We start from the raw sequence: 113,764 nt of genomic DNA, 5'->3' as shown, positions 1-113,764 counted from the left end.
CAGTTCGGCGGCGCCGGAGGCGATCCGCTGGAGGGTGGTGTGCGGGTCGAGGTTGGCGCCGACCGAGACCACGGCCTCCAGCAGCCGCTGCATCCGGTCGGCCACCGCGGCGGCCGACTGGAGCCGCTCGGAGACCTCGGTGACCAGGGTGTCCAGCCCGAGCGAGGAGATCTCGGGAATGCGCGGCGGACCGTTCTCGGCGGCGGGCTGATCCATGCCACCAGTGTGCCTGTTCGACCTGGTTCGACCCGGTTCGTCCGGGATTCCGGGCGGGGCGGCACCCGCCCGGACGGCCGGTCAGGCGGCCAGCTGCCGGGAGTCGCCGGTCCGTTCCTGGGCCAGCATCGCGGCGAGCCGGCCGCCGGGGCGGGTCGCCAGCCGCGACCAGCGTCCGCGCTCCACCACCCGGCCGTCGTCCAGCACCAGCACCTCGTCCACGCTGTTGTCGTCCAGGCCGGCGAGCCGGTGGGTGATCAGCAGGGTGGTGCGGCCCTCGGTGGCGGCCAGCAGGTCGGCGGTGAGCGCGTCGGCGGTGGCCACGTCGAGGTGTTCGGCGGGCTCGTCCAGCACCAGCACGGGGAAGTCCGCGAGCAGCGCCCGGGCCAGGGCGAGGCGCTGGCGCTGGCCGCCGGAGAGCCGGGCGCCGTGCTCGCCGACCATGGTGTCCAGGCCCTCGGGCAGGCCGTCCACCCAGTCCAGCAGGCGGGCCCGGGAGAGTGCGGCGCGCAGCTGGGTCTCGTCGGCGTCGGGGCGGGCGAGACGCAGGTTCTCCCGGACCGAGCTGTCGAAGACGTGCGCGTCCTGCGCGCACAGGCCGACCACCCGGCGGACGTCCTCGCCCGCCAGCTCGCGGGTGTCGACGGCATCGGGGCTGCCGTCGGCCAGCCGCACCGAGCCGGCGGACGGCTCGACGAACCGCAGCAGGACGTGCGCGAGGGTGGTCTTGCCGGAGCCGGACGGGCCGACCACGACGACCCGCCGGCCGGGGCGCAGCTCCAGGTCGACGCCGCGCAGCGCGTCCCGCGACGCCCCGGGCCAGCGGGCCGTCAGGTCGCTGACCAGAATGGGCAGTTGATCGACGGGAAGCGCCTTCGGCTCGGCGGGCTCGGCCACCGGCAGGGGCGAGGCCAGCACCTCGTCGAGGCGTTCCCGGGAGGCCCGGGCGCGCTCCCGGAACCGCACCGCGGTGGGCATGCCGGCGACCGCCTCGAACGCGGCGAGCGGCGTCAGCACCACCACCGCCAGGCAGACGCCCGGCAGCGCGCCGGAGGCGACGCCGCGCACGCCGGCCGCGGCGGCGGCCACCACCGTCAGGCCGGAGATCAGGGCCACCAGGCCCGCCGAGAGCGCGCCGGAGGCGGCGGAGCGCCCGGCCAGCCGGGTCAGCGCGGCGTCGGCGCCGCGGGTGGCGCGCAGCCGGTCGGGGAGGGCGCCGGCGACGGTCAGTTCGGCGGTGCCGGTCAGGGTGTCCAGCACGGCGGTCGCCAGCTCGCCCTTGGCGGGGGCGTGCCGGCGCTCGGTGCGGCCGGAGATCCGGCGCTCCAGTGCGGGGACGGCGGCCCCGGCGAGCAGCAGGCCGACGGCGAGCACCAGTCCGGCGAGCGGCAGGAAGGCGGCGAGCGCGGCGGAGGCGGCCAGCGACACCACGGCGGCGACCGCGGCGGGCAGCCGCCAGCGCAGGTGGAAGTCCTGCACCGCGTCGACGTCGGCGACCAGCCGGGACAGCAGGTCGCCGCGCCGGAACTGCGGCAGCCCGGCGGGGGCGAGCTGCTCCAGTCGGCGGTAGACGGCGGTGCGGATGCCGCCGAGGGCCTTCAGCACGGCGTCGTGCGAGACCAGCCGCTCGGCGTAGCGGAACACGCTGCGGCCGATGCCGAACGCCCGGACCGAGGTGACGGCGACCATCAGGTACAGCACGGGCGGCATCTCGGAGGCGCGGGAGATCAGCCAGCCGGAGGTGCCCATCAGCGCGACGGCGCAGCCGAGGGCGAGCGAGCCCAGCAGAACGGCGGGCCACAGCCGGGGCTTCGCGGCGGGGGCCGGCTCGTCCGGGGCCTCGGCGCGGGGCACGGGCCGGGCCGCGCCTGGCTGCGGGGCCGGGGCCGTCGCGGGGGCGGGAACGGGGGCGGGGACGGCGGCCGCGGGCGGGCCGGGCAGGTGGACGTGGTGGTCGGCGAGGGCGATCAGCGCGGGCCGGTGGGTGATCAGCAGGACGGTGCGGTCGAGCCGGCCGAGGGTCTCCAGCAGGGCGGCCTCGGTGACGGGGTCGAGGTGCGCGGTGGGTTCGTCCAGCACCAGCAGCGGGCGGTCGGCGAGCAGCGCGCGGGCCAGTGCGAGGCGCTGGCGCTGGCCGGCGGACAGGCCGTGGCCCATCTCGGCGAGCCGGGTGCCGGGGTCGGCGAAGTCGACCCCGGCGGCGGCGAGGGCGGCGGCGAGTTCGGTGTCGGTGGCGTCGGGGCGGGCCAGGCGGACGTTCTCGGCGACGGTGCCGGCGAACAGGTGGGGGTGCTGCGGGACCCAGGCGAGTTGGGCGTGCCAGCTCGTCAGGTCGGTGTCGGCGAGCGGCTGGTCGCCGATCAGCACCCGGCCGGCGTCCGGGCGGACGAAGCCGAGCAGGACGTTCACCAGGGTGGTCTTGCCGGCGCCGCTGGGGCCGGTCAGCACGGTGGTGCGCCCGGCCGGCACGGTCAGCGAGACCTCGTGCAGGGCGTCCTGGGTGCGGCCGGGGTGACGGACCGTCAGTCCGTCGATCCGCAGGTCGGCGGCGGCCACCGGCGGGGCGGGGCGGCGGCCGGCCTCGGGCAGCGGGGTCTCCAGCACCTCGAAGATCTTCCCGGCGGCGGCCAGGCCCTCGGCGCTGGAGTGGTAGAGCGCGCCGACCTGGCGCAGCGGCAGGTACACCTCGGGGGCGAGGACCAGCACCAGCAGGCCGGTCTCCAGGTCGAGGGTGCCGTTCACCAGCCGGAAGCCGATGGAGACGGCGACCAGGGCGACGGAGAGGGTGGAGAGCAGTTCCAGTGCGAAGGAGGAGACGAAGGCGAGGCGCAGGGTGCGCATGGTGGCGCGGCGGTAGTCCTCGGTGATCCGGCCGATCGCGGCGGCCTGGGCCTTGGCCCGGCCGAAGACCTTGAGGGTGGGCAGGCCGGCCACCACGTCGAGGAAGTGGTGGGAGAGCCGGGACAGGCCGGCGAACTGGCGGTCGGTGCGGGCCTGGGTGGCGTAGCCGATCAGGATCATGAACAGCGGGATCAGCGGCAGCGTCACGCAGATGATCGCGGCGGACTCCCAGTCGGCGCCGAGGATCCGGGCCAGCACCACCAGCGGGACGACCACGGCGAGGGCCAGCTGCGGCAGGTAGCGGGCGAAGTAGTCGTCGAGGGCGTCGACGCCGCGGGTGGCGAGGGTGGCCAGGTCGCCGGTGCGGCGGCCGGTCAGGTAGCCGGGGCCGAGCGCGGTGGCGTGGTCGAGCAGCCGGCGGCGCAGGGTGGACTTGACGGTGGCGACCGAGCGGTGGGCGGTGAGTTCGGTCAGCCAGGCGACCAGCGCCCGGCCGAGGGTGACGGCGGCGAGGCCGAGCAGCGGCCCCCGCAGCGGGGACTCGCCGTGCTGGAAGGCCCGCACCACCAGTTCGGCGATCAGCGCGGCCTGGGCGACCAGCAGGGCCGCGCCCACCCCGCCGAGCAGCACGGAGCCGGCGAGGAAGGCGCGGGTGGTGCGGGCGTACGCCAGCAGCCGGGGGTCGATCGGACGCATCCGCTGCCGGCTGTCCATCAGGGGGTACTCCTGCCTCAGTGGTGGGCGGCGGGGATGTGCTGGACGCCGATCCGGCGGCGGAAGACCCAGTACGTCCAGCCCTGGTAGAGCAGCACGATCGGGGTGAAGATCACCGCGACGATCGTCATCACCTTGAGCGTGTAGGGCGACGACGAGGAGTTGCTGACGGTCAGCGACCAGGCCGGGTTCAGGCTGGAGGGCATCACGTCGGGGAACAGCGCCAGGAACAGCATGCCGACAGCGGCGACGATGGTCAGTCCGCTGAAGCCGAACGCCCAGCCCTCACGGCCCGCCGTGTTGGCGCCGAGCGCGCCGAGCAGGGCCAGCACCGCGACGATCAGCGCGGCCAGGCTCCACTTGTTGCCGGTGTCGACCTGGGTCCAGATCAGGAAGGCCGCCGCGAGCGCCGCGGTGACCAGTCCGAACACGTTGGCCTGGACCCGGGCGCGGAGCCGGATGTCGCCGGTGGTCTTCAGCGCGGTGAACACCGCGCCGTGGAAGGTGAACAGCAGCAGGGTGGTGAAGCCGCCGAGCAGGGCGTACGGGTTGAGCAGGTCCCAGAGGGTGCCGACGTAGTTCTTGTTCTGGTCGATGTCGACGCCGCGCACGATGTTGCCGAAGGCGACGCCCCACAGGAACGAGGGCAGCAGGGAGGTCCAGAAGATGGCGAGTTCCCAGTTGCGCTGCCAGCGAGCGCCCTCGCGCTGGTGCCGGTACTCGAAGGAGACGCCGCGGACGATCAGGCAGACCAGGATGACCAGCAGCGGGATGAAGAAGCCGCTGAACAGGGTGGCGTACCAGTCGGGGAAGGCCGCGAAGGTGGCACCGCCCGCGGTGAGCAGCCACACCTCGTTGCCGTCCCAGACCGGGCCGATGGTGTTGATCAGGACGCGGCGTTCGGCGGTGTTGCGGGCCAGCACCCGGGTGAGGATGCCGACGCCGAAGTCGAAGCCCTCCAGGAAGAAGTAGCCGATCCACAGGACGGCGATCAGGATGAACCAGAAGTCGTGCAGGTGCATGTGATCCGTCCTCAGTACGCGAAGGCGAGCGGCTGATCGGCGTCCTCGTCCGAGGGGCCGCGCAGGGTCGGGTCCTTGGCGGGCGGCTTCTCGTCCGTGTTCGGGCCGGCCGCCGCGTACTTGGCGAGCAGCTTGACCTCGATCACGGCGAGGATCGCGTACAGGGCGGTCAGCGTGCACAGGCCGACCACCTGGGTGCCGACGGTGACGTTGGGGGAGACCGCGTCACGGGTGCGCATCAGGCCGAACACCACCCAGGGCTGGCGGCCCATCTCGGTGAAGATCCAGCCGAAGCTGTTGGCGATCAGCGGGAAGCCCATGGTGAAGATGCCGATCCGCCAGCTCCACCGGGTGAAGAAGACGCTCATCTCGCGGTTCTTGGTGAGCATCAGCTTCGGCGGCTCGTCCTCGCCGGTGCGGTGCTCGGGGGCCAGCCAGAACTTCCGGCGGGTGGTCCACAGGCCGATCAGCGCGGCGACGAAGGACGTCATGCCGAAGCCGATCATCAGCCGGAATCCCCAGTAGGTGACGAAGATGTTGGGGATGTAGTCGGTGGGCTGCCCGCCGTGCTGGGCGGCCTCGGCGGCGGCGATGTCGTTGATGCCGGGCACTTCGGACGAGAAGTCGTTGTGCGCGAGGAAGGACAGTATTCCGGGGATCTCCAGGGCGACCGAGTTGTGGCCCTTGGAGACGTCGCCGACGGCGAAGACCGAGAACGGGGCGGGGGCCTGGGTGTCCCAGAGCGCTTCGGCGGCGGCCATCTTCATCGGCTGCTGCTCGAACATCACCTTGCCGAGGGTGTCGCCGCTGATCGCGGTGCCGAGGCCGGCGACCACGGCGAGGGCCAGGCCGAAGCGCAGCGAGGTGCGCATCGCGGCGGTCTTGCGCCGGTCGGTCTGCTTGCCCTGCTTGGCGCGCCACAGGTGGTAGCTGGAGATGCCGATCACGAAGGCCGCGCCGGTGAGGAAGGCGGCGGTGAGGGTGTGGAAGACCTGCACCAGGGCGGTGTTCTGGGTCAGCACCCGGACGATGTCGGTGAGCTGGGCCTTGCCGGTGGCGGGGTCGATCCGGTAGCCGACCGGGTGCTGCATCCAGGAGTTGGCGGCCAGGATGAAGTACGCGGACAGCGCGGTGCCGATGGCGACCATCCAGATGCAGGCCAGGTGGATCTTCTTCGGCAGCTTGTCCCAGCCGAAGATCCACAGCCCGATGAAGGTCGACTCGAAGAAGAACGCGATCAGCGCTTCCATCGCCAGCGGGGCGCCGAACACGTCACCGACGAACCGGGAGTAGTCGGACCAGTTCATGCCGAACTGGAACTCCTGGACGATGCCGGTGACCACGCCCATGGCGATGTTGATCAGGAAGAGCTTGCCCCAGAACTTGGTGGCGTGGAAGTACTTCTCCTTGCCCGTGCGCACCCACGCGGTCTGCAGGCAGGCCACGATCGAGGCGAGGCTGATCGTCAGTGGAACGAAGAGGAAGTGGTAGACGGTGGTGATGCCGAACTGCCATCGCGAGATGGTCTCGTGAGCGACTGCTAGGTCCACTGCGCCCTCTCTCACAGGATGTGCCTGCCGGACAAAAAGCATATTTAGCACGCAACCGTGCCGAACCTGCCCAAGCTTGTCCGCTTGTGAACGTGAACACGTTCACAAGAGCAGTATCCATGATGCTTATCAGTGCGTTCGCACGGGGGGGGTGTTTTCCGACAGTCGAATGATCCGCCGCCCGCTCGGGCCGCGACAAGCCTCCGCCGGGCTCCGCCGATGTACTGAACGGCGCTTGACAGCGACCGCACTGACGGGGCATCAGCCCAGGTCAGCGCTGGTGCGGCAGGGCCATCCTGAAGGCCGCGCCGTCGCCCGGCGCGGTGCGCAGGGTCAGCTCGCCGCCGTGCGCGACCACCAGCGCGGAGGCGATCGCCAGACCCAGGCCCGCTCCCCCGCTCTCGCCCGCCCGGCGGACCCGGGAGGCATCCACCCGGTAGAAGCGCTCGAACACCAGCGCGGCCTGATCCTCCGTCATGCCCGGCCCGCGGTCCACCACTTCCAGCAGGCACTCGCCGTCCAGCCGGCCCACCCCGATCCGCACCGCGGTGCCCGCCGGGGTGTGCTTGACCGCGTTGCCCACCAGATTGCTCACCACCTGGCGCAGCCGGGCCTCGTCGCCGAGCACCGGTGCGGCCTGCGGGGCGCCCTCGCCGAGCGGGCCGGTCAGCGCCACCGGGCGGCCCGGGTCCAGCGCCGTCAGGTCGTGCAGGGCGTCCGCGGCCAGCGTGCGCAGGTCCATCGGGGCGAGGTTCAGCGGGCGCTCCTCGTCCAGGCGGGCCAGCATCAGCAGGTCCTCCACCAGGGCGCCGAGGCGCACCGCCTCCGACTCGATCCGGTCCATCGCCCGGTCCACGTCGTCCAGCGCGCCCATCCGGTGCAGCTCGGCGAAGCCGCGGATGCCCGCCAGCGGGGTGCGCAGCTCGTGCGAGGCGTCGGCGACGAAACGGCGCATCCGGCGCTCGGAGGCGGCCCGGTCGGCGAACGCCGTCTCGATGTCGGTGAGCATCCGGTTCAGCGCCGCCGACAGCCGGCCCACCTCGGTGCGGGCCGGCAGCTCCGGCATCCGGTGCGACAGGTCGCCGTCCGCTATCCGCTGCGCGCCCGCCTCCAGCTGTCGCAGCGGCCGCAGCCCGGCCCGCACCGCGATCGCGCCGAGGCCGGCCAGGCCCATCAGGACGGCGCCGCCGATGGTGAAGAAGGTGGTGCGCAGGTGCTTGATGGTCGACTGCACGTCGTCCAGCGGCACCGCGACCTGCACGAACCGCGGCGAGCCGAAGTCGCCCGCGGTGGTGCGCTGCAGCGGCAGCACCATCGAGCGCCACTCGCCGCCGCGCGGCACCTTCTCGGTGAACGGCTCGCTCTCCCGGTGCGCCAGCGCGGCGGCGGTCAGCACCGGGAGCTGCGGGGCCGGCTCGGAGTCGGTCAGCGGCTGGCGCAGCACCGACAGCACGGCGCCGTCCGCGCCCAGGTAGCGCACCACGTACTCGCTGGGCAGCGTCTGGCCGGTGCGGCGGCTCAGCGTCTGCGGGCTGAACACCGACATCGGGGTCTGCTGGCGGGTCGGCGCGCGCCGCGCCAGCGGCTCCGCGTACCGCTCCAGCTGCTGGTCGGTGCGCTCCACCAGCTGGGTGCGGACGGTGCCCAGCACCCAGGTGTCGCTGACCACCAGGCCGGTGGTGACCAGCAGCAACGCCAGCACCAGCAGCCTGACCCGCAGCGAGAAGCGGGCCATCTCAGCCGTTCGGCGGGCGGCGCAGCGCGTAGCCGATGCCGCGCACCGTGTGGATCAGCTTGGGGCCGTGCGCCGGGCCGGAGTCGAGCTTGCGGCGCAGGTAGGAGATGTACGACTCGACGATGGACAGGTCGCCGCCGAAGTCGTACGCCCACACGTGGTCGAGGATCTGCGCCTTGGACACCACCCGGCCGACGTTGGCCAGCAGGTAGTGCAGCAGCTTGAACTCGGTGGGGGAGAGCGAGACCGGGACGCCGCCGCGGGTGACCTCGTGCGCGGTCGGGTCCAGGGTGAGGTCGGCCACCACCAGGCGGCCGTCGTCGGCGGGGCCGCCGGCCCGGCGCAGGATCGCCCGGATCCGGGCGATCAGCTCCTCCAGGCTGAACGGCTTGGTGACGTAGTCGTCCGCACCGACGGCCAGGCCCTGGACCTTGTCGCCGGTGCCGTCCTTGGCGGTCAGGAACAGCACCGGGACGTGCTCGGGGCTGCCCGGCCACTGGGTCTGGTCGCGCAGCCGCTGGACGACGGTGAAGCCGTCCAGGTCGGGCAGCATGACGTCGAGCACCACCAGGTCGGGGCGTTCGGCGGCGACCGCGTCCAGCGCCTCCTGGCCGGTGGCGGCGGAGGCCACCCGGAAGCCGGAGAAGCGCAGGCTGGCCGACAGCAGCTCGCGGATGTTCGGCTCGTCGTCCACCACCAACAGAAACGGTTCACCGCCTGCCGGGTTCGCCGCGGACGAGCTCGGCTGCACTGCGCCTGACACGATCTTGCTCCGCCTCCCGGGCCGGGACGAAAAGGGCCGGCCCGGGCGGTTTCCGGGACGGTCTGACGAGGTCCGCCGGGCACGCCCGACCGAACACTGTCAGACAGACCCTAGCCCGGGCAGGCTACGCCAAGTGAATGAAGAACCGCTCGGTCATCCGCTCGTGCCCGAACCGGTACCGGCCCCGGCCCCCTGACCGCCCGGAGCGCCCTGACCACCGCGGCCGCCGCCGGGGCCGCCGAAGCCGCCCGCACCGCCCTCGGTGAGCTGGGTGGCGCTGTAGGAGCCGTCGGCGCCCTTGCTGCCCATCACGGTGACGCTCTGGCCGGGCTGGAGGTCGCCGACCTTGCCCTCCTTGGTCGTGGTGACCTTGGTGGAGTCGCCGGTGGTGACCTTGACGGTGTTCCCGTTGGCGTCGGTCAGGTAGACGGTGCTGCCGTCGACCGACTTGACGGTGCCGCGGGTGAAGCCGCCCCCGCCGGGGAACTGACCGCCGCCCTGGCCGTTCTGGCCGCCGCCGTAGCCGCCCTGGCCACCGCCGCGGCGGCCGTTCTGCTGGCCGGCGCCGCCCGGGTTCTGACCGCCGGAGGCCCGGGTGCCGTTGCCGCCGCTGGTGCCGCTGTCCTTCTGGTACCAGACGCCGCCGGCGAAGGACAGCACGGCGATCAGGGCGCCGGAGAGCGCCAGGGTGGGCCAGGGGAGCTTGCGGCGCGGCGGCGCGGCCAGCTCGGCGGTGATGTCGCGGGCGTCCGGCGCGGTGGCCAGCAGCTCCTGCTCGTCCGACATGAAAGGGCTCCTTCTACTCGTGCCGGAGGGCGTCGATGGGGCGCAGCGAGGCGGCCCGGTTGGCGGGGTAGCTGCCGAAGAACAGGCCGATGGCGACGGCGATGGCGAACGCGCCGAGCACCGACTCGGGGATCACCACCGGCTTGATGCCGACCACCGAGAAGTGCGAGCCGACGATCCCGGCGAGCACGCCGAGGCCGGCGCCGATCACCGACAGCAGGGTGGACTCGGCGAGGAACTGGCCGAGGATGACCGCGCGGGGCGCGCCCAGCGCCTTGCGGATGCCGATCTCCCGGGTCCGTTCGGTGACGGTGACCAGCATGATGTTGGTGATGCCGATGCCGCCGACCAGCAGCGAGATCGCGGCGACCGCGCCGAGCAGCACCGTGAAGGTCTTGGTGGTGGACTCGCGGGCGCTCAGCAGCGAGGTCTGGTTGCTGATCCGGAAGTCGACCTTGGTGGGGTCCTTGATGGCGTGGGTGCCCATCAGGATCCGGGTGATGTCGGCCTGCGCCTCGGCGGTGGTGTCGGCGGAGGACGCCTGCACCAGGATCTGGTTGACCGAGCCGAAGCCGGTGAACGCGTTCTGCACGGTCGGCAGCGGGGCGATCACCACGTCGTCGGGGTCGTTGAAGCCGGTGGAGCCCTTGGTGGCGAGCACGCCGGTCACGGTGAACGGGGTGCCGCCGATGGTGATCTTCTTGCCGATCGGGTCCTCGTTGGCGAACAGCTCCTTCGCCGTGGTGGAGCCGAGCACCGCGACCTTGCGGGAGTTCAGCACGTCGTCGGCGGAGAAGTAGTCGCCCTCGGCGACCTTCTGGTTGGCGGTCTCGAAGTACGCCGGGTAGGTGCCGACGATCTGGCCGGGCTGGTACGAGATGTTCCCGTACAGCGCGGTGCCGGTGGTGGTGACCACCGGGGCGACCGACTTGACGGCCGGGCTGTCGGTGGCCGAGGCGAGCGCCTTGGCGTCCTCCACGGTGAGCTTCTTGGCGGCGGTGGCGGAGCCGCGGGAGGCCGAGGAGGAGACGGTCAGCGAGTTGGTGCCCAGCGAGGTGATGGACTCCTTCACCGCCACCGAGGAGCCGTTGCCGACCGCGAGCAGCAGGATCACCGAGGCCACGCCGATCAGCACGCCGAGCATGGTCAGCGCGGAGCGGATCTTGTTGGCGGCGAGGCCGCCGACCGCGAAGCGGATCATCTGCCAGACGATCACGCGACCACCTCCGCTGCCAGGGCCGGCGGCGGTCCGTCGACCGGGGCCTGCCGGACGTCGGAGACGATCGCGCCGTCGACCAGCCGGACCACCCGCTTGGCGTGCCGGGCCACCTCGTCCTCGTGGGTGATCATCACCACGGTGCGGCCGCGCGTGTTGAGGCCGTCGATGATGCCCAGCACCTCCTCGGTGGAGTGGCTGTCGAGGTTGCCGGTGGGCTCGTCGGCGAGCAGCATCGCGGGCGCGGTGACCAGTGCGCGGGCCACCGCGACGCGCTGCTGCTGGCCGCCGGAGAGCTGGTTGGGCTTGTGGCCGGCCCGGTCGGCCAGGCCGACCAGTGTCAGCGCGGCCAGCGCCCGGCGGCGCCGCTCGGCGGCCCGCACGCCCGCGTAGGCGAGCGGCAGTTCGACCTGGGCGAGGGCGGTGGTGCGCGGCACCAGGTTGAACGACTGGAACACGAAGCCGATCTTGCGGTTGCGCACCAGGGCGAGCTGGCCCTCGTCGAGGTGGCCGACGTCGGTGCCGTCCAGCAGGTAGCGGCCGGCGGTGGGCACGTCCAGGCAGCCGAGGATGTTCATCAGGGTGGACTTGCCGGAGCCGGAGGAGCCCATCACCGCCACGTAGTCGCCCTCGGCGACGTCCAGGTCGACGCCGAGCGGCGCGCCGTCCGGGTCGAGCGGGCCGCGCAGGGCGTGCACGACGGCATCGCCGTGGCCGTAGGACTTGGTGACCCGGCGGATCTGGATCACCGGGGGCTTGCCGGTGCTCATCCGCGCGAACCCCCGCCGCCGTTGCCGCCGCCGCTGCCGCCGCTGCGGCCGCCCGCGCCGCCGAAGCCGCCCGCGCCGCCGCCGCCGAACCCGCCGGCGCCGCCCATGCCGGGGAACTGTCCGGACGGGAAGCCGTTGCCGGTGCCCGCGGTGGTGGCGGTCAGTTCGACCTTCTCGCCCTCGGTGAGGCCCTCGGTGACCTGCACGGTGCTGTCGCCCTCGATGCCGACGGTGACCTGCACCCGCTCGGTGGAGCCGTCGTCGTGCAGCACGGTCGCGGTGCGGGTGGCGCCGGTGCCCTGGAGGGCCGCGGTGGGCACCGACAGGGCGCTGTCGGCGGAGCCGGTGACCACCGAGATGGTGGCGCTCAGGCCGGTGCGCAGCGTGGAGGTGTCGCCGGAGATCTGGAGCGTCGCGCCGTACTGCACGGCGCCGTTGGTGGAGCTGGACGGCAGCGAGCTGACCGACAGGACGGTGGCGTCGAGCTTGGTGTCGGACTGCGCGTTCAGGGTGACGGTCGCCGTCTGGCCCTTCTTCAGCTTCAGCGAGTCCAGCTCGGAGAAGTTCGCGGTGACCTCCATCCCGGAGGGGTTGGTCAGCACGATGAAGCCGGTCGGGGTGGTGCTCGAACTGCCGCTGCCGCTGGTGGACTTGGCGCTCGTCGAGGAGGCGCCGGAGCCGCCGGAGGAGGAACCGGCGCCGGAGACGGTGTCGCCGACCTTGCCGGAGACCGAGGCGACGGTGCCGTCGGTGGTGGCGGTCAGTGTGGTGCCGGCCAGCGCGGTGTTCGCGTTGGTCAGCGTGGTCTGCGCGTTGTCGACCTGCTGCTGGGCCTGGGCGACCTGCGCCTGGTCGACCTTCACGGTGGTCGTGGTGGTCGGCTGCATGGTGGTGGCGGCCCCGCCGGAGCCCGAGCCGGAGCCGGAGCCACTGCGGCCGGACGACCCGCCGGTGCCGGAGCCGCCCGAACCCGAGCCGGAGCCGGACGAGCCGGACGAGCCGGTGCCCGGGACAGTGGTGGTGACCGTCTCGCCGGCCTCCGCCTTGGTCAGGTTGGCCTGGGCCGCGGTCAGCGCGGACTGCGCCTGGTCGACCTGCTGCTGGGCGGTGGTGGTGTCGACGGTGGCGAGCACCTGACCCTTCTTCACCGTGTCGCCGACCGCGACCTTCACCGCGGTCAGCCGACCGCCGGTGACGAAGTCCTGGCCGGCGTCGGAGGGCGAGAACAGCGTGCCCGATCCGGACACGGTGGCCTGGACCGTGCCCTTGGCGACCGTGGCCGTCCGGACCTTGGCCCCGGTGGCGGCCTTGCTGGTCCCGCTGTCCAGGGTGGTGTACGCCAGCGCGGCCCCGCCCAGCAGGGCCACGCCGAGCGCGGAGTTGACGAGGACGGCACCACGCCGTCGCGGAAGCACCTTCATGGCGCAGAAGCATCGTCCCGCGCTCTTGCGCCACCCTGTGCGGACCCTGACCGCCCGCTGGGAGCGGCGATCCGGACGAATCGCCGCACTTCACCCGCCCGGGCTCCGCGAACCCACCGACGGACCACCAGCTCTTGACCCGACTGCCAGGAAGCTCCCAGTGAAGTCCCGTCACCGGTTCACCCGCCCGCGCCGGTCAGTCGGTCAACTTCCCCGCGAAGTGGTCGAGATACGCCTGCATGTCGAAGTGTCCGTGTCCGGAGAGCGCGAACACGATCGCCTTCGACTCGCCGGACTCCCGGCAGGCCAGCGCCTCGTCGACCGCCACCCGCACCGCGTGGGTGGACTCCGGGGCCGGGACGATGCCCTCCGCGCGGGCGAACGCCACCCCGGCCTCGAAGCAGGCGGTCTGCGGTACCGCCACCGCCTCCACCAGGCCCAGCTCCTTCAGGTGGCTGACGATCGGCGACATGCCGTGGTAGCGCAGCCCGCCGGCGTGGATGGCGGGCGGGGTGAAGGCATGCCCGAGGGTGTGCATCTTCAGCAGCGGGGTGCTGCCGGCGCTGTCGCCGAAGTCGTAGTCGTAGCGGCCCCGGGTCAGTGACGGGCAGGACGCCGGCTCCACCGCGACCGCCCGCACCGCGCGACGCCCGGCCAGCTGCTCGCCGAGGAACGGGAAGGCCAGCCCGCCGAAGTTGGAGCCGCCGCCGGCCGCGCCGATCACCACGTCCGGGTAGTCGTCGAGCCGGGCGAACTGGGCGAGCGCCTCCTGCCCGATCACGGTCTGGTGCAGCAGCACGTGGTTCAGCACCGAGCCGAGCGCGTACTTGGCGCTGCCGCCGGAGCGCCCCACCGACTCGACGGCCTCGGAGATCGCCAGCCCGAGGCTGCCGGTGGCCGCCGGGTCGTCGGCGAGCGCGGCCCGTCCGGCGTCGGTCAGTTCGGAGGGCGAGGCGTGCACGCGCGCGCCGTAGGTCTCCATCAGGGCCCGCCGGTAGGGCTTCTGGTCGTAGGAGACCCGGACCATGAAGACCTCGCAGTCCAGCTCCAGGAACGAGCAGGCGAGGCCGAGCGCACTGCCCCACTGCCCGGCGCCGGTCTCGGTGACCAGCCGGGTCACACCCGCCCGCTTGTTGTAGTACGCCTGCGCGAGCGCGGTGTTGAGCTTGTGCGAGCCGGTCGGGTTGCCGCCCTCGTACTTGTAGTAGATCCGGGCGGGGGTGCCGAGGGCCCGCTCCAGGCGTTCGGCGCGCACCAGCGGGGCGGGCCGCCAGCGGCGGTAGAGGTCGAGGACCGGGCCGGGGATGTCGACCTCGCGGGGGCCGCCGAGTTCCTGGGCGGCGAGTTCGGCGGGGAACAGCGGTGCGAGGTCCGCGGCGGTGACCGGCTCCTTGGTGCCGGGGTGCAGCATCGGAGGGACCGGCTCGGGCAGGTCCGGGAGGATGTTGTACCAGGTGGTGGGCGTGACGTCGGTGTGCTGCGGGCTCATCCGGGCTCTCCCTGCGGTGCGGTCGCTGCCGCCGGGAGTCCTTCCACGCCGACGGGGCGGGCAACCGCGTTGCCCACCCCGTCACCTGACTCGATGTCAGATCTCCTTGCGGAACGCCTCCGCGGCGCCCAGGAACAGGTCGTTGCCCCGGACCTCGCCGATCGAGACGCGGACGCCCTCGCCGGGGAACGGGCGGACCACCACGCCGGCCTCGGCGCAGGCGGCGGCGAAGTCGAGGGTGCGCTCGCCGAGGCGCAGCCAGACGAAGTTGGCCTCGGAGTCGACCACGGTCCAGCCCTGGGCGCGCAGCGCGGCGGTGACCCGGGCGCGCTCGGCGACCAGCGCCTCGACCCGCTCCAGCAGGGCGTCCTCGGCGCGCAGCGAGGCGACCGCGGCGTCCTGGGCGAGCTGGCTGACGCCGAACGGGACGGCGGTCTTGCGCAGCGCGCCGGCGACCTGCTCGTGGCCGACGGCGAAGCCGACCCGCAGGCCGGCCAGGCCGTAGGCCTTGGAGAAGGTGCGCAGGACGCAGACGTTGGGGCGGTCGCGGTACAGCTCGATGCCGTCCGGGACGTCCTCGTCGCGGATGAACTCGCGGTAGGCCTCGTCGAGGACGATCAGGATGTGCGCGGGCACGGCGTCCAGGAAGCGGACCAGTTCCTCGCGGTGCAGGGCGGCGCCGGTCGGGTTGTTGGGGTTGCAGACGAAGATCAGCCGGGTCCGGTCGGTGATCGCGGCCAGCATCGCGTCGAGGTCGTGGGCCTCGTCGGCGGTGAGCGGGACGGGCACCGGGGTGGCGCCGGCGATCTGCGTGATGATCGGGTAGGCCTCGAACGAGCGCCAGGCGAACATGACTTCGTCGCCCTCGCCGGCGGTGGCGAGCACCAGGGACTGGGCGACGCCGACCGAGCCGGTGCCGGTGGCGATGTGCTCGGCGGGGACGTCGAAGCGCTGCGCGAGTTCGGCGGTGAGCGCGCCGACTCCCATGTCGGGGTAGCGGTTGAACGCGCCGGCGGCGGCGACCGCGGCCTCCAGCACGCCGGGCAGCGGCGGGTAGGGGTTCTCGTTGGAGGACAGCTTGAAGGAGTCCGCGCCGGCGGGCTTTCCGGGCTTGTAGCTGGGAATGCCGTCCAGGCTCGGCCGCAGGCGGGGGCCGTGCTCACGCTGAACCACGGGGTTCTCCGTTTCTCTTCCTCGGCGGTGGTGCCGATCGCTCCCCGGTCGGGTGCCGTGAACGATACCGACCGCCCCTCACCCGTCAGGGTGAGATGCTCGTCCGGGTTACGGGTGCAGATCAGCCATTCTGCCGGGTTCCTTTGGCACATGTCAGAGGTATTAGGCCTGGAAAACCACAGGTATCGAAGGGTGCACCCCGGTGGCGGTCATGGAGAAACGTATCTGCGACGCAGGGTGGCGAAGCGGTCACAGAACGCCGCGATGCGCCATACGATCGGTCCGCCATGACAGCAGCAGCCAATCAGAACGGTCGCCGAGCCACCGCCTCACGGCGCCTGGAACGGGCAGGCATCCGGGACGTCGCGGCGGCCGCCGGAGTCTCCATCACCACGGTCTCGGACGCCCTCAACGGTAAGGGCCGCCTCCCCGACGAGACCCGCAGCCGGGTCCGCGAGGTCGCCGAGCGCCTCGGTTACCGACCCTCCGCCGCCGCCCGGACGTTGCGCACCGGCCGGTCCGGCCTGATCGGACTGACCGTCACCACGTACGGCGAAGAGCCGTTCACCTTCACCGAGTTCGCCTACTTCGCGGAGATGGCGCGGGCCGCCACCAGCGCCGCGCTGGGCCGCGGCTACGCCCTGGTGGTGCTGCCCGCGTCCTCCCGGCACGACGTGTGGAGCAACATCGCGCTGGACGGCACGGTGGTGATCGACCCGCCCGACCAGGACCCGCTGGTCACCGAGCTGTACCGGTCCGGCGTGCCGGTGGTCTCCGACGGCAAACCCGGCAACTGCCCGGTCACCGCCTGGGTCGACAACGACCACGAGGCGGCGGTGCTCGGCATCCTGGAGCACCTGAGCGAGGCCGGCGCCCGCCGGATCGGCCTGCTCACCGGCACCTCCACCGACACCTACACCCGGCTCTCCACCGAGGCGTACCTCGCCTGGTGCGACCGGGTCGGCCAGGAGCCGGTGTACGAGGCGTACCCGGCGCACGACCCGGCCGCCGGGGCGGTGGCGGCCGACCGGCTGCTGGCCCGCCCGGACCGGCCCGACGCGGTGTACGGGCTGTTCGACCCGAACGGCACCGACCTGCTGGCCGCCGCCCGCCGCTACGGCCTGCGGGTGCCGGACGACCTGCTGCTGGTGTGCTGCTCGGAGTCCGACGTGTACGCCAACACCGAACCGCCGATCACCACCCTGTCGCTGAAACCCCGTCGGATCGGCACCACCGTGGTCAACCTGCTGATCGACGCGATCGAAGGAGTCGACGCGGGGTCGGGATCGGCGCCCGGGCGGCTGTTCCCGCCGCGCTACCGGACCGCCGGGACGGGCCCGCCGCCCGGCACCCTGATGCCCACCGAACTGATCGTGCGGGCCTCCTCGCAGCGTCGCAGCCCGCGCACCACGGTCAGTCCGCCCCGCCCGCCGGGCGAGGTGTGAACGCGCGCCGCCCGCGCCCGCCCGCGGTCCGGACCATCCCGGACCGGGGCAGACCGGGCGGCCGACCCGCCGCCCGGCGGGTCAACAGGGAAGACGGATACCGACCAGGTGAGGACGGCGGGAGAGTGCGCTTCCTATGATGGGCGAATGACACCCGAGGACCTCTTCCGCGAACCCGAGCACCCGCACTCGGGCATCCGCTCCCGCCAGGACCTCGACGTGCTCCCGCAAGGCTCCTGGTTCGAGCCGGCCGCACCCGCCGGCTACCAGTACGAGGACACCCACAGCACCTACGGCGGCGCCCACTACCTGGAGCAGCACTGGGCCCCCGCCGGGCAGTTCGGCGACAGCGCGCCCGTGCCCGGGCACTGGGCCCCCACCGGGGCCGCCCCGCACGACGACCCGCCGACCATCGAGCTCGGCCCGCCGATCGAGGCGGCGCCCGCCGTCGAGGTGCACTTCCCCTACCCGCAGCCCGAGCCCGGCGAGGGCCCCGGCCCGCTGTTCGTCATCGGCGACGTGCACGGCTACCTCGACGAGCTGCTCGCCGCGCTGCACCAGCAGGGCCTGATCGACGCCGACGGCCACTGGTCGGCCGGCCGCTCCCGGATCTGGTTCCTCGGCGACTTCACCGACCGCGGCCCGGACGGCATCGGCGTCATCGACCTGGTGATGCAGCTGGCCGCCGAGGCAGCCGCGGCCGGCGGCTACTGCCGCGCCCTGATGGGCAATCACGAACTGCTGTTCCTGGGCGCCGCCCGGTACGGCGACGAGGCCGTCCAGTCCACCGCCGGCACCGCCTCGTTCCTGGCCGCCTGGCGGCTCAACGGCGGCCAGCAGCACGACCTGGAGCGCCTGCAGCCGCACCACATCAGCTGGCTGTCCCGGCTGCCCGCGATGGCGCTGGAGGACGGCCACCTGCTGCTGCACTCCGACACCACCGCGTACCTGGAGTACGGCGAGACCATCGCCGACGTCAACGACGCCGTGCACGCGCTGCTCGCCGACGAGGGCATCGACGAATGGTGGGACGCCTTCCGCAAGTTCACCAAGCGGTTCGCGTTCCGCGGCCAGGCCGGCACGATGGCCGCGCAGGAACTGCTCGCCATGTACGGCGGCTACCGGGTGGTGCACGGCCACAGCCCGATCCCGTACCTGACCGGCGACCACCCGGAGGACGGCACCCCGCCGCACGTGCCCGGCCCGTACATCTACGCCGACGAGCTGGCCATCGCGATGGACGGCGGCGTCACCATGGACGGCCGCCTGTTGGTCGCCCGGCTGCCGCTGAACTGACGCACTGTCGAACAACTGCTCGACGGCGCACGGGAGCTGAGCGCCCCGAAGTTCCGGAAAGTGCCTGTCGGCGCGCTCCCGCGCACCCCTACCATCGAGGCCTGCGACTTTCGTCCACCTCGCGGAACGGGGTATCCATGAGCCACCCGCCGCGCCTGCTCGCCGAGGACCGCGCCGACTTCGGCCGGCTGCTCGACGAAGCGCTGCGCGACCCCGCCGTCCGGCAGGCCCTGGCCGAGCCCGGCGTGCACCTCAACACCGAACAGCTGCACACCAGGGCCCTCGCGGAGGCCGAGACCGTCGCCGCGCCCGCCGCCGCCGAGTACGCCCGCTACCTGGAGCTGCGCACCGCGGCCGCCGAGCGGCGCCCGGAGAGCGCGCCACCGGTCGTCGGCGCCGGGCTGCTCCCCGCACTGACCGTGCTCACACCGCTGCTGGCCGGGTCCACCGGACTGATCCTGCTGGTGCTCGGCTGGCTGCTGCGGGTCACCTCGCCCGGCCTGGCGTTCGGGCGCGCCACCGTCACCGCCGGGCTGCTCGCGCTGGCCGTCGCCGCCGCCGCACTGCTGATCGGCGGCGCCGGACTGGTCCTCACCGCGCGCCGCGGCGCCGCCCGCATCCCCGGCGCGGACCCGTACCAGCAGGCCGAGCTGGCCGCGGCCCGGGCCGCCTGGCACTCCGCGCTGCGCGACCGCGCCCTGCTGCCCTGGCTGCTCGCCCACCACACCGCCGCCCCCGGCGCCGCCGCCCCCGGCACCGGCGTCCCGCGCCCCAGGGCCGCCGCGCCCGACCTGCTCAGCCCCGGGTACAGCCGGGCCGGATACGCCAGCCCGGGGTTCACCAGCCCCGGACCGGAAGGTCTGACGGACGATCAGCACCGGCCGCGCCCGGCCGGGTTCACCGGCCCCGGGCACAGCAGCCCGGACTTCACCAGCCCCGGACCGGAGGGCCTGACGGACGACCGGGGGCGCAAGCGCACCGACGGCCCCCGCTTCACCAGCCCCGGCCCCGAGCAGCTCACCGACGCCGACGGCCGGCCCCTGCCCGACGCGCCCCGCTTCACCGCCCCCGACTTCACCAGCCCGGGCCGCGAAGGTCTGACGGACGATCAGGGCCGCCCGCGCCCGGCCGGGTTCACCGGGCCCGGGCACAGCAGCCCGGACTTCACCAGCCCGGGGCCGCGGGGTCTCACCGACGAACGGGGCCGCAGGCGCTCCGACGGACCCGGCTTCACCAGCCCCGGCCCCGAGCAGCTCACCGACGCCGACGGCCGCCCCCTGCCCGACGCGCCCCGCTTCACCGCGCCGGACTTCACCAGCCCGGGACCGGAGGGCCTGACGGACGGTCAGGGACGCCCGCGCACCGACGGCTCCGGGGCCGACCCCGACCCGCACGACGACTGACAGGACCGCCCCGATGATCGACGAGCTGGACCTGGCCCTGGTCGACGCCCTGCGGGTCGACCCGCGGGCGCCGTGGTCCCGGCTGGCCGGGCCGCTCGGCGTCGACCCGGCCACCCTGTCGCGCCGGTGGGCCCGGCTGGCCGCCGCCGGGGACGCCTGGGTGACGTGCTACCCGTCCCAGGACCGGATCGGCCGGGGCCTGGCCGCCCTCGTCCAGGTCGACTGCCCGCCCGACCGGGTGAGCGCCGTCGCCGCCGAACTCGCCCGGCACCCGCAGGCCGCCAGCATCGAACTCGTCACCGGCGGCGCCGACCTGCTGCTCACCGTCGCCGCCTACGACCACGAGGGGCTGACGGCGTACCTGCTGGACCGGCTCGGCCCGGTGCCGGGCGTGCAGCGCGTCCGCACCAGCCTGGTGGAGCGCACCGTGGTCGAGGGCAGCCGGTTCAGCAGCGGCGCCCTGGACCCGGCGCAGCGCGCCGCCATCGCCGGGCCGTCCGGGCGGACCCGCCGGCCGGTCGCGGACCGGCGGATCGAACAGGACCTCGCGCTGATCCAGGCACTCGGCGCCGACGGCCGGATGCCGTACCCGGCGCTGGCGGCCCGCACCGGCCTGCCCGCCGCGACGGTGCGCCGCCGGCTCACCGAGGTGCGGGGGTCGGGGCGGGCGGTGCTGCGCTGCGACGCCTCGCCCCGGGTCACCGGGCACCCGCTGGGCGCGATGCTCTGGCTGGACGTCCCCCCGGGCGACCTGCCGGACGCCGCCCGCCGGCTGGCCGCGCTGCCGCAGACCCGGATGTGCGCGATCACCGTCGGGCCCGCCAACCTGGTGGTCCACCTGACCGTCTCCCAGGTGTCGGAGCTGGGCCGGATCGAACAGGAGCTGGCCCTGTGCTTCCCCGCCGTACGCGCCCTGGACCGCCATCTGATGCTGCGCACGCCCAAGCTGCTCGGCCACCTGCTCGGCCCGGACGGCCGGCGCACCGGGTACGTCCCGATCGCACCCTGACGGGTCGTCAGCCCGTGCGTCCGAGGGCCAGGGCCGCCAGCAGGGCCGCCGCGTCGCCGAGCACGTCGTCGTCGAAGCGGGCCTGCGCGGAGTGGTTGTAGGGCGCGGTGAACGGGTCGGCGTCGGGCGGGCAGGCGCCGAGCACCAGGTACGCGGCGGGGACGTGCCCGGCCAGGACGCCGAAGTCCTCCGAGCCGGCCAGCGGGCGGGGCATGTCGAAGTACCGGTCGGCGCCGAGCAGTCGGCGGGCCGTCCGCTCGGCGTACCCGGCCTCGACCGGGTCGTTGACCGTCACCGGGTAGCCGGGCTCGACCGTCGCCTCGACCTGGCAGCCGTGCGCCTCGCCGATGCCGCGGGCCACCCGGACCGCCCGGTCCAGCACCTGCGCGCGGGCGGCGGGGGAGAACGAGCGGACGGTGGCGGCGAATTCGGCCCGGTCGGGGACGACGTTCTCGGCGGTGCCCGCGTGGAAGGTGCCGACGGTGAGCACCACCGGGTCGAAGGCGTCGAACTGCCGGGTGACCATGGTCTGCAACGCCAGTACCGCCTCGCAGGCGACCGGGACGGGGTCGAGCGCCAGGTGCGGGCTGGAGCCGTGGCCGCCGCGGCCGCGGACCACCACCCGCAGGGTGTCGCTGGCGGCCATGATCGGGCCGGGCCGGCCGCCCACCGTCCCGGCGGGCAGCTGGGCGGAGGCGACGTGCAGCGCGTACGCGGCGGCGACCCGGCCGCCGGCCGCGTCCAGTACGCCGTCCTCGATCATCAGGGCCGCCCCGCCGTCCCCCTCCTCGCCCGGCTGGAACATGAACACCACGCTGCCGGCCAGCTGTTCGCGTCGCTCGGCGAGCAGCCGGGCCGCGCCAACAAGGGCGGCGGCGTGCAGGTCGTGGCCGCAGGCGTGCATCGCGCCGGGCAGCTCGGAGGCGTACGGCAGGCCGGTGTCCTCCTGGACGGGCAGCGCGTCCAGGTCGGCGCGCAGCAGCACGGCCGGGCCCGGGCGGGCGCCGCGCAGCACGGCGGTGACGGAGGACAGCCGCTCGCCGAGGGCGATCTCCAGCGGCAGGCCGTCGAGGGCGGTCAGCAGCCGCGCCCGGGTGCGCGGCAGGTCGAGGCCGATCTCGGGGTGGCGGTGCAGGTCGCGCCGGAGTTCGACCAGCGCGGGCCGGAGCGCGCCGGCGGCGCGGCGCAGGTCGGCGAGGTCGTCGGGAGCGGCGTGGTCGGGGTGAAGGTCGGTCGACACGGGTGCGCCTCCAGGTGGACGGGGAGCGGACGGTCCTCCCGCATCCTGGCCCCGGGGCGGCCCCGGGCGCTCGGTCGACGCACGGATCGGGCGCTTCCGCCCGGCTCGGCGCACGAATCGCCCGACAGTGCGGCGGTGATCGTCCGGGCCTCGGCAGCGGGCCCGGCGGTGCCTTCGCGCAGGGCGGTGACGATCGCGCCGTCCATCAGCAGGACGAGCCGGCGGGCGAGTTCGGCGCACTCCGGCTGCGGCCGGCCGTCGGCGGCCGGCGGGCCGGCGGGCCGGCGACATAGTCGACGACCTGGCGTTCGCGTCCCGCGGCGACCTGGTGGGCGGGGCTGTCGGGGTCGGCGGTCTCGACCTGGTGTTGCTGAACGCGCAGCCGCGGAAGTCGGCGCGGCCGAAGCGTTCGGCGCGGGCGTCGAACACCGCGAGCGGCCGGCCGCCGACGCCGTCGACGCGGCCGGCCGGCCACGCGCGCCACTGCTGGTCGCGGCGGGTGAGGACGGCTTCGCCCACCTCCGCCTCCCCGGCGCCGACACCGTCCAGGTGGTCTCCGCGCCGGCCGTCCAACGGTCACCCATCCGGGCCGATTGTCACTCAACCCCCTTTCGCATCAGGTGAGTTGAAAGACACACGGGCGGACTTCCGGACTGTCACAATCGCTTCCATGACGTCACCGCTCCGCGCCCTGGCCGCCACCGCCGCCCTGCTCGCCGTCGGGCTCGCCGTCACCGCCTGCACGTCCGACAGTGAGAAGCGCACGGCGGTCTCCTTCACCGCCGACGGCCGGCTCTCCGGCGACGCGCTCAAGCAGGCCGCCGAACAGCTCCGGCACCGGGCCGAACTGCTCGGCCTCAAGGACCCCCGGGTCAGCACCGACGACGGAACCCTGTCGCTCTCCGCCGCCGGCCCGCTCGACAGCCGCATCGAGGCCCTCACCCACCAGGTCGCACTGGAATTCCGCCCGGTCCTCGGCACCGCGGAGTCGTTCACCGTCCCGCCCCGACTGCGCCCGCAGCTCGACGCGCTGGACTGCACCGCCGCGGCGCACCCGGCCGACCCGACCGCCGAGACCGTCGCCTGCAGCACGGCCACCGCTCAGGAGCCCGCGACGAAACTCGCCCTCGGCCCGGTCGCCGTGAAGGGCGCCCACATCGCCGGCAGCACCGCCGACCTCGACGGCGCCGGCAACCAGTGGCAGGTCACCCTCACCTTCACCGACGCCGGCGCGACCGCCTTCACCGCCCTCACCACCGACCTGGTCACCAAGCCCGACCCCGCCGACCAGCTCGCCATCGTCATCGACGGCGCCGTCGTCTCCCACCCCCGCGTGACGAACCCCATCACCGGCAACCAGATCGTCATCACCGGCGGCTTCACCCACGACCAGGCCCAGACCCTCGCCGCCCAACTCTCCACCGCCGCCCTCCCGGAAGGCCTCCGTCCCACCGGCCGCTGACCGCCGGTCACCGGGAGACCGGGAACGCGCCGCGCCACGCCGAGGTGCGGACGAGGCGGGCGGCGTACAGGACGGGGAGCATGCAGGCGGTCTGGGCGGCGGCGTACCAGAGGGGGCAGATGCCCGGGATGAGGTCGACGGCGACGATGGCGATCGGCATGACGAGGGTGACGGCGCCGAGGCGGTCGTAGGCGCGGCGGGAGCCGGTCGCGGCCGAGGCGGCCAGGCGGTGGAGTGCGACGGCGATCAGCGGCAGCAGCGCGGCCCGCACCCACATGAAGGTGTTGACCTGGTGACCGGCGGCGGCAACGGCGGCGACGGCCACCAGGGTCGCGGTGGCGAGCGTGCCATAGATCCTCAGGGAGGTCCGGACGGCGGCGACGGCCCGCGGGGAAGTGACGTAACTGCCGTTCTGCGTCTGCGTCTTCATGCCGTCGACGCTACGGACCGGCCGTTCGGCCCGGTATCCGTCCAGGCCCACCGCGGGGTGGGGCCAGCCCCACTCTTGCGGCGGCGGAGGGCCACCCGGGGCTTTGCGCGGTGCACAGTGGTGGCACCGGACGGGAGCGAGGGGGAGTCATGGAGCGGGTGGGAGCGTGGGCGGCGGGCGTCGGCGTGGGGTTGGTGCGGGCGTGCGCGGTCGCGGGGCTCGCGCTGGCGGTGCCGGCGGTGTGGGCGGGTGCGGTGGCGCTGGGGATCCACTGGGGGGCGGCCAACCCGTGGTCGTGGCTGCTGCCGGCGGTGCTGGCGGGTGCGGGCACGCTCGTCCTGTGCCGCCCGGTGTGCGCGGCGGTGCGAGCCCTGGTGGCGCGGTGGAGCGGCGCCGTCGTGCCGGCGGGGTACCGGCAGGCCCCGCGGGTGACCCAACTGTCCACCGGCTACTGGTGGAACGGCTTCGGCTACGAGCGCACCCGGCGCGACGCGCTGATGGACCAGCACTGGCGGATCCGCTGGCAGGACCCGGCGAACCTGCGTGACCTGCGGTTCGTCGCGGTGTTCCCGTTCACCGCGGGCCTGCTCGCCGCCGTGCCGCCGGCCGCCCTGGTGACGGCCGCCGTCCACCGCGGCGTCCTCACCGCCGTGCCCGGCGTGCTGCTGGCCGTCGGCTGCGCCCCGTACGCCTGGCGGGCCGTCGTGCCGGTGGCGGTGCGGTTCCTGCGGCCGTCGACGGCGATGGCGCTGGCCGAGCGGGTCGCGGAGCTGACCGCCCAGCGGGCGGACGCCACCGTGGCGCAGGCCGCCGAGATCCGCCGGATCGAACGGGACCTGCACGACGGCGCGCAGGCCCGCCTGGTCGCGCTCGGCCTCTCCCTCGCCACCGCCCAGCGGCTGCTGGACCGTGACCCGGAGCAGGCCCGGGCGCTGATCCGCGACGCGCAGGCGGGGGCCACCGCCTCGCTCGCCGAACTGCGGGAGCTGGTCCGGGGGATCAGCCCGCCGGTGCTGACCGAACGCGGCCTGCTGGACGCGGTCCGCGCGCTCGCCCTGGACCTGCCGCTGCCCGTGGACGTCGAGGCGCAGGGCCCGCTGCGGGCGGACGCGCCGGTCGAGGCGGCGGTCTACTTCGGGGTCGCGGAGCTGCTGACCAACGCCGTCCGCCACGCGGGAGCGACCCGGGCGACGGTGAGACTCCGTCAGGACGCGGCCGGCGTCGACGCGGAGGTGCTGGACGACGGCCGGGGCGGCCTGGTCGAACGTCCGGGCGGCGGGCTGGCGGGCCTGCGCCGCCGGGTCGACGCGTTCGGCGGCACCTTGACGATCGACAGCCCCGCGGGTGGGCCCACCCGTGTCAGGATGGCGGTGCCATGCGAATCCTCGTAGCCGAAGACCTGTACCTGCTGCGCGACGGAATGGTCCGCCTGATCGAGGCCTGCGGCCACCAGGTCGTCGCCACCACCGCCACCGGCCCCGACACCCTCGACGCGCTGCTGAAGTGGCGCCCCGACGTGTCCGTGGTCGACGTCCGGATGCCGCCCACCCAGTCCGACGAGGGCCTGCGGGCCGCGCTGGCCGCCCGCGCCCGGGTGCCGGGCCTGCCGATCCTGATCCTCTCCCAGCACGTCGAGCAGCTGTACGCCCGGGAGTTGCTGGCCGACGGCTCCGGCGGCATCGGCTACCTGCTCAAGGAGAGCGTGTTCGACGCCGACCAGTTCCTCGACGCGCTGGAGCGCGTCGCCGGCGGCGGCACCGCCATGGATCCGGCCGTCATCGCCCGGCTGCTCACCGCCACCCCCGCCGGCCGCGACCTGGGCCGCCTCACCGAGCGCGAGCAGTCCGTGCTGGGTCTGATGGCCGAGGGCCTCTCCAACCAGGCCATCGGCCGGCGGCTGTTCCTCAGCGAGAGCGCCATCGGCAAGTACACCACCACGATGTTCGCCAAGCTCGGCATCCCCGACGACACCGACACCAACCGCCGCGTGCGCGCCGTCCTCGCCCACCTCAACCGCCCCTGACCCCGGCGCCGTTCGACCCGGGCCGGGACCGGCCGCAGGACGGCCGATCGCCCGTCAGGCGCCGAGCTCCCGGCGCATCAGCGTGCACATCGTCTCGTACCGGCGCACCGAACCGTCCGGCGCCACCACGTCCCAGGCGTCCGGTTCCCGTCCGTACGGCCGGTAGCCGAGGCGTTCGTACAGCGCACGGGCGCGCGGGTTGTCGTCCTCGACGCCGAGTTCGGCCCGGGTCAGGCCGCGGTCGGCGATCCGCTGCTCCGCGGACCGGATCAGGAACGTTCCGATGCCGCACGAGCGGAGGGCCGGGTGCACGCCGAGCTGCCAGAGCGTCCCCGCGCCCGGGCTCACCGTCCAGTCGACGCCGCCGAGCGCCACCGGAAACCCGACCGGCGTGCACACCGCCAGGTAGTCGACCTCGCCGGCCGCCGCCCGCGCCACCTGGTCCGCCAACTGGCGCACATGCAGGGCGTCCCCGGCCCATTCGCACGCCGGCAGGTCCGCCGAAGTCAACTCCCGCACGGTCAGAGCAAATCGGACCTCGGACATGACGCCTCCACGCTCGCCGGACGACCACCTGCCGCTATGGCAGCACCCGCCGGACCGCGCCGTCCACGGGATTACCCGCCGCTGCGCACCCGGCCCGACCCGCCCGGTCCGGCCGCCGGGCGGTGAGAGCGGAAAGCCTCCGGTTCGCACCGCGGTGGCGGTGCGAACCGGAGGATTCGGGTGGTTCCGGTGGTTACTGCTTCGGGGTCAGGCAGAGGACGAACTTGTCGCTGCCCAGCTGCTGGGCGAGCGCGTCGAACTCGCCGCCGCAGGCGTTGGTGTCGAAGGTCTTGTCGATGACCTTCTCGACCGTGTGGGTGGCCTTGCTGTCGTCGCAGCCGACGGTGTCGACCTTGGGGTCGGTGTCGCTGCCGGTCACGGCGACGCACTGGCCGACCTTGGCGTGCACGGGCTTGTCGGTCATCGCGTCACGGAGGCCGAACTTGACCACGGCGATGACGACGAAGATCAGCACGACGCCGAGGGCGGAGAGCACCTTCTTGCCCTTGCTCCGCTTCGCCGTGGGCACGGCGCCGGCCGGTGCCTGGCCGTAATCGAACGGTGCCGGGGCGCCGGCCTCGGGGGCGGCCGCATGCGGGTTCTCGGGGGACTGCGGGGTGCTCATGGATTCCCTTTGGGGTCGCTCAGGTCGAACATGCTCGCGAACCTTATCCAGATCCGATGTGGTGCCATTCCGGCAATTCCCTCCATACCGGATCGGCCGTCATCCAAGCGAAATGTAAAGACTTGACCAACCCTCAATTGCAGCGGACCCCGACGGCAGCCCCGCGCAGTTCCTCGACCACCGCGAGGAACAGGAAGAAGTTCGGGATCCTGTGCACCGGGGTGTTGGACCAGGCCAGCAGCTTTCCGGCCTTCCCGACGAACACCACACCGTTCTTGACCTCGACCCGCTGCACCTCGCTCCACGCCAGCGAGCCCCGCTTCGCATTCGCCATCCCGGCCGCGTTGACCGTGATGTCGCCGAACCGGGCCGTCCCGCCGTTCCTCAACAGGTCGAGCGTCCGCGGCAGTTGGGCCCGGGTGATCTCGTGCTGGACAGCCGCGCCCCAGACCTCGGGGTCGGCGTAGAACCCGGTCAGCTCGATCGCGGAGCCGTCCGGCGTGTACAGCGTGTACAGGTAGGTGGTCCCGGTGTGGACCCCGTTCACGTACCGGCGGGTGATCCGCTGCAGCACCGCCGCGGTGTCCCAGCGGAACGCCACCGGCCGGCCGTCGCGGCCGCTCACCACCAGCCCGTGCTCGAAGCAGTGGAGCCGCTTCGCCGCCTGCTTGCGGTTCAGGTTCGGCGACCGCACCAGCAGCCAGACGAAGAACAGGCCGGGAAGGACGAACAGCGCCAGGCCCAGCAGACACATGCCGATCAGCCCGGCCAGTGCCCCACCGCTCATCCGCTTCGGCCCGAACGACGCCCGCAGCGCCCCGAGTTCCTGACCGGCCGCGAGCGCCGCGACCTCCTCGGAAGGCTGTTCCTGCACCGGGGGTGCCTGTGTGTCCTGCACGGAAGTCTCTTTCAGCACGGAGAAACCGCAGGTCGACCCGGCGGCGCACGGGATCGTACTAGCCCGCGGGGTGACGCCCCGCCCGGAGCCGGCACATCGGCTCTGCGGGGTGGCCCGAGGCGCGCCTGTCTGCTTCTCCGGCGCCTACAGGCAGATCCAGCAGTAGAGCTGCTCGCCGGCTTCGCGGGCGCGCCTGGCGAGTCGGATCAGCTCCTCGGCCGGCGGCTGCATGTCCTCCACGCCTGCGGGGCGGAGCTCCTCCGCCTGTACCCAGCTGGCGACGATCGTCGGCACATCCACGTCGCGCACCCCTGCCAGCGTGTCCCGGACCGTGGCGTCCAGCTCGACCACCCAGGGCCCCGTGGCCCAGGGGTCGTCCTCGTCCGGTGGGCCGTCCGGTCCGGGCTCCGGGGTGGTCGGCCACACCGGCCGCTCGTCCACGAGGCCCGGCTCCCAGGGAACTTGACGGATGGCGGCGATCAGCTCCCCCAGGACGAGGTCCGGATCCAGGCGCTTGGCCTCGACTCCGTCGAAATGGGGGTTCCTGCCGCCGACGAGCGGGCGTTCGTCCGCCCGCTCCAGCGCCCGCACGACCGCGGCCGCATCGGCTGCGCGGAAGTAGTCGGTCAGCACGCCCATGGGTTTCCTCCCGGCACGGTCGTCGGTCAGCCGACAGTGGACCAGGCATCACCGACATCGGCGGCACCGCGGGAGCCGAGCCGCCGGCCGCCCGCCGCTCGGCGCAGGTCGGCACGGGGCCGGCGCACCGGCCCGCTACAGGTAGTCGAAGTAGCGGATCCACCAGTCGCAGGGGCGACCTTCCCCGTAGTACGAGGCCAGTCGCTCTCTCACCCCGTCGTACGGACGCGTCAGCAACCGCTCCGGGAGCACCACGTAGCCCAGCTCCGTCAGGGCTCGTTCCACGGTGGCCAGGTCGTCCACGTGCAGCGCGCCTTCGTCGACCGCCTCGGCGGTGTCGAGGAACTCACCGGGGTTCTCGGCCGCGACCACCGCCATGGATCCGAAGTTGCTCACCGAGACGACGATCTTCACCCCGAGCCTGGTGGCCGCCGCCGGCACGTCCGCCCTCGCGTGCAGACCGGCGTCCTGCACGTTCCTGTCCGCCCGGCACCGCGTGGCGAAGTCGCTGTCCAACCTGCTCACCAGGCGATCGAAGCGCGCCCGGGTCGCGGAGTTGTCGTAGCCGGGCGGGTACTCCGCCGAATCCGGGTCGTCGAGGCGATGGAGCAGGGCGATCAGCTCGGCGTCGGTGTGCGTCATCCGCCCATGGTGGCGGAGCGGGCAGCGGCCGGGGCGCCGCTCCGGGGGTCCGACCTCCGGAGCGGCGCAGCCGGTACGAGCGGGGCGGTCAGTCGGCCAGCGGGAGGTAGACCTTGTTGCCGCGGGCCGCGAACTCGGCGGACTTCTCGGCCATGCCGGCCTCCGCGGTGGCGTTCAAGTCGGCGCCGTGTTCGTCGCGGATCTGCCGGCTGATCTTCATCGAGCAGAACTTCGGGCCGCACATGGAGCAGAAGTGCGCGGTCTTGGCGGGTTCGGCGGGAAGGGTCTCGTCGTGGAAGGCGCGGGCCGTCTCCGGGTCCAGGGCCAGGTTGAACTGGTCCTCCCAGCGGAACTCGAAGCGGGCGTCGGAGAGTGCGTCGTCCCAGGCCTGGGCGCCGGGGTGGCCCTTGGCGAGGTCGGCGGCATGGGCGGCGATCTTGTAGGTGATGACGCCGGTCTTGACGTCGTCGCGGTCGGGCAGGCCCAGGTGTTCCTTGGGGGTGACGTAGCAGAGCATCGCGGTGCCCCACCAGGCGATCATCGCGGCGCCGATGCCGGAGGTGATGTGGTCGTAGCCGGGGGCGACGTCGGTGGTGAGCGGGCCGAGCGTGTAGAACGGGGCCTCGTCGCAGATCTCCTGCTGGAGCTCCATGTTCTCGCGGATCTTGTGCATCGGGACGTGCCCGGGGCCCTCGATCATCACCTGGACGTCCTTGGCCCGGGCGATCCGTCCGAGCTCGCCCAGGGTGGTGAGTTCGGCGAACTGCGCCTCGTCGTTGGCGTCGGCGATGGAGCCGGGCCGCAGGCCGTCGCCGAGCGAGAAGGTGACGTCGTAGGCGCGCAGCAGGTCGCAGAGTTCCTCGAAGTGGGTGTAGAGGAAGTTCTCCTGATGGTGCGCCAGGCACCAGGCGGCCATGATCGAGCCGCCGCGCGAGACGATGCCGGTCTTGCGGCGGGCGGTGAGCGGCACGTACCGCAGCAGCACGCCGGCGTGCACCGTCATGTAGTCGACGCCCTGCTCGCACTGCTCGAGGACGGTGTCCCGGTAGACCTCCCAACTCAGTTCCTCGGCGCGGCCGTCGACCTTCTCCAGGGCCTGGTAGAGCGGGACGGTGCCGATCGGGACGGGGGAGTTGCGCAGGATCCACTCGCGGGTGGTGTGGATGTTGCGGCCGGTGGAGAGGTCCATGACGGTGTCGGCGCCCCAGCGGGTGGCCCAGGTCATCTTCTCCACCTCCTCCTCGATGGAGGAGGTGACCGCGGAGTTGCCGATGTTGGCGTTGATCTTCACCAGGAAGTCGGTGCCGATGACGGCCGGTTCGCTCTCGGGGTGGTTGACGTTGACCGGGATGACGGCCCGTCCGCGCGCCACCTGCTCGCGCACGAACTCCGGCTCCAGGCCCTCCCTGAGCGCCACGAACTCCATCTCGGGAGTGATCAACCCGCGCTTGGCGTAGCCGAGTTGGGTGACGGCGACGCCGTCCCGGGCGCGCAGCGGGCGGCGCGGGCGGCCGGGGAAGACGGCGTCCAGGTTGCGCAGGTCGCCGCCGCGCGGCGCGGTGTGCTTGATCCCGTCGTCCTCGGGCCGGACCTCGCGGCCCTGGTACTCCTCGACGTCGCCGCGCTGCCGGATCCAGGCGTCGCGCAGCGCGGGCAGGCCGCGCCGGACGTCGGTGGGCAGGTCGGGGTCGGTGTACGGGCCGGAGGTGTCGTACAGCGGGACGGTGCGGCCGTCGGTCAGTTCGACCTCGCGGTAGGGAACCCGCAGGTCGGGGCGGCTGCCCTGGCGGTAGGCCTTGCGCCAGGCCGGGGTGGGGTAGCCCGCGGCGGACGGCCGGCGGGCAGACGTGTGCTCAGAAAACGCGGTCATCGGACCTTCAACTCCCTACGCCGGCATTACCCGGTCAGGTTCCTGCGGTCGGCGCAGCAGGTGGTACGCGGGCCCGCGTACCGTCAGCGCCCTCTCAGCCCGGTGCTCCGAGCTCCCGTTTCCGCGCAGGCGTCACCGCCTGCGTCCGCTCCTCACCGTAGGGCACCGGGCGGCGCCGGTCCAGGCCACCGAAACCGGCCACGGCCGGCGTCCGGTTTCAGTACGCTGCTGCGGAGGACAACTGTGCGATCTCGATCAGCGCCCCAATTCGCCGTCGCTGGAACAGTTTTAAGGGGAACACCACACCGTGCGCACGTCTCGCCTGCTGGCCGCCTCGGCCTTCCTCACCGCCTCCTTCCTGGCGCCGCTCGCGCTGGGCGCCACCACCGCCACCGCCTCGGTCAAGCCGTGCGACGCCGGCGAGTACGTCACCAAGGTGACCGCCTCCTGGCCCGGTTACGACCAGGGCGCCCAGCCCATCGTCCTGGGTGCTCCGGCGCTGGAGAGCGCCATCTCGTTCACCAACCCCGACAAGCTGGACGTGCCGCGGTACGCCGTCCGGTTCACCGTGAAGTCGGACGCGGGCGACGCCGTCAGCCCGTTCGACGTCCAGTACGAACTGCCGGGCAGCAACGCCTGGAAGCCCGTCGACCGCAGCGCCTGGACTCCCGCGGCCGACGGCCACTCCCTGCAGTTCGACGTTCCGACGTTCGCGCTCCCGAAGAACAGCACCGCCAAGCTCGGCCTGCGGATCGCCGCGCCGGGCGGCGGCAGCGGCGCGGGCCCGGGCGACTACCGGTTCGGGTGGTCCGGGGACTCCGGCTTCGTCGACAACGACTCGCAGACCTGGATCGAGGGCACGCCGAGCCCCTGGGTGAGCGCGAGCCCGGAGAACCCGGCCGGCACCTGCACCGTGTACCGCGGTGAAGGCGCCGGGCACGTCTCGGTGATCACGCCGCCGTCCCCGAGCCCGACGCCCACCCCGACCCCGACCCCGACGCCCAGCCGGACCACCGCGCAGGCCGCCCCGAAGCCGGAGTTGGCCGAGACCGGCGGCGGCACCAGCGCCCTGCCGCTGGCGCTGGGCGGCGGCGCGGCCCTGGTGGTCGGCGTCGGCATCCTGGTCGTGCTGCGCCGGCGGGGCGGCAGCCACCGCTGATCGACCGTCACGGCCCGTCCGGGAGAGCGCTCCCGGGCGGGCCGTCGCTGTTCACACCACCGCCCCCGAGGTGGAGAATCCTCATGTGATCGGACTGATGGGGCGGGTAACGGGGCGGATCGGCGCGGGCCTGGTCGGCGAGGTGATGGTGCACATCCCGGAGCGGCTGGGCACCGAGGCGTTCCTGGCGTACCGGGCCACCCCGGGCGAGGCGTTGGAACCGGGCGCGATGGTGGTCGTGGTCGAATATCAGCCACCGCGCACGGTGTACGTCGAACCGCTCTGATCGCCTGTCGGAGCGGTTCCGCTCACCCCGAGCGACCGTTTCGAGACAGTGCGAGTTCCCCCCGGCCGAACCCTTCCCTCGTGATCCGGAACGGCGGAGAATGCGGCTGCCACCGGATTTCCGCGCCAGATCTGCACAACCCAAGCGCAGCACGGGACCGGTGTGCTCTGAAGGGGGAGATTGCCGATGCTGATCGGCATCGCAGGAAGCGCCGTCGGAGGCGTCGTCTTTCTGATCGTTCTGTTCAAGCTGATGTGGCGGGTCGCCGAGCCGAACGAGGCGCTGGTGATCTCGGGTTCCAAGCACGGCGAGGGCCTCGGCTTCCGCGTGGTGACCGGGCGGGGGACCTTCGTGGTGCCCGGTGTCCAGGCGGTCCGCCGGCTGTCGCTGGACCTGAACGAGGCCGCGCTGGACGTGGAGTGTGTGACGTCGCAGGGAATTCCCGTGCACGTCAAGGGGGTTGTGATCTTCAAGGTGGGCGACGACCCGGCGTCCATCGCCAACGCCGCCCGCCGTTTCCTGGACCAGCAGAAGATGATGGGCCAGCGGGTGCACAACGTGTTCGCCGGCCACCTGCGGTCCATCGTCGGCGGGCTGACGGTCGAGGACATGATCCGCGACCGCGAGCGGCTCACCGGTGAGACCCGCTCCGCCTCGGGCATCGAGATGGAGAAGCTCGGTCTGATCATCGACTCGCTGCAGATCCAGGAGATCCTGGACCCGACCGGCTACATCACCAACCTGGCCGCGCCGCACGCCGCGGCCGTCCAGCGCGACGCCCGCATCGCCGCCGCCGAGGCGGACCGCCGGGCCACCGAGGCCGAGCAGGAGGCGTTCGCCCGCAAGGCCGAGGCCACCCGCAACTCCGGTATCCAGCAAGCCGGTTACCAGGCCGAGATGGACACCGCCGCGGCCCGGGCGCTGCAGGCCGGCCCGCTCGCGCAGGCCGCCGCCCGGCAGGAGGTCGTGGTCCAGGAGACCAAGGTCGCCGAGCTGGAGGCGCACCGCAAGGAGCAGCAGCTCCAGGCGGACGTCCGCAAGCCCGCCGACGCCCGCGCGTACGAGACCCGCACCAAGGCCGAGGCCGACCGCGACGCCCGGATCTCCGCCGCCGAGGCGCTGTCCCGGGAGACCGAGCTGAAGACCGCCGCCGAGGCGAACCGGGTCAAGGTCGCCGCCGCCGCGGAGGCCGAGGCCACCAGGGCCCGCGGTCTGGCCGCGGCCGAGGCCACCCGGGCCACCGGTGAGGCGCAGGCCGCCGCCGAGGCCGCCAAGGGTCTCGCGGAGGCCGAGGCCGCCAAGGCGAAGGGTCTCGCCGAGGCGGAGGCCACCCGGGCGCAGGGCCTGGCCGAGGCCGAGGGCATCAAGGCCCGCGCCGCGGCGCTGGCCGAGAACCAGGAGGCGGTGGTCGCCCAGCAGCTCGCCGAGAACTGGCCGGCCATCGTCCGGGCCGGCGCGGACGCGTTCGGCAACGTCGAGCACATGGTGCTGCTGAACGGCGCCGAGGGCATGTCCGAGATGTTCGCCAAGGCGCTCACCATGGGCGGCACCGGCCTCGGCCTGGCCCGCCAGCTGCTGACCGCGATGTCCCCGGCCGCCGAGAACGCGGAGCCCGTCAAGGCCGCCGCCACCCCGGCGCAGGTCATCCCGATCCAGGCCGACGCCGAGTAGTTCGCGCTCCGCTCCACGCAGTTCGCTCCGCCCGGGCGAGGGAATCCCCCTCCCCGGGCGGACCCATGTCCGCCCTCCGCACACCCCGGCCCCGGGTGAGTACCCGTACTCACGCCCCCGCGCCGGGACCGCGCCAGCATCGAGCCATGAAGCTCCTGCCTCGCATCGGGATCACCGCGACCGGCTCCTATTTGCCCCGACAGATCGTCACCTCCCGCCGGCTGCAGGACGAGGTGGCCGCCGGCGCCCGACTCCCGCTGCCCGACGGCATGTTCGAGAAGGCGACCGGCATCCGCACCCGGCGCTTCGCCCAGGACGACGAGCACCCGTCCACGCTGGCACTCGGCGCGGCCCGCCGGGCGCTCGCCGCCCGCGGGATCGGGCCCGAGGACGTCGACCTGCTGCTGTTCGCGTCCGCGTCCCGGGACGTCTGCGAGCCCGCCACCGCCCACCTGGTGCAGGCCGAACTCGGCTCCCGCGCCCACGCGTTGGACGTCTCCAACGCCTGCAACAGCTTCCTGAACGGCATCGACGCCGCCCGCGCGATGATCCTGGCCGGGCGCGCCCGCCGGGCGCTGGTGGTGACGGGGGAGACGCCGAGCCGGGCGATGCGCCGCGACCCGTCCGGCCTGGCCGAGTTCCGGGACGGCTTCGCCGGCTACACCTTCGGCGACGGCGGGGCGGCCGTGGTGGTGGAGCAGGTGGAGCGCGGCGGCATCCTCGACATCGAGACCCAGACGGCGTCCGAGCACTGGGAGGTCGGCGGCATCCCGGGCGGCGGCTCCCGGCACCCGCGCGGCGACGAGTGGAGCTACTTCCGCGGCGGCGGCAAGGAGTTGCGCGGAGTGTTCGAGCAGATCGGCGCGGACATCCTGACCCGGGTGGCGACCCGCACCGGCTTCGGCTGGGACGCCTACGCCCGGGTGCTGGTGCACCAGGTCACGCTGCCCTACCTGGAGCGGTTCGTCGAGCTGACCGGGGTGCCCGCCGACAAGCTGGTGGTCACCGTGCCCGAGCTCGGCAACCTGGCCTCCGCCACCATCGGCATCCAACTCGACCGAACGGTCGACGAGTTGGACCCGGGCGAGAAGGTCCTGATGGTCGGCCTCGGCGGCGGGGTCAGCCTGATGACGATGGTCTGGGAGAAGTCGTGACGGCGCTCTGGGTGGTCGTCCCCGCCCACCAGGAGGAAGCCAGGATCGGCGACACCCTGCGCGCCCTGGCCGCGCAGCACGACCGGGACTTCACCCTCCTGGTGGTCGACAACGGCTCCACCGACCGCACCGGCGCGCAGGTGCTGGCGTTCGCCGAGCAGGCCCCGTTCCCGGTGCGGCTGCTGGTCGAACCGGAGAAGGGCGTGGGCTGCGCCGTGGACACCGGATTCCGGCACGCCATCGACCACGGCGCCGCCCTGCTGGCCCGCACCGACGCCGACTGCCTGCCCGAACCGGGCTGGACGGCCGCCGCCCGCGCCGGGATGCTCGCCGGCGGCGGCCTGGTCTGCGGCAAGGTCACCGCCCGCCACGACGAACACGGCCCGGCGGGCCGCGCCGCCTTCCGCGTCCTGGTCGCGCTCGGCGCGCTCTTCGGCCGGATCCGCCCCGCGCACCGCCGCCGGCACGGCTACCTGACGCCGTACCGGATGCACGCCGGCAACAACATGGCCATCACCGCCGACCTCTACCTCGCCTCCGGCGGCATGCCCCGACGCCCCTCCCCCACCGACCGCGCCTTCATCAACCGGGTCCGCCGGATCAGCACCGCGATCGTGCACCGCCCCGACATGGTGGTGCAGAACTCCACCCGCCGGATCCGCGCCTACGGCCTGCGCGGCACCGCCCGCTGGTACCTGAACCGCGGCGCGGGCCACCGCCCGGTCGACGTCCGCTGACACCACAGCCCCGAGGAGCTCCCGTGCTCGACCAGCTCGATCGCACCCTGCGCGACGCCGGCTCCCGCCCGGCCCTGCTCGGCACCACCCGCGGCGGCGCCCCGCGCGTCCTCGCCCGCTGCGCCGAACTGACCGACCTGGCCGACCGGTCGGCCGCCGCCCTGCACCACCGGCACGGCCTGCGGCCGGGCGACACCGTCGCAGTCGCGGTCCGGCCGGGGCCGCGGGCGCTGGCCGTGCTGCTCGCCGCGCACCGGCTCGGGCTGCGCGTCGCCGTCCTCGACCCGGGCGCCGGACCGGACGTGCTGCGGGCCCGGCTCGCACTCGCCCCGCCGGCGCTCGTCCTGGCCGACGCCGCCGCGCAGGCCGTCGCCGGCTGGGCCCGGCCACTGGCCCGCCGGGCCCGACTGGAACTGCCGCCGCTGCACACCCTCGCCCCGGTGGCCACCGTCGGCCCCCGCCACCCGGGCTGCGCCCGCGCCCTCGGCGACCACCCGGGGCCGCCCCCGGCGCCGTACGAGGGGGACGGCGACGCCGTCGTCGTCTTCACCTCCGGCACCACCTCCGCCCCGCGCGCCGTGGTCCACACCCGGGCCTCGCTCGACGCCGGAATGCGCGCCGTGGACGCCCTGGTCCGCCCCCGCCCCGGCCGCACCGTGCTCGGCGACACCACCTTCGTACTGATCCCCGCCCTCGCCGCGGGCGCCGTCGTCGCCCTGCCGTCCCGCCGCACCGCGACCCTGCAACGCCAGATCGACCGACTCGCCCCCGACGAGACCTACCTGACGCCCCCTCGGCTCCGGCCGCTCACCCGCCTGACCGGCCGGGTCTGGACCGGCTCCGCCCCCGCCGACGCCGCCCTGCTGCGCCGCGCCAAGAACGCGGGCGCCACCGAGGCGTGGGGCGTGTACGCGCTCACCGAACTCTTCCCCGCCGCGGCCGTCGAGGAGCGCGACAAGAGCGCCCACCGCGGACCGGGCGACCTGCTCGGCCACCCCCTGCCGGACGTCCGCACCCGGCTGACCGACGACGGCGAACTGCTGCTCGCCGCCCCCGCCGCCCGCGACCGCTACCTCGGCGAACGGCCCGACCCGTGGGTCCGCACCGGCGACCGCGCCCACCTCGACCCGGACGGACGGATCGTGCTGGCCGGACGGCTCAAGGACATGGTGCTGCGCCGCGCCGAGAACATCTACCCCGGCCTGTACGAGCCCTCCCTGCACCTCCCGGACGTCGAACTCGCCGTCCTGGTCGGCATCCCCGCCCCCGGCGGCGACGAACGCCTGGTCGCGCTGGTCCAGCCCCGCCCCGGGGTCGACCCGCACCGCCTGCGCACCGCCCTGCGCGAGCCCCTGGCCCGGATGGGATCCGCCCGCCCCGACGCCCTGCTGTTCGGCCCCGTCCCGCTGTCCGGCCGCTCCCGCAAACCCGACCGGACGGCCGCCGCCCGCCAGTGCGCCGCCCGGCTGGCCAACGGCTCGACGCGGCAAGCCTGTTGACGCGACCGCACCCGCCCGGACGACCGGCCGCCCCGGAATCGCGAACCGAGGCGGACGCCGGCGCCGCCGACCGCACCGATCGTCCGCCTCCTCGCCCCACAACACACCGACTCACCGACTCACCAGCCTGGAGCACCGATTGACCGCCCGCAGCGCCGACCGCACGGTCTACCTGCGCAGCCACCCCGTGCTGTTCGCCCTGCTCGCGGCCACCCGCCGACGCCCCGTGCTGCGGCTGGGCCGGACGGTGCTGGTCCACCACCCGGAGGCGTACCGGGAGATCCTCACCCGGGTGCCGCTGGACCGGACCGCCGAGCACACCACCGGCGGCACCGCGGCCCGACTCACCGGCGGCGGCCTGCTGTTCGACCAGACCGGCGCCGAACACCGCGACTCCCGCCGGGAGTTGGCCGTCCGGCTCGGATCCGACGGAGTGGCCGCGCTGCGCCCCCACTGGCAACAGGTTCTCGACCGGCTGGAGTCCGACCTGGCCGCCGGCCCGGTCGACCTGGTCCCGGCCGTCCGCCGCCTCGCCGGGGCCACCGCCGCCGCCCTCACCGGCAGCACCGCCGACCCGGTCGCCCTGGCCCTCGCCGCCGAACGCGCCGCCGCCACCACCGCCCGCACCCACCTGCCCGCGCTGCTGCCCCGGCCGGGGGCCGAACGCCGGGCCCGCCGGGCCGCCGCGCAGCTGACCGCCCTGCTGCCCGACCCCCGGGACGCGATGCTCGCGGTCGCCGCCGTCAACACCACCCTCGCCGCACTGCCCCGCGCCGCCGCGTGGTGCGCCCGTGCCGGGCTGTGGGAGCAGGCCCGCACCGACGCCCCGGCACTGGCAGCCGAACTGCTCCGGCTGACCGCCGCGTCCCCGGTGCTGCCCCGGGCGGCCGCCGCCGACGCCACCGTCCTCGGCCACCGCCTCCGCCGGGGCGACCGCCTGCTGCTGGTCGCCCGGCACGCCGCCGAGGCCCACCGCGACACCCCCACCGGCGACCCCGCCCTCGCCGCGCAGGCCCCGTTCGGCCTCGGCCGCCACGCCTGCCCGGGCGCCGCCCTGGCCCGCGCCCAACTCGCCGACCTGCTCACCACCTTGGCCCCGCACCACCCCCACGTCCGACACACCGCCGCACACCCCCGCAGCGCCCTCCCCTCCTACCGCCGCTGCCTGCTCAGCCACCGCCCTGAACCCCAGTGACCCGGTCGGCCCGGCGACCCGCCACACCAGCCTGAACAGGACGGCCAGAAGAACAACACCCCACCTCCGCCGCCCCGCAGCCCTCACGCCCTCCCACCACCTCGGAGCCGCCCCGTGCCCCCGCTGACTCTCGCCCTCACCGGTGCCACCGGCTTCTGCGGCAGCCACCTGGCCGCCCTCGCCACCGCCCGGGGCCACCGTGTGCTGGCGCTCGGCCGCCGCCCGGCCCGCCACGGCGCCCACCTGCCGTGGGACGCCACCGCCGCCGGCGTCCCGGACCTGTCCGAGGTCGACGCGGTGGTCCACTGCGCGGCCGCCGTCGGCGACCACCCGCCGGGCTCCCCGCAGGAGCGGGTCCAGCACGCCGTCAACGTGACGGCGACGGCCCGGCTGCTCGCGGCGGCCGGCGGCCGCCCGTTCGTGTTCGTCAGCAGCGCCAGCGTCTACGACCCGCGCCCGGACCGGTCCTCGGTGACCGAGCGGCACCCGACCGGCGGCGGCCACCTGAACGCGTACGGGCGGACCAAGGCCGAGGCGGACCGGCTCGCGCTCGCGGCGGGCGCCGTGGTGCTGCGCCCGCGCGCGGTGTACGGGCCGGGCGATCCGCACCTGGCGCCCAGGCCGCTGGCCTCGGTGCGCGGCGGGACGCTCGCGCTGCCCGGCCCGGACGTGCCGCTCAGCCTGACGGCGGTGGAGAACCTGGCCGCGGCCTGCCTGGCGGCGCTCGACTGGCCGCCCGGCGCGTACAACATCGCCGACCGCAGCCCGTACCGGCGGGACGACGCCCTGCGCCGGGTGCTGGCCGCCCACGGCGTGCGCGCCCGGCTGCTCCATGTCCCCTACCGGCTGGCCGCGTTGGCGATCGGCCGACGGGACGGCGTGACCAGGTACGCACTGGACCAGCTGGCCCGTCCGGTGGTGCTGGACACCACGAGGTCCCGGCTCCAGGGCTTCACCCCGGACCGGGACCTCGGTCACCACCTCACCCACCTGGCCGGGCAGCTGCCCGGCGGGGGCTAGTTCTTGGCCGCCTTCTTGATCAGGATCACCACGGCCGCGGCGATACCGACCAGCACCAGGATGTTGACCGCGAAGCCGATCGCGCCCAGCACTGCGCCGACGATGGACCAGAACACCTTCCAGGCGATCACCAGCAGGATGATCGGAACGACGATGTTGCGCACCCACGAGGGCAGCGACTTCCAGAACTCGGCCATGTCCGTACCTTCTCCCCTCGGGCTCGGTGCCGGTGGTTCCGGCTGCGTTCCCGCTCCCTCGATCTCGACACTTCGATCGTAGGTCGCCCGGACGGGCTAATCGAGGTTTCGCAGCCCGGAGAGAACCCGGAGATCCACCCCTGAGCCCGCCCGGGAGAACCCTCAGGGCCGGGTCACACCGGCCAGCTCTCGCCCTGCCAGGCCGCGTCCCAGAACATCCACTCGTACCGCGAGGTGGTGGTGAAGTGCTCGACCACACGCCGACGTTCGGCCGCCGACAGCTCCTCGCCGATCCGGTCGGTGAGGTCCAGGACGCGGCGCACCACGGCCTGGAACTCCTCCCCGCCGTAGGCGGCGATCCACTTGGCGTAGAGCGGCTCGGGGGAGGAGCGGCGCAGCAGTTCCTCGCCGACCCGGGCGTAGATCCAGTAGCAGGGCAGCACCGCGCCGAGCGCCTCCGCGAACGAGCCGCCGTAGACGGTGGCCAGCAGGTAGCTGGTGTAGGCGCGAGTGGTGGGCAGCACGGGTTCGGCGGCGGCCGCGGCGCCGTCCTCGCCGAAGGCGTGCAGGAAGTCGGCGTGCATCTCCTGCTCGGCGGCGATGGCGCCGACCGCGTCGTTGGAGAAGGCCAGCACCTCGTCCTCGCCGGGGGCCTTGGCAGCGCACACCGCGAGCGCCCGGGCGTAGTCGCGCAGGTAGTGCGAGTCCTGGACGACGAAGTGGCGGAACGCGGCGCGCGGCAGGGTGCCGTCGGTCAGCCCGGCCAGGAACGGGTGGTCGAGGATCCGGCCGTAGATCGGCTCGATGGCCGCCCACAGTTCGTCGGTGAGTTTCACAGGCTGCTCCCGTGCTGTCGATGGGTGTGCGGTCGGCGCGGCACGGTCAGTCCTCCGGCGGGGAGAACACCACCAGTACCCGCAGTTCCTCGGTGATGTGGTGGAAGCGGTGCTCCGTCCCGGCGGGGACGAACACCACGCTGCCCCGGGCGACGGTGGCGGTCTCCCGGCCGACGGTCAGCTCGGCCCGGCCGCTGACCACCAGGTAGATCTCGTCCTGGGCGTGCGGGGTCTGCGGGTCGGTGTCGCCGGGGGAGAGCGCGTACAGGCCGGCGGACATCGTCGGCTGCTTCAGGAAGCGCAGGTACGCGCCGTCGCCGGCGGCGCGTTCGGCGTCGAGTTCGTCCAGCCGGAACAGCTTCATCGGGGCACGGCTCCTTTTCCCGGTCCGAGCCCCAATTCAACAGCACTCCACAACACCGCCGTTCGGGGGAGCTTCCGCACAGCCGGGCGGCCTGTCACCATCCGCAGCATGAAGAATTTCGTGATCAAAACGCTCATCAACGCGGTGGCGATCTGGATCGCCGCCTGGATCGTCAACGGGATCACGCTGGCGGGGGGCGACTGGCAGCACAAGGTGATCACCGTGCTCGCGGTGGCGCTCGTCTTCGGCGTGGTCAACTTCGCCATCAAGCCGCTGGTGAAGCTGTTCTCGCTGCCGCTGTTCATCCTCACGCTGGGCCTGGTCACCTTCGTGATCAACGCCCTGATGCTCTGGCTGACCTCCTGGGCCTCGGACCGGCTCCACCTGGACTTCCACGTGGAGGGCTTCTGGCCCGCGCTGCTCGGCTCGCTGATCATCAGCGTGGTCGCATGGGGCCTGCACCTGGCCTTCGGCGACGACGACTGATCGCCCCGCGGCCCCGGGCCGCTACGGCTTCTGCGGCAGACGTCTCGCCCACCGGGCCCGCCCGTTGAGCCCGGCCTCCACGCCCGACCTCCGCGGCCGACCGGCCACCGGACAGCTCCCCGCAGCTGTCTGACGGCCGGTCGCCTCGCGACGGCCGCGGAGTTCAGCCCGCGTTCTCGTGCCCGGTGGTGGACAGGATGTCGGCCAGCTCCTGGTCGAGGTCGCCGGCGGCGGCCTCCTGGCCCATCGGCACCACCAGGTCGGTGCGGGCGAGGAAGGCCAGCAGCGGCGCGGCGGCGGCCCGCATCCGGGCGTCGCCGTCGGGGGAGCGCAGCAGCAGGTCGACCTCGCCGAGGTCCTCGCCGAGGGGCCGGAGGTGGACGTCGCCCTCGCCGCTGGGCCGGCTGAGCCCGTCGACCAGCAGGTCGCGCGCGAAGACCCAGGTGACCGGTTCGTCTCCCGGCAGACGGAACGTGAAACGGACGGCGAACGGGTCGTCGCCGTCGTAGTCCAGGTCGACCACGATGCGGAAGGAGAGCTCGCTCGACACCACCAGGTGCATTGCCATCTGGGCTCGGACCGTGCTGTGCATGCGCCAGTACCTCTCGTTCTGCCCGCCCGTGTACGCCGAGGGTCGAGCGGTGGGGTCGGGCATCTATCGGTTCGCTGTCGGTTCTTTGTCCCCTGATTCCCCGTTCGAACCTCATCGTCCAGGTTTGACGGCGATGTGGACAAGGTGTGCTTTTTCAAATGGTGAACGACCGCACCGGCGGTTCAGCGGACGAACGCCGGGAACATCGCGCCCACCAGGGAGCGCAGCCGGGCCGCGGCCGGGCCGAGCCGGGCGCCCTGTTCGACGGGCAGTGATATCGCCACCGTGGCGACCACCGAGCCGACGGTGATCGGCACCGCGGCGCAGACCGTGCCGAGCGCGTACTCCTGCCGCTCCAGCACCGGCATGGTGGGCCGGACGGCGTCGAGCCGGCGCAGCACCGTCCGCAGGTCGCCGTTGGTGGACGGGGTGAGGGCGGTTGGCCGGTGCCGGGAGAGGTGGTCGAGCCGCTCCTCGGAGCCGAGTTGGGACAGCAGACAGAGTCCGACGGCGTGCGCGTGCGCGGTGCTGCGGAAGTCCGCCCACTCCTCGACCGACGGCTGCGCGGGGCCGGCGACCACGTCCAGCATCCGCACCTCGCCGTCCTGGTAGACCGCGTGGTAGACGGCGGCGCCGAGTTCGTCGCGCAGCTGCGCCATCCGTCCGAGCAGATCGGCGCGGACGGACTGGCGGGTCCCGGCGCGGCGGATGCCGTCCACCGCGGCGCCGAAGTAGAACCGGCCGTCGTCGCGCCGCAGGTAGCCCTCGTGGGTGAGGGTGCGCAGCAGGTGGTAGGTGGTGCCGAGGGGGAGTCCGGCGGAGCGGGCCAGCTGTTTGGCGGTGGCCCCGTGCGTGTGGGAGCCGACCGCTTCGAGCAGGCGCAGGGCTCGTTGCACGGAGCCGATCAGGGTGGGCGCACGTATGCCTTCGGTGGGCGGCGCGGTGGGCTCCTCGGTCCGGTGCATGGTCATCCCCATCCCCCGGGCGCTGAGGGGCATCCGGAGACATCCGCTCCGAATCCGCCCGGCAGTCGGTCATTGCAGCACAGGGCGGAGATCCCCGCAATCATTACGGGGACAACACTCGGCGATTCGCCTTCGACTCGAAGGTGCGGAAGGCGTAACGCCGCGACCTCGCAGGCATGCCCCGCGCCCCGATGGGCAAATGCAAGATCCACAGCCGGTGTCTCCATCGCCGCCCGCGAAAACACCCGGGCATGCCGCCGCACCCGAACGGCGGAACGGATTCCTCCGATTCGGCCCGCCGGGCGAGTTTCGCGGCCACCGGCGCGCGGGAGACTCCCGCACAACGCTCGCGTCCCGGAGGTAACAGCCATGTCGGGTCCGGTCCGCCCTGTCGTCAAGCGCACCGCCCGCGCGATCCTGCTGGAGTTCGATCCGGACGCCCCGCACTCCCCCGCCTCGCTGGTGCTGATCCGCCGGGTCCGCCCGGGCTCCCCGCACCCGTACTGGATCACCCCCGGCGGCGGCGTCGAGTCCACCGACCCGACGGTGGTCGCCGCCCTGCACCGCGAGGTGGACGAGGAGCTCGGCGGGAAGATCACCGACGTGGTGCCGGCCTTCGTCGACACCGTCGCGCACTCCCACCACGAGGACGGCACGCCCGCCCACCCGCACGGCGTCAAGGTGCAGCACTTCTTCGTCTGCCGGCTCACCGACGCCGACCCCGCCCGCCGCCACGGCCCCGAGGTGGAGCACCCCAACGGCGAGTACGCGATCGTCCGGGTGCCGTTCACCCGCGAAGGCGTCACCTCGGTCAACGTGGTCCCTCCCAGCCTCCGCGCCTACCTCGCCGCCAACATCGAGGGCATCCGCGCCCTGCTCGCCGACGACCTCGGCCGCTGACCCGGGCGGGTCTCAGGCCACCGCCTCCCCCACCGGGTCGTGCCGGACGGCCCCGTTCGGCACCCCGCAGCGCCGCAGCGCCGCCGCCCCCGCGCGCACCATCGCCGCCGGGCCGCTCAGGTACGCCGTGTACCCGTGCCACGGGGCGTACCGGGCCGCCACCTCCGGCAGCTCCCCGGACAGCACCCCGTCCGAGCCGCCGCCCTCCTCCGACAGCACCGGTCGGACCGTCAACCAGCGGTGCTGCTCGGCGAGTTGCCGCAGCTCGGCGAGCCGGTACAGGTCGGCGGCCCGGCGCGCCCCGTAGAACACCTCCACCCGGCGGCCCGCCGGACCGTGCGCGGCGACCTCCTCCACCAGCGCGGCGATCGGCCCGATGCCGGTGCCGCCGCCCAGGCAGAGCAGGTTCTCGCCCGCCGCGTGGTCCACCGTCATGCCGCCTTCCGCCGGGCCCAGCCGCAGCACGTCGCCCGGCCGCGCCCGGTGCACCAGCGCGTTGCTCACCCAGCCCGCCGGCACCGCCTTCACGTGCAGCGTCAGCAGCCCGTCCGCCCGCGGCGCCGACCCGAACGAGTAGGGCCGCCACACCCGCGGCCACCACGGCGTCTCCACCGCCGCGTACTGCCCGGCGCGGAACGGGTACGCCTGGTCCGGACGGAGCGTCAGCACCGCCACGTCCTGCGCCGCCGGCCGGAGCGCCACCACCTCGGCCTGCCACCACGCCGGGGCGGAACGCGCCTGCTCCAGGCCCTCGACCAGCAGCCGCGACACCAGCGCCAGCAGCCGCCGGCAGGCCGCCTCGGCCCGCTCGTCCCACTCCGCGCCGCCGTACCGGGCCAGCGCCTGCACCAGGCACTCCGCGGCCGAGACGTAATGCCCGGGCAGCGCCCCGTACTTGCGGTGCCCGCCGCCCAGCGGGACCAGGAAGGCACGCAGCGCCGCCGGGTCGTCGGCGTGCCGCACGCACTGCTCCAGCGCCCGGAACAGCAGCTCGCGCTGCTCGTCCATGGCGGCCGGGAACATCGCCCGCAGTTCCGGGTGGCGCAGGAACATCAGCGCGTGGAAGTGCGCCATCATCCGGTCCGCGACCGGCCGCACCGCCGCCAGCACGGCCCGGATCGTCGCCACCTCCTCCGGGGTCGGCGGCAGCGCCGGGCCGGCCGGCTCCGGGCCGATCGCCTGCGGCGCGGCCGGCTGCGGCCAGGCCGCGGGCACGCCCCAGGCCCGGGCCCAACGGTCGCCCGGGCCCACCCAGTTGGGCGTCCGGGCCGGCCTGAACAGCGACTCGACCGCCGCGGGCGCGGGCGGTACCGGGGCGGGCGGCGCGGGCACCGCCGGCGGCCGGGTGGGCTTCGCCGGAAAGGCCGGCACGGGGGTGAGCGGCCTGCTGTCGAGTGCGAGCTGACGAGTAGCCAAGGGAATCGTTCCGCTTCCGGTCGAACCGATCTGCTGACGCCGTCAGCACAGTGCCACCGACGGCACAGCAGATCGGCCGAATCCGGCAAATTCCGGACATCCGGCCCCTCCACCCGCTACCCTTCCCCCGCCCGGGGCCCGTCCGGTACGAACGAGCGGCCCCCGGGACGGGCTCAGAGCCCGCGCAGCAGCGTCCCCGGGCGCTCCACGCAGTCCGCGACGAACCGCAGGAACCCGCCCGCGGTGCCCCCGTCGCAGACCCGGTGGTCGAAGGTGAACGACAGCTGGGTGACCTGACGGACCGCCAGCTGCCCCTCGTGCACCCACGGCTTCGGGGCGATCCGGCCCACCCCGAGCATCGCCGCCTCCGGGTGGTTGAGGATCGGCGTGGAGCCGTCCACCCCGAACACGCCGTAGTTGTTCAGCGTGAACGTCCCGCCGGTCAGCTCGGCCGGGCCCAGCGACCCGGCCCGGGCCGCCTCGGTCAGCCGGGCCAGCTCCACCGACAGCCGCTCGGTGCCCAGCAGTTGGGCTTCCCGCACCACCGGGACCAGCAACCCGCGCTGCCCCTGCGCCGCGAAGCCCAGGTGGACGGCGCGGTGCCGGCGGACGGCGTCGCCCTCGACACTGGAGTTGAGCTCGGGGAAGCGCTCCAGACCGGCCAGGCAGATCCGCGCCAGCAGCGCCAGCACGCTCACCTTCGGGCCCGGCAGCTGGTTCAACTGCGCGCGCAGCGCCATCAGTTCGGTGGCGTCCGCATCCACCCAGCAGGTCGCCGCCGGGATCTCCCGGTGGCTGCGGGTCAGCTTCTCCGCGACGGTGCGGCGCAGCCCGCGCAGCGGGACCAGCTCGTCGTCCGTTCCACGTGGAACCTCCGCCTCGGCGGGCGCCGCCCGTTCGATCGCCCGCTCGACGTCCCGCCGGGTGATCAGCCCGTCCGGGCCGCTGCCGGGCACCCCGGCCAGGTCGAGGCCGTGCTCGCGGGCGATCCGGCGCACCAGCGGCGAGATCACGGCGAGCACCGTCGGCGTCTTCACCTCGGGGGAGGCCGTCACCGGAACCGGCGCCGCCACCGGGGCGGGCGCCGCCACCGCGACGGGCGCGACCGGCAGTGCGGGGGCGCTGCCGCCCGGCGCGACCCGGCGGCGGCCGGCCCGGCGGGTCTCGGCCACCCCGTAGCCCACCAGCGGGCGCTCCACCTCGGGCGCGGGCCCGTCCTCGGACACGTGCCCGGGGGCGACGGCCACGGTGACCAGCGGCGCACCGACCGGCACCTCCTGCCCGACCTCGCCGAACCGGGCGGTGACCACCCCGCCGTACGGGCAGGGCACCTCGACCACCGCCTTGGCGGTCTCCACCTCCACCACCGGCTGGTCGACGGCGATCACCTCGCCGACCTCGACCATCCAGCGCACCACCTCGGCCCCGGTGAGTCCCTCACCGAGGTCGGGCAGCGTGAACTCGCGGACCACCGGCATCGCCATCACTCCTCCCATTGGAGCCGGGCGACGGCGTCCAGGATCCGGTCCACCCCGGGCAGGTGGTGGTGCTCCAGCATCGGCGGCGGGTACGGGATGTCGAACCCGGTGACCCGCAGCACCGGCGCGGCCAGGTGGTGGAAGCACTTCTCGGTCAGCCGGGCGGCGATCTCCGCCCCGGCCCCGCCGAAGCCGCTCGCCTCGTGCACCACCACGGCGCGGCCGAGCGAGCGGACCACCTCGCAGGCGGTGGCCTCGTCGAACGGCACCAGCGAGCGCAGGTCGAGCACCGCCAGGTCCCAGCCCTCGGCCTTCGCCGCCTCGGCCGCCTCCAGGCAGACCGGCAGCGACGGGCCGTAGGTGACCAGCACCGCCGACGTCCCCGGCCGGCGCAGCACGGCCTTCCCGATCGGCTCCACGCCCGCCGCCGGGTCCCACTCGGCCTTGCCCCAGTACAGGCGCTTGGGCTCCAGGAACACCACCGGGTCGTCGGAGGCGATCGCCTCCCGCAGCAGCCCGTACGCGTCGGCGACGGTGGCGGGGGCGACCACGTGCAGGCCGGGGGTGTGCGCGTAGTACGCCTCGGAGGCGTCGCTGTGGTGCTCGACGCCGCCGATGCCGCCGCCGTACGGGATCCGGACGGTGATCGGCAGCGGGAGCTTCCCGGCGGTGCGGTTGCGCATCTTGGCGACGTGCGAGACCAGTTGCTCCATCGCCGGGTAGGCGAACGCGTCGAACTGCATCTCCACCACGGGGCGCAGCCCGTACATGGCCATGCCGACGGCGGTGCCGAGGATGCCGGCCTCGGCCAGCGGGGTGTCCAGGCAGCGGTCGGCGCCGAACTCGGCGGTCAGGCCGTCGGTGATCCGGAAGACGCCGCCGAGGGCGCCGACGTCCTCGCCGAGCACGTGCACCGAGCTGTCGGCGCGCATCGCGTCGCGCAGCGCGGTGTTCAGGGCCTGCGCCATGGTGCCGGTGCGCAGGCCGGACTGTTCGCGGGTGGCGGTGGTCATCGGGCGTGCACCTCGGCCTCCGCGGCCAGCTCGGCGGCCAGCTGCGCGGCCTGTTCGCGCAGCTGCTGGGTGGGTTCGGCGTAGACGTGCGCGAACAGCGACATCGGGTCGAGGTCGGGGTCGGAGTGGAACTCGGCGCGCATCCGGGCGGCCATCGCCTCGGCCTCCTCGCCGGCCGCGGCGACCAGCTGCTCGTCCAGCAGGCCGCGGTCGCGCAGCGCATCCTCCAGCAGCCGGATCGGGTCGTGCGCCTGCCAGGCGGTGACCTCCTCGGACTGCCGGTAGCGGGTGGCGTCGTCGGCGTTGGTGTGCGCCTCGACCCGGTAGGTGAGCGCCTCCACCAGGGTGGGGCCGCCGCCGGCGCGGGCCCGTTCGACGGCCTCGGTGAGGACCTGGTGGACGGCTGCGGCGTCGTTGCCGTCGACCAGCCGGCCGGGCATGCCGTAGCCGACGGCCTTGTGGGCCAGGGTCGGTGCGGCGGACTGCCGGGTCAGCGGGACGGAGATGGCGTAGCCGTTGTTCTGCACCAGGAACACCACGGGGGCGTGCAGCACGGCGGCGAAGTTCAGGCCCTCGTGGAAGTCGCCCTCGCTGGTGCCGCCGTCGCCGAGCAGGGCGAGCGCCACGGTGTCGTCGCCGGCCAGCCGGGCGGCGTGGGCGAGGCCGACCGCGTGCGGGACCTGGGTGGCCAGCGGGGTGCACAGCGGGGCGGTGCGGGTGGCGCGCGGGTCGTAGCCGGTGTGCGCGCTGCCGCGCAGCAGGGTCAGCGCCTGCAGCGGGTCGACGCCGCGGGCGACCACGGCGAGGGTGTCGCGGTAGGAGGGGAACAGCCAGTCGTCACTGCGCAGGGCGAGCGCGGCGGCTATTTGGCAGGCCTCCTGGCCGGTGGACGCCGGGTAGACGGCGAGCCGGCCCTGCTTGGTGAGGGTGGTGGCCTGCTGGTTGTAGCGGCGGCCGGCGACCAGCCGGCGGTACAGCTCGCGCAGCAGCTCGGGGTCGGCCTTGTCGGCGGCGGGGGTTCCCAGGACGCGCAGCGGTTCGGTGTCCGGCAGCAGGGGGGCGGGGTCGGTGCGGGGCGCGGTGGCGCCGGGCAGCCAACCGGGCACGACGCCCGGGTCGGCCTGATCTCTGTGGTCCAGAACGGTCATGTGGGGCACCTCCGGGGTGGTGGGGGCTCCCTACCGATTGTTCGGTCGTCTGTTCATCTTGACCATATCCCCGTCAAGACGGTGGACAGTCGGCCGAAAGGGCGGTCTGCTGGGGCCAGCACGTCCAATCGCGAGGGATGGGGGGCCATGTCGGCTGAACAGGTGTCCAGACTCGACCGTGTCGACCGGTCGATCCTGCGGCTGCTGCGGCAGGACGGTCGCGCCTCGATCCGCTCGGTCGCCGAGCGGGTGCACGTGTCCCGGGCGAACGCCTACGCCCGGATCTCCAGGATGGTCGAGGACGGGGTGATTCGCGGCTTCACCGCCCGGATCGACCACGAGCGGGCCGGGCAGGCCGCGTCCGCGTACGTCACCCTGCGGATCGTCCAGAACTCCTGGCGCACCGTCCGCGAGCAGCTGCTGCAACTGCCCGGCGTCGCGCACATCGCGCTGGTCGGCGGCGACTACGACGTGCTGATGCTGGTGCACACCGCCGACAACCGGGAGCTGCGCGAACTCGTGCTGGGCAGCATCCAGTCGATCCCGCAGGTGCTCAGCACCCGCACCATGCTGGTGTTCGAGGAGACCGACCACATCCCGTCGGACGCCCCCTGAACCGTTCGGCCCCCGAACCGTTCGGCCGGTGCGCCGGTCAGCCGGCCCGCAGCCCGTCGAAGGCCAGCTGGACCACCGCGTCCGCCAGCCCCTCCGCGCCGCGCTGCCCGGGCCGGTACCACTCCACCACCGAGTTGATCATGCCGAACAGCAGCCGGGTGGCCAGTCGCGGCTCCACGTCGGCCCGCAGCTCGCCCGCGTCGACGGCCTCCTGGACGAGTTCGGCGACCCGGTGGTCGAAGTCGCGGCGCCGCTCCAGCGCCCACTGCTCGGTGGCGGTGTTGCCGCGCACCCGCAGCAGCAGCGTCACGTACGGCAGTTCGGACAGCAGCACCTCGGCGGTGCGGCGCGCGACGTGCTCCAGCCGGTCCACCGGGCGGCCCCCGGCGGCGGCCGGCTCGTCGAGGATCCCGAACAGCGCGTCCAGCGCCCGGCCGACGGCCAGCCGCAGCAACTCCTCCTTGCCGCGCACGTGGTGGTAGATCGAGGACTTGGAGATCCCGGCGGCCCTGGACAGGTCCTCCATCGAAGTCCCGTCGTAGCCGCGCTCGTTGAAGACCCGCACGGTGACGGCGAGCAGCGAGTCGACGGTGTAGGCGGCGCGCGTGGAGTGGTCGGCCATGCGACGAGTATCCCCGGGGCCGCGCCGCCCCGCCGCAGGGGGTGGCCCCGGGCCCCGGACCCGCCGCCCGGGCCGTGCTCCGACCGGCGGCGGGACGGGAAATTAGCCGGCTTCCGAACAGGTACAGACCAGCAGGTCGTGCCGTAGGCTCGCCCGAGAATCCGGACGGCCCGGTGGGCCCGAGACCCAGACAGGACCCGATGGCGATGGCAGCGAGCCCCGACACCGACGTGGTCGAACAATCCGATCCGTCCCGGAACCCCGGCACGCAGGAGGCCGGCCCCGCCGCCTGGCTGCGGCGCACCGCGGCGGAGTACGGGCCGTCCCTGGCGGTGTTCGCGGCGGTCCGGCTGATCGCGTTCACGGTCTTCATGGCGCTGCTGTCCTGGTCCGGCGAGTACCTGACGAAGAACCCGCGGTTCGGCGGCGGCAAGCACGTCTGGGACGTGCTCGGCGGCTGGGACGGCTGGTGGTACCAGCAGATCGCGCAGAACGGCTACGACCCGAAGCTGGTGCCGTCCACCTCGGGCCCGTGGACGCTGGAACAGAACTCGGTGGCGTTCTTCCCGCTCTACCCCGGCCTGGTCAAGACGGTCTCCACGGTGACCGGCCTGAACACGCTGGGCGCGGGCATCCTGGTCTCGGTGCTGACCTCGTTCGTCGCGGCGGCCGGCATCTACGCGGTGGCCAAGCTGCTCGTCGGCCACCGGGCGGCGGTGATCGCGGCCGGCGTCTGGGGCCTGTTCCCGGGCTCCGGCGCCGAGTGGGCGGTCTACTCGGACTCGCTGTTCGTCGCGCTGGCCGCCTGGGCCTGCTACTTCGTCATAACCCGCAACTGGCTGGCCGCGGGCGTCACCTCCTTCCTCGCCGGCCTGAACCGTCCGACCTCCGCCGCCCTCGCCGCGGCGGTCGGGGTGGCCGCGCTGATCGCCCTGTTCAAGCGCAGGGACGGCATCCTCGGGCCGCTGGGCGCACTGGTGCTCGCGCCGCTCGGCTTCGTCGGGTACATCGGCTGGGCGAGCTGGCGGATGGGCAGCTGGACCGCCTACTTCGACCTGCAGCGCGGCGCCTGGCTGCACTTCTTCGACTGGGGCAAGCACACCGGCAACGTGATGAAGAACCTGCTGTTCGGCCATCACGACTACATCTACGGCTACCCCACCGAGGACCTGATCGCACTGTTCCTGGTGTTCAGCCTGCCGGTCCTGGTCTTCCTGCTGATCCGGATGCGCCCGCCGGTGGTCCTGGTCGTCTACACCTGCCTCACCATCCTCCTGGTCCTCAGCAGCCAGCAGATCTTCGGCAACACCTCGCGCTACCTGCTGCCCTGCTTCCCGCTCTTCCTTCCGATAGCGGTCGCCCTCAAGCGCCTCTCCCGCACCTCGCTGGCCGTCACCCTGGGCACCATCGCCGCGGCGTCCGGCTGGTACGCCGGGTATGTCCTGTTCGAGCTGGGCATTCCGTAGAGCGCACTCCGGCGGCCCGGTGAACGGAGGACGCGGAGGACCTTGCACCGACCGATCGTTCGGTTACGCTGAGCCGTGTCCCGCCCCACCCCTGTGAGGAGCGCACCATGGCCGCTGCGACCCCCCTGCCGGTCGCCGAACTGATCGCCCGCCACCAGGACACCCTCGACCGCGCAGTCGCCGCGGCCGGGTCCCGCGACTACTGGTCGCCGTACCCGGAGTTCCCCAAGGCGTACGGCGAGAGCGCCGCCGCCGACGGCAAGGCCGCCTTCGACGCCCTGCTGGGACGGGAGTTCGAACTGCCGGGCCACCCCGACGGCGGCGAGCCGGTGACCGGCGAGGCCTCGCCATGGGGGCACCTCCCAGCCGCCAGGGCTGGGGGAGGCATCGAGCTGGGCGTGAGCTACCCGCACGCCGAGCCGGACGCGCTGCTGGCCGCGCTGGAGGCCGCCCGCCCCGCCTGGGCGAAGGCCGGCCCGGCCGCCCGGGCCGCGGTCTGCCTGGAGATCCTGGCCCGGATCAACGCCCGCTCGCACGAGTTCGCGCAGACGGTGATGCACACCACCGGCCAGGCCTACGGCATGGCCTTCCAGGCCGGCGGCCCGCACGCCCAGGACCGCGGCGTGGAGGCGGTGGCGTACGCCTACGCCGAGCAGACCCGGCTGCCGCGCTCCGCGCAGTGGACCAAGCCGCAGGGCAGGCGCGACCCGCTGGTGCTCACCAAGGAGTTCACCGCCGTGCCGCGCGGCACCGCGCTGCTGATCGGCTGCAACACCTTCCCCACCTGGAACGGCTACCCGGGCCTGTTCGCCTCGCTGGCCACCGGCAACGGCGTCCTGGTCAAGCCGCACCCGCGGGCCGTGCTGCCGCTGGCGCTGACCGTGCGGATCGCCCGCGAGGTGCTCGCCGAGGCCGGCTTCGACCCGAACCTGGTCTGCCTGGCCGCCGAGCGCGAGGGCTCCGCGATCGCCCAGGTGCTGGCGGTGCGCCCCGAGGTGAAGCTGATCGACTACACCGGCTCCACCGGCTTCGGCGACTGGCTGGAGGACAACGCCCGGCAGGCGCAGGTGTACACCGAGAAGGCCGGCGTGAACACCGTCGTGGTCGACTCCACCGACAACTACCGCGGCATGCTGGACAACCTGGCGTTCTCGCTCAGCCTGTACAGCGGCCAGATGTGCACCACCCCGCAGAACCTGCTGATCCCGCGCACCGGCATCCGCACCGAGGACGGCGAGCGCTCCTACGAGCAGGTGGTGGCCGACCTGGCCGCCGCCGTCGAGGGCCTGCTCGGCGACGACGCCCGGGCGGCCGCCGTCCTCGGCGCCGTGGTCAACCCCGGGGTGCTCCAGCGCAGCGCCGCCGCGGCCGGCGGCGAACTGGGCGAACTCGCCCTCGCCCCGCGGGTGGTGGCCTCGCCGGAGTTCCCCGGCGCGACCATCCGCACGCCCGCCCTGGTGAAGGCCGACGCGGACAAGCCGGACGACCTGTCGCGCTTCCTCACCGAGTGCTTCGGCCCGATCGCGTTCGCCGTCGCGGTGGAGTCCACCGCCGCCGCCGTCGAACTGCTGCACCGCACCACGGTCGAGCACGGCGCGATGACCGCCGGCGCGTACACCACCGACCCCGAGGTGGAGACCGCCCTGATCGACGCCTGCCTGGACGCCGGCGTCTCGCTCTCGCTCAACCTCACCGGCGGCGTGTACGTCAACCAGACCGCGGCCTTCTCCGACCTGCACGGCACCGGCGCCAACCCGGCCGCCAACTCGGCGTACTGCGACGCCGCGTTCGTCGCCAACCGGTTCCGCACCGTCGAGATCCGCAAGTAGCCCGCCCCGGCAGCACAGCGGGCCCGGACGGTGTCCGGGCCCGCTTTCCCTGCCCCAGGGGGGGAGAGGACAGGGAGTCAGAGGCGCCGCGTACGGCGCGGGTTGAACACCCACACCCGCAGCAGCACGAACCGCACCACGGTGGCCACGGCGTTCGCCGCCACCAGCGTCGCCAGCTCCACGCCGTGCCCGGCGCCCGGGGAGACCGCGTGCAGCGCCGCCACCGCCCCGCTGGTCAGCGCCAACCCGACCAGGAACGCCAGACCGCCCTCCAACTGCTGCCGGAGCGCGTCCCGACGGCCCGTCACACCGAAGGTCAGCCGCCGGTTCGCGGCCGTGTTGAACACCGCCGTGACGCCCAGCGCCAACGCGTTGGCGAGCAGCGCGGGCATCACCTGCCGCAGCAGCAGGAACAGCAGCATGTACGCGAGGGTGCAGAACACCCCGATCGCCGCGAAGCTGACGGTCTGCCGGCCCAGCCCGAGCGGCGCCCGCGCCGGCCGCGCCCGCACCGGCAGGTCCACCGCGCCCCGGCCGGCCAGCGTGCGCCGGGCCACCCGCGCCATGCCCTTCAGGTCGTCCAGCGCGGTGCGGACGATGTCCACCCGACTGTCCGGGTCGTCCACCCAGTCCACCGGCACCTCGTGGATCCGCAGCCCCGACGCCTCGGCGAGCAGCAGCAGTTCGGTGTCGAAGAACCAGGCGTCGTCCTCGACCCGCTCCAGCAGCCGCTGCACCACCTCGGTGCGCCCGGCCTTGAACCCGCACTGGGCGTCGGAGAACTTGGCCGCCATGGTGGCCCGCAGCAGCAGGTTGTAGCCGCGCGAGACCAGCTCCCGCTTGGGGCCGCGCACCACCGCCGAACCCCGGTGCAGCCGACTGCCGATCGCCAGGTCGCTGTGCCCGGACAGCAGCGGCGCGACCAGCGGCAGGAACGCCTCCAGCCCGGTGGACAGGTCGACGTCCATGTAGGCGACCACCTCGGCCTCGCTGTCGCCCCACACCTGCCGCAGCGCCCGGCCGCGCCCCTTCAGCTCCAGCCGCACCGCCCGGACCTGCGGAATCCGCTCGGCGAGCGCGGTGGCGATCTCCCAGGTGCCGTCCGCCGACGCATTGTCGGCCACCGTGATCAGGTAGTCGTACGGGAAGGTCTCGGACAGGTAGGCGTGCAGTTCCCCGATGCACCGCTCCAAGGCGTTCTGCTCGTTGTGCACGGGAACCACGATCTCCACGAGCCTCGTGCGGACCGTGGCGTCGACCGGCGCCCGGCCGTCCACCGACCGGAGCGGACGGCGCCCTTGACGCATCGCTGGCTGAGTCATGGGAAGGAGGTTCACAGCCCCGGATGGGGCCGCGATGATGGCAGTCTGAAAGCGCGCTGAGAACCCGGGAGCCGTGGGACTCCGGTCCGTTGACCACCGGCCGACCAGGTATGACGACGGGAGAGACGGATGACCGAGACGGAGTTCACCGCCGATGTACTGGTGGTCGGGGCCGGCCCGACCGGCCTGCTGCTGGCCGGCGACCTGGCCGCGGCCGGACTGCGGGTGACCGTGGTCGACAAGCGCGGCGAGGAATCCAATCTGACCAGGGCGTTCGCCGTGCACGCCCGCACTCTGGAACAGCTGGACGCCCGCGGCCTGGCCGACGAGCTGATCGCCACCGGGCTGACGCTGCCCTCGCTCCAGGCGGTCAACCGGCTCCGGATCGACTTCTCCGCCCTGCCCACCCGGTTCCCGTTCGTCCTGGTCACCCCGCAGTCCAACACCGAACGGCTGCTGCGCGAACGGGCCGTCAAGGCGGGCGCCGAACTGCGCCGCGGCAACGAACTGACGGGCCTTCGGCAGGACGCCCGGGGCGTCACGCTGACCGTCCGCACCGCCGAGGGCGAGCAGCGGCTGCGGGCCCGCTACGCGGTCGGCGCGGACGGCGTGCACTCGGCGGTGCGCGACCTGCTCGGCATCCCGTACCCCGGCGAGTCGGTGGTGCGCTCGGTGATGCTGGCCGACGTCCGGCTGGAGAACCGGCCCGAGGAGGCGCTGACGGCCGGCGCCGACGAACGCGGCTTCGCCTTCCTGGCCTCCTACGGCGACGGCTGGTACCGGGTGATCGGCTGGGACCGCGAGCACCAGGAGCCCGACTCCGCACCGGTGGTGGTCGCCGAACTCGCCGACCTGCTGCGCCAGGTGACGGGCCGCGACCTGGGCGTCGCCGAGGTCCGCTGGAGCTCCCGCTTCCACAGCGACGAACGCCAGGCCACCAGCTACCGCTCCGGCCGGGTGTTCCTGGCCGGCGACGCCGCGCACTGCCACTCCCCGGCCGGCGGCCAGGGCATGAACACCGGTCTGCAGGACGCCGCCAACCTGAGCTGGAAGCTGGTCGCCGCCGTCCGCGGCTGGGCCCCCGACGCCCTGCTGGACACCTACCAGACCGAGCGCCACCCGGTCGGCCGGGCGGTGCTGCGCAGCTCCGGCGCCCTGGTGCGGCTCGCCCTCGGCCGGCACGCCTCCACCCGCGCGCTGCGCTCGGCGATCGGCGCGGCCGCCGGGCACCTGGGCCCGCTGGCCGAGCTGGGCGCCAAGCAGATCTCCGGCATCTCCTACAGCTACCCGGCCGAGAAGGGCGCCCACCCGCTGGCCGGCCGCCGGGTCCCGGACCTGCGCCTGGCGGTGGACGTGCCCGACGGCCCGTCCCGGCTGCACGAGGCGCTGCGCGCCGGGAAGGCCGTGCTGATCAGCAACGACGAGCTGTCGGTGGCGGACTCCTGGGCGGACCGGGTGGTCACCGCCGCCCCGGCCGACCCGCACGGCAAGCTGCGCGACACGGTGCTGCTGGTCCGCCCCGACGGCTACGCGGCCTGGGCCTGCGCCGACCCGACCAGGGGCGAGCTGCGGGCCGCGCTCAGCCACTGGCTGGGCCGCCCCTGATATTCACTGAATTCAACGATGGACATTCTGTTCAATCAGTTGAATCCGCAAGAATTCCACAGTTGACTGTTTTTTAGTAAGCAATTGCTCAGGCATGGGGCAATTGCTGGGAGTTCTCTGAGAGGTTTTGGCGAGCGTTTTCGAATACCGGAACGCCCCCAGACTTCCGGAGGACCCCGTGCGACCCCGCTCGCTCGCCCTGGCCGCAGCCCTGGCCGTCCTGCCCCTCACCGCCGTCTCGTTGGGCGTCGGCACCGCCCAGGCGGCGCCGACGCCGAACGCCGCCGCCCGGGTGGCGCTGCCGCAGACCGTCACCCCGGCGGTGGCCCGCTCCCACAAGCAGGGAGACCTGCCGGCCGACCGCCGCATATCCGTGGCGGTCAGCCTGAAACTGCGCAACACCGCCGAGCTGGACCGTTTCCTTTCCGCGGTCGCCACCCCGGGCACCCCGGAATTCGGGCACTATCTGACGCCCGCGCAGTTCACCGAGCGTTTCGGCCCGACCCAGGCCGACGTGGACCAGGTGCGCGCGTTCCTGACCGCGCAGGGCCTGCAGGTCGACTCGGTGAGCGCCAACCGCCAGGTGGTGAACGCCACCGGACCGGCCGCGAAGGTCGCCGCCGCGTTCGGCACCCACGAGTCGACCTACAGCGACCCTCAGCAGGGCGACCGGAGCTTCTTCGCCAACGACGACGCCGCCTCGCTGCCCGCCGCGCTGGCCGGCGTGGTCGAGGGCGTCAGCGGCCTCAACGACCACACGGTGCGCACCACCCGGATCGCCAAGCCCGACGCGGCCACCCCGCACGCCACCCCCAGCGGCCTCGGCCCGTCCGGCTACGACGGCGCGTACCGGCTGGGCCAGCTGGGCGCGGACGGCACCGGCAGCACCGTGGCGCTCTGGGAGTTCGACGGCTACAAGTCCTCCAACCTGACCACCTACGACAGCCAGTACGGCCTGTCCGGCCCGGCGGTCGGCACCGTCTCGGTGGACGGCGCGAACTACGACGCGAAGCCCGGCGACGGCCAGGGCGAGGTCGAGCTGGACTCGGAGATCGTGCGCGGCGTCGCCCCCAAGGCCACCCAGCTGGTCTACGAGGCGCCCAACACCGACCAGGGCGAGATCGACATGGCCGCCAAGATCGTCGCGGACAACCGGGTCTCGGTCATCTCCATCTCCTGGGGCTCCTGCGAGCCGGACACCACCGCCTCCTCGATGACCGCGGTGAACAACTCCTTCAAGCAGGCCGCCGCCCAGGGCATCTCGATCTTCTCGGCGTCCGGCGACGACGGCTCCCGGGACTGCACCCGCTCCACCTCGGGCTCCTCGGTGAAGGCCGTGGACTTCCCGGCCTCCAGCCCGTACAACACCGGCGTGGGCGGCACCAACCTGAAGGTCTCCGGCACCGCCTACAGCTCGGAGAGCGCCTGGAGCACCGCCGGCGGCGGCGTCTCCACCCAGTTCGCCAAGCCCACCTGGCAGACCGGCACCAACGTCACCGGCACCATGCGCACCGTGCCCGACATCGCCTCCGACGCCGACCCGGCCAGCGGCTTCGCGATCTACACCCAGGGCACCAGCAGCCCCGGCTGGCAGGTCTACGGCGGCACCTCCGCCGCCGCCCCGCTGTGGTCCGGCTTCGCCGCGCTGTACAACCAGAAGGCCAAGGCCGCGTCCAAGCCCGCCCTGGGCGAGGTCAACCCGAAGCTGTACTCGGTCGCCAACAGCAGCGCCTACAGCACCTCGCTGCACGACGTGACCAGCGGCTCGAACCAGGACTTCGCCGCCAGGACCGGCTACGACCAGGTCACCGGCTGGGGCACCCCGATCGCCGACGGCCTGGCGAACGCCCTGCTCGGCACCGGCGGCACCACCCCGCCGCCCACCGGCTGCACCGCCGCCCAGCTGCTCGGCAACCCCGGCTTCGAGACCGGCGCCGCCGCCCCGTGGAGCACCAGCACCGGCGTGGTCGACAACTCCACCTCCGAGGCCGCCCACAGCGGCTCCTGGAAGGCCTGGCTGGACGGCTACGGCTCCGCCCACACCGACACCCTCTCCCAGACAGTGGCGATCCCGGCCGGCTGCAAGGCGACCTTCGGCTTCTGGCTGCACGTCGACACCGCCGAGACCAGCACCACCACCGCCTACGACAAGCTCACCCTGTCGGTGAACGGCACCTCGGTGGCGACGTACTCCAACCTCGACCGGAACACCGGGTACGTCCAGAAGACCGTCGACCTGTCCACCTACGCCGGACAGACCGTCACCCTGAAGTTCACCGGCGTCGAGGACGCCTCGCTGCAGACCAGCTTCGTCATCGACGACACCGCGCTCAACGTCTCCTGACGGTCACTCAGCACGGGTGCCGGGAGGGCCTCCACGGGTCCTCCCGGCACCCGTGTGTCAGGAGTGTTTCGTGCGCGGTCCGCCTGCGAAATACTTGTCGTGACCACTGTCATATGTCCTGATTGATGACGTAGCCTCTCAACCCTGCATAGGGTTCCCACACACTCGGCGGCGCACCTCCGACGCACCGCTGAGCCGGGCGAACCCACCGAACCCGCCGGGTGGGGAAGGTGTCGCATGGGCTCACAGCAACCACAGCACGCCGGCCGGCTCCGCCTGGTCGGCCAGCGCGAACACGGCGGTGACCGGCCACCGGCCGGACCGGCCGCGCCGGCCGGCCCGCAGGCCGCCGTCCGCAGCACCCCCGCACCCGCACCCGCACCGCCCGCCGTCGCCGTGCCGGCGGCACCGGCCGCGGCCGCCCCCGCCCAGCCGCCCGCGCCCGCCCCGGCGGGCGCACCCGCTGCCGCCCAGGGCGGCTTCGCCGAGGTCCTCAACGCCGCCATCGAGCACAGCGGGCTCAGCCTCGACCGGATCCGCGCCGCACTCGCCAAACAGGGCGTCAGGGTCAGTGTCACCACGCTCAGTTACTGGCGGCGCGGACGCAGCCAGCCCGAACGGGCCACCTCGCTGCGCGCCGTCCACCTGCTGGAGGAACTCCTCGGCCTGCGGCACGCCGCGCTGACCGCGCTGCTCGGCCCGCCCCGCCCGCGCGGCCGCTGGGTCGCCCAGGGCCCGGCCCCCGACGGCCTGCGGGTCGAACAGATCTGGCCCGGCGAGACCGAACTCGGCGAGGTGTTCGCCGAACTCGACGCCCCGCCGGCCGGCCAACTGGAGCGGCAGTCCATCCACGACGCCTACTACGTCGACGCCTCCCGCCGCGGCCACCTGCTGAGGATGCGTCAGGTGGTGCGGGCCACCGTCGACGGCGTCACCCGGCACGTCGTGGTCCACAAGGCCGACGAGGGCGTCGAGACCTGCCCGGAGATCACCTCCGTCCGGCACGCCCGCCTCGGCCGGGTCCGCCGCCGCCCGCTCAGCGGGCTGCTGGTCGCCGAACTCCTGCTCGACCGGCCGCTCGCGCTCGGCGACTCCACCGTCCTCGAGTACGAGGTGCAGATCCCGGTCGCCGGCCCCACCACCGACTACGGGCGGTTCTTCCCGACCCCGGTGCGGGAATACGTCCTGCAGGTCCACTTCGACCCCTCCGCCGTCCCGGTCCAGTGCGAACGCTTCGACCGCGCCCCCGGCACCGAGACCGACCGCCACCGCGAACCCCTCTGGATCGGCGCCTCCGCCAGCGCCCACGTACTCACCGCGGACCAGCAGCCCGGCCAGGTGGGCATCCGCTGGCAGTGGGAATAACCCCGCATCCGGTCCGCCTGCCTGACCGGCCGTCAGCCCTGCCGCGACACCGACCCCCGGGCCCGACGCCACGCCGCACCGCCACCCCGCCGCTCACCCGTTCGGCCCAGTCCGACCGCCCATCAGGTGGTCCTCTCTGCTACCTCCGTGAAATGTGAGTCCCACTCACCGAGGAAAGGCAGGTCCCCCCGTGCTGATGGAGTTCAGCGACGTCGAACCGGACGAGTCGTGTGCCTGCGGCGGCTGCACCGCCCGCCGCCGGGCCCGCTACCTCGCCGTCCGGTCGGGCCACGGCGCCACCGTCCGGGCCCGGGGCGCGCAGCGGGCGGCGGTGCTGCTCGCCGCGGTCGGCAGCGTGCTGGGCGGCGGGGCGGTGGCGTCGATAGCCGCCGCCGCGCCGCGCGCCGACAGCACCCCGCAGACCGCCGACACCCCGCAGGGCCAGGTCGCCGGCCCGTTCGGCGAACCGCCGGTGTCCCGCCGGGCGGTGACCGCGCAGCCGGCCACCACCCGGGCCGAGATCATGCGGCGGGCCCAGGCCTGGGTGGACCAGAAGGTGCCGTACAGCATGACGAAGTACTGGTCGGACGGGTACCGCCAGGACTGCTCCGGGTTCGTGTCGATGGCCTGGGGCCTGGGCAGCAGTCAGACCACCTGGACACTGCCGGACTTCGCCGACCGGATCTCCAAGGACGACCTCCAGCCGGGCGACGTACTGATCTACAACAACGCCAACGACCCGCAGGGCGGCTCGCACGCGGTGCTGTTCGGCGGCTGGGTCGACGCCGCGCACACCAAGTACACGGCGCTGGAGCAGACCCGCCCGGGCACCACCGAGCGCAGCACCCCGTACGCGTACTGGAGCAACTCCAGCGGCTACCAGCCCTACCGGTACAAGGGACTGACCGCCCCGCTGCCGGCCCCGGACGGCTCCGACGCGTTCCCCGGCGCGGACGCCTTCGGGCCCGGGAAGGTCAACGACTACGTGACCAGGCTGGGAAAGATGCTGGTCGAACGGGGCGGCGCCCGGTTCTACCGGGAGGGGCCGAGCCCGGACTGGGGCGACGCGGACCGCAGGGCCACCGAGGCGTTCCAGCTGGCGCAGGGCTGGCGCGGCGCCGAGGCCGACGGCTACCCCGGCAAGGACACCTGGGACTACCTGGTCCACCACAAGGGCAAGGACATCCCGCCCGCCACCGGCACCCCGTCGCCCCCGCCCGCCCTGACCTCGCCGTTCCCCGGCACGGACAGGTTCGGGCCCGGCAAGGTCAACGACTACGTGACCCAACTGGGCCGTCAGCTGGTGAAGAAGGGCTTCGGCAGCCACTACCGGGAGGGCCCCGGCCCCGCCTGGAGCGAGGCCGACCGCCGCAACGTGGAGGCGTTCCAGCGCGCCCAGGGCTGGACCGGCTCCGAGGCCGACGGCTACCCGGGCCCGCACACCTGGAAGCTGCTGTTCTCCTGACCGGTGCTCAATGCCTACACCTGCGGGGGCGCGCCGACGGCGTGCTCCCGCACCCACGCGTGCATGGCGATCGCCGCCGCCGCCCCGGCGTTGATGGACCGGGTGGAGCCGAACTGGGCGATCGAGCAGACCGCCGCCGAGTGCTCCCACGCCTCGGCGGTCAGCCCGGGCCCCTCCTGCCCGAACAGCAGCACGCAGCGCTCGGGCAGCGGGTGGCTCTCCAGCGGCACCGCGCCGGGCAGGTTGTCGATGCCGATGATCGGCAGCCCCCGCTCGGCGGCGTAGGCGGCCAGCGAGGCCACCGAGTCGTGGTGGCGGACGTGCTGGTAGCGGTCGGTGACCATGGCCCCGCGCCGGTTCCAGCGCCGCCGGCCGACGATGTGCACCTCCCCCGCGAGGAAGGCGTTGGCGGTGCGCACCACCGAGCCGATGTTGAAGTCGTGCTGCCAGTTCTCGACGGCGACGTGGAAGCCGTGCCGCCGGGTGTCCAGGTCGGCGACGATCGCCTCGTGCCGCCAGTACCGGTACTGGTCGGTGACGTTGCGGCGGTCGCCGGCGGCGAGCAGCTCCGGGTCGAGGCGGGGGTCGGCGGGCCACGGCTCGGGGTGCGGGCCGACGCCGATCTCCCGGTCGTCGGGGAGGTGGCCGTCGTCGTACTGCTCGCCCAGCTGGGGCACCGAGGTGTCGCTCACGCACTCGAGGGTACGGGCTCCCCGCGGGCGGGCTGCGGGCGAGTCCGCACCGACTTCTCCAGCTCGGTGAGCGCCTGCATGACCAGCCGCGTCCCGGCCCGGGTGACGTCGATCCCCTCGTCGCGGGGGAGCGACGCCAGCAGGTAGTCCCAGCTCCGGTGGGCCTCGCGCAGCGCCGAGAAGTCGACGTCCTGGCCGAGCAGGATCGCCGCGGCGGCGATCGCGGTGGCGTCCCGCAGCTCCTCGCCGAACGCGCCGGCGCCCGGCAGCGGCGCGGCGTCCGCGGCGGGCAGGTGGGCCTCCAGCAGGACGGTGGAGCGGTCCAGCATGCCGACCGCGGAGCGGGCCCGGTCGAACTGCTTGCGGCTCAGCTCCGGCGTCCGCGCGAAGTGGTGCACGGGCTCCAGCTCGGCCCGGTCCAGCGCGGCCAGCATCTCGCTGCGGGTCTCCCGGACGTCCAGCAGCGCCGGCCGCACGTCCTTCTCGGTGTGCCCGCCCGCCGGATCGCCGTACGCGGTGAACACCGCCGCCGCGTACCGCCCGGCGGCGGCCAGCCACTCGGCGAGGCGCTCCGGGAGCCGGGCGGTCTGCCAGGTCGGGAACAGCGCGTACGCGCCGAGCGCGACCGCGCCGCCGAGCAGCGTCATCGCCACCCGGTCGAACGCCAGCTGCACCGGCTCGCCGGGCTGCAGGCCGAGCAGGAACACCACGTACGAGGAGATCGCGGCCGTCAGCAGCGCGTACCCGGTGCTCAGCATCATGTAGGACAGGCCCATCGAGAGCACGGCCAGCGCGGCCAGCACCCAGTCGCCGGGCTTGAACACCTGCACGATGGCGGTGGACACGAGCACGCCGGCCACCGTGCCGGCGACCCGGGCGACGCCGCGGCTGAAGGTCTGCGCGAAGTCCGGGCGCATCACCATGGCGGAGGCCATCGGCGCCCAGTAGCCGTGTTCGATGCCCAGCAGCCGGGCCGCCAGGTAGGCGGCGGTGACCACGCCGGACATCCGCACCGCGTGGTGGAAGATCGCCGAATGCTGGTGCAGCTGCCGGCCGACGGTCGCCACCGCCGCGGGGGCCACCTTGATCAGCGGCGGGCGGTGCAGACCGGCGCCGCGGCCGCCGGTGGGGACGGCGCCGCGGTCCTGCCGGTCGAGCCGGTCGGCGGCCCGGCCGAGCAGTCCGGAGAGCTGGCGCGCGGAGCGGCGGGCGCCGCCGCGCAGCAGGTCCTCGCCGGTGCCGGGGCGGGCCAGCGCCAGGCCGGGGGTGTCCCTGGGCAGCTGCACCGGGTCGCCGGTGCGGATCGCCCGGGCCAGCGCGTCCAGCACCTCGGCGGCGGCGGCCAGCACCTCGCGCGCCCGGTCCCGCTCGGGGCCCTCCTCCGCGGCGCCCACCCGCGGGTCGGCGAGCGCGGCCAGCGTCGGCCGGACCCGCTCCGCGATGGTCCGCAGGCCGCGCAGCTCCGGCGGACGGCGGCGGGCCTGCCGGGCGGTCAGCCGGGCCGCCTGCCGGGCGACGATGAACGGCTCCGGGTCGACGTGCGCCATCGGGTCGTGCCGCAGGCCGCGGGCGTAGTCGCCGAGTCCGGCGTAGATGTCGGCGAGCGCGTCGCGCTGCGCCCGCCAGCTGTCGATCGGCCACAGCGTCACCACCAGGGCCTGCACGCCGCCGCCGACCGAGCAGAGCACGGCGTGGCCGAGCGCGGCGGACACCGACACCGGCAGCTGCACCACCACCAGCATCACGGACAGCGTGTTGGCGGCGACCACCCCGGCGGTCGGGCTGACCGCCCAGGCCATGCCCGCGCCGAACGCCCACACCGCCAGCAGCACCGGGAACGCGCCGGGAATGCCGACCGCGACATAGCCGAGGAAGGTCGACGCGCCCAGCCCGGCGCCCGCCACCAGGGCCAGCGAGGCGCGCGGCCGGAACGACCGCTGGAAGGTCGCGACGCCGGCGATGAACGCGCCCATCGCGGCGGAGGCGGCGTGCGAGGGCCCGTAGATCGCCATCGTCGGGAAGATCACCAACGCGGCGGCGACCGCGGCGCGCAGCGACCGGCGCGGATTGGTGAGCGAGAAGTCCACGGTCAGCCCGGCCTTCGCGGTCTCGCGCAGGGCCTTGAACCAGGACATAACGGGAGCTTAACGACTTTTCCGCCGACGGCCCGTCAGCGCGCGCACCACCGACGACGGGCCGCCGGCGCACCCTTCGTCGCCGACGGCCCGTCACCACGCTCTCCCCCACCGGCAGGCCCGGCCGGGGCGGTTGCTACAGGACGAACGCGTCCTGGCCGCCGCTGCTCACCATCGGGCGGCCGGCCGCCTCCCAGGCGTACATGCCGCCGTCCACGTTCACCGCGTCCCGGCCGCCCGCGACCAGGTACTGCACCACCTGCGCGGAGCGGCCGCCGACCCGGCACAGCACGTACAGCCGGGCGTCGGGCAGCTCGTCGAGCCGGGCCACCACCTGGCCGATCGGGATGTGCAGCGCGCCCTCCACGTGGCCGGCGTCCCACTCGTCCTGCTCGCGGACGTCGAGCAGGGCGGCGTCGGCGGGCACCGAGGCGGCGTCGGTGGTGGGCAGCTGAGCGAACATCGGGGCGGTCTCCTGGGGTCGGGACGGGTCGTTCGGGCCATTGTCGGGCAGCAGGGCGGCCAGCTTGGCCTCCCGGTCGGCGGCGGTGGCCAGCAACCGGTCGGCGAGGTCCTCCAGCAGGCGCTCCGGCTCGTCCGGGCGCAGCAGCAGCAGTTCGCCCATCGGGGTGCGCTCCAGCCGGACCCGCTCGGTGGCCAGCGCGGTGATCCGGCCGGTCAGCCACTCCAGGCGCTGGCGCAGCCAGGCCAGCCGGTCGGGGGAGTCGACGGCGGGCGCCGAGTCCGGGTCGGTGGACCACTCCTCGGCGAGCCGCTCCAGCCCTTCGGTGTCGGCCAGCGCGTACGCCTCGTTGACCCGGGCGATGAACGCCGAACGGCGCTGCTGCTCGGCCGGGTCGGTGGACAGGTCGGGGTGGGCCCGGCGGGCCAGTTCGCGGTAGACCCGCTGGGCGTCCCTGTCGGGCCGCACCCGGCGGGCCTCCGGCTCGCCCTCGCGCGGGCCGCGCTGCTCGGCGGGCTCGACCCGGTCCCGGGCCTCCTGGGCCCGCCGCAGGTCCTCCGGGTCGCCGCTGAGCACCGCGACCGCCTCGGCGATCAGCGCGTCCAGCTCGTCCAGCTCCGCGTACAGCGGGCCCAGCAGCTGGTGATGGGCGAGCGCGAAGTTGTCGATCTCCACCCGCAGGGTGGCCACGTCGACGTCCAGGGTCAGCCAGGCCAGCTCGGCCGCCGCGACCCGCTCCTCCAGCTCCTGCCGCTCCGGATCCGCCCACACCTCGACGCTCGGTACGCTCACCCGGGCCACCCTACCGGGGCCGCCACACCGCCCGACCGGGTGAGCGCGAAGCACGCCGGGGGCGCGCCGTCAACGACACGCAACTGATACGGACGAATCTGCCCGATTAACTACCTCCCATTGGCATCTCCGTGCTTCATTGGAGGACGCACGCAAGGACGCGCGCACCGGCCAGGAGGAGCAGCAGAACTCAAAGGGGCAGACCGATATCCATGGTGGACCAGCCCATTTCCGCACCCGACCGGGCGGACCTCCCGGGCGGCCGCCCCTCCGGGGTGGTGGCGCTGCTTCGCGTGGCCGCCGTGCTGGTCGATCCGGACGGCCGGATCGCCGTGTGGAACCGCACCGCGGAGGAGCTCTTCGGCCACCGCGCCGCCGTCGCCGTCGGCCGCACCGCCGACGGCCTGCTGCCCGCCCTCTGCCCCCGCCACGAACCGGACGCCCCCGCACACCGCTGCGACGCCTTCGACACCCTCGACGACCTCGCCACGGACGGCCCGTGGGCCGGCGCGATGGCGGTGCACGACCGCGAGGAGCGGCTGCGCGACGTCCTGTGGTGGGCCTACCCGCTGGCCGAATCGGCCGGCCGCTCGCTGCTCGTCCTGGCCGCCGACGCCCGGCCGCTGCGCACCGTCGGCCCCCGGATCGCCGTCGGCGAGCGCCTCGTCCCGTACGCCGCCGCGCCCGCCGCGGCCCGCCCGCAGCAGGTCGCGGCCGCCTTCGCGCCGCCCGCCGAGCAGGCCTCCGAGGCGCTGTCCGGGCTGCTGCCGTCCTGCTCCCCGGAACGCCGCGGCCGACTGCTCGCCGCCCTGGCCGCGGCCGGCCCGCCCGCGCTGCGGCTGGACCCGGCGACGCTGCTGCCGGTCGCGCCCCACCCGTCCTCGCCGGGCGGGCCTCCCGGCGCCGCCCGGGCCGCCGCCGGCCTCGGCCGCCGCTACCCCACCCCGCAGCAACGGGCCGCCCAGCAGCGCGAGCGCACCGCGCGCCGCCCGGCGGAGCCGCAACGCGGCACGGGTGCCCGGGCCCCGCTCGGGGTACGGATACAGGCTGCCGGGCCCGCCGAGGAAGCGCGGGTGCCCGGCAGCACCGTCCCATCCCCACGCGACGCCGCCGCCCACGGCCCGACCCCGGGAGGCCCCGCCATCGACCCCGCCGCCCCGCCCGAACCGGCCCCCGCCACGCCCGCCGTCCTGCCCGGCCCCACCAGGTCCGCCGACGGCGGCGTCGAGGTGGTCCGCGGCCTGCCCGACGACGGCGACCTGGCACTGCTGGCCTCGGTCGGCAGCCAGGTCGGCACCACCCTCGACCTGGACACCACCGCCCGCGAACTGTGCGAGGTGCTGGTCCCCCGGGTCGCCGACTTCGCCTGCGTGGACCTGCTCGACGGCCTGCTCTCGGACGGCGAACTGCCCGCCGACCCGCCCGACAACCGCACCGTGCTGCGCCGCGTCGCCCGGACCTTCAACGCCGCCCCGGCGCGCTGGAACCACGTCCTGGACGAGGGCTCGCTGCTGACCATGCCGCGCTCCACCCCGCCCGGCCTGGCCCTGCAGGAGAACCAGCCGGTGCTGGTGCCGCTGATCTCCGCGGACGTCGCGGTCGACTACGCGGCCTCCCTGGGCGGCCCCGAACTGGAGCCGACCGTGGTCGGCCGCTCCATGCTGGTGCTGCCGCTGTCCGCGCGCGGCGCGGTGCTCGGCATCCTCAAGCTGCTGCGGCTCTCCGACCGGGCGCCGTTCACCCGCGCCGACGCCGACACCCTCAAGGAGATCGCCGCCCGCGCCGCCCTGTCACTGGACAACGCCCGGCTGCACCGCGCCGAGTCCAAGGTCGCCACCACCCTGCAGCGCTCGATGATCCCCACCCGCCCGCCGAAGATCCCCGGCGTGCAGATCGCCCACCGCTACATGCCGGGCGACCGCAAGGCCGAGGTCGGCGGCGACTGGTTCGACGCCATCCAGCTGCCCGGCAGCCGGGTCGCCCTGGTGGTCGGCGACGTGATGGGCCACGGCCTGCACTCGGCCGCCGCGATGGGCCGCTTCCGCACCGCCATGCAGACCCTCGCCGCCCTCGACCTGCCACCGGGCCAGCTGCTGCGGCACCTCGACAACCTGGCCCAGAAACTCGGCGACGACCACCTCGCGACCTGCCTCTACGCGGTCTACGACCCGATCAACCGCACCTGCGAGCTCGCCTCCGCCGGGCACGTCCCGCCGGTGCTGGTCCACCCCGACGGACGCGGCGAACTGCTCGACCTGCCCTCGGGCGCGCCGATCGGCGTCGGCGGGGTGCCGTTCGTCGCCACGAAGATCGACGTCTCGGACGGCTCGATGCTGGTGCTGTGCACCGACGGCCTGGTCGAGGTCCGCGGCGGCGACATAGGAGAGGGCCTGGCCGCGCTCTGCGGCAACCTGATCGACCCCAAGCAGACCCCCGACGAGGCCTGCGACACCGTGCTGAACACCCTGCACTCCGACGACCGGCAGGACGACATCGCGCTGCTGGTCGCCCGTTTCGACGGCGTCCCGCCGACCGAGGTGGCCACCTGGCAGCTGGGCGTCACCGAGGCGGAGGTCGCCCGGGCCCGCCGGCTGGTGCGCGACCAGCTCGCCGCGTGGCAGCTGACCGCGCTCGGCGAGACGGTCGAACTGCTGGTGTCCGAGCTGGTCACCAACGCCGTCCGGGTGGCCCGCTCCGAGGTGCAGCTCCAGCTGATCCGGGTCGACAAGCTGCTGGTCGAGGTCAGCGACGACAACCACAACCTGCCGTCGCTGGAACCCGCCGACTCGCTGTCCGAGCACGGCCGCGGCCTCAACCTGGTCAGCAAGCTGTCCGAGAAGTGGGGCACCGCCCGCAAAGCGGTCGGCAAGGTCGTCTACTTCGAGATGCCGCTGCCGCGCGGTTGACCCGGCGCCGGGGTCAGGGCGTGACCGCCCTGGCCCCGCCCTGCGCCACCGAGGCGGCCGCGCCGACCCCGGACAGCACCCGCGGCCAGTAGTCGCCGAACACCTCGACCCAGACCGCGATCAGCACCGCGGTGCTGATCGCCACCAGGTGCTCCATGCCCGCCAGGTTCGGCAGCAGCACCGCCTCCACGGTCATCGCCAGCACCACCGCGCCGCCCGTCCACCAGGCCCGGCAGCGGAACGCCACCACCACGGCCAGCGCCACCACCGCCGCCGACGGCCCGGTGTCGCGCACGTGCGCCACCCAGTGCGGGAACCCCAGCAGGTGGTGCGGGCCGAGCGCCACCGCGATCCGGGCGAACAGCGTGCCCGCCAGCGTGCAGACGTACGCGACCACCAGGGTCAGCCGCCGCCCCAGCACGATCTCCGCCACCCCGAACACCAGGAACACCTGCGCCAGCGCCCCCCAGACCGGCAGGTCCAGGGCCGGCACGTACAGCGACAGCGGCGTGCGCAGCAGCGACACGTCCAACGGCAGCGCCGCCTTCACCACCCCGATGTCCGAGACGAACCGCGCCCCGCCCGGCAGGTGCTGGACCACCGAGAACAGCAGCACCAGCGCCGTCGCCGCCGTCGCCAATGGCACCGCGGCGAATTTCCGCCGCACGACCTGTTCCTTCACGGCGCCGAACAGCGCCCCCCACTCGGCGGTCGCGGCCCGGCGGAATACCGCCCCGAGCCCCGACCGCACGCCCCCCGCGTGGGTGTTCTGCTTCACGAACCGGCTCTCCCGTCCCGGCGACGTGCGGCGATCCCGACGTCCGTCCCGTTCTACGCGTCCTCTTCCACGCCTCTTCTTCGACCCTACGCATCGAATTGATCAAGGGCATCAGCTTCGAAGCCCACCCGAGTCATACCCGGGTCTGATCTTCCGGCCCACTCCGCCCCCCGGCGGAGGGACCACCGTCCCCGGCCCCACCGGGCCGGGAAGCCTGTGGCTCAGCCCTCGGGGGCGTGCCTCCGGCGGAACAGCGCCGGCATGCTCGGCACCGTGATGAAGCCTTCCGCACGGGCCGAGGCGATACCGATCCGCGGAATCTCGCTGCTCTTCTCGAAGAGCAGATAACGCGGCTCCCAGATCGGCCGGTACTTCGCATTCGCCCGGTACAGCGACTCGATCTGCCACCAGCGGGAGAAGAATCCCAGCACCGAACGCCAAAGCCGCAGCACCGGGCCGGCGCCCAGCTTCGAACCGCGCTCGAAAACGGAACGGAACATCGCGAAGTTCAGCGACACGCGTTCCAGCTCGACCTCGTTCGCGCGCTGCAGGAGTTCGATCACCATGAACTCCATCAGGCCGTTCTCGCTGTCCCGGTCGCGCCGCATCAGGTCCAGCGACAGGCCGTGCGCACCCCACGGCACGAAGCTCAGCAGGGCCCGCAGCTCGCCGTCCCCGTCGAAGCACTCCAGCATCACGCAGCGCCCGTCGCCCGGGTCGCCGAGCCGGCCCAGCGCCATCGAGAAGCCGCGCTCGGTCGCGCCGTCCCGCCAGTGGTCGGCCTTCGACACCAGCTCGGCCATCTCCGACTCGGGGATGTCCTCGTGGCGGCGGATCCGCACCGTGTACCCGGCCCGCTTGACCCGGTTGTAGGCCTGTCGGACCACCCGCATCGCCCGGCCGTCCAGCGAGAACTCGTCCAGCTCGACGATCGCCTCGTCGCCCAGCTCCAGCGCGTCCAGCCCGTGCCGGGCGTAGATCACCCCGGCCTCCTCGGAGGCGCCCATCACGGCCGGCACCCAGGCGTGCTCGCGGGCCTCCGCCAGCCAGGCGTCGATCGCCCCCGGCCAGGCCTCCGGGTCGCCGATCGGGTCGCCGGACGCCAGGGTCACGCCGCCGACCACCCGGTAGGCGATCGCGGCCTTCCCGCTCGGCGAGAAGACCACCGCCTTGTCCCGGCGCAGCGCGAAGTAGCCCAGCGAGTCCCGCTCGCCCTGCTTGTCCAGCAGCTCGCGCAGCTTCCGCTCGTCCTCGTCGGTCTGCAGCTCCTCGCCGCGCGGCGAGCGGAACGTCACGAACAGCACGGCCAGGAACAGCACCGCGCCCATCACGTTGATCGCGGCGTTCACCCAGGTCGGCACGGAGATCACGTCGGCCACCCGCGCCGACGGGGTCAGCGTGATCATCCGATGGATCGAGTAGCTGAACCGGGTGCCGAAGCCCGCCCCGCTGATGTGGTTGGTCAGCTGCACCAGCAGCGAGCCGATCAGGCCGCCCAGCGCCAGGCCGCCGACGGCCGCCGCCACCGCGGTCTTCGGGTTCGAGCGGTCGCCCTTGGAGGTGAACTCGCGGCGCGAGACCAGCAGAGCCACCAGGAACAGGCCGGTCAGCACCACCGAGAACCAGTTCAAGGGGTGGGACGTGAAGTGCTGCCCCCAGGCCAGCAGCGCCAGGTAGGTGGCGAAGGTCAGCCCCGCCAGCCCGGTGTTGAAGATCCACGCCGCCCGCTTGCGCCGGCGCATCGCCACCGCCAGGAACAGCGACAGCACCGCCGAGGTCAACCCGGCGGTCACCAGGTACGGGGTGAAGTACTGGCCTTCGTTGTGGCGCTGCACCTGGTCCCGGAACGGCACCGACAGCACCGCGACCAAGTTCAGCAGTGCCACCAACCGCAGGTACCAGACCGTCGACGCGGCGGCCCGCCGACGCCAGAGCACCTGCGGACCCGAACCCTCGCCCCGAGCGGGCGACACGGCCGAGGCAGCCGTCTTCACTGTGGACACAGCAACCATTCCAGACGATCGAACATCGGGGCGCATCCGCGCGCGGTCTGCACACTTCACCCCGATTTCCATGGTTGCCCAGCGAAGATGAGAATTGCGTGAATCCGGTAGCGGATTCCCACCCCCGCCGATCGGCGGGGGTACCGGCCCGCCACCCCACCCCAGGGAGAGACATGCCGCCGACCCGGGTCCTGATCGTGGACGACGAGGTGCTGGTCCGCTCCGGGCTCGGCCTGATCGTCGGCTCCGCACCCGACCTCGAAGTGGTCGGCGGCTGCTCCGGCGGCCAGGCCGAGCAGCAGACCCGGGCGCTCGCCCCCGACGTGGTGCTGCTCGACGTCCGGATGCCCGACCTGGACGGCATCAGCGTGCTGCGCCGGCTGCGCGCCCTGCCCGACCCGCCCGTCGTCGCCATGCTCACCACCTTCGACACCGACGAGTACATCGGCACCGCGCTGCGGGCCGGCGCCGCCGGCTTCCTGCTCAAGGACACCGCCCCCGAACAGCTGGTGCACGCCGTCCGGGTGCTCGCGGCCGGCGGCAGCGTGCTCTCCCCGACCGTCGCCCGCACCGTGATCAGCGGCTACGTCGACGGCGGCGGCCCCGACCTCACCGCCACCGCCCTCACCCACCGGCTGACCGGCCGCGAGCTCGACGTGCTGGCGCTGCTCGGCGAAGGCCTCTCCAACGCCGAGATAGCCGACCGGCTGTTCCTCGGCACCGGCACCGTCAAGGACCACATCAGCGCCATCCTGGCCAAGCTCGGCGCGGCCAACCGGGTCCAGGCCGCCGTGGTCGCGCACCGCGCCGGGCTGGTCCGCGACCGCCGGGACGGGGAGTGATCGCCGCCGAACCCGCCGCCGAAGCCGGTCCGCGCCGCCGGGCCTGGCTGCGCTCCCCCCGCACCACCCTGCTGGTCCCGGTGGCAGCCGCCGCACTGGACTCCGCACTGGTCGCCAAGGGCTCCGCGCCCTGGCAGCTCGCGCTGTCCGCGCTGTCCGTGGTCGCCCTGCTCGGCCGCCGCCGCCACCCGCTGGCAGTGGCCCTGCTCACCCTGCCCGCGGCGTTCTTCAACGAGATCTGGCTGGCCCCGCTCACCGCCGTGTACGCGGTCTCCGCCGCCTACCCGAAACCGCGGATCCCCGTCGCCTGCGCCATTTCCTTCGCCCTGATCGAGTTCTTCCACTGGCCGTTCGCCCCGGAACTGTTCGCCCTCAGCCGGGACAACGCGCTGTACGCCATCCAGTCGGTGATGCTCGGCGCCGGACCGGCCGCGCTCGGCATGCTCACCCGCACCCGCCGGGAACTCGGCGAGCGCGTCACCGAACTCACCGAGGGCCGTCAGCGCGAGAACCGGCTGATCGCCGAACAGGTGCTGACCGCCGAACGCGCCCGACTGGCCCGCGAAATGCACGACGTGGTCTCCCACCAGGTCAGCCTGATCTCCATCCAGGCCGGGGCGATCCAGGTCGCCAGCACCGACCCGGCCGCCCGGGACGGCGCCCGCACCATCCGCGAACTCTCCGTCCGCACCCTCGACGAACTGCGCCAGATGGTCGGCGTGCTGCGTGCCGCCGGCCCCGGCAACCGCACCCCGCTCACCCCGCAGCCCACCCTCGCCGACCTGCCCCGGCTGATCGACGGCAGCGGCCTGCCGGTCACCCGCCGGCTCGACCCCGGCCGCCGCGACTGGCCCGAGGCGGTCGAACGGGCCGCCTACCGGACCGTCCAGGAGGGCCTCACCAACATCAGCAAGCACGCCCCCGGCGCCCGGGTCACCGTCCGGGTCGCCACGCGCGGCGACCAGCTCCACGTCGAGGTCCGCAACGGCCCGCCGACCGGCCGCAGCACCACCGCCCCGCTGCCCGGCGGCGGCCACGGCCTGATCGGCCTGCGCGAACGCGCCGCCCTGCTCGGCGGCAGCTTCACCGCCGGCCCGACCCCGGACGGCGGCTTCGCGCTGCACGCCGTCCTGCCCGCGTAGACCCCGGGGAAGCCGAGGGCGCGCCCAGGAAACAGCACAGGACAGCACGGGACAACAAAAAAGCCCCGCAGATCCTGAGATCTGCGGGGCTTCGCTGTGCGCGAGGGGGGAGTTGAACCCCCACGCCCTTTCGGGCACTGGAACCTGAATCCAGCGCGTCTGCCTATTCCGCCACCCGCGCATGGGTGTTTGTCTTCCGGAGCTTGTCGCTCTTTCGACTCTTCGAGAAGCTTAGCGCATCTCTCCGGGTCTTCCGTTCGGCTCCCTTGCGGGCGCCCCTTCCGACATGGAAAACATTAGCACGCTCCGAGCCCCACCTGCGAATCCATTCCCACGGGCCCCCCGCACGGCTCGGACCGGGCCGCAACCGGGGATCGGTGCGAACGGGTGAGCGGGCCGCCCAGTGGGTACCCTCCGGGCGCGACCTGGCCGGGGAACCGTACGGAAGGGCCGGGCGTGGATACGATCAGTACGGAAGTACCGCTTTCCAGCCGACGAGCCGGCCCGACAGAGCCCTGAGAGGGGGTGCCCCGTGGGAGTCCTGAAGAAGTTCGAGCAGCGACTCGAAGGTCTCGTGAACGGCACCTTCGCCAAGGTCTTCAAGTCCGAGGTCCAGCCGGTGGAGATCGCCGGCGCCCTGCAGCGCGAGTGCGACAACAACGCCAGCATCTGGAACCGGGACCGCACGGTCGTCCCGAACGACTTCATCGTCGAACTCAGCCCGCACGACCACGAGCGACTCAGCCCGTACGCCGGGCAGCTCGGCAGCGAGCTCGCCGGGATGGTCCGCGAGTACGCCGAGGCGCAGCGGTACACCTTCATGGGCCCGCTGCAGGTCGCCCTGGAGAAGGCCGACGACCTGGACACCGGGCTGTACCGGGTGCGCAGCCGCACGCTGACCGCCGAGGACCCGCAGCGCCCGCCCGCGCCGCCCGCCGCCGCCCAGCCCGGCTACGGCCGGCCGCCGACCCCGCCCGCGCCCGGCGCGCCCTGGCAGCAGGGCGCCGGCGCCCCCTACGGCGCTCCGCCGCCGCCCGCCGCCCCGCCCGCGATGCCGCCCGTCCCGCCGGCCCCCGGCAACAACGTCCGGCAGTTCCCCGGCGCGGGCCACGGCGGCATCGGCACCCGGCGCTGGATCGAGGTGAACGGCGCCCGGCACCAGATCAGCCAGAACCCGGTCGTCCTGGGCCGCTCCACCGAGGCCGACATCCGGATCGACGACCCCGGAGTGTCCCGCAAGCACGCGGAGATCCGCCCCGGAACGCCCGCGATGGTGATGGATCTCGGCTCCACCAACGGCATCGTGGTGGACGGGCAGCACACCCAGCGCGCTACGCTCCGCGACGGCTCCCGGATCGTCCTGGGGTCGACCACCATCGTCTACCGACAGGTCGAAGGGTAGAAGCGGGCCGGTATGTCTGATCTGACCCTGACGGTCATGCGGCTGGGCTTCCTCGCCGTGCTCTGGCTGTTCGTCATCGTCGCCGTCCAGGTGATCCGCAGCGACCTGTTCACCACCAAGGGCGCCACACGCTCGGGGCGTCGGGCCGCATCCGCCACCCCCGCCGCGGCCACCGCCGCCCGCCCGCCGCAGGGGCAGCCGACCGCCGCCCAGCAGCAGCAGGCCCGGCAGCGCCGCGGCCAGCCCACGCACCTGGTGGTCACCCAGGGATCGCTGGCCGGCACCACCGTCGCCCTGCACGGCCAGACCGTCACGCTGGGCCGGGCGCACGACTCCACGATCGTGCTGGACGACGACTACGCGTCCTCCCGTCACGCCAGGATCTACCCGGATCAGGCTGGGCAGTGGACCGTGGAGGATCTAGGCTCCACCAACGGCACCTATCTGGACCGACAGCGGCTGACCACGCCGACGCCGCTCCAGATCGGCGTGCCGATCCGAATCGGCAGGACCGTCATCGAACTGCGGAAGTAGTCAGCGCATGAGGACCAGCTCCACCCGAAGGAGGGCCCGGACAGCATGAGTCTCGTGCTGCGCTTCGCCGCCGGCTCGCACAAGGGCCTGATCCGCGAGGGGAACGAGGACTCCGGCTATGCCGGACCCAGACTGCTCGCGGTGGCCGACGGCATGGGTGGGGCGGCGGCCGGTGAGGTCGCCTCCTCCGAGGTGCTGGGGTCGATCGTCCGGCTGGACGAGGAACAACCCGGTGCCGACCTGCTGACCCTGCTGGGCGACGCGGTGCAGACCGCCAACGACCGGCTGCGGCAGATGGTCGACCAGGACCCCCAGCTGGAAGGCATGGGCTGCACCCTCACCGCGCTGCTGTGGGACGGCCAGCGGATGGGCCAGGTGCACATCGGCGACTCCCGCGCCTACCTGCTGCGGGACGGCCGGCTCGACCAGATCACCCAGGACCACACCTGGGTGCAGCGGCTGGTCGACGAGGGCCGGATCACCGCCGAGGAGGCCGAGACCCACCCGCAGCGCTCGCTGCTGATGCGCGCCCTGGACGGCCGCGGCCAGGTCGAGCCCGACCTGTCGATCCGCGAGGTCCGGGCCGGCGACCGCTACCTGATCTGCTCCGACGGCCTGTCCGGCCCGGTCAGCCACCAGACCCTGGAGGAGACGCTCGGCAGCTACTACGCGCCGCAGCAGACCGTCCAGGAGCTGATCCAGCTGGCGCTGCGCGGCGGCGGCCCGGACAACATCACCTGCATCGTGGCCGACGTGATCGAGGTCGGCGCCACCGACCTGCTCAGCGGCCAGGCCTCGCAGGCCCCCGAGGTGGTCGGCGCGGTCGCCGACACCCAGCAGCACCCGCTGCACGACCCGCACCTGCTGGACACCCCCGCCGGTCGCGCGGCCGGCCTCGGCCGCACCCCGCAGGCCCCGCAGGGCGCCTTCGGGCCCGCCGAGGGCTACCAGGGCGGCTACGACCAGCAGCCCGGCTACGGGGCCCCGGCCGGTGACTTCGGCCCCGCCGAGGGCTACCAGGACGGCTACGACCAGGACGGCAACTGGGGCGACCCGGCCGGCTTCCCGCCCGGCGACGGCGGCGAGTACGGCGACCCCGACCCGTACGCGGGCGACCCCCCGCCGAGCCGCCGCAAGAAGAAGCGCGGCATGAAGATCACCCTGATCGGGGTGCTGGTGCTCGCGGTGCTCGGCGGCGGCGGCTGGTTCGCCTGGCAGTGGAACCAGGGCCAGTACTACGTCGGCACCGACAACGGCCACCTGGCCGTGTTCCGCGGCACCGACCAGAACCTGGCCGGCCTGAAGCTCAGCTCGGTCTACCAGAAGTTCGACGACGTGGAACTCAAGTACCTGCCCGCCTTCCAGCGCGACCAGGTCGCCAAGAACATCCAGGCCGGCAGCCTCGACGACGCCCGGAAGCAGGTCGCCGCGCTGCGCGCGCAGGCCGAGGTCTGCAAGAAGGTCGCCGATTCCAAGGCCGCCCCGGCCGCCGGGGACGCCACGCCGACCACCCCGCCGTTGACCGAGCAGGAGCAGCAGCTCGCCGTGTCCTGCTCCGGGCAGTAGGCCGCGGGCGACCCCGAGGGTTTTCACAGGCATGAGCACATTCGACGTGAGCAGCGGTCGTACGCCCGCCACCGGGCGGCGCCGCGCCGTCGGCCGGTCCTCGGCGGGCGACACCCCGAACCGGCGCAACGCCGAACTCCTGATGTTGGCCTTCGCGGTCGCGATCCCGATCATGGCGTACGCCAACGTCGGCCTGGCGATGGACGGCAGCCTGCCCGCCGGCATGGTGCAGTACGGGCTGGGCATGGGCGTGCTGGCGCTGATCGCCCACCTGGCGGTGCGGCGGTTCGCGCCGTACGCCGACCCGCTGCTGCTGCCGCTGGCGACGCTGCTGAACGGGCTCGGCCTGGTGATGATCTGGCGGCTCGACAAGGCCGGCAAGCTGCTGATCAAGAACTACGCGGCGGCGCCGAACCAGCTGATGTGGTCCGGTCTCGGGGTGCTGCTGTTCATCGGCGTGGTGATCCTGCTGAAGGACCACCGGATCCTGCAGCGCTACACCTACATCTCGATGGTGCTGGCGCTGGTGCTGCTGGCCGCGCCGGCCTTCTTCCCGTCCCGGCCGGAGGACTTCGGCGCGAAGATCTGGATCCGCTTCGGCTCGTTCTCGATCCAGCCCGGCGAGTTCGCCAAGATCATCCTGACGGTGTTCTTCGCCGGCTTCCTGATGGTCAAGAAGGACGCCCTGGCGCTGGCCAGCCGCAAGTTCATGGGCCTGTACCTGCCGCGCGGCCGCGACCTCGGCCCGATCGTGGTGGTCTGGCTGCTGTCGATCCTGATCCTGGTGTTCGAGACCGACCTGGGTACGTCCTTCCTGTTCTTCGGCCTGTTCGTGGTGATGCTGTACGTCGCCACCGAGCGGACCAGCTGGATCGTCTTCGGTCTGACGATGTCGCTGGGCGGCGCGGCCATGGTGGCCTCCATCGAGCCGCACGTGAAGGTCCGCATCAACGCCTGGCTCGACCCGATGGCGGCGTTCGGGCCGAATGCGCCCAAGCAGTCCTCCGAGCAGATCGGGCAGACCCTGATGTCGCTCGGTTCGGGCGGCACCGTCGGCACCGGGTTCGGGCAGGGCCGCAGCTGGCTGATCCAGTTCGCGGCCAAGAGCGACTTCATCCTCGGCTCGTTCGGCGAGGAGCTGGGCCTGACCGGTCTGATGGCGCTGTTCATGCTCTACGGCCTGGTGGTGCAGCGCGGCCTGCGCACCGCGCTGGCGGCCCGCGACCCGTTCGGCAAGCTGCTGGCGGTCGGCCTGAGCTCGGCGTTCGGGCTGCAGGTGTTCGTGGTCGCCGGCGGTGTCACCGGCCTGATCCCGCTGACCGGTATGACCATGCCGTTCCTCGCCCAGGGCGGATCCTCCCTGGTCGCGAACTGGGCCCTGATCGCCATCCTGATGAAGATCAGCGACACCGCCCGCCGGCCGGCCGTCGAACCGGCCACCGCCATTCCGGAGCCGGCCGGACCGGAGCGGCTCGGAGCCGCCGGCCCGGGCGCACCGGACCAGAGCAGGGGAGCGACCTCGTGAACAAGCCGATCCGCCGGGTGTCGATCTTCTGCCTGGTGCTGATCCTGGCCCTGATGCTCCGGGTGAACTGGGTGCAGGGCGTGGAGGCGTCGGCGTGGGCCAACAACCCGCACAACGACCGCACCAAGTACGACCGGTACGCCTCCCCCCGCGGCAACATCATCGTCGGGGGCCAGGCCGTCACCAAGTCCGACTTCGTCAACGGCCTGCGCTACAAGTACAAGCGCTCCTGGGTGGACGGGCCGATGTACGCGCCGGTCACCGGCTGGTCCTCGCAGGCCTACGACTCCACCCAGCTGGAGAAGCTGGAGGACGGCATCCTCTCCGGCACCGACTCCCGGCTGTTCTTCCGCAACACCCTGGACATGCTGACCGGCAAGCCCAAGCAGGGCGGCGACGTGGTCACCACCATCGACCCCAAGGTGCAGAAGGCGGGCTTCGAGGGGCTGGGCGACAAGAAGGGCGCCGCGGTCGCCATCGACCCGAAGACCGGGGCGATCCTCGGGCTGGTCTCCACCCCGTCGTACGACCCGAGCACCTTCGCGGGCGGCTCCGACGACGACGCCAAGGCCAAGGCGGCGCTCGACGCCGACCCGAACAAGCCGCTGCTGAACCGGGCGCTGCGCGAGACCTATCCGCCCGGCTCGACCTTCAAGCTGATCACCGCCGCGACGGCGTTCGAGACCGGCAAGTACCAGAACCCGACGGACGTCACCGACACCCCGAACCCGTACGTCCTGCCCGGCACCAGCACCCCGCTGATCAACGCCAGCTCCACCGAGCCGTGCCTGAACGCCAGCATCCAGACCGCGATGGACTACTCCTGCAACACGGTGTTCGGCAAGATGGGCGCCGAGCTGGGCGGGGACAAGCTGCGGGCGCAGGCCGAGAAGTTCGGCTTCAACAACGACCAGGTGGACGTCCCGATCCGGGCCACCGCCAGCTACTACCCGAAGGACTCCAAGCCCGACGGCACCGCGATGGACGCCATCGGCCAGCACGACACCCGGGCCACCCCGCTGCAGATGGCCATGGTGGCGGCGGCGATCGCCAACAACGGCTCGCTGATGCAGCCGTACCTGGTCGCCCAGGAGGGTTCGGCCGGGAACGTGATCTCCACCCACACCGAGCACCAGATGTCGCAGGCGGTCTCGCCGGCCACCGCCCAGAAGCTCCAACAGCTGATGGAGTCGGTGGTGCAGAACGGCACCGGCAAGAACGCGAAGATCCCGGGCGTGACGGTCGGCGGCAAGACCGGCACCGCCCAGCACGGCCAGGACAACTCGGGCCTGCCGTTCGCCTGGTTCGTCTCCTACGCCAAGGGCCAGGACGGCAAGCAGGTCGCCGTCGCGGTGGTCGTCGAGGACGGCTCCAGCGAGGCGCAGCAGATCTCCGGCGGCTCGCTCGCCGCGCCGATCGCCAAGGCGATGATGCAGGCCGCGCTCGGCAAGTAGATCGGTCGTATCCATCACATTCCGGCCATCGATCCTCGATCGGTGGCCGGAATTGTCACAATGGGACGGTCCGGATCGATACCGGTCTGGTCTCAGCTGGCTGCCTGCACCAGGCACGTCAGGTTCGCCCGGTAGCGTATCCGCCAGCAGCGGGTGTACCCGCAGCCAGTCCGCGGCCACCGACCGCGGATGCCAGCACTGTGAAACCACCGCGGCGGCGGCCGCGTCAAGACAGAGCGTGCGGGGACACTACGTCATATCCTCACCGACCGGTGGGGGAGAGGGTCGGAGATATGGAAGAGCCTCGTCGTCTAGGCGGCAGGTACGAGCTCGGCGGCGTCCTCGGACGCGGTGGCATGGCCGAGGTGTACCTCGCCCACGACACCCGGCTCGGCCGCCAGGTCGCAGTGAAGACCCTCCGCACCGACATGGCCCGCGACCCCTCGTTCCAGGCCCGCTTCCGCCGCGAGGCGCAGTCCGCGGCCTCGCTCAACCACCCCGCCATCGTCGCCGTCTACGACACCGGCGAGGACTACATCGACGGGATCTCCATCCCGTACATCGTCATGGAGTACGTCGAGGGCTCCACGCTGCGCGAACTGCTGCACACCGGGCGGCGGCTGCTGCCCGAGCGCGCGCTGGAGATGACCATCGGCATCCTGCAGGCGCTCGAGTACTCGCACCGCGCCGGCATCGTGCACCGCGACATCAAGCCCGCCAACGTCATGCTGACCCGGCAGGGCAACGTCAAGGTGATGGACTTCGGCATCGCCCGCGCGATGGGTGACGCCGGCATGACGATGACCCAGACCTCCGCGGTCATCGGCACCGCCCAGTACCTCTCCCCCGAGCAGGCCAAGGGCGAGACCGTCGACGCCCGCTCCGACCTCTACTCGACCGGCTGCCTGCTGTACGAGCTGCTCACGGTGCGCCCCCCGTTCGTCGGCGACTCCCCCGTCGCGGTGGCCTACCAGCACGTGCGCGAGGAGCCCGCGCCACCGTCCGCGTACGACCCCGAGGTCCGCCCGGAGATCGACGCGATCGTGCTGAAGGCGCTCGCCAAGGAGCGCGACTACCGGTACCAGTCCGCCGACGAGATGCGCGACGACATCGAGCGCTTCCTCGACGGCCTCCCGGTCGCCGCCGCCCAGCAGGCCGCCTACGGCACCGGCACCAACGGCTACGGGTACGACCAGAGCGGCGGGCAGTACGACCCGTACGGCCAGACCAACATGCTGCCCCAGCAGGGCGGCCCCACCACCATGCTGCCGCCGGTCGGACACCAGCAGCCCGCCCAGTACGGCGGCTACCAGGACGACGGCTACGGCAACGGCAACGGCGGCTACGACGACGACGGCTACCAGGGCCGGGGCAGTCGGCGCCGCGAGGAGCAGCCGAAGAAGAACAACACCTCCTGGATCATCCTGGCCGTCGCGGCGGTGCTGGTCCTGGTCGGCGCGTTCTTCGTGGTGCAGTCGATGGTGAAGACCGGCGGCGGGAGCAGCAAGACCACCGTCCCGAACCTGGTCGGCAAGACGCTCCCCGAGGCGGAGGCCGCGGCGAAGTCGCAGAACCCCACGCTCACCGTGGTCGCGGGCGACCCGATCGCCTGCCCCGACACCAAGATCCAGAAGGACCAGGTCTGCACCCAGGAGCAGGCCGCCAACAGCGAGATCTCCACCACCGGGAAGATCACGGTGCACCTGTCCTCCGGCCCGGCGCAGGTCGACGTCCCCGACGTCACCGGCCAGTCCAAGGACGCCGCCAACACCGCGCTGACCGCCAAGGGCTTCGTGGTCACCTTCAGCTACAGCAACGACGACAAGATCGAGCAGGACAAGGTCATCTCGCAGTCGGTGACCGGCAAGGCCGCGACCGGCACCTCCGTCGCCCTGGTGGTCTCCTCCGGTCAGGGGAAGGTCGCCGTGCCGCCGCTGGTCGGCCAGTCCCAGGACAACGCCTCCCAGGCGCTCACCGACCTCAACCTGACGCCGAACGTGGTCACCAAGACCATCACCGACCAGACCAAGGTCGGCCAGGTCATCGAGCAGAACCCGCTGAAGGGCACCCAGGTCGCCAAGGGCAGCAAGGTCACCATCACGGTCGGCAAGCTGGCCGACAAGGTGTCCATGCCGATCGTGGCCAACAAGACCTACAAGCAGGTCGTCGCGGACCTCCAGAAGCTCGGTCTCAACTCGGTGGTCGTGTCGGGCCCGCAGGACGAGAACGCGATCGTGATCGGGAGTGACCCGCAGTCCAACCAGCAGGTCGACCCGAGCATTCCGGTCAAGCTCTGGACCAGGGCCGGCGACAAGACACCGGCCACGCCCTGACCGGCGCCACGCGCCGAAAGGGGCCGCACCGTCCTCGGACGGTGCGGCCCCTTTCGCGTCGGCCCGGCGTCAGCGCAGCTCGGGCGGCGGCGTGCGGTGGGCGTCCATCGGGTCCACCCGGACCAGGCTCGCCCACACCGCCATCCGGTAGCGCGAGGTGTACACCGGCGTGCAGGTGGTCAGCGTCAGGTACCGGCCGGGGCCGGTGAACGGCGAGCCCTCGGGGACGGGCGCGACCACGCCGACGTCGTACTTGGAGGTCTGCGGGAGGGTGCCGGCGACCCGGTAGACGTACCAGGCGTCCCGGGTCTCCACCACCACCGGATCGCCTTCGGAGAGCCGGTCCAGGTCGTGGAACTTCGCGCCGTGGCCGTCCCGGTGCGCCGCCATCGTGAAGTTGCCCTCGGCGTCCCACGGCATCGCCGACCGGTACGGCTCCTCGTACACCCCGGCGACGCCCTCGTTGAGCACCTCCGTGCTGGTGCCCATCCGGATCAGCGTCGTCCGGTCGCCCTTCTCGAACGCGGGCACGTGCAGGAAGCCCACGCCGTCGCCCGCCTCGTACACCGGGGCGGGGGCCTCCGGCGTGCCGGCCGCCGGGGCGCTCCAGGTCTGCCGGAGCCGGTCCCCCTGGCGGTCGGCGGCCCGGGCGGCCACCACGTCCGTCCACCACAGCGAGTACCCGACGAACAGGGCCAGCACCAGGCCGAGGGTGATCAGCGCTTCACCCATCAGGCCCAGGGCCGCAGCCACTCGTCCGCGCCGTCGCCCGCTCCGAATGGTTGTGCCCATGGTGCCGTGCCTCGCTGCTCAGTGTTGCCCGGTCAGCGCCTCCGGCTGGCCTTGGCTCCGCGGCCGTTCGTCGACCATCTTGCCAAAGACGATGAGCCTTCCCCGGGCACTGAACTCCGGCGTGCATGTCGTCATGGTCATATAGCGGCCCGGTTCGGTGAACGGCGAGCCCTTGGGGATCGCCTGAAGCACCGTCACGTTGGTCGGCGGGGTCTCCGGAATGCCGCCCGCCACCTCGTAGGTGAAGTAGGAGGTCGCCGTCTCCACCACGATCTTGTCGCCCGGCACCAGCTTGCCGATCTCCCGGAACGGCTGACCGTGCGTGGTGCGGTGCGCGGCGACCGCGAAGTTGCCGGCCGGGTCGGACGGCATCGCGGTGCCCGTGTAGTGGCCGACCAGGCCCTTGTCGAGCACCTGCTGCTTGTTGGTGCCCTCGGCGATCGGATAGGTCAGGTCGAGCTTCGGGATGTGGATGATCGCGAAGCCCTTGCCGGGCTCGAACGTGCCCGCCGGCACCGGCGCGCCGCCGTCGGTCGACGGGGCGACCGGCTGCGCCCACTGCTGCTCCAGCTTCTTGCCCGCGGCGCTGGCGGCGTTGTCGGCCACCACGTTGGTCCACCACAGCTGGTAGGAGACGAACAGCAGCATCACCACGCCGAGGGTGATGAACAGCTCCCCCACCGCCCGGGCCAGCACCACCCGTTTGCGCTCCTTGGGCCGCCGCGGACGCGGTCCTGCGGCCCGCCCGGACGCCCGCCGCCGACCGGTGCCCGCCCCCAGGCCTCCCGGCCCCTGGGCGCGCCGCCGACCGGCCGGGTCGTCCGGCCCGGATATCGCAGCCGGATCCGACTCGACCCCGGGCAGCCGCAGCTGCAGGGTCCGCTCCGGGGCCGGCTCGTAGACGCCCCAGCCGTCCGGCTCGTCCATCTCCTCGGGAACGCCCCGCTCCGGGCGCACGGCGGTCATCCGGTCAGCCCCGGCCGATCACCGGGGCGAGGCCGGCCGAACGGCCCACCGCTTCCGGGAACCCGCACTCGGCCAGCCAGTTGGCGAGCATCCGGTGCCCGCCCTCGGTGAGCACCGACTCGGGGTGGAACTGGACGCCCTCGACCAGCAGCTCACGGTGCCGCAGGCCCATGATCACACCGCTGTCGGTGCGCGAGGTGACCACCAGCTCGGCGGGCACGGTGTCCGGCCGGACCGCCAGCGAGTGGTAGCGGGTCGCGGTCAGCGGCGAGGGCAGGCCCTCGAACACCCCGCCGTCCTCGTGCACCACCGACGAGGTCTTGCCGTGCAGCAGCTCCGGCGCCCGGTCGACCACCGCGCCGTACGCCACCGCGATCGACTGCAGCCCCAGGCACACGCCGAACAGCGGCAGCCCGATCCGCGCGCAGTGGTGCACCATCTCCACGCACACCCCCGCCTCCTCCGGCGTCCCCGGCCCGGGCGAGAGCAGCACCCCGTCGTAGCCCTCCGCGCCCGCCCTGGGCCGGACATGAGCCACCGTCAACCGGTCGTTGCGGACCACCTCGCACTCCGCACCCAGCTGGTACAGGTACTGGACGAGGTTGAAGACGAAGCTGTCGTAGTTGTCGACCACGAGAATCCGGGGCGGGTGGCCGGCGGAAGTCATCGCTAACTCCTGGGGTGTGCGTGCGTCGAAGGGCGGACGGAACCGGGGCCGGCTCAGCCGCCGGCTCCCTGGTCCACCGTCACGTTCCCGAAGGGGAGCAGCGGCTCGGCCCACGGGAACACGTACTGGAACAGGACGTAGACCACCCCGAGGACGAGCAGCAGCGCGATCAGCGCACGTACCGGCGCAGGGCCCGGAAGATGCCGCCAGATCCAGCCGTACATGGTGCTCCTCGTTGCTCGGGTCGGCACAAGCGTAGACGCCCACCCGCCCGCCCCAGGCGGGTATTGGCGCAACGGACCGGGCGCGGCGGCCTACTGGGCGGAGGCGGCCCGCAGGTCGATCGATCCGGCGTACCCTGGCAGGCTCAGCTCGTTGCCCTCCTGGACCTTCCAGCCCAGCCCGTAGGCGGCCACGTAGCCCAGGTAGTTGCGGATCGTCGGATCGGCGTCCACCGCGGCCCGCAGCCCCTCGGTCCGGCCGACCGCGCGGATCACGTACGGCGGGGAGTAGACCCGGCCCTGCAGCAGCAGGGTGTTGCCGACGCAGCGCACCGCGCTGGTGGAGATCAGCCGCTGGTCCATCACCTGGATGCCCTCGGCGCCGCCCCGCCACAGCGCGTTCACCACGGCCTGGATGTCCTGCTGGTGGATCACCAGGTCGTTCACCCCGGGCTCGGGGACGCCGGGGATCCGGGCGGTGGCGTTCGGCGGGGCGTCGTCCAGCGTGACGGTCAGCCCGGGCCCGTGCAGCGGGTCCAGCCCGGCGGCCTGCTGCAGCGCGGCCAGCCGGGCGGTGTCGTCCGGGCTCCGTCCCTGCTCCCGGGCCAGCCGGTCGGCCCGGTCCTGGTCGGCCGCGACCTGTTCCTGGAGCTGCTGGTTCTGGGTGGAGCGCTGCTGTATGACGTCGCTGAGCCCCAGCAGCGAATTGTCGGTGCGCAGATCAATGCCGTGCGCGGTCCGCCCGCTCACGTAGAACAGCAGTCCGGCGAGGGCGAAGACGGTGCAGGTCAGGGCACGTCCGACAATTCGGCCCCGGCGCGGGCGCGCAGCCGGGTTCGGCGAAGAAATCGTGGAATCAGGCACCGTACCCTTATCTCCCTAAGACCCGGCGAGCCACTACGCTAACGGACGCCGGTGGCATGTGCGGAGATCCGACCGTTCGAACCAGGGTCTCCACGTGCCACCACGCCCCCACTGACCACCTGCGCGGTCACAGCGCATCGACAGGAGAGCCCCTCGTGCCGAAGTCTCGACTCCGCAAGAAGGCCGACTACACGCCGCCGCCGTCCTCCGCGACCGCCGTGAAGATCAGTTCCGGCCGGAGCTGGGTGGCACCGCTGATGCTGGTGCTGTTCCTGATCGGTCTGGCCTGGATCGTCAGCTACTACGTGACCAGCGGCACCTGGCCGGTCCGCAGCTGGGGCAACTGGAACATCCTGGCCGGCTTCGGCTTCATCGCGGCGGGCTTCGGCGTCTCCACGCAGTGGAAGTGAAGCCGCTGCCGCCCGCCGGGCGGTCCGCGGTCTGAGCTGCACCCCGCACCGCTCCGGCCTCCGGGCCGGGGCGGTGTTCGGCGTGCCCCGCCCCGGGTCGGTCACGGAGCGTCCGAACGTTTATCCACAGGGTTGTCCACACTGGGGAAAACTCCGCCGATCCTGTGGATAACTCGCAACGCAGCAGGATAACGCGCGTAGACACGGGAAATCCAATCGCCCGTCGCGCACCGCCTGTGGACAGTGCGCGGGGAGATCCCTCAGCCGGGCAGCCGGGCCATCCCCAGCAGCACCAGGCCCAGGCCGACGGCCAGCACCGCGACCGTCGTCAACCCCTGCACCAGGTTCCGGTGTGCTCGTGGGGCGTACATCATGCCCGCGCCGATGACGACGCCCGCCACCAGGCCGCCGATGTGCGCCCGCCAGTCGATCCCCTTCAGCGAGAAGGTGATCACCAGGTTCACCACCAGCAGCGCGATCACCGGCTGCATCGGGATCCGGTTCACCCGGAACAGCACCGCGGTGGCCCCCAGCAGTCCGAAGATCGCCCCGGACGCACCGACCGAGAACAGCTGCTCGGACGGCGGCGACAGCACGAATGCCAGCGCGTTGCCCGCGATGCCCGACACCAGGTACAGGCCGAGGAACCGCACCCGGCCCAGCGCCCGCTCCAGCTGGGGGCCGATCACCCAGAGCGAGAACATGTTGGTCGCGATGTGCAGCAGACCGCCGTGCACGAACATCGCCGTCACCAGCCGGTACCACTCCTGCGGCCCCTCGGCCATGCCGAACCGCAGCCCCGGCAGCGGCGCCCAGCTGACCAGGCCCAGCCTGACCTGCCACTGCCTGGACACGTACTCGGTCAGCAGGAACACCAGCAGGTTCAGGCCGATCAGCACCTTGGTGACCAGCGCGCCGTCGCCGAGCGACAGCACCCCGCCGAACGCCGTCCGCGGCCGGACCTGCCGCTCGGCAGCCGCGCCGTGCACACAGTCCGGGCACTGGAAGCCGACCGAGGCGGGCACCATGCACTCCGGGCAGACCGGCCGCCCGCACCTGGTGCAGGACACGCCGGTCTCCCGGTCGGGGTGCCGGTGGCACCGGGGCAGCCCGGACCCCTGGTCCTCCACGGGCGTCGGCCGCACGGGCTCGTCCGGAAGCATCGGCGCAGTCCCTCCATCAACGAAACGGTCCCGGCGCCGCCACCGTACGAAAACGGGGCACCGCCGGGACCGTCCAGGCTACTGCGCGCCACAAGAGCGCGGGCCGCCCCGGGAGGGCGGCAGGGTGCGAATCAGCCGCGGGAGACGACGACCTGCTCGATCACCACGTCCTGGACCGGGCGGTCGTAGGGCTTGGTGGTGGCGGTGGTGCCGATCGCGTCCACGACCTGCCGGCTGGCCGCGTCCACGACCTCGCCGAAGATGCTGTGCTTGCGGTTCAGCCAGGTGGTCGGGGCCACCGTGATGAAGAACTGCGAGCCGTTGGTGCCCGGGCCGGCGTTGGCCATGGCCAGCAGGTACGGGCGGTCGAACGACAGGTCCGGGTGGAACTCGTCGGCGAACTTATAGCCCGGGCCGCCGGTGCCGTTGCCCAGCGGGTCACCGCCCTGGATCATGAAGCCGTCGATCACACGGTGGAAGACGGTGCCGTCGTACAGCGGCTTGGCGGCCACCTCGCCGGTCTCCGGGTTCTTCCACTCGCGGGTGCCCTCGGCCAGCTCGACGAAGTTCGCCACGGTCTTCGGGGCGTGGTTCGGGAAGAGCTTCACCACGATGTCGCCGCGGTTGGTCTTCAGAGTGGCGGTCAGTTCCTCGGCCACGGGGGTACCTTCCTGTCTTTCATATGACTATCCGGGGAATCATCCCATGATCGCCGCAGACGGCTCAGTCGAAGGTGCCCGGCAGATAAGCAGGATGCATGATCTCCTATCAGGTGGAAAGGTGCATACCGGACAACACCGGACACCCGCCGAGAAGGAGAAGCCGTGAGCCGTACGGACACCGCGCGCGAGACCGCCGCACGGGCAAGGGACGCCGTCGCGCCCTACGCCACCTCCGCGAAGGAGGCCGCCCTGCAGTACGCCGAGGAGGCCAGGCAGGCGCTCGGCCCCAGACTGGAGGCGCTCGGCCCGAAGGCCGCGGCCGCCGGCGCACAGGCCCGCAGCGGAGCCGGCCAGGCCGCACAGGCCGCCCGGGTGCACTACGTCAAGCACCTCGCCCCGCACCTGGAGCAGGCCTTCTTCAGCCTCCCCCCGGACACCCAGAAGGCCGCCCTGAGGGCCGTCCACCGGGCCCAGGAGGCCGCGCTCGCCGCCAAGCTGTCGGCCGGTCAGGCTGCCTGCCAGGCCCGGACGAACGTCGCCCCCAAGGTCGCCGAAACCCTCCAGGCCGCCAAGGAGAGCGTCGTCCCGCTCGCCCAGGAGGCCCAGGCCCGCAGCGCCGCCGCGATCACCGCGCTGCAGGGCAACGTCAGCGCGGCCGAGATCAGCGACCTGGCCGCCAAGAACGCAAAGAAGAAGCGCTGCAACGGCTGGGCGACCGGCCTCGCGGTGGCCGGCGCCATCGCGATCGGCACCGGTGTCGCGACCTGGCAGTGGTACCGCAAGCAGAACAACCCCGAGTGGCTGACCGAGCCCCCGGAGCCCGTCACCGCCCCGCCCGCGACGGCCGACCCGACCCGGCCCGGCAGCGCCACCGGCACGCCGGTCGGCGGGGCCACCCTCAACGGCTCCGTCCCGCACGACGAACCGGCCGCCGGCGGCTCCAGCGCCGCCACGAAGCCGACCCCGCCGCCCGCCACCCGCCCCGCCGACGACGACCGGCCCAAGCCGCACGACCCGCGCAAGCCGCACTGACGCCCGTCGCCCCGGGCGTCTCCGGACACAGAACGGCCCCCGACCTGGTTTCCCCGGTCGGGGGCCGTTCAACGACTGTGGAGCCTAGGGGAGTCGAACCCCTGACATCTGCCATGCAAAGACAGCGCTCTACCAACTGAGCTAAGGCCCCGAGCAACGGGCACTAGCCTACCCGCTCCCGGGCAACGCCCCATGCGGGTTTCGGACCGGCCCCGGCCCGTACGCCGCGGGCCGGTCCGAGAAAGACTCGTCGGTCGGCTCAGCGGCCGGCCGGAACCGGGTCGGTCGCCTCGGTCCACAGGTCCTGCTCGGCGCGGTCCGCCTGGACCTGACGGTAGACAAAGAAGCCGCCGAGGGCGACCAGGGCGACCAGGAGAAGCTTCTTCACCGCGGGACCTCGTCCTTCTTGCTTGCTTGGATGTAAGAGTACGAACCAGCGGTCAGGCTGAAGACCGCCCTGGGGCCGATGATACACACCGGTAACCGGTTCAGAAGCGGCCCCCGCCACCGTCAACCGGCTGATCTGCAAGCGCCTTTGACGCTTCCCCACCAGTACGGTCATCGGACTGCGCGCCCGCTCCCTCCCCGACAGTCGACGCGCCGGGGCCCGCCGGCGGTTCCGAACCGCCGACAGGCCCCTCGCACAACGCCCCCGCCTACCCGCGACGCCGCCTGCGCAGCCGCGCGACATCCCGCCGGATCGCCCGGACGTCCTCGCTCAGCGAGTCGAGCCGGGCGCCGTGGGCGCCGAGGCGCGACTCCTGGCGGGAGAGCCGCTCACTGATCGCGGTGATCACCATCCCCTGCGCGTCCAGCCGCCGATCGACCGACCCGAGCGCGGCGGCCAACTCAACCACCGCACTCCGCAGGTCGTCCCCGGAGAAGCCGAACCCGGGCGGCTCCTCCGCCACCTGCGGCGGCACCGCGGGCAGCCTCCCCCCGAACGGCTCCAGCCCGTCGATCCGCCGCCGCCAGGCCGCCACGGCCGGATCCCGCCGCCCCGCCTCGTCCTCGTCCCACCGCAACTCGCTCCACCGCTTCCACGGCCGAGCCCGGAACACGTACGGGGCCGACGGCTCGGCCACCGGTCGGGCCGCACTCTCGATCACGTCGAGCAGCCGGCTGCGGACCTGACGGGCGACCTCGCTGTCCCGCAGCAGCATCGCCACGTTCAGCACGGCGCGGCGGGAGTACAGCGCGACGCCGTTTCCGCCGCCCTGGGGGCGGTGGGTGGCGTCCCTGGAGTTGTCCACAGGCGAGGTGGGGCGGTGGGCCTCGCCGGAGGGGTGGTCTTGGGGGTGCTCCGGGGCGCTGACCTGCCAGAAGTACGTTGTGCACTTCTGGCTTTCCGGGTTATCCACAGGGCGCGCGGAAGGAACGCCCACCGCGCCCTCCGGTTGACCGTCCTGCGAGCCGCTGACCTGCCAGACCTGCAACTTGCAGGTCTGGTCGGCGGGGTTATCCACAGGCTTGAGGACGGTGTAGCCGTTGCTCTCCAACTCCTGACGGTGGCGACGGAACAGACCGTAGATGGCCTTCTCGCCGACCTCGAAGTACTCGGCGACCATCCGCGTGTTGACGTGCAGCCCGTCGGGCAGCAGGACGAGGGCCTTGACCTCGTCGAGGACTTCGGTGCGCTCGCACAGGCCGCTTCGGAGCGTCCTGGATTCGAGCAGCGCGGCTTCCATGAACATGGGGGTGCCTCACGGGGTGAATGAAGACATGACGTGGGAACCGCCCGGGAGCCCGGGGCGGGCGGGGCCGGTCATCCGCCGGCCGGAGCAGAGGTCGCGCTGTGTCCCACGTCACCCAATGACCGGGCCTGTCGCCCGGCTATCCCCGACTTCACATCAGTTTCGAGTCAACTCACCCTGTGTTCTGCCTCTGCGCACCGATCTCAACGAGCCACCGCCGACGGGGGTTACGGCCGATCGTGGGGGAAAACGTCGAAGGCCCCGATCACCAGGTGATCGGGGCCTTCGCGCCGGTGGGCCTAACAGGACTTGAACCTGTGGCCTCTTCCTTATCAGGTGATCACTTGCTCGCGGCGACACTCGTGATGCTCCCGTGCACCTGAATGCATCGTGTGCCAGAGGTCGGCAACGTCCGTGGTTGTTCGCCGGTGTTGGCGTAGCACGTTGGCGTACGACAACGCGTCTACCTCAGCATGAACTGTCCGACCTACCCGGCCCCCGCCCAGGTGCAAAGCCGCCAACTGAACAATCCTGGTCCAACCTTGTTCACGGCAGCTGACAGAACGCCACGGCGGCGTCGTCTCCGGACTTGAACCGGGGCCAGCGACGGCCCTCCGGGTCGGTGGCTTCGACGTCCCGGACGGCAGAGATCAGGCCGTCGGCGTCGCGCTCACGGAGGATGCCGAACACGTCCGCCCACGTGGCCACCTGGTAGTCGGTGACCAGCCGGGCGGCCCCGTCCGACATGACCGCCACCGACTGGACGCCGGCCAGCAGCACCGCCCCCGTCAGCGCGTGCTCGGCGGCTTCGCCACTTCCGGCAGCCACCCAGTAGCCACCGGGCGCGTTCCGGGTAAGCCGCTGGGCGGCGACCATGCGGCGGACGCTCTCCGCGTGCTCCGGCGTCCCGGTGGCGAATCGCTGTGTCTCCGCCCGAAGCTCCGGGACGACGGTGTCCACCCGCAGGTCGGTCTTCACCGTGTACTCGCTGCCGCGCTCGAAGACGATCGGCGAGTCGGCGAGCACCAGGTAATCGAGCGCCGCCGCACCGGCCCGGACGATCGAGACCGTGGCTGAGGGTGTACCGGGGTTGGCCAGGTCGCACCCGGGGTGGAGCGCCGCCACCTGGTCGAGGGCCTGAGCCAGCCCATCGGCCAGCGGCCTGCCGGAGTCGGCCAACGCGCTGACCAGGTGGCCGCCGAGCTGGGCGACGTACCAGGGGACGCCGTGCAGACAGCCGGTGTCGAGCCCGGCGGTGCTCAGCCCGTCCAGGACGACGGCCAGCGAAGTCGTGGCGCCCACCCAGTCCTCGTTGGGGTTCGGGCTGCCGGGGGCCGTAGCGATGGAAACGCGCATGTCAGCCCTCGTGTCGGTAGATCGGGGTGACCCTGGTGCTCTCCAAGACGTCCAGCGTCTCCGGGTCGTAGCGGCAGGAGATAAGCGTGGAGAAGCGCTTCGTCCGGACGTCGCGGTACAGCTCGCCCAGGTGGTTCTCCAGGTAGTGCACCACGCCGTTCGCGCCGATCGAGTGGATGCCCGCGATGTAGAGGAAGGTTCCCTTGCCATCGAGGCGGGGCAGCCGAGCGAGATAGCCGACGTCGCCGGCCGTCCCGTCCTCGTCGAGCGGGGAGCGGTACTCGGTCTCCGTCTTCAGATCCACCAAGTGCCAGGCCCGGTCCTTGCGGAAGCGCAGGTTGTCGTCACCTTCGAGCACCTGGGCGATGATCGGGGACAGTCGTGGCCCGCAGACCACCACCAGGTGCTCCCGGTTGAGGTTCACGATCCCGGACGGCGGGACCACCTCGTAGTCGGAGTCGAGCTTCAAGCTCGCGAACAGCTTCCGCAGGTGCTCGTAGTTCTTCAGGTCTTCCCTGGTCACGACCTCGCTGGGGTTCTGGTCCGGGGCCTTCCCCGCCTCATACTTCCCGCCGAGCGCCACGGTCATCGGCCCCAGGCCGAAGAAGGCCCGCTCCGGTGCCGGGCCAGCCGACGCAAGCTGCCCGACACGCCCACGGCTCACGCCGAGCAGTGCAGCAATCTCGGTCTGCGACATGCCCGCCGCCGACGCTTCCTCGATCGCCTCGCGGCGGACACGGGACAGCTCGACCACCCGGCTCTGGTAGTCCGCCATCAGGGCAATTGCCGCCTTGGCCCGTTCGATCGGGACGGCCACGCCGGCCACCCGCTCCAGCTCCTCGTGCATCGTGGTCCCTTCATCGCTTAGGGGGGCAAAGCAAGAATAGCGCAAGGGGGACTTGACGGGCAGTGGCAGCCTGCATACCTTGGGTATCGCAAGGAAGCGCAAGCCCCCCTAAGCGGAGGCGAAAACGATTCCATGCGCCTCTGACCTGTGTAAACGCGACGGTCGGTTGTCGGGGAAGGCGGCATTGCCGCACGCCTACGAGCCGCGCCTGATCGCAGTTCCTTGAGAACTCAAAAGTGTGCTGATCAACGAACGAGTGTCTTTGGTCCCCGATCCGTGCCGCTTCGTGGCGGGTCGGGGGTCATGGCTGCTCGTGAGTGACGAGTGGCTGGGCCCATGAGTCGGGGCCGTCGCGCCTTCCTTGGCCGGAGCGCGACGACCCCTTCGGGCCTGTTCACCTGACAGAGAGGTAGAGACCCGTGAGGTCGATTGTTGCAGGGAAGGTCGCCGCGAACTCCTCTGAGTTCGCGGAGCTGGCGCTGGGCGTGGACTGCGAGCTGTTCGCCGGTGTGCCGGGGGAGGGCCCGTTGGAGTACGAGGCGCGGATGGACGTGGCGCTGGCGGTGCTGGCGGACCTGGAGCGGGAGGACCTGAAGCTGGCGGCGTTCGCGCGGCGGCTGATGGACGCGGCACCGGTGCCGCTGTTCGCCAACCGCCGGGTCGTCGCCGCTCGCCGGGCCGCCGGCCACCGCGCGTTCGGCGTGGGGGAGGCGGCCTGATGAGCAGGCTGAAGCGTCGCGCTCACCGCCGCCTGGTCGTGCTCACGAAGCGCGTGTTCGTGCTCATCGCCCGCTCGTCGGGCGGGAAGCGGGGTGCACGGTGAGCGCTCTGGTGACGCCGCAGCAGATCCGCTCGGCCGAGCGGGTCTTGAGTTTCGGGACGTGGGCGATCACGTTCGGGGCGGTGCTGTACAGCATGCTCACGGTGACGCCGCTGATGGTCGCGCACACCCCGGAGGGCTGGAAACTGACGGCCCCGATCCTGCCGCTGGTCGTGGACGCGGCGGTGGTGATCGTGGTCCGGATGGACGGCATCCTGGCCCGTCTCGGCGGCGACGGCGGCCGGTGGCCGGTGGTGCTGCGCTGGATGACCGGCGTCGCAACGGTGCTGCTCAACGTGGGCGAATCCGCTCTGACGGGGGATCGGGTGGGGGTCGCGGTCCACGCGGTCGCGCCGCTGCTGCTGATCGTCACGGCGGAGACCTCGCTCGCCTACCGGCGGGCGATCGCCCGCGCGGTGGCCGCCCGCGAGGCCCGTGAGCGGGACGAGCGGGACGAGCGCCGGCGGCTCGCCGAGCAGGCGCAGGAGCGGGCCCGGGCCGAGCAGAAGGAGACGGCCGAAACCGCCGAGCGTCTGGCCCGTGAGGCCGACGAGCGTGAACGTGAGCGCGATCGCGAGAAGCGTGAGCACGACCTGGCGATGCTGCGCGAGAACCTTGCCGCGCAGGAGCGCCGGGAGGCCGCCGACCGTGTCGAGCGGGCCCGGAAGGACGAGACCGATCGGGCCGCCGAGGAGCTTCGTGAGCGCCTCGCGAGCGAGCGTGAGCGCATCGAGGGCGAGCGTGAGCAGCGGCGGCTTGCCGCCGTCAAGGCTCGGCGGGACAAGCTGCTGTCCGGCCCCGCCGTCACCGAGAAGGTGCCGGAGGAGTTGGCCTTGGAGATCGTTCGGGCCGCCGCCAGTTGCGGCACCACGCAGCGCCGGGCCGTCGAGCTGACCGGCTGGTCCACCGGCTGGGTCGCCGCCCGCTACAAGGAGATCGAGCCCCTCCGGAGCCTGATCCTCGACACCGACCCGCTGGCCGTGTCCGCCGCCTGAGTGCGGCCAACCGCAATTCCACCCAACTTCCTTGCACCACAGACCTTTTGGAGTTCCGCATGTCCTCCTCCCGTGTCGCCCGTTTCGGTGCCGCCTACGCCCTGATGCGCGCCGCCGCCGATGTGGCGGACCACTGGGTCCAGTCCGACCACCAGGCCTGCACCAAGGGCCAGCACGACCACAACGAGGGTCAGTCCAGCGTCGCCGGCCGCAAGGCGTGCGCCGCCCACGTCGCCGCCTACGTCGGCACCCAGGGCCTCGCGCTGCTGGTCGGCGCCCGGATGGTCGGCATGCGCCTGCGGCCCGTCCCGGTGGCCGCCGCGCTGGCCGTGTCCGCCGTCACCCACTACGTCGCCGACCGGCGCGAGCCCCTGCGCCGCATCGCCGACGCCACCGGCAAGAGCAACTTCTACGCCCTCGGCACCCCCGCCCACCCCGCGCACCCGACCACCGCCGACGGCACGTACGCACCCGTCCTCGGGACCGGCGCGTACGCCCTCGACCAGGCCTGGCACCACGCCTGGGAGACCGTCGCCGCCGTCATCGCCTCCGCCTGACCGACCCCACCGTCACCGCCCGCCCGCCCACACACTTCAGGGAGTTTCCCCATGGCCCGCCTGCACTCCGGTCTCCGTCTCAACACCGCCGCCTGGGAAGGCGTCACGCTGACCCCGAGCAACAACCGCATGCGCAAGATCCTGGACGAGATCGGCCCGGCCGGACTCGGCCGCAGCGTCACCATCCACGAGGCCGGGCACGCCGTCGTCGGCCTCGCCACCGGCCACCGCATCACCGGCATGCAGCTCACCGGCAACGGCCTCAACCACGGCCAGACCCAGTTCGCCGGCGCGAACGCCGTGCCCCTCACCGAGCACGTCGCGATGACCACGGCCGGCGTGCAGGCCTGCACGCGCTGGCTGCGCGGCATCGGCGCGAGCCGCCACGTCATGGACTACGCCACCGACCAGGCCGCCGCCGACATGGACTTCATCAAGCGCACCGTGCGGGCCGAAGGTGCGAACCCCTCGGCGGTCCTGCGCGACGCCCAGAAGATCGCCGACCGGTTCCTGGACCGGTACTGGTCGCAGGTCGAGGCCGTCGCCTACGAACTCGACCTGCGCAACAGCCTCGGCGAGTCCGCCATCCGCAGCCTCGCCCGCATCTGACCACCCGCCCGACCCCACCGGAGATCACCGTGTCCGACACCCAGTTCATCGCCTACATGAACGCCTTCAGCGCCGCCACCGACCACACCGCCGGCTGCGACGCGTGCCGGAACGACCGGCCGTGCGAGGTCGGCGACCCGCTGCACGCCGACTTCAACGCCCACCACGCCGCCCGACAGGCCCGCCGCCACCGCCCGACCTCGAAGGAGAACACCGTGAACACCACGGAGACCACCGCCCGTCAGACGCCGCGCTACACCGCCGACGTGGTGTGCGTCCGCGAGGGCGCGATCCGTTCGGTGCTGCTGATCGAGCGCGGCTGGGACCCGCACAAGGGCCTGGACGCGCTGCCGGGCGGGCACGTGGACGACGGGGAGAGCCCGCTCGCCGCCGCCGTCCGGGAGCTGGCCGAGGAGACCGGCGTCAAGGTCCCGGCGTCCTGGCTGCGCGAGGTCGGCGTGTTCGACGCGCCGGGCCGCGACCCGCGCGGGGCGTACTCCACCACCGCCTACGTCGTCACCGTCCCGGCCGGCACCCAGGCCGTCGCCGGGGACGACGCCGTCCGCGCCCGCTGGGTGCCGGTCGCCGACCTGCTCGCGGACTCGGAGGGCCTGGCGTTCGACCACGCGCAGATCCTCATGGACGCGCTGCTGCTCACCGGCGACCGCCGGGCCTGACTTCTCCCCGGGGCGGCCGTTCCTGCCGGCAAGCTGACCGGCCGCCCCGGGTCCCCCTTTCCGCACCACATCGCGCAGTGAGAAGGGAAGACCAGTGAACCAGAACCACCAGCCCGACCCCGGCGAGGAAGAGCTGTTCCTGCTGCTGGCGGCGGAGATGGCCGCCGACGCCGAGGCCGAGGCCCGGGGCGAGGTCGTCGACCTCGACAAGGCCCGCACCGAGCGCCGCCCCGCCACCACCCCCGCCGACGACGCCGACCCGGACGACGTGGACGGGCAGTCCGTCTACGTCGACCAGCCCACGGCGGTGCCGCTGCCGGTGCCGGAGGGCGCGCGCCGCCCGATCCTCCCCGCCTGGCTGCTGTCCAAGTCCGAGCTGGCCGCGCAGACCAGGTGGGCCGCCGGGCACGTCGGCCACTCCCTGGCCTACCACGCTCTCCGCTCTCCCCTCTACGCCGCCAAGCTCGCCGCCCGCTCACCGCGCGGCGCGGCGCGCACGCTGTCGTTCCTGGGCCGGTGGACGTCCGACGCGGAGGGGCAGCCCCTGCGGTCGGCCGCCGCCCGCAGGGAGGACGCCGAGCTGTACCTGAAGCTGTGCCGCCAGCGCGACAACCGGGTGCGGCTGCGCGGCGTCATCAGCCTGCTGGCCTCGGTGTTCGGCCTGGCCGCCGTCATCGTGCTGCTCGTCATGACCTCCACCGCCACTCTGCTGGCCCTCGCCGCGGCCGTGGTCCTGGCGCTCGGTGCGGCGGGCGCGCCGGCGGACGAGCCGCTCATCACCCGCGCCGTCGTCAAGGCCAAGGCCCCCAAGCTCACCTCCGACATGGTCGTGGCCGCGCTGGAGTCCCTCGGCATCGCCGCGATCACCTCCGCCAGGTCGAAGAACAGCGGGATCACCTTCCCCGCCCCGATCACCCGCGACGGCCCCGGCTGGCGCGCCGACGTCGAACTGCCCGCCGGCGTGGAGGTCACCGACGTCATGGAGCGCCGGGGCCGCCTCGCCTCCGGCCTGCGGCGCCCGATCGGCACCGTCTGGCCCGAGCAGGCCAAGGGCGAGCACCCCGGCCGCATGGTGCTGTGGGTCGGCGACCAGGACATGGCCAAGGCCAAGCAGCCCGCCTGGCCGCTCGCCAAGGCCGGCACCGTCGACCTGTTCAACCCCGTGGCCTTCGCCACCGACCAGCGCGGCAGCTGGGTGACGGCCACGCTGATGTTCATCGCCGGGATCATCGGCGCGGTCCCCCGCATGGGCAAGACCTTCCTGCTGCGCCTGCTGCTGTTGATCGCCGCGCTCGACCCCCGTGCCGAGCTGCACACCTACGACCTGAAGGGCACCGGCGACCTCGACCCCGTCGGCGGCCAGGTCAGCCACCGACACCGCGCCGGCGACGACGACGAGGACATCGAGTACGCCATCGCCGACATGCGCGAGGTCCGCGAGGAACTGCGCCGCCGTACCAAGGTGATCCGCTCCCTGCCTCGCGACGTGTGCCCGGAGTCCAAGGTGACCTCCCAGCTCGCGGACAACAAGTCGCTGCGGCTGCACCCGATCGTGATCGGCGTGGACGAGTGCCAGGTGTGGTTCGAACACCCCAAGCACGGTGCCGAGTTCGAGGAGATCTGCACCGACCTGGTCAAGCGTGGCCCGGCCACCGGAATCGTGCTGCTGCTGGCCACCCAACGGCCCGACGCCAAGTCCCTGCCCACCGGCATCTCCGCGAACGCGATCCTGCGGCTGTGCCTGAAGGTCATGGGCCAGGTCGAGAACGACATGGTCCTCGGCACGTCCAGCTACAAGCGCGGGATCCGGGCCACGACCTTCTCCCGGGAGGACCGGGGCATCGCCTACTTCGTCGGCGGCGAGGGCTCGGACGCGCAGATCGTCCGCTCTGTGTTCGCCGACGCGCCGATGGCCGAGGCGATCGCCGCGCGCGGCCGGCGGGCCCGCGAGCAGGCCGGGCTGCTGACCGGCTACGCGGCCGGCACCGCCGACGCCGCCCCCGCCACGGCGCTCTCCCACGACCTGCTCGCCGACGTCCTCGCCGTCATGGGCCCCGACGAGCCGAAGCTGTGGTCGGAGACGATCGTGGCCCGCCTCGCCGAACTCCGCCCCGACGTCTACGGCCCCTGGGCCGAACTGGAGGGCCGTGCCAAGGCCGACCAACTGGTGGCCGCGCTCAAGCCGTACGGCGTCACCACGGGCCAGGTCTGGGGCACCACCGAGGACGGCAAGGGCGCGAACCGGCGCGGCATCACCCGCGACGACGCCACCCGAATCATCGCTGAGCGTGACAAGAAGAGCGCCGCCTGACCGTCGAACCGGGTGCTAGGCCTAGCGGACACCCCCGCTAGACCTAGCACCCCCGCTAGCGGCCCACACCACACCTGATCAGCGACCTAGCCCCTAGCGCGCCACCTGCGAAAACCACGAAAACCGCCCTGGAGGCCACTGTGACCCCCCTCCTGCTGCCCGCGATAGCCGCCACCCTGCTCGTCACCCTCGGTTACAGCGCGTTGTGTGCGGCGAGCCCGTTCGGGAACTGCCGCCGCTGCCGCGGACTCGGCTTCGCGCTCAAGAACGACCGCCACGGCAACCCGAAGCGCGGCAGGATCTGCCGCCGCTGCCACGGTGCCGGCAAGCGGATCCGCATCGGCCGCCACCTCTACAACCTCGCCCACGCCACCTGGCGCTCCGGCACCCGCTGACCCCCTCCCCGCACGCCCCGCTCCGGCCCTCGGGCCGTCGAACGAAAGGCCGTGTCATGGCCCTGACTGTCTCGCTCGTCGTGCTGTTCGGCATCGCCCTCGCCTTCCTGCTGAAGGCCAAGTCCCTCAGCGCCGGTTCCGCCTTCGTCGCGGTGATGTTCGGCTTCCTCCTCGCCTCCACCGGCGCGGCCGGCCCCGTCGACAACCTCATCCACGCCCTGACCGAGGCGATCGGCAAGGTTCGCGCATGACCGCCACCGCCGCGATCCGGCCGCTGGCCGCCGCCCACCTGCGCGACGCCCTCACCGCCGCCGCCGACCACGACCCGATCACCTCCCTCGCCGCGCTCATGAACATCGACCCCGCCTCGTGGGAGGCCATCCAGCACCGCACCGCCCAGCTCGGCACCAGCGTCCTCGACCTGCTCGCCCACGCCGCCCGCACCGGAGGAACCCCGTGAACACCAGCGACCTGGTCACCGCCGCCGTCCTCTTCGGCCCCGGCACGCTCGCCCTCATCCCCCACCTCGCCTCCCAGCGCGCCTCCCGCGCCCACTCCGCCCGCGTCAACGCCGTCCTCGCCCACTCCGCCCACGAGCGCGCCCAGGCCGAGCAGGACGACGAGACCCCCGCCCCGCCCGACGGCGGCGAGCCCCTCCCGCACCTCGCCCCCGTCGTCCCGCTCGTCCCGGTCGAGCGCCTCGCGCCGGTCGTCGACCTCGCCGCCCGCCGCGCGGCCTGAGACCGGATCGGGAGACACCGAATGAGCGTCATTTCCGCCATTCCCGTCACCGTGGCCGGCCGCCGACCCCGGCTGCTGGACGCGTTCTGCTGCGCGGGGGGTGCCGGAACGGGCTACCACCGCGCCGGGTTCGACGTCACCGGCATCGACATCCGCCCCCGCCCGAACTACCCGTACCGGTTCGTCCGGGGCGACGCGGTCGAGTACATCCGCGCCCACGGGGCCGAGTACGACCTGATCCACACCTCGCCGCCGTGCCAGGCCGGATGCGCGCTCACCGTCGGCACCAACACCGCCATGGGCTGGGGCACCGCCCACGTCGACCTGGTCGCCGCCACCCGCGCCGCCGCCGATTCCACCGGGCGGCCGTACGTCATCGAGCAGCCCAACGGCCGCGCCCCGGTGCGCAAGGACATCAGCCTCTGCGGCGAGCAGTTCGGCCTGGGCGTCCTGCGGCACCGCAACTTCGAACTCGGCGGCTGGACCATGCCCAACCCCACCCACCCCCGTCACCGGGGCCGCGTCCGGGGCTGGCGACACGGCCAGTACTTCGACGGCCCCTACGTCGCCGCGTACGGCTCCGGCGGCGGCAAAGCCACCGTCGCCGAGATGCAGCAGGCCATGGGCATCGACTGGACCGACGTCCGCGAAGAACTCACCGAGGCCATCCCCCCGGCCTACACCGAACTGATCGGCCGCCACGCCCTCGCCCGGCTTGTCGGTACGCCTGTTCCGCTCGCCGCCTGAGGCTCCGGCCGTGGCCGCCCTCGACTGGCGCGACGCCCGGCACTACGACCGCACCCGCACTCTCTCCTGCCGCTGGTGCGGCCACCCCACCCCACTGCGCGACGAGCAGCGCAGACCCGCGCACAAGGTCTGCGCCGAAGCCGCGATGAACAACAACGACGGCGGCCCCCCTCTGCCAAGAAACGGGGCCGCCGCCAATCCAGCACCGATCTAGAGAACTGGAGACACCAGCATGACCCATCCCGCCCCGGTTCGGGGAGAACACCTCGCCGCCGCCCTCTCCCTGGCCACGTCCGGCGTGCCCGTGCTGCCGCTGCGGGCCGGGAAGGTGCCGTTCGGCAACTGCCTGGCTTGCGAGAAGAACGCGTGCGGGGGGCGGCCGAACATGAAGACCCCCGGCCCCTGCCTGTGCCCCCGGCCGTGCCATGGCTGGGCCGCCGCCACCACCGACCGGCACGTCATCAACTCCCCGGAGTGGGGGTACGAGTGGCGGCTGGCCGCCGCCGTGGCCTACCACCCCGGCGGCGCGGGCTTGACCGTTGTGGACCTCGACAACGCCGACGCCATCGCGTGGGCAGAGGCCAACCTGCCCGCCACCCGGACCGTGCGAACCACCCGGGGCGAGCACTGGCTCTACCGGGGCGTTATGCCCTCCGCCAACGCCGTGCGGCCCGGCGTGGACGTCAAGTCGCGTATGTCCTACGCCCGTTGGCTCGGCCCCGGCACCGGCACCCTCGCCGCCCTGCCGGACTCGGTCCGCGACCTGGTGGTGCGGGAGCCCGCCCCGGTCCGGCCGGTGCGTGTCTCCGTGCCGGTGCCGGCCGGGGGCGGCCGGTGCCCCCACCGCAGCCCCGTGTTCCTGGAGCGTGGCATCGCCATGGCCGAGCAGACCATCACCGCGGCTTCGAGCGCCGTCCACGCCACCGTGTACGGGGTGTTCCTGGCGGTGCTGTCCACCCATGGCCGGTGCGGCTGCCTGACCGAGGCGCACACGCAGCGGCTGTTCGCCGCCGCCGGCGCAAAGGGCGAGACCGCCCGGCACTGCGAGGACGCGTGGGCCAACGCCCTGACCACGTTGGGGTTGTGACCGTGTCCGAGGACGAGAAGACCCCGGCACGCGAGATCATCGCCGACTACGCCGCCGCCCACTTCCGGTACTTCCGCACCGCCGACGGCACCGTCTACGCCCAGCGAATCGGCCACCCCGTCGCCCGCCCGATCCGCTCCCAGGGCACCACCGGCAGCCACCGCCAAGAGCTGATGGTGGGCCTGTACCGGGACGGCGTCGGCGTGTTCAACGGCACCGCCCTCAAGGAAGCGCTCGACCTGATCGAGGCACTGGCCCTGGCCGAAGCCGTGCAGCAGGTTCACATCCGCGTCGCCCCCGGCTTCGACGGTGCGACGTGGCTCGACCTGGGTCGCGCCGACGGCCTGTCGGTGCGCATCCACCCCACCGGCTGGGACGTCCTCACCCCCGACCCGCGCGAGGTGTGTTGGCGGCGCACCCAGCTCACCGGCGAACTTCCCGTGCCTACCAAGGACACCGACGGCAAGGGCATCGACCTGCTGCTGCGGCTGACGAACTTCGCCAATGCCAGTTCCGAGTGCCTGGCCGTCGCGTGGCTGATCGGCTGCCTCGGCCCGTCCGTCCCCGTGCCCGCGCCGTTCCTCACCGGGCCGCAGGGCGCGGGCAAGTCCACCGGCGGCCGGATGCTGGTGCGGATCGTCGAGGGCATGAGCGGCGACCTGCGCCGGGCGCCGAAGGACGAGGAGAACCTGATCGCCGCCGTCGCGGCCGGATGGGTCACCGCCCTCGACAACCTGAGCCACATGACCCCGGACCTGTCCGACGCCATGTGCTGCATCGTCACCGGAGCCGAGTCCGTGAAGCGGGCCCTGTTCACGGACGGCGACGTCCACCGCGCCTCCTACCGCCGGCCGCTGCTGCTGACCGGCATCGACGTCGGCGTCATCCGGCCCGACCTGGCGGAGCGCCTCCTGCCGCTGCGGCTGGAGCGGCCCAAGGTGCGGCGCACCGAGGCCGAGCTGTGGGCGGAGTACGAGCAGGCGCTGCCCGTCGTTCTCGGCTCCCTGCTCGACCTCACCGTCCAAGTGCGGGCGGCGGAGGCGGAGACGCCGACGGATCTGCGGATGGCGGACTTCGCGCACCTGTGCGCGCAGCTCGACGCCGCCACCGGCCTCGGAGCGCTCGCCGCCTACCGGGCCAGCCTCGACGACCTGAACGACGACGTGATCGAGGGCGACCTCCTCGCGCAGACCGTCCTGAAGCACGCCGAGACCATCGCCGCCGGCGGCGCGCAGCGGATGACATCCACCGAGTGGCTGCAGTGCCTCAGCCGCCTCTACGCCGGCGAGGAGACCCGCCCCCTGCCCAAGGGCTGGCCCACCACGGGGAAGGTGCTGTCCGACCGGCTCAAGCGCCTCCAACCCACCCTCGCCGCCCGCCAGGTCCTCATCGACAGCGGCCGCACCAAGGAAGGCCGCTACCTCGAAATGGCCCGCCCCGCCCCCACTCCCCAGCACGAGCAATCCGAGCTGCCCGACCCCCGCGTCTGAACAGCAAGAAGAGCACAGCCTTCACTCGCCCCCCGCGTGCTCCTCTTGCTGTTGGCGGCCGCGCCGCCCCAGAACGCGCCGCGAAGCGGCTCCTCCTTTCGCCCTGAGGCGCACACAACCACCAACAGACAGCCCCTCCTTTTTCCTAAGTAGAGGAACGCTGCGTCACCTGCGTCACTCGGCCCGAAAAACGGCCCCTGACCTGCACGGAAAGCGGTGACGCAGACGACGGACGCTGCGTCATCCTGCGTCACCTGCGTCACCCGGTACGTCACCCGATGACGCAGCCGTGACGCAGCGATGACGCACACCGGGACCCCTGCGTCACCCAAAACCCCAGGTCAGAAGCACGAATGACGCAGATGACGCGGTGACGCAGAAATCCCCACCTAGGACACATCCACTGCGAGCCCTCCAGCCGCACCACCAGCTCAGAACCGATCAGCACAGGTTGCGTCGGTTCCAGCGGTACGTCACGAGGTCCGGCCCACCTGAGCCCCGTACAGGGAGGACCGACCACCTTGACCACCGCCACGCCCGCCGTCCTGACCGTGCCCGACGTCATGGCGGCACTCCAGCTCAGCCGTACCAAGGTCTACGACCTGATCCGCTCGAACGCCCTGCCGAGCTTCCTCATCGGCCGCAGCCGACGGATCGCAGCCGACGATCTCGCCACCTACATCACGAACCAGACCAGGACCACGAACTGATGGCAAAGAAGAACCCGAACGGGGCCGGAAGCATCACCCGCCGGCCGGACGGCCTGTACGAGGCCCGCGTCTACGTCACCACCACCGACGGGCTCAAGAAGCGCATCTCGCGGTACGGCAAGACCTACGACGAGGCCGCGGAGAAGTTGGCCCGCGCAAAGGAGCTGGAGGACAAGGGCGTCCCCACCCCCACGAAGGAGGTGAAGGTGGGTGAGTACCTGACGTACTGGCTGACCGAGATCGTGCGGCCCCACCGGCGCAACAACACCTTCGCCAAGTACGAGACCATGGTCCGCCTTTACCTGATCCCCAAACTCGGGACGAAGCGCCTGACGAAGCTCGGCATCCAGGACGTGCGGACCTTCTTCGCCAAGCTCCGGGCCGAGGAAGTGGGCGGTTCCACCCAGCAGGAGTGCATGAAGGTGCTCCGCAACGCGCTCAACCGGGCGATCCGCGAAGAGTTGCTGCTGCGGAACGTCGCGGAACTGGTGGACATGCCCAAAGCCGACAGCAAGGAAGTCATCCCCTGGACGGTCTCCGAGGCCATCACCTTCATGCGCTCGGTTCGGGCCCACCGGCTGTTCGCCGGGTTCGTGCTGGCGCTGGTGCTGGGCTTCCGCCGGGGCGAGCTGCTGGGCCTGCGGTGGGTGGACATCGACTTCTCCACCGGCACGATCCACCCGCGCAAGCAGGTGCAGCGGGTGAAGGGCATCGGGCTGGTGCTGGTGGACCTGAAGACCGCCTCGTCCGTCGGTGCCCTGCCGCTCCCCCGGCTGTGCCTGGAAGTGCTGGGCGAGCGCCGGATGCTTCAGCGCCGGGAACGGGAGCGCGCCGGCCTCGACTGGACCGAGTACGACCTCATCCTCACCACCGAGACCGGCGGGCCGATCGACCCGGACGGCTTCTCGGACACTTTCGAACGCCGGGTGAAGCGCTCCGGTGTCCGGCGCATCCCGGTCAAGGACACCCGGCACACCACCGGCAGCCTGCTGGCCGTCCTGGGGGTCCACCCGAACGACGCGCAGAAGATCCTCCGACACGCCCGCATCACCACCACGCTCGGGATCTACACCCATGTGACGACCGCCACCCAGCGAGCCGCCGCCTCGACACTTGGCGAGCGGTTCCGGGAGCTGATGAACCGGGCCCCGGGTTCGGAAGTCGTACTCCGCCCGCACGAGTTCCCGGAGCAGCGCTTCGGGCAGCCGACCGGCCTGATCGTGGAACGGGCATTCGTTCCGGGCCTGCTTCCGGAGATTCCTCCGGACCCGTTGGCGTAAATCGCTGGCGTACCAGGCAAACGAAACGCCCCGGATGGAGATCCATCCGGGGCGTTTCCGCAGGTGGGCCTAACAGGACTTGAACCTGTGGCCTCTTCCTTATCAGGGAAGCGCTCTAACCGTCTGAGCTATAGGCCCTTGCCGCACTCAAAGATTAGCGGACCGTCGGCCGATCTCCCAAATCCGTATCCGCGGCCCCCTCCGAACGGTGCCGCTCAGGGGGTTCGGCGAGCCACTGGGCGCGGGTGGCGGGGAGGCGGGAGGCGCCTGCGGGGGTGGGGCGGACGGCGAGGACCTGGTTGATGCCGATGCGGTTCTGCTCGAAGGCGAGGGCGCAGGCGGCCATGTAGAGGCGCCAGACCCGGGCCCGGCCGCGGCCGGCCAGTGGGACGGCTTCGGACCAGTGGGCCTCCAAGTTGGCGACCCATTCGCGGAGGGTGCGGCCGTAGTGCTCGCGGAGGGCCTCGACGTCGCGGACCTCGAAGCCGGCCTCCTCCAGTCGGGAGACGGTGGTGCCGACGGGGGAGAGCTCCCCGTCGGGGAAGACGTAGCGGTCGATGAAGGGGGAGAGCCGGTACGTCGCGCCGGGGTCCAGCGGGCGGCGGGCGATCTGGTGGTTGAGCAGGCGGCCGCCGGGGGCGAGCAGGTCGTACAGGTGGCGGGCGTAGACCAGGTACTGGGCCGAGCCGACGTGTTCGGCCATGCCGACGCTGGAGATGGCGTCGAACGGCCCGTCGGGGATCTCCCGGTAGTCCTGGAGCCGGATCTCGACCCGATCGGCCAGGCCGGCCTCGGCGACCCGTTTGCGGGCCAGCGCGACCTGTTCGGTGGAGATGGAGACGCCGACCGCCTGAACGCCGTAGTGGCGGGCCGCGTGCAGGACCAGCGAGCCCCAGCCGCAGCCGACGTCCAGCAGGCGCATGCCGGGGCGCAGGCCGAGCTTGCGGCAGATCAGGTCGAGCTTGGCCTCCTGGGCGTCCTCCAGGCTCTTCGCCTCGGGCGTCCAGTAGGCGCACGAGTAGACCATGGTGGGGCCGAGGACGAGCCCGTAGAAGTCGTTGCCGACGTCGTAGTGGTGGCTGATCGCGGCCCGGTCGCGGCGGCGGCTGTGCAGGCTGCCGCGGCGGCGGCGGACCTCCTCGGGCGGGGGAGTGGGCGCCGGGCCGAGCGCGCCCAGGCGCAGCGCGGTGCCGAGCAGCCGGCGGCCGGGGGCACCGAGGATGTGCCGGGGGCCGAACTGCAGGCTGCGGATGTCCGAGTCGTCGGTGAAGGCGGAGACGGCGCCCAGCACCTCGTAGAGGTCGGTGCCGGGGTCGAGTTCGAGGTCGCCGGAGACGTACGCGCGGGCCAGGCCGAGTTCGTCGGGGGACCAGAGCAGGCGGCGCAGGGCCCGCCGGTTGCGCAGCACGACGGTGGGGGCGCCGGGCGGGCCGGCCTGGGAGCCGTCCCAGGTGCGTACTCGCAGCGGGAGCCGACGGCCGATCAGGCCTTCGAGCGCTCGGACCAGTTGCTGTGCGTTCTCCGCCATCACGGACCTCTCGACCGGCCGTACCCGTCCGGGCCGCCCGGTGACCGCTGTCGCGGCCGGTCGGCCCCGTGCTCGTTCGTGTATTCCATTTGTCCACGCGGGGGCGGTGCCGCCGATCCCGGCGCGCCGCCCGGTCACCCGATTGCCGCCGGGGACGACGAAGGCCCCGAAGGCTTCAACAGCCTTCGGGGCCCGGGGAATTCCGCCGAACTGACGCGGGGTCAGTCTTCCTCGGCCAGGGTGAGTTCGATGCCGCCGGTGAAGCCGGCCGCGGTGTTGTAGATGAACGCCGCGAGGGTGGACAGCGCGGTCATCAGGACCACGTCGACCACCGCGATCAGGGTGGTGAACATCATGACCTTGCCGAACCCGATGTAGTCCATCAGGTTGAACGCGCCGGAGCTGTCGGTGCCGGTGACGTCCTTGAGGGTGCTGGTCAGCGAGTCGAAGACGCCGAGGCCGTCCAGGGTCATCCAGAGCACCGCGGAGGCCACGATGACGATCACGCCGACGGCCAGCGACAGCAGGAAGCTGACCTTCATGACCGACCACGGGTCGGCCTTGGTGATCCGCAGCCGGGCCTTGCGGACCTTCCCGGCGCCGCCGGCGCTCGGCCCGGTGCCGCCGGGGCGTCGGGCCTGGCCGCCGCCGCCCTGGCCGCCGGGAGCGCCGCCCTGCGGGCCCGGGCCACCGGTACGGGTGCCGCGCGCCGGGGTGGGCTGGCCCTTCGCGTACGTGGTGGGCTGGGAGAAGCCGGGCGGGCCGCTGGGAGCCGGCGGGTTCTGGCCGCCGTAGCCGGGCTGCCCGGCCTGGGGCATCACCGAGGTGGACGTGGCGGGGTTCTCGGGGTGCTGCGGTGCACCGTACGGTGTCCCGCCCGGTCCGCCCGACAGGCCGCCCGTGGCACCTCCAGCACCCGTGGCTCCGCTCACCGTGGTCCTCCCGAACCGTCCGCCAGGCCGATCGAACCGCCCTGGTCCGTGTTGTGCTCGTGCTCCGCCTGCCCGGTTGGCCTGCGGTCAACCCGTGGTGCCCGCCCCGCCGGAAGCGGGACGGGCACCACGGTCGCGGTCGTGCGTCAGCCCTGGTCGGGTGCGCCGTCCGCCTCGTGCTCGGTGGCGGTCGCGGTCTCGGACGCCTCGGCGTCGAGGTCCGCGCCCTCCTCCTCGTCGGCCTCCGCGTTGCGGGCCATGCCCACCACCGCGTCGCGCTTTCCGAGGTTGATCAGTTGGACGCCCATCGTGTCACGTCCGGTTTCACGAACCTCGGAAACCCTGGTCCGGATCACTCCTCCGGAGAGGGTGATGGCCATGATCTCGTCGGTCTCCTCGACCACCAGGGCGCCGACCAGCGAGCCCCGGCCTTCGACGATCTTCGCAGCCTTGATGCCGAATCCGCCGCGACCCTGGACACGGTACTCGTCGACCGACGTCCGCTTGGCGTAACCGCCGTCGGTGGCGGTGAAGACGTACGTCCCCGGACGGACCACGTTCATCGAGAGCAGTTCGTCGTCCTCGCGGAACGACATGCCCTTGACGCCGGAGGTGGCCCGGCTCATCGGGCGGAGCGCCTCGTCGGTGGCCTTGAAGCGGATCGACTGGGCCTTCTTGGAGATCAGCAGCAGGTCGTCCTCGGCGGAGACCAGCTCGGCGCCGATCAGCTCGTCGTCCCGGCCCTCCTCGTCCTGGCGCAGGTTGATCGCGATCAGGCCGCCGGAGCGCGGGGAGTCGTAGTCCTTGAGCGGGGACTTCTTGACCAGGCCGCCGCGGGTGGCGAGCACCAGGTACGGCTTGTCCTCGTAGGTGCGCACCGCCATCACCTGGGTGATGTGCTCCTCCGGCTGGAACGCCAGCAGGTTGGCGACGTGCTGGCCGCGGGCGTCGCGCCCGGCGTCGGGCAGCTCGTAGCCCTTGGCGCGGTAGACCCGGCCCTTGTTGGTGAAGAACAGGATCCAGTTGTGGGTGGTGGTGACGAAGAAGTGGTCGACGATGTCGTCCTGCTTCAGCTGCGCGCCGCGCACGCCCTTGCCGCCGCGCTTCTGCGAGCGGTAGAGGTCGGAGCGGGTGCGCTTGACGTAGCCGCCGCGGGTGATGGTGACCACGATGTCCTCTTCGGCGATGAGGTCCTCGATGGAGAGGTCGCCGTCGGAGGGGATCAGGGTGGAGCGCCGCTCGTCGCCGTACTTCTCGACGATCGCGGTGAGCTCCTCGGAGACGATCTCGCGCTGCCGGGCGGGCGAGGCGAGGATCGCGTTGTACTCGTTGATCTTGGCCTGGAGCTCGTCGTGCTCGCTGAGGATGCGGGCGCTCTCCAGGGCGGCCAGCCGGCGCAGCTGCATCTCGAGGATGGCGTTGGCCTGGAGTTCGTCGATCTCCAGCAGCTGCATCAGGCCGGTGCGGGCGGCGTCGGCGCTCTCCGAGGCGCGGATCAGCGCGATCACCGCGTCGATCTGGTCGAGGGCCTTGAGCAGCGCGCGCAGGATGTGGGCGCGCTCCTCGGCCTTGCGCAGCCGGAAGGTGGTCCGGCGGACGATGACCTCGATCTGGTGGGCGACCCAGTGCCGGATGAAGGCGTCCAGCGAGAGGGTACGCGGCACGCCGTCGACCAGGGCCAGCATGTTGGCGCCGAAGTTGGTCTGCAGGTCGGTGTGCTTGTACAGGTTGTTGAGCACGACCTTGGCGACCGCGTCCCGCTTGAGCACGATGACCAGGCGCTGGCCGGTGCGCGAGGAGGACTCGTCGCGGACGTCGGCGATGCCGGCGATCCGGCCGTCCTTGACCAGGTCGGCGATCTTCAGGGCGAGGTTGTCCGGGTTGACCTGGTAGGGCAGCTCGGTGATCACCAGGCACTGGCGGCCCTGGATCTCCTCGACCTCGACCACCGCGCGCATGGTGATCGAGCCGCGGCCGGTGCGGTAGGCGTCCTCGATGCCGCGGCGGCCGACGATCAGCGCGCCGGTCGGGAAGTCGGGGCCCTTGATCCGCTCGATCAGGGCTTCCAGCAGCTCCTCGTTGGACGCCTCGGGGTGCTCCAGCGCCCAGAGCGCGCCGGAGGCGACCTCGCGCAGGTTGTGCGGCGGGATGTTGGTGGCCATGCCGACCGCGATGCCGGTGGCGCCGTTGATCAGCAGGTTGGGGATGCGCGCGGGCAGGACGGTGGGTTCCTGCTGCCGGCCGTCGTAGTTGGCGGCGAAGTCGACGGTCTCCTCGTCGATGTCGCGCATCATCTCCATCGCCAGCGGCATCATCTTGCACTCGGTGTAGCGCATCGCCGCGGCCGGGTCGTTGCCCGGGGAGCCGAAGTTGCCGTTGCCGTCGACCAGCGGCATCCGCATCGACCAGGGCTGGGCGAGGCGGACCAGGGTGTCGTAGATCGAGGTGTCGCCGTGCGGGTGGTAGTTACCCATCACGTCGCCGACCACGCGGGCGCACTTGTAGTAGCCCTTCTCGGGCCGGTAGCCGCCGTCGTACATCGCGTAGAGCACGCGCCGGTGCACCGGCTTGAGGCCGTCGCGGACCTCGGGCAGGGCACGCGACACGATGACGCTCATCGCGTAGTCGAGGTAGGAGCGCTGCATCTCGGTCTCGAGCTCGATGAGCTCGACCCGGTGACCGCTCTGGGCAGGGGTGGTGCTGTCCTCGGGCTGTTCGCCGCCGTCCGGACGGTTGTCGTCGACCACTTGGGGTCAGTTTCCTTTCAACGATCCTTGACGGGACGTCAGACGTCCAGGAAGCGGACGTCCTTCGCGTTGCGCTGGATGAAGGAGCGGCGGGCCTCGACGTCCTCGCCCATCAGGACGGAGAACAGGTCGTCGGCGCGGGCCGCGTCCTCCAGGGTGACCTGGAGCAGCAGGCGGTGGGCGGCGTCCATGGTGGTGACGCGCAGCTCCTCCGCGTTCATCTCGCCGAGACCCTTGAAGCGCTGGATCGCGTCGTCCTTGGGGAGCCGACGGCCGGCCTCGACGCCGGCCGCGATCAGCGCGTCGCGCTCGCGGTCGGAGTAGGCGTACTCGAAGTCGTCCTTGCCCCACTTGATCTTGTACAGCGGGGGCATCGCCAGGTAGACGTACCCGGCCTCGACCAGCGGGCGCATGAAGCGGAACAGCAGGGTCAGCAGCAGGGTGCGGATGTGCTGTCCGTCGACGTCGGCGTCGGCCATCAGCACGATCTTGTGATAGCGGAGCTTCTCGGCGTCGTAGTCCTCCTGGATGCCGCAGCCGAAGGCCGAGATCAGCGCCTGGACCTCGGTGTTCTGCAGCACCTTGTCGATCCGGGCCTTCTCGACGTTCAGGATCTTGCCGCGGATCGGGAGGATCGCCTGGGTGCGCGGGTCGCGGCCCTGCTTGGCGGAGCCACCGGCCGAGTCGCCCTCGACGATGAAGATCTCGCACTCGGCCGGGTCCTTGGACTGGCAGTCCGAGAGCTTGCCGGGCAGCGAGGCGGACTCCAGCAGGCCCTTGCGGCGGGTCAGGTCGCGGGCCTTGCGGGCGGCGACCCGGGCGCTGGCGGCCTGGATGGACTTGCGGATGATGTCCGCGGCCTCGTTGGGGTTGCGGTCCAGCCAGTCGGCCAGGTGCTCGTTGACCACCTTCTGCACGAAGGTCTTGGCCTCGGTGTTGCCGAGCTTGTCCTTGGTCTGGCCCTCGAACTGCGGCTCGCCGAGCTTGACCGAGATGATCGCGGTCAAACCCTCGCGGATGTCCTCGCCGGAGAGGTTGTCGTCCTTGTCGCGGAGCAGCTTCTTGTCGCGCGCGTAACGGTTCATCAGACCGGTCAGCGCGGCGCGGAAGCCCTCCTCGTGGGTGCCGCCGCCGTGGGTGTGGATGGTGTTCGCGAACGAGTACACGCCCTCGGTGTAGGACGAGTTCCACTGCATCGCGATCTCGGCGGAGATCCGCCGGTCCTTGTCCTCCGCCTCGAAGTCGATCACCGAGGGGTGGATCACCTCGCCCTTGCGGGAGTTGAGGTGGGCGACGAAGTCGGCGATGCCGCCGTCGTACCGGTACGTGACGGAGAGCGGCTTGCCCTCCTCGTCGGCGTGCTCGGGGCGCTCGTCGGTCAGCGCGATGGTGAGGCCCTTGTTGAGGAAGGCCATCTCCTGGAACCGGCGGGAGAGCGTCTCGAACGAGTAGACGGTGGTCTCGAAGATGTCCGGGTCGGCCCAGAAGGTGACGCTGGTGCCGGTCTCCTCGACGTCCTCGTGCTTGGCCAGCGGGGCGGTCGGGGTGCCGGACTTGTACTCCTGGGTCCAGCGCGAGCCGTCGGTGCGGATGTCCACCGCGAGGCGGGTGGAGAGCGCGTTCACCACCGAGACGCCGACGCCGTGCAGACCGCCGGAGACCGCGTAGCCGCCGCCGCCGAACTTGCCGCCCGCGTGCAGCACGGTCAGGACGACCTCGACGGCGGGCTTGTCCTGGCCCGGCATGATGCCGACCGGGATGCCGCGGCCGTTGTCCACCACCCGCACGCCGCCGTCGGCCAGGATCGTCACGTCGATGGTGTCGGCGTGGCCGGCCAGGGCCTCGTCGACCGAGTTGTCGACGATCTCGTACACCAGGTGGTGCAGGCCGCGCTCACCGGTGGAACCGATGTACATGCCGGGGCGCTTGCGGACGGCGTCGAGGCCTTCCAGCACCTGGATCGCGCTGGCGTCGTACGCCTTGTTGTCGGACGGGTCTGGGGTCTGGCTGGGGTTGCCGGAATCGGCCACGAAGCGCCCTCTCTGGCACAGCGGGGCCGCGCCCCTTCCCGCTTCCCGGGCAGGTGTGCGACCACGGCGTTTCGACTCTGTTGCTCCACGCAACGGTGTTTGCGCTTCAGTCTACCGGTACGAGTGACAGAGAGGGGCGTTTGGCAGCCCCTGAGGGCAGATGTGCCGCCCTGAATCCCCTCGGGACGTGTCCCGATACTCGGCAGGGGGGCTCAGAGCGCCTGGACGGGCCGTCAGCGATTCCGGAAGTTCCCGATCCGCTCGGCCGGGCTCAGCCCCAGGTGTCCCCGGGACCCTTGCTGCCCGGCGCCCGCAACCGCCCGTAACCGCGCACCGGGGCGTCCGGGCCCAGCACCTTGATCACCCGGACCGTTCCGTGCCCCAGTTCGTGGTTCAGCCGGGCCACCAACTGGCGTGCCAGCAGCCGGAGTTGAGTGGCCCACGCGGTGGAGTCGCACTGCACGGTGAGCACCGCCTCGGCTTCCGCGTACGACTTGGGTTCACAGTGCGCAGCGATGTCCGGCCCGACGATCTGTGACCAGCGGCCCATCACTCCGCCCACCGCGGCCGGCGCCTCCCAGCCCCGCTCGGTGATCAGCCGGTTCAGCGCGGCGCCCAGCGGCACCGGGTCGCGGCCGTCCGCGCGGGCGCCGCTGCGCAGTCCGGTGCGCTTGGCCTCCCGGCGCTCGCGGACCTGCTCGCCGCGCTGCCGGGCCTGCTCCTTGGCGGCGCGCAACGCCACCCGGGCCAGGTCCACACCCGAAAGCTCCGAACCCTCCGACATCACGCTCCATCCCCAGGCTGTGGACAACTGCACCGACGAGCGGTCCAGGGTACGGGCTCGCCGTGCTTCACGGCGTGAGACGGGTCACGGTACCGTCCGCGACGGCGTAC

General features: G+C 72.8%; 104 protein-coding genes, 3 tRNA genes and 1 riboswitch (2 of these 108 cut by a window edge). Of the genes, 51 read left to right on the top strand and 56 right to left on the bottom strand.

The features are described from left to right. The 12 genes from ACIQF6_RS09460 to hisC all read right to left on the bottom strand — a co-directional run. Window positions 1-216 carry the beginning of a GAF domain-containing sensor histidine kinase gene (locus tag ACIQF6_RS09460; RefSeq protein ID WP_400892098.1) on the bottom strand. It extends 1,566 nt beyond the left edge of the window, so only the first 216 of its 1,782 coding nucleotides appear in the window; it begins with the start codon at window positions 214-216; its stop codon lies beyond the left edge, outside the window. Window positions 217-297: 81 nt separating this feature from the next. After that, window positions 298-3,753 (bottom strand): thiol reductant ABC exporter subunit CydD, encoded by a 3,456-nt coding sequence (gene cydD / locus ACIQF6_RS09455; RefSeq protein ID WP_400892224.1) that lies wholly within the window; start codon window positions 3,751-3,753, stop codon window positions 298-300. Between the two features lie 35 nt (window positions 3,754-3,788). After that, on the bottom strand, window positions 3,789-4,793 hold the full coding sequence (cydB, locus tag ACIQF6_RS09450; protein WP_400892095.1) for a cytochrome d ubiquinol oxidase subunit II: 1,005 nt from the start codon (window positions 4,791-4,793) through the stop codon (window positions 3,789-3,791). An 11-nt stretch (window positions 4,794-4,804) separates the two neighbouring features. Continuing rightward, window positions 4,805-6,343 (bottom strand): cytochrome ubiquinol oxidase subunit I, encoded by a 1,539-nt coding sequence (locus ACIQF6_RS09445; RefSeq protein WP_400892092.1) that lies wholly within the window; start codon window positions 6,341-6,343, stop codon window positions 4,805-4,807. Window positions 6,344-6,614: 271 nt separating this feature from the next. Further along, on the bottom strand, window positions 6,615-8,078 hold the full coding sequence (locus tag ACIQF6_RS09440) for a sensor histidine kinase (RefSeq protein WP_400892090.1): 1,464 nt from the start codon (window positions 8,076-8,078) through the stop codon (window positions 6,615-6,617). Window position 8,079: 1 nt separating this feature from the next. Further along, a complete protein-coding gene (locus tag ACIQF6_RS09435) occupies window positions 8,080-8,781 on the bottom strand; it encodes a response regulator transcription factor (RefSeq protein ID WP_400892221.1) in 702 nt (233 codons plus the stop codon). 213 nt (window positions 8,782-8,994) lie between these two features. Next, complete coding sequence (locus ACIQF6_RS09430; protein WP_400892088.1) at window positions 8,995-9,627, bottom strand: hypothetical protein; 633 nt, start codon at window positions 9,625-9,627, stop codon at window positions 8,995-8,997. Between the two features lie 13 nt (window positions 9,628-9,640). Continuing rightward, window positions 9,641-10,843 (bottom strand): ABC transporter permease, encoded by a 1,203-nt coding sequence (locus tag ACIQF6_RS09425; RefSeq protein WP_400892085.1) that lies wholly within the window; start codon window positions 10,841-10,843, stop codon window positions 9,641-9,643. Further along, the gene (locus ACIQF6_RS09420; RefSeq protein ID WP_400892083.1) at window positions 10,840-11,613 is read right to left on the bottom strand and encodes an ABC transporter ATP-binding protein; all 774 of its coding nucleotides are present in this window, start codon (window positions 11,611-11,613) and stop codon (window positions 10,840-10,842) included. Before ACIQF6_RS09420 ends, ACIQF6_RS09425 begins: the two co-directional genes overlap by 4 nt. Continuing rightward, window positions 11,610-13,034, bottom strand: coding sequence for an efflux RND transporter periplasmic adaptor subunit (locus ACIQF6_RS09415; RefSeq protein WP_400892081.1), 1,425 nt, complete (start codon window positions 13,032-13,034; stop codon window positions 11,610-11,612). Before ACIQF6_RS09415 ends, ACIQF6_RS09420 begins: the two co-directional genes overlap by 4 nt. Before the next feature lie 196 nt (window positions 13,035-13,230). Continuing rightward, window positions 13,231-14,523, bottom strand: coding sequence for a TrpB-like pyridoxal phosphate-dependent enzyme (locus tag ACIQF6_RS09410; protein WP_400892079.1), 1,293 nt, complete (start codon window positions 14,521-14,523; stop codon window positions 13,231-13,233). Window positions 14,524-14,619: 96 nt separating this feature from the next. Then, window positions 14,620-15,696 (bottom strand): histidinol-phosphate transaminase, encoded by a 1,077-nt coding sequence (gene hisC / locus ACIQF6_RS09405; RefSeq protein WP_400892077.1) that lies wholly within the window; start codon window positions 15,694-15,696, stop codon window positions 14,620-14,622. A 287-nt stretch (window positions 15,697-15,983) separates the two neighbouring features. Here hisC and ACIQF6_RS09400 point away from each other — a divergent pair, with 287 nt between their 5' ends. The 4 genes from ACIQF6_RS09400 (at window position 15,984) to ACIQF6_RS09385 (ending at window position 20,849) form a co-directional block, all read left to right on the top strand. Then, the gene (locus ACIQF6_RS09400; RefSeq protein WP_400892075.1) at window positions 15,984-17,141 is read left to right on the top strand and encodes a LacI family DNA-binding transcriptional regulator; all 1,158 of its coding nucleotides are present in this window, start codon (window positions 15,984-15,986) and stop codon (window positions 17,139-17,141) included. Between the two features lie 147 nt (window positions 17,142-17,288). Continuing rightward, window positions 17,289-18,437, top strand: a complete 1,149-nt coding sequence (locus tag ACIQF6_RS09395) for a metallophosphoesterase (RefSeq protein WP_400892073.1) — start codon at window positions 17,289-17,291, stop codon at window positions 18,435-18,437. Between the two features lie 137 nt (window positions 18,438-18,574). Beyond that, a complete protein-coding gene (locus ACIQF6_RS09390) occupies window positions 18,575-19,840 on the top strand; it encodes a hypothetical protein (protein WP_400892071.1) in 1,266 nt (421 codons plus the stop codon). Between the two features lie 13 nt (window positions 19,841-19,853). Then, window positions 19,854-20,849: an Lrp/AsnC family transcriptional regulator gene (locus ACIQF6_RS09385; RefSeq protein ID WP_400892069.1), complete on the top strand. Its 996-nt coding sequence runs from the start codon at window positions 19,854-19,856 to the stop codon at window positions 20,847-20,849. 7 nt (window positions 20,850-20,856) lie between these two features. Here the strand turns inward: ACIQF6_RS09385 and ACIQF6_RS09380 are convergent, their stop codons facing one another. Next, a complete protein-coding gene (locus tag ACIQF6_RS09380; RefSeq protein ID WP_400892066.1) occupies window positions 20,857-22,089 on the bottom strand; it encodes a M20 family metallopeptidase in 1,233 nt (410 codons plus the stop codon). Window positions 22,090-22,759: 670 nt separating this feature from the next. Here ACIQF6_RS09380 and ACIQF6_RS09375 point away from each other — a divergent pair. Beyond that, complete coding sequence (locus ACIQF6_RS09375; protein WP_400892063.1) at window positions 22,760-23,551, top strand: SecDF P1 head subdomain-containing protein; 792 nt, start codon at window positions 22,760-22,762, stop codon at window positions 23,549-23,551. A 7-nt stretch (window positions 23,552-23,558) separates the two neighbouring features. Here ACIQF6_RS09375 and ACIQF6_RS09370 read toward each other — a convergent pair whose 3' ends face one another. Then, on the bottom strand, window positions 23,559-23,981 hold the full coding sequence (locus ACIQF6_RS09370; protein WP_400892060.1) for a hypothetical protein: 423 nt from the start codon (window positions 23,979-23,981) through the stop codon (window positions 23,559-23,561). Between the two features lie 149 nt (window positions 23,982-24,130). On the opposite strand from ACIQF6_RS09370, the gene ACIQF6_RS09365 reads away from it, so the two are divergent. Both ACIQF6_RS09365 and ACIQF6_RS09360 read left to right on the top strand, forming a co-directional pair. After that, window positions 24,131-25,372: a histidine kinase gene (locus ACIQF6_RS09365; protein WP_400892058.1), complete on the top strand. Its 1,242-nt coding sequence runs from the start codon at window positions 24,131-24,133 to the stop codon at window positions 25,370-25,372. Then, window positions 25,357-26,004, top strand: a complete 648-nt coding sequence (locus ACIQF6_RS09360; protein WP_400892055.1) for a LuxR C-terminal-related transcriptional regulator — start codon at window positions 25,357-25,359, stop codon at window positions 26,002-26,004. Before ACIQF6_RS09365 ends, ACIQF6_RS09360 begins: the two co-directional genes overlap by 16 nt. Before the next feature lie 54 nt (window positions 26,005-26,058). Here ACIQF6_RS09360 and ACIQF6_RS09355 read toward each other — a convergent pair whose 3' ends face one another. From ACIQF6_RS09355 to thiC, 6 genes are all read right to left on the bottom strand, one after another. Beyond that, window positions 26,059-26,550: a GNAT family N-acetyltransferase gene (locus tag ACIQF6_RS09355; RefSeq protein WP_400892052.1), complete on the bottom strand. Its 492-nt coding sequence runs from the start codon at window positions 26,548-26,550 to the stop codon at window positions 26,059-26,061. 193 nt (window positions 26,551-26,743) lie between these two features. After that, a complete protein-coding gene (locus ACIQF6_RS09350) occupies window positions 26,744-27,175 on the bottom strand; it encodes a hypothetical protein (protein ID WP_400892050.1) in 432 nt (143 codons plus the stop codon). A gap of 133 nt (window positions 27,176-27,308) precedes the next feature. Next, window positions 27,309-28,073: a DUF6585 family protein gene (locus ACIQF6_RS09345; RefSeq protein WP_400892047.1), complete on the bottom strand. Its 765-nt coding sequence runs from the start codon at window positions 28,071-28,073 to the stop codon at window positions 27,309-27,311. Window positions 28,074-28,217: 144 nt separating this feature from the next. Beyond that, a complete protein-coding gene (locus ACIQF6_RS09340; protein WP_400892045.1) occupies window positions 28,218-28,712 on the bottom strand; it encodes a hypothetical protein in 495 nt (164 codons plus the stop codon). 135 nt (window positions 28,713-28,847) lie between these two features. Next, window positions 28,848-29,354 (bottom strand): hypothetical protein, encoded by a 507-nt coding sequence (locus ACIQF6_RS09335; RefSeq protein ID WP_400892042.1) that lies wholly within the window; start codon window positions 29,352-29,354, stop codon window positions 28,848-28,850. Window positions 29,355-29,442: 88 nt separating this feature from the next. Beyond that, a complete protein-coding gene (gene thiC / locus ACIQF6_RS09330) occupies window positions 29,443-31,224 on the bottom strand; it encodes a phosphomethylpyrimidine synthase ThiC (protein ID WP_400892039.1) in 1,782 nt (593 codons plus the stop codon). Continuing rightward, window positions 31,220-31,353: riboswitch (TPP riboswitch) on the bottom strand. Its footprint overlaps the gene before it by 5 nt. 178 nt (window positions 31,354-31,531) lie before the next feature. Between thiC and ACIQF6_RS09325 the strand changes: the two genes are divergently transcribed. The 8 genes from ACIQF6_RS09325 to ACIQF6_RS09290 all read left to right on the top strand — a co-directional run bounded on the left by ACIQF6_RS09325 (window position 31,532) and on the right by ACIQF6_RS09290 (window position 39,945). After that, window positions 31,532-32,383 carry a hypothetical protein gene (locus ACIQF6_RS09325; protein WP_400892036.1) on the top strand — a complete coding sequence of 284 codons (852 nt, stop codon included), beginning with the start codon at window positions 31,532-31,534 and terminating at the stop codon, window positions 32,381-32,383. 85 nt (window positions 32,384-32,468) lie between these two features. After that, the gene (locus ACIQF6_RS09320; RefSeq protein WP_400892033.1) at window positions 32,469-32,669 is read left to right on the top strand and encodes a hypothetical protein; all 201 of its coding nucleotides are present in this window, start codon (window positions 32,469-32,471) and stop codon (window positions 32,667-32,669) included. A gap of 186 nt (window positions 32,670-32,855) precedes the next feature. Further along, the gene (locus ACIQF6_RS09315) at window positions 32,856-34,340 is read left to right on the top strand and encodes a flotillin family protein (protein ID WP_400892030.1); all 1,485 of its coding nucleotides are present in this window, start codon (window positions 32,856-32,858) and stop codon (window positions 34,338-34,340) included. Window positions 34,341-34,486: 146 nt separating this feature from the next. Then, a complete protein-coding gene (locus tag ACIQF6_RS09310; RefSeq protein WP_400892027.1) occupies window positions 34,487-35,494 on the top strand; it encodes a 3-oxoacyl-ACP synthase III family protein in 1,008 nt (335 codons plus the stop codon). Continuing rightward, window positions 35,491-36,231 carry a glycosyltransferase family A protein gene (locus ACIQF6_RS09305; protein ID WP_400892024.1) on the top strand — a complete coding sequence of 247 codons (741 nt, stop codon included), beginning with the start codon at window positions 35,491-35,493 and terminating at the stop codon, window positions 36,229-36,231. Before ACIQF6_RS09310 ends, ACIQF6_RS09305 begins: the two co-directional genes overlap by 4 nt. Before the next feature lie 23 nt (window positions 36,232-36,254). Further along, window positions 36,255-37,730 (top strand): class I adenylate-forming enzyme family protein, encoded by a 1,476-nt coding sequence (locus ACIQF6_RS09300; RefSeq protein WP_400892022.1) that lies wholly within the window; start codon window positions 36,255-36,257, stop codon window positions 37,728-37,730. A 139-nt stretch (window positions 37,731-37,869) separates the two neighbouring features. Further along, window positions 37,870-38,925, top strand: a complete 1,056-nt coding sequence (locus ACIQF6_RS09295; protein WP_400892020.1) for a cytochrome P450 — start codon at window positions 37,870-37,872, stop codon at window positions 38,923-38,925. Window positions 38,926-39,039: 114 nt separating this feature from the next. Next, complete coding sequence (locus ACIQF6_RS09290) at window positions 39,040-39,945, top strand: NAD-dependent epimerase/dehydratase family protein (RefSeq protein WP_400892017.1); 906 nt, start codon at window positions 39,040-39,042, stop codon at window positions 39,943-39,945. Here ACIQF6_RS09290 and ACIQF6_RS09285 read toward each other — a convergent pair. The 3 genes from ACIQF6_RS09285 to ACIQF6_RS09275 form a co-directional block, all read right to left on the bottom strand. After that, a complete protein-coding gene (locus tag ACIQF6_RS09285; RefSeq protein ID WP_400892014.1) occupies window positions 39,942-40,142 on the bottom strand; it encodes a hypothetical protein in 201 nt (66 codons plus the stop codon). The two genes, ACIQF6_RS09290 and ACIQF6_RS09285, sit on opposite strands and share 4 nt — an antisense overlap. Window positions 40,143-40,315: 173 nt before the next feature. Next, window positions 40,316-40,978 carry a thiaminase II gene (gene tenA / locus ACIQF6_RS09280; RefSeq protein WP_400892011.1) on the bottom strand — a complete coding sequence of 221 codons (663 nt, stop codon included), beginning with the start codon at window positions 40,976-40,978 and terminating at the stop codon, window positions 40,316-40,318. A gap of 46 nt (window positions 40,979-41,024) precedes the next feature. Further along, on the bottom strand, window positions 41,025-41,342 hold the full coding sequence (locus ACIQF6_RS09275) for a cupin domain-containing protein (protein ID WP_073807032.1): 318 nt from the start codon (window positions 41,340-41,342) through the stop codon (window positions 41,025-41,027). A 108-nt stretch (window positions 41,343-41,450) separates the two neighbouring features. On the opposite strand from ACIQF6_RS09275, the gene ACIQF6_RS09270 reads away from it, so the two are divergent. Then, window positions 41,451-41,828: a phage holin family protein gene (locus ACIQF6_RS09270; protein ID WP_400892008.1), complete on the top strand. Its 378-nt coding sequence runs from the start codon at window positions 41,451-41,453 to the stop codon at window positions 41,826-41,828. Window positions 41,829-41,991: 163 nt separating this feature from the next. On the opposite strand, the gene ACIQF6_RS09265 is transcribed toward ACIQF6_RS09270, so the two are convergent. Together ACIQF6_RS09265 and ACIQF6_RS09260 are read right to left on the bottom strand one after the other, a co-directional pair. Beyond that, window positions 41,992-42,396 carry an SsgA family sporulation/cell division regulator gene (locus tag ACIQF6_RS09265; protein ID WP_400892005.1) on the bottom strand — a complete coding sequence of 135 codons (405 nt, stop codon included), beginning with the start codon at window positions 42,394-42,396 and terminating at the stop codon, window positions 41,992-41,994. 206 nt (window positions 42,397-42,602) lie between these two features. After that, on the bottom strand, window positions 42,603-43,391 hold the full coding sequence (locus tag ACIQF6_RS09260; RefSeq protein WP_400892003.1) for an IclR family transcriptional regulator: 789 nt from the start codon (window positions 43,389-43,391) through the stop codon (window positions 42,603-42,605). A 363-nt stretch (window positions 43,392-43,754) separates the two neighbouring features. On the opposite strand from ACIQF6_RS09260, the gene ACIQF6_RS09255 reads away from it, so the two are divergent. Then, window positions 43,755-44,285: an NUDIX domain-containing protein gene (locus tag ACIQF6_RS09255; protein ID WP_400892001.1), complete on the top strand. Its 531-nt coding sequence runs from the start codon at window positions 43,755-43,757 to the stop codon at window positions 44,283-44,285. Between the two features lie 12 nt (window positions 44,286-44,297). On the opposite strand, the gene ACIQF6_RS09250 is transcribed toward ACIQF6_RS09255, so the two are convergent. The 4 genes from ACIQF6_RS09250 to pdhA form a co-directional block, all read right to left on the bottom strand. Next, window positions 44,298-45,701 (bottom strand): globin domain-containing protein, encoded by a 1,404-nt coding sequence (locus ACIQF6_RS09250; RefSeq protein ID WP_400891998.1) that lies wholly within the window; start codon window positions 45,699-45,701, stop codon window positions 44,298-44,300. Window positions 45,702-45,874: 173 nt separating this feature from the next. Further along, entirely contained in the window at window positions 45,875-47,179 is a 1,305-nt protein-coding gene (locus tag ACIQF6_RS09245) for a dihydrolipoamide acetyltransferase family protein (protein ID WP_400892218.1), read from the bottom strand. A gap of 5 nt (window positions 47,180-47,184) precedes the next feature. Next, a complete protein-coding gene (locus tag ACIQF6_RS09240) occupies window positions 47,185-48,192 on the bottom strand; it encodes an alpha-ketoacid dehydrogenase subunit beta (protein ID WP_400891996.1) in 1,008 nt (335 codons plus the stop codon). After that, the gene (gene pdhA, locus ACIQF6_RS09235; RefSeq protein WP_400891993.1) at window positions 48,189-49,340 is read right to left on the bottom strand and encodes a pyruvate dehydrogenase (acetyl-transferring) E1 component subunit alpha; all 1,152 of its coding nucleotides are present in this window, start codon (window positions 49,338-49,340) and stop codon (window positions 48,189-48,191) included. Before pdhA ends, ACIQF6_RS09240 begins: the two co-directional genes overlap by 4 nt. A 147-nt stretch (window positions 49,341-49,487) precedes the next feature. Here pdhA and ACIQF6_RS09230 point away from each other — a divergent pair, with 147 nt between their 5' ends. Further along, the gene (locus tag ACIQF6_RS09230) at window positions 49,488-49,955 is read left to right on the top strand and encodes an Lrp/AsnC family transcriptional regulator (protein WP_400891991.1); all 468 of its coding nucleotides are present in this window, start codon (window positions 49,488-49,490) and stop codon (window positions 49,953-49,955) included. Between the two features lie 37 nt (window positions 49,956-49,992). On the opposite strand, the gene ACIQF6_RS09225 is transcribed toward ACIQF6_RS09230, so the two are convergent. After that, window positions 49,993-50,577, bottom strand: coding sequence for a TetR/AcrR family transcriptional regulator (locus ACIQF6_RS09225; protein WP_400891989.1), 585 nt, complete (start codon window positions 50,575-50,577; stop codon window positions 49,993-49,995). A gap of 200 nt (window positions 50,578-50,777) precedes the next feature. Between ACIQF6_RS09225 and ACIQF6_RS09220 the strand changes: the two genes are divergently transcribed. Together ACIQF6_RS09220 and paaN are read left to right on the top strand one after the other, a co-directional pair. Continuing rightward, on the top strand, window positions 50,778-52,043 hold the full coding sequence (locus tag ACIQF6_RS09220) for a hypothetical protein (protein ID WP_400891987.1): 1,266 nt from the start codon (window positions 50,778-50,780) through the stop codon (window positions 52,041-52,043). Between the two features lie 107 nt (window positions 52,044-52,150). Next, window positions 52,151-53,872 (top strand): phenylacetic acid degradation protein PaaN, encoded by a 1,722-nt coding sequence (gene paaN, locus ACIQF6_RS09215; RefSeq protein ID WP_400891984.1) that lies wholly within the window; start codon window positions 52,151-52,153, stop codon window positions 53,870-53,872. A gap of 77 nt (window positions 53,873-53,949) precedes the next feature. Here the strand turns inward: paaN and ACIQF6_RS09210 are convergent, their stop codons facing one another. After that, a complete protein-coding gene (locus ACIQF6_RS09210) occupies window positions 53,950-55,194 on the bottom strand; it encodes a glycosyltransferase (RefSeq protein WP_400891981.1) in 1,245 nt (414 codons plus the stop codon). A gap of 129 nt (window positions 55,195-55,323) precedes the next feature. Between ACIQF6_RS09210 and ACIQF6_RS09205 the strand changes: the two genes are divergently transcribed. The 4 genes from ACIQF6_RS09205 (at window position 55,324) to ACIQF6_RS09190 (ending at window position 61,973) form a co-directional block, all read left to right on the top strand. Continuing rightward, window positions 55,324-56,799 (top strand): FAD-dependent monooxygenase, encoded by a 1,476-nt coding sequence (locus ACIQF6_RS09205; RefSeq protein WP_400891977.1) that lies wholly within the window; start codon window positions 55,324-55,326, stop codon window positions 56,797-56,799. Between the two features lie 178 nt (window positions 56,800-56,977). After that, window positions 56,978-59,143 (top strand): protease pro-enzyme activation domain-containing protein, encoded by a 2,166-nt coding sequence (locus tag ACIQF6_RS09200; protein WP_400891974.1) that lies wholly within the window; start codon window positions 56,978-56,980, stop codon window positions 59,141-59,143. 237 nt (window positions 59,144-59,380) lie between these two features. Beyond that, window positions 59,381-60,508, top strand: a complete 1,128-nt coding sequence (locus tag ACIQF6_RS09195; RefSeq protein WP_400891972.1) for an XRE family transcriptional regulator — start codon at window positions 59,381-59,383, stop codon at window positions 60,506-60,508. A 196-nt stretch (window positions 60,509-60,704) separates the two neighbouring features. Continuing rightward, on the top strand, window positions 60,705-61,973 hold the full coding sequence (locus ACIQF6_RS09190) for a peptidoglycan-binding protein (RefSeq protein WP_400891970.1): 1,269 nt from the start codon (window positions 60,705-60,707) through the stop codon (window positions 61,971-61,973). A gap of 14 nt (window positions 61,974-61,987) precedes the next feature. On the opposite strand, the gene ACIQF6_RS09185 is transcribed toward ACIQF6_RS09190, so the two are convergent. From ACIQF6_RS09185 to ACIQF6_RS09175, 3 genes are all read right to left on the bottom strand, one after another. Continuing rightward, the gene (locus tag ACIQF6_RS09185) at window positions 61,988-62,665 is read right to left on the bottom strand and encodes a TrmH family RNA methyltransferase (RefSeq protein ID WP_400891968.1); all 678 of its coding nucleotides are present in this window, start codon (window positions 62,663-62,665) and stop codon (window positions 61,988-61,990) included. Then, on the bottom strand, window positions 62,662-64,800 hold the full coding sequence (locus tag ACIQF6_RS09180) for an FUSC family protein (protein ID WP_400891965.1): 2,139 nt from the start codon (window positions 64,798-64,800) through the stop codon (window positions 62,662-62,664). The genes ACIQF6_RS09185 and ACIQF6_RS09180 overlap by 4 nt, the downstream gene beginning before the upstream one ends. Window positions 64,801-64,936: 136 nt before the next feature. Continuing rightward, window positions 64,937-66,055 carry a rhodanese-like domain-containing protein gene (locus ACIQF6_RS09175; protein ID WP_400891963.1) on the bottom strand — a complete coding sequence of 373 codons (1,119 nt, stop codon included), beginning with the start codon at window positions 66,053-66,055 and terminating at the stop codon, window positions 64,937-64,939. 212 nt (window positions 66,056-66,267) lie between these two features. On the opposite strand from ACIQF6_RS09175, the gene ACIQF6_RS09170 reads away from it, so the two are divergent. Then, window positions 66,268-68,961, top strand: a complete 2,694-nt coding sequence (locus ACIQF6_RS09170) for a SpoIIE family protein phosphatase (RefSeq protein WP_400891960.1) — start codon at window positions 66,268-66,270, stop codon at window positions 68,959-68,961. A 13-nt stretch (window positions 68,962-68,974) separates the two neighbouring features. Here ACIQF6_RS09170 and ACIQF6_RS09165 read toward each other — a convergent pair whose 3' ends face one another. Together ACIQF6_RS09165 and ACIQF6_RS09160 are read right to left on the bottom strand one after the other, a co-directional pair. Further along, window positions 68,975-69,739, bottom strand: a complete 765-nt coding sequence (locus ACIQF6_RS09165; protein ID WP_400891958.1) for a hypothetical protein — start codon at window positions 69,737-69,739, stop codon at window positions 68,975-68,977. 221 nt (window positions 69,740-69,960) lie between these two features. Then, window positions 69,961-71,751 carry a phosphatidylglycerol lysyltransferase domain-containing protein gene (locus ACIQF6_RS09160; protein ID WP_400891955.1) on the bottom strand — a complete coding sequence of 597 codons (1,791 nt, stop codon included), beginning with the start codon at window positions 71,749-71,751 and terminating at the stop codon, window positions 69,961-69,963. Between the two features lie 164 nt (window positions 71,752-71,915). Here ACIQF6_RS09160 and ACIQF6_RS09155 point away from each other — a divergent pair, with 164 nt between their 5' ends. Together ACIQF6_RS09155 and ACIQF6_RS09150 are read left to right on the top strand one after the other, a co-directional pair. After that, on the top strand, window positions 71,916-72,584 hold the full coding sequence (locus ACIQF6_RS09155) for a response regulator (RefSeq protein ID WP_400891953.1): 669 nt from the start codon (window positions 71,916-71,918) through the stop codon (window positions 72,582-72,584). Continuing rightward, window positions 72,581-73,726, top strand: coding sequence for a sensor histidine kinase (locus ACIQF6_RS09150; protein WP_400891951.1), 1,146 nt, complete (start codon window positions 72,581-72,583; stop codon window positions 73,724-73,726). The genes ACIQF6_RS09155 and ACIQF6_RS09150 overlap by 4 nt, the downstream gene beginning before the upstream one ends. A 97-nt stretch (window positions 73,727-73,823) precedes the next feature. Here the strand turns inward: ACIQF6_RS09150 and ACIQF6_RS09145 are convergent. Continuing rightward, window positions 73,824-73,907, bottom strand: a tRNA-Leu gene (locus ACIQF6_RS09145). Window positions 73,908-74,258: 351 nt separating this feature from the next. Here ACIQF6_RS09145 and ACIQF6_RS09140 point away from each other — a divergent pair. From ACIQF6_RS09140 to pknB, 6 genes are all read left to right on the top strand, one after another. Then, complete coding sequence (locus ACIQF6_RS09140; protein ID WP_400891949.1) at window positions 74,259-75,128, top strand: FhaA domain-containing protein; 870 nt, start codon at window positions 74,259-74,261, stop codon at window positions 75,126-75,128. 12 nt (window positions 75,129-75,140) lie between these two features. Then, complete coding sequence (locus tag ACIQF6_RS09135; RefSeq protein ID WP_400891946.1) at window positions 75,141-75,662, top strand: FHA domain-containing protein; 522 nt, start codon at window positions 75,141-75,143, stop codon at window positions 75,660-75,662. A gap of 45 nt (window positions 75,663-75,707) precedes the next feature. Then, complete coding sequence (locus tag ACIQF6_RS09130; protein ID WP_400891944.1) at window positions 75,708-77,228, top strand: protein phosphatase 2C domain-containing protein; 1,521 nt, start codon at window positions 75,708-75,710, stop codon at window positions 77,226-77,228. A gap of 31 nt (window positions 77,229-77,259) precedes the next feature. Beyond that, on the top strand, window positions 77,260-78,753 hold the full coding sequence (locus ACIQF6_RS09125; RefSeq protein ID WP_400891942.1) for an FtsW/RodA/SpoVE family cell cycle protein: 1,494 nt from the start codon (window positions 77,260-77,262) through the stop codon (window positions 78,751-78,753). Next, window positions 78,750-80,207, top strand: coding sequence for a peptidoglycan D,D-transpeptidase FtsI family protein (locus tag ACIQF6_RS09120; RefSeq protein WP_400891940.1), 1,458 nt, complete (start codon window positions 78,750-78,752; stop codon window positions 80,205-80,207). The genes ACIQF6_RS09125 and ACIQF6_RS09120 overlap by 4 nt, the downstream gene beginning before the upstream one ends. A 293-nt stretch (window positions 80,208-80,500) precedes the next feature. Beyond that, a complete protein-coding gene (gene pknB, locus ACIQF6_RS09115; protein WP_400891938.1) occupies window positions 80,501-82,540 on the top strand; it encodes a Stk1 family PASTA domain-containing Ser/Thr kinase in 2,040 nt (679 codons plus the stop codon). A gap of 69 nt (window positions 82,541-82,609) precedes the next feature. Here the strand turns inward: pknB and ACIQF6_RS09110 are convergent, their stop codons facing one another. The 5 genes from ACIQF6_RS09110 to ACIQF6_RS09090 all read right to left on the bottom strand — a co-directional run bounded on the left by ACIQF6_RS09110 (window position 82,610) and on the right by ACIQF6_RS09090 (window position 86,050). Beyond that, complete coding sequence (locus ACIQF6_RS09110; protein WP_400891935.1) at window positions 82,610-83,332, bottom strand: class E sortase; 723 nt, start codon at window positions 83,330-83,332, stop codon at window positions 82,610-82,612. A gap of 18 nt (window positions 83,333-83,350) precedes the next feature. Then, complete coding sequence (locus ACIQF6_RS09105) at window positions 83,351-84,298, bottom strand: class E sortase (protein WP_400891932.1); 948 nt, start codon at window positions 84,296-84,298, stop codon at window positions 83,351-83,353. Between the two features lie 4 nt (window positions 84,299-84,302). Then, window positions 84,303-84,965: an aminodeoxychorismate/anthranilate synthase component II gene (locus tag ACIQF6_RS09100; RefSeq protein WP_400891930.1), complete on the bottom strand. Its 663-nt coding sequence runs from the start codon at window positions 84,963-84,965 to the stop codon at window positions 84,303-84,305. Between the two features lie 53 nt (window positions 84,966-85,018). Beyond that, the gene (locus ACIQF6_RS09095; protein WP_014137037.1) at window positions 85,019-85,189 is read right to left on the bottom strand and encodes a hypothetical protein; all 171 of its coding nucleotides are present in this window, start codon (window positions 85,187-85,189) and stop codon (window positions 85,019-85,021) included. Window positions 85,190-85,279: 90 nt separating this feature from the next. After that, window positions 85,280-86,050 (bottom strand): DUF881 domain-containing protein, encoded by a 771-nt coding sequence (locus ACIQF6_RS09090; protein ID WP_400891928.1) that lies wholly within the window; start codon window positions 86,048-86,050, stop codon window positions 85,280-85,282. Between the two features lie 155 nt (window positions 86,051-86,205). On the opposite strand from ACIQF6_RS09090, the gene crgA reads away from it, so the two are divergent. Beyond that, window positions 86,206-86,460 carry a cell division protein CrgA gene (gene crgA, locus ACIQF6_RS09085; protein ID WP_400891925.1) on the top strand — a complete coding sequence of 85 codons (255 nt, stop codon included), beginning with the start codon at window positions 86,206-86,208 and terminating at the stop codon, window positions 86,458-86,460. Window positions 86,461-86,720: 260 nt separating this feature from the next. Here crgA and ACIQF6_RS09080 read toward each other — a convergent pair whose 3' ends face one another. After that, window positions 86,721-87,623 (bottom strand): rhomboid family intramembrane serine protease, encoded by a 903-nt coding sequence (locus tag ACIQF6_RS09080; protein WP_400891921.1) that lies wholly within the window; start codon window positions 87,621-87,623, stop codon window positions 86,721-86,723. 131 nt (window positions 87,624-87,754) lie between these two features. Further along, complete coding sequence (locus tag ACIQF6_RS09075; protein WP_400891918.1) at window positions 87,755-88,282, bottom strand: peptidylprolyl isomerase; 528 nt, start codon at window positions 88,280-88,282, stop codon at window positions 87,755-87,757. Between the two features lie 165 nt (window positions 88,283-88,447). Here ACIQF6_RS09075 and ACIQF6_RS09070 point away from each other — a divergent pair, with 165 nt between their 5' ends. Next, window positions 88,448-89,317, top strand: a complete 870-nt coding sequence (locus ACIQF6_RS09070; RefSeq protein ID WP_400891916.1) for a DUF5324 family protein — start codon at window positions 88,448-88,450, stop codon at window positions 89,315-89,317. A gap of 78 nt (window positions 89,318-89,395) precedes the next feature. Here ACIQF6_RS09070 and ACIQF6_RS09065 read toward each other — a convergent pair. The 5 genes from ACIQF6_RS09065 to ACIQF6_RS09045 form a co-directional block, all read right to left on the bottom strand. Next, a tRNA-Ala gene (locus tag ACIQF6_RS09065) sits at window positions 89,396-89,468 on the bottom strand. Between the two features lie 108 nt (window positions 89,469-89,576). Beyond that, the gene (locus ACIQF6_RS09060) at window positions 89,577-89,705 is read right to left on the bottom strand and encodes a DLW-39 family protein (RefSeq protein WP_014137031.1); all 129 of its coding nucleotides are present in this window, start codon (window positions 89,703-89,705) and stop codon (window positions 89,577-89,579) included. 268 nt (window positions 89,706-89,973) lie between these two features. After that, entirely contained in the window at window positions 89,974-91,011 is a 1,038-nt protein-coding gene (locus ACIQF6_RS09055) for a hypothetical protein (protein ID WP_400891914.1), read from the bottom strand. 546 nt (window positions 91,012-91,557) lie between these two features. Then, complete coding sequence (locus ACIQF6_RS09050) at window positions 91,558-92,367, bottom strand: hypothetical protein (RefSeq protein WP_400891913.1); 810 nt, start codon at window positions 92,365-92,367, stop codon at window positions 91,558-91,560. Window position 92,368: 1 nt separating this feature from the next. Further along, window positions 92,369-93,214 carry a sigma-70 family RNA polymerase sigma factor gene (locus tag ACIQF6_RS09045; RefSeq protein WP_400891911.1) on the bottom strand — a complete coding sequence of 282 codons (846 nt, stop codon included), beginning with the start codon at window positions 93,212-93,214 and terminating at the stop codon, window positions 92,369-92,371. 419 nt (window positions 93,215-93,633) lie between these two features. On the opposite strand from ACIQF6_RS09045, the gene ACIQF6_RS09040 reads away from it, so the two are divergent. From ACIQF6_RS09040 to ACIQF6_RS08965, 16 genes are all read left to right on the top strand, one after another. Next, window positions 93,634-93,933: a hypothetical protein gene (locus ACIQF6_RS09040; protein ID WP_400891908.1), complete on the top strand. Its 300-nt coding sequence runs from the start codon at window positions 93,634-93,636 to the stop codon at window positions 93,931-93,933. Window positions 93,934-94,033: 100 nt separating this feature from the next. Next, window positions 94,034-95,029, top strand: a complete 996-nt coding sequence (locus ACIQF6_RS09035; protein WP_400891906.1) for a DUF2637 domain-containing protein — start codon at window positions 94,034-94,036, stop codon at window positions 95,027-95,029. A 59-nt stretch (window positions 95,030-95,088) separates the two neighbouring features. Then, window positions 95,089-95,586 carry a transcriptional regulator gene (locus ACIQF6_RS09030; RefSeq protein WP_400891904.1) on the top strand — a complete coding sequence of 166 codons (498 nt, stop codon included), beginning with the start codon at window positions 95,089-95,091 and terminating at the stop codon, window positions 95,584-95,586. A 51-nt stretch (window positions 95,587-95,637) separates the two neighbouring features. Further along, window positions 95,638-96,195: a hypothetical protein gene (locus tag ACIQF6_RS09025; protein WP_400891902.1), complete on the top strand. Its 558-nt coding sequence runs from the start codon at window positions 95,638-95,640 to the stop codon at window positions 96,193-96,195. 29 nt (window positions 96,196-96,224) lie between these two features. Next, window positions 96,225-96,872, top strand: coding sequence for an NUDIX domain-containing protein (locus ACIQF6_RS09020; RefSeq protein ID WP_400891899.1), 648 nt, complete (start codon window positions 96,225-96,227; stop codon window positions 96,870-96,872). Window positions 96,873-97,029: 157 nt separating this feature from the next. Next, window positions 97,030-99,183 carry a cell division protein FtsK gene (locus ACIQF6_RS09015; protein ID WP_400892215.1) on the top strand — a complete coding sequence of 718 codons (2,154 nt, stop codon included), beginning with the start codon at window positions 97,030-97,032 and terminating at the stop codon, window positions 99,181-99,183. Between the two features lie 140 nt (window positions 99,184-99,323). Next, the gene (locus tag ACIQF6_RS09010; RefSeq protein ID WP_400891897.1) at window positions 99,324-99,578 is read left to right on the top strand and encodes a hypothetical protein; all 255 of its coding nucleotides are present in this window, start codon (window positions 99,324-99,326) and stop codon (window positions 99,576-99,578) included. A gap of 56 nt (window positions 99,579-99,634) precedes the next feature. Continuing rightward, window positions 99,635-99,829 (top strand): hypothetical protein, encoded by a 195-nt coding sequence (locus ACIQF6_RS09005; RefSeq protein WP_400891895.1) that lies wholly within the window; start codon window positions 99,635-99,637, stop codon window positions 99,827-99,829. Next, a complete protein-coding gene (locus ACIQF6_RS09000; protein WP_400891892.1) occupies window positions 99,826-100,038 on the top strand; it encodes a hypothetical protein in 213 nt (70 codons plus the stop codon). The genes ACIQF6_RS09005 and ACIQF6_RS09000 overlap by 4 nt, the downstream gene beginning before the upstream one ends. Next, complete coding sequence (locus ACIQF6_RS08995; protein ID WP_400891890.1) at window positions 100,035-100,319, top strand: hypothetical protein; 285 nt, start codon at window positions 100,035-100,037, stop codon at window positions 100,317-100,319. The genes ACIQF6_RS09000 and ACIQF6_RS08995 overlap by 4 nt, the downstream gene beginning before the upstream one ends. Before the next feature lie 21 nt (window positions 100,320-100,340). Beyond that, a complete protein-coding gene (locus tag ACIQF6_RS08990; RefSeq protein ID WP_400891887.1) occupies window positions 100,341-101,066 on the top strand; it encodes a DNA methylase in 726 nt (241 codons plus the stop codon). Window positions 101,067-101,076: 10 nt separating this feature from the next. Then, on the top strand, window positions 101,077-101,280 hold the full coding sequence (locus tag ACIQF6_RS08985; RefSeq protein ID WP_400891884.1) for a hypothetical protein: 204 nt from the start codon (window positions 101,077-101,079) through the stop codon (window positions 101,278-101,280). A gap of 18 nt (window positions 101,281-101,298) precedes the next feature. Next, a complete protein-coding gene (locus tag ACIQF6_RS08980; protein WP_400891882.1) occupies window positions 101,299-102,153 on the top strand; it encodes a bifunctional DNA primase/polymerase in 855 nt (284 codons plus the stop codon). Window positions 102,154-102,155: 2 nt separating this feature from the next. Continuing rightward, window positions 102,156-103,643, top strand: a complete 1,488-nt coding sequence (locus tag ACIQF6_RS08975; RefSeq protein ID WP_400892212.1) for an ATP-binding protein — start codon at window positions 102,156-102,158, stop codon at window positions 103,641-103,643. A 521-nt stretch (window positions 103,644-104,164) separates the two neighbouring features. Continuing rightward, complete coding sequence (locus ACIQF6_RS08970; protein WP_400891879.1) at window positions 104,165-104,353, top strand: helix-turn-helix domain-containing protein; 189 nt, start codon at window positions 104,165-104,167, stop codon at window positions 104,351-104,353. Beyond that, on the top strand, window positions 104,353-105,633 hold the full coding sequence (locus tag ACIQF6_RS08965) for a tyrosine-type recombinase/integrase (RefSeq protein WP_400891877.1): 1,281 nt from the start codon (window positions 104,353-104,355) through the stop codon (window positions 105,631-105,633). The genes ACIQF6_RS08970 and ACIQF6_RS08965 overlap by 1 nt, the downstream gene beginning before the upstream one ends. A gap of 64 nt (window positions 105,634-105,697) precedes the next feature. Here ACIQF6_RS08965 and ACIQF6_RS08960 read toward each other — a convergent pair. The 7 genes from ACIQF6_RS08960 to recF all read right to left on the bottom strand — a co-directional run. Then, window positions 105,698-105,771, bottom strand: a tRNA-Ile gene (locus tag ACIQF6_RS08960). A 16-nt stretch (window positions 105,772-105,787) separates the two neighbouring features. Further along, on the bottom strand, window positions 105,788-107,161 hold the full coding sequence (locus ACIQF6_RS08955; protein ID WP_400891874.1) for a class I SAM-dependent methyltransferase: 1,374 nt from the start codon (window positions 107,159-107,161) through the stop codon (window positions 105,788-105,790). A gap of 221 nt (window positions 107,162-107,382) precedes the next feature. Then, window positions 107,383-108,093, bottom strand: a complete 711-nt coding sequence (locus ACIQF6_RS08950; protein WP_400891871.1) for a DUF3566 domain-containing protein — start codon at window positions 108,091-108,093, stop codon at window positions 107,383-107,385. 146 nt (window positions 108,094-108,239) lie between these two features. Next, entirely contained in the window at window positions 108,240-110,840 is a 2,601-nt protein-coding gene (gene gyrA, locus ACIQF6_RS08945) for a DNA gyrase subunit A (RefSeq protein ID WP_400891869.1), read from the bottom strand. A gap of 38 nt (window positions 110,841-110,878) precedes the next feature. Then, window positions 110,879-112,870, bottom strand: a complete 1,992-nt coding sequence (gyrB, locus tag ACIQF6_RS08940; protein WP_400891866.1) for a DNA topoisomerase (ATP-hydrolyzing) subunit B — start codon at window positions 112,868-112,870, stop codon at window positions 110,879-110,881. A gap of 271 nt (window positions 112,871-113,141) precedes the next feature. Continuing rightward, window positions 113,142-113,654: a DUF721 domain-containing protein gene (locus tag ACIQF6_RS08935; RefSeq protein ID WP_043915363.1), complete on the bottom strand. Its 513-nt coding sequence runs from the start codon at window positions 113,652-113,654 to the stop codon at window positions 113,142-113,144. 67 nt (window positions 113,655-113,721) lie between these two features. Next, window positions 113,722-113,764, bottom strand: partial view of a DNA replication/repair protein RecF gene (recF, locus tag ACIQF6_RS08930; RefSeq protein WP_400891862.1) — the 3' portion only. The gene runs 1,094 nt beyond the window's last position; the window shows 43 of its 1,137 coding nt (coding positions 1,095-1,137); the start codon falls outside the window, past its right edge — the gene reads right to left on this strand; its stop codon occupies window positions 113,722-113,724.

The organism is Kitasatospora sp. NPDC092948 (genome assembly GCF_044754805.1).
GTDB lineage: Bacteria > Actinomycetota > Actinomycetes > Streptomycetales > Streptomycetaceae > Kitasatospora.
This window is presented reverse-complemented; position numbering and strand designations above follow the sequence as displayed.

Bases quoted from the DNA above. Each gene is read 5' to 3' on its own strand.
- ACIQF6_RS09080 (WP_400891921.1), bottom strand. From the start codon at position 87,623: ATGCTTCCGGACGAGCCCGTGCGGCCGACGCCCGTGGAGGACCAGGGG.
- ACIQF6_RS09355 (WP_400892052.1), bottom strand. From the start codon at position 26,550: ATGTCCGAGGTCCGATTTGCTCTGACCGTGCGGGAGTTGACTTCGGCG.
- ACIQF6_RS09030 (WP_400891904.1), top strand. From the start codon at position 95,089: ATGTCCTCCTCCCGTGTCGCCCGTTTCGGTGCCGCCTACGCCCTGATG.
- ACIQF6_RS09430 (WP_400892088.1), bottom strand. From the start codon at position 9,627: ATGTCGGACGAGCAGGAGCTGCTGGCCACCGCGCCGGACGCCCGCGAC.
- ACIQF6_RS09275 (WP_073807032.1), bottom strand. From the start codon at position 41,342: ATGAAGCTGTTCCGGCTGGACGAACTCGACGCCGAACGCGCCGCCGGC.
- ACIQF6_RS09415 (WP_400892081.1), bottom strand. From the start codon at position 13,034: ATGAAGGTGCTTCCGCGACGGCGTGGTGCCGTCCTCGTCAACTCCGCG.
- ACIQF6_RS08955 (WP_400891874.1), bottom strand. From the start codon at position 107,161: ATGGCGGAGAACGCACAGCAACTGGTCCGAGCGCTCGAAGGCCTGATC.
- ACIQF6_RS08965 (WP_400891877.1), top strand. From the start codon at position 104,353: ATGGCAAAGAAGAACCCGAACGGGGCCGGAAGCATCACCCGCCGGCCG.
- ACIQF6_RS08990 (WP_400891887.1), top strand. From the start codon at position 100,341: ATGAGCGTCATTTCCGCCATTCCCGTCACCGTGGCCGGCCGCCGACCC.
- ACIQF6_RS09270 (WP_400892008.1), top strand. From the start codon at position 41,451: ATGAAGAATTTCGTGATCAAAACGCTCATCAACGCGGTGGCGATCTGG.
- paaN (WP_400891984.1), top strand. From the start codon at position 52,151: ATGGCCGCTGCGACCCCCCTGCCGGTCGCCGAACTGATCGCCCGCCAC.
- ACIQF6_RS09025 (WP_400891902.1), top strand. From the start codon at position 95,638: ATGGCCCGCCTGCACTCCGGTCTCCGTCTCAACACCGCCGCCTGGGAA.
- pknB (WP_400891938.1), top strand. From the start codon at position 80,501: ATGGAAGAGCCTCGTCGTCTAGGCGGCAGGTACGAGCTCGGCGGCGTC.
- ACIQF6_RS09340 (WP_400892045.1), bottom strand. From the start codon at position 28,712: ATGGGCGTGCTGACCGACTACTTCCGCGCAGCCGATGCGGCCGCGGTC.
- ACIQF6_RS09360 (WP_400892055.1), top strand. From the start codon at position 25,357: ATGCGAATCCTCGTAGCCGAAGACCTGTACCTGCTGCGCGACGGAATG.
- ACIQF6_RS09220 (WP_400891987.1), top strand. From the start codon at position 50,778: ATGGCGATGGCAGCGAGCCCCGACACCGACGTGGTCGAACAATCCGAT.
- thiC (WP_400892039.1), bottom strand. From the start codon at position 31,224: ATGACCGCGTTTTCTGAGCACACGTCTGCCCGCCGGCCGTCCGCCGCG.
- ACIQF6_RS08935 (WP_043915363.1), bottom strand. From the start codon at position 113,654: ATGTCGGAGGGTTCGGAGCTTTCGGGTGTGGACCTGGCCCGGGTGGCG.
- ACIQF6_RS09335 (WP_400892042.1), bottom strand. From the start codon at position 29,354: ATGACGCACACCGACGCCGAGCTGATCGCCCTGCTCCATCGCCTCGAC.
- ACIQF6_RS09210 (WP_400891981.1), bottom strand. From the start codon at position 55,194: ATGACTCAGCCAGCGATGCGTCAAGGGCGCCGTCCGCTCCGGTCGGTG.
- ACIQF6_RS09255 (WP_400892001.1), top strand. From the start codon at position 43,755: ATGTCGGGTCCGGTCCGCCCTGTCGTCAAGCGCACCGCCCGCGCGATC.
- ACIQF6_RS09095 (WP_014137037.1), bottom strand. From the start codon at position 85,189: ATGTACGGCTGGATCTGGCGGCATCTTCCGGGCCCTGCGCCGGTACGT.
- ACIQF6_RS09045 (WP_400891911.1), bottom strand. From the start codon at position 93,214: ATGCACGAGGAGCTGGAGCGGGTGGCCGGCGTGGCCGTCCCGATCGAA.
- ACIQF6_RS09310 (WP_400892027.1), top strand. From the start codon at position 34,487: ATGAAGCTCCTGCCTCGCATCGGGATCACCGCGACCGGCTCCTATTTG.
- ACIQF6_RS09100 (WP_400891930.1), bottom strand. From the start codon at position 84,965: ATGACTTCCGCCGGCCACCCGCCCCGGATTCTCGTGGTCGACAACTAC.
- ACIQF6_RS09135 (WP_400891946.1), top strand. From the start codon at position 75,141: ATGTCTGATCTGACCCTGACGGTCATGCGGCTGGGCTTCCTCGCCGTG.
- ACIQF6_RS08980 (WP_400891882.1), top strand. From the start codon at position 101,299: ATGACCCATCCCGCCCCGGTTCGGGGAGAACACCTCGCCGCCGCCCTC.
- ACIQF6_RS09195 (WP_400891972.1), top strand. From the start codon at position 59,381: ATGGGCTCACAGCAACCACAGCACGCCGGCCGGCTCCGCCTGGTCGGC.
- ACIQF6_RS09050 (WP_400891913.1), bottom strand. From the start codon at position 92,367: ATGCGCGTTTCCATCGCTACGGCCCCCGGCAGCCCGAACCCCAACGAG.
- ACIQF6_RS09055 (WP_400891914.1), bottom strand. From the start codon at position 91,011: ATGTTCATGGAAGCCGCGCTGCTCGAATCCAGGACGCTCCGAAGCGGC.
- ACIQF6_RS09390 (WP_400892071.1), top strand. From the start codon at position 18,575: ATGAGCCACCCGCCGCGCCTGCTCGCCGAGGACCGCGCCGACTTCGGC.
- ACIQF6_RS09400 (WP_400892075.1), top strand. From the start codon at position 15,984: ATGACAGCAGCAGCCAATCAGAACGGTCGCCGAGCCACCGCCTCACGG.
- ACIQF6_RS09110 (WP_400891935.1), bottom strand. From the start codon at position 83,332: ATGGGCACAACCATTCGGAGCGGGCGACGGCGCGGACGAGTGGCTGCG.
- ACIQF6_RS09315 (WP_400892030.1), top strand. From the start codon at position 32,856: ATGCTGATCGGCATCGCAGGAAGCGCCGTCGGAGGCGTCGTCTTTCTG.
- ACIQF6_RS09410 (WP_400892079.1), bottom strand. From the start codon at position 14,523: ATGAGCCCGCAGCACACCGACGTCACGCCCACCACCTGGTACAACATC.
- ACIQF6_RS09160 (WP_400891955.1), bottom strand. From the start codon at position 71,751: ATGGTTGCTGTGTCCACAGTGAAGACGGCTGCCTCGGCCGTGTCGCCC.
- ACIQF6_RS09375 (WP_400892063.1), top strand. From the start codon at position 22,760: ATGACGTCACCGCTCCGCGCCCTGGCCGCCACCGCCGCCCTGCTCGCC.
- ACIQF6_RS09395 (WP_400892073.1), top strand. From the start codon at position 17,289: ATGACACCCGAGGACCTCTTCCGCGAACCCGAGCACCCGCACTCGGGC.
- ACIQF6_RS09365 (WP_400892058.1), top strand. From the start codon at position 24,131: ATGGAGCGGGTGGGAGCGTGGGCGGCGGGCGTCGGCGTGGGGTTGGTG.
- ACIQF6_RS09190 (WP_400891970.1), top strand. From the start codon at position 60,705: ATGGAGTTCAGCGACGTCGAACCGGACGAGTCGTGTGCCTGCGGCGGC.
- ACIQF6_RS09240 (WP_400891996.1), bottom strand. From the start codon at position 48,192: ATGACCACCGCCACCCGCGAACAGTCCGGCCTGCGCACCGGCACCATG.
- ACIQF6_RS09440 (WP_400892090.1), bottom strand. From the start codon at position 8,078: ATGGCCCGCTTCTCGCTGCGGGTCAGGCTGCTGGTGCTGGCGTTGCTG.
- ACIQF6_RS09015 (WP_400892215.1), top strand. From the start codon at position 97,030: ATGGCCGCCGACGCCGAGGCCGAGGCCCGGGGCGAGGTCGTCGACCTC.
- ACIQF6_RS09265 (WP_400892005.1), bottom strand. From the start codon at position 42,396: ATGGCAATGCACCTGGTGGTGTCGAGCGAGCTCTCCTTCCGCATCGTG.
- ACIQF6_RS09260 (WP_400892003.1), bottom strand. From the start codon at position 43,391: ATGACCATGCACCGGACCGAGGAGCCCACCGCGCCGCCCACCGAAGGC.
- ACIQF6_RS09285 (WP_400892014.1), bottom strand. From the start codon at position 40,142: ATGGCCGAGTTCTGGAAGTCGCTGCCCTCGTGGGTGCGCAACATCGTC.
- cydD (WP_400892224.1), bottom strand. From the start codon at position 3,753: ATGCGTCCGATCGACCCCCGGCTGCTGGCGTACGCCCGCACCACCCGC.
- ACIQF6_RS09130 (WP_400891944.1), top strand. From the start codon at position 75,708: ATGAGTCTCGTGCTGCGCTTCGCCGCCGGCTCGCACAAGGGCCTGATC.
- ACIQF6_RS09170 (WP_400891960.1), top strand. From the start codon at position 66,268: ATGGTGGACCAGCCCATTTCCGCACCCGACCGGGCGGACCTCCCGGGC.
- ACIQF6_RS09000 (WP_400891892.1), top strand. From the start codon at position 99,826: ATGACCGCCACCGCCGCGATCCGGCCGCTGGCCGCCGCCCACCTGCGC.
- ACIQF6_RS09105 (WP_400891932.1), bottom strand. From the start codon at position 84,298: ATGACCGCCGTGCGCCCGGAGCGGGGCGTTCCCGAGGAGATGGACGAG.
- ACIQF6_RS09350 (WP_400892050.1), bottom strand. From the start codon at position 27,175: ATGAGCACCCCGCAGTCCCCCGAGAACCCGCATGCGGCCGCCCCCGAG.
- ACIQF6_RS09155 (WP_400891953.1), top strand. From the start codon at position 71,916: ATGCCGCCGACCCGGGTCCTGATCGTGGACGACGAGGTGCTGGTCCGC.
- ACIQF6_RS09385 (WP_400892069.1), top strand. From the start codon at position 19,854: ATGATCGACGAGCTGGACCTGGCCCTGGTCGACGCCCTGCGGGTCGAC.
- cydB (WP_400892095.1), bottom strand. From the start codon at position 4,793: ATGCACCTGCACGACTTCTGGTTCATCCTGATCGCCGTCCTGTGGATC.
- ACIQF6_RS09245 (WP_400892218.1), bottom strand. From the start codon at position 47,179: ATGCCGGTGGTCCGCGAGTTCACGCTGCCCGACCTCGGTGAGGGACTC.
- ACIQF6_RS09370 (WP_400892060.1), bottom strand. From the start codon at position 23,981: ATGAAGACGCAGACGCAGAACGGCAGTTACGTCACTTCCCCGCGGGCC.
- pdhA (WP_400891993.1), bottom strand. From the start codon at position 49,340: ATGACCGTTCTGGACCACAGAGATCAGGCCGACCCGGGCGTCGTGCCC.
- ACIQF6_RS09205 (WP_400891977.1), top strand. From the start codon at position 55,324: ATGACCGAGACGGAGTTCACCGCCGATGTACTGGTGGTCGGGGCCGGC.
- ACIQF6_RS09005 (WP_400891895.1), top strand. From the start codon at position 99,635: ATGGCCCTGACTGTCTCGCTCGTCGTGCTGTTCGGCATCGCCCTCGCC.
- ACIQF6_RS09420 (WP_400892083.1), bottom strand. From the start codon at position 11,613: ATGAGCACCGGCAAGCCCCCGGTGATCCAGATCCGCCGGGTCACCAAG.
- ACIQF6_RS09230 (WP_400891991.1), top strand. From the start codon at position 49,488: ATGTCGGCTGAACAGGTGTCCAGACTCGACCGTGTCGACCGGTCGATC.
- ACIQF6_RS09125 (WP_400891942.1), top strand. From the start codon at position 77,260: ATGAGCACATTCGACGTGAGCAGCGGTCGTACGCCCGCCACCGGGCGG.
- ACIQF6_RS09180 (WP_400891965.1), bottom strand. From the start codon at position 64,800: ATGTCCTGGTTCAAGGCCCTGCGCGAGACCGCGAAGGCCGGGCTGACC.
- ACIQF6_RS09225 (WP_400891989.1), bottom strand. From the start codon at position 50,577: ATGGCCGACCACTCCACGCGCGCCGCCTACACCGTCGACTCGCTGCTC.